Below are 84,508 nucleotides of genomic sequence, written 5' to 3'. Positions count from 1 at the left end.
ATTAATTCTTTGCGCAAGCTCATCTAAGCATCGGATGACTGACCACTTAATTTCACACACTATAAAATTTATATTACCAAATTGAAGTGGTACACAATTATATGACTTTCCTAAACCTCTACAAGCTGATTTATTACATTATAAACCTTATCTATATTCTTAGCCGCAGTATATTGACTTAAATACTCAACTGCACTTTTTAATATCTCTATAAATTCATTTTTCCCCTGCCAATTTTCTAGAATCACCTCTAGAGGCACATCCTCAACCACTCTATTTAAAGCAAAGAAAACAGCCCCAAGATCATCTATGGCCCCAATAAAAGGCAACTTGTCAGGAAGGAAATCAAAAGGTAAAGTAACATAAGCCATAGAAGCTACAAGACTGACCTTAGTCTTCTTAGGAACTCTTTTATCTTTTAATAACCTATATATCAATGCAACTATATCTGGCAGTATAAACATGTACTCAGAGTATTTCTCTAACTTTTTAGGAATTTTTTCAGATACTTTATCTCTTTTTTCTGTATATCCATCTTTGACTTTCTCAATCTCTGATAAAACTATTGTCTGTGAAGAAGCTTCTTCCTCATCTATTACTTCTTTTATCTCCTCTGGCTCTTCTCCTATCCTCTTCATATCAATATTAGCAGAATCAATATCTGCCATAACAAAGCCATCTTTTAGGTTAAGCTTATTAATATTTAACTTAAGAAAAGGAACCAATCTCAAGATACTGTTTACATTTATCTTAATTATATTGTCCTCTAAAGAGATCCCCATATCCCTTAAACTCTTAAACGCAACCTTTAAAGCTAAGTTCTTTACAAAATTAAGTATACCTAGCTTCATAACCTTAACGTTTGATATGTTTAAGGAAATAATATTATCACTGACTCCATATATTTCTACTTTCCCCTTAAACTTAATATTTACTATTTTCTTAAAGCTTCCCTCTATCTCTATAGTATCTCTTATTTCTATATTTTCAAAACTTAGTCCTTCAACTTTTACAAAATCACTTATTATAGACATTATATCTTGTCCACTTATTCTAGCTGTAACTTGAGAAATCTGCATTCCCGCTCCCCCTCTTAACATATGTTTATCTAACTTTCATTCATTTATCCAGTATACATTATTTGCTATATTTTTTAAAGCCATTTTACCCATAACTTACATTGGCAAAAGTTATGATTTTTATTAGACATAAGATTTTAAAAAAGTATAATTTAAATTATGATAAATGACTATGGGGTAGGGGGATACCAATGAATAAATTAAAGAACAAGATTATTATTGTTCCTATTGTTACAGCAATAATGTCTTTATTTGCGTTAATCTTTTACACTTATTATTTGCCTAGTACAAAAATGGAGAAGAATTATTCGGAATTTGTAAAGGATTTGGATTCAAGTACTGTGAGTAAGGTAAATATAAATGATTCAACCAAGCTTACGGTATATCTAAAAACTGGAGAAGTTTATATGGTTGAGAATCCAAACAGTCCAACTTTAAAGGAGACTTTGCTTACTAAAGGCATAGATGTGAAGAGTTCCCTTACAGCTCCACTAGAGAAAACCATTCCTTCAACGGTATTAACTATATCTATTTTTTCTATAATATTGATATCAGTTTATAGTGGCAGAGTATCAACCTCTTCTATGACGGTGGTTGAAGGGGCTGATGTTAAGGAAAATAATAAGAAAAGCTTTGGTTTTCACTCAATGGCAGGAAACGAAGAAGCTAAGGAAAGTGTTCAGGATATCGTAGATTTCTTAAAAAATCCAGAAAAATATCAGAAGTATGGCGCAAGAATGCCAAAAGGAATAATACTATACGGGGAGCCTGGTACAGGAAAAACCCTTCTTGCAAAAGCAGTTGCAGGCGAAGCCAATGTACCTTTTTACGCTGTGAGCGGTTCTGACTTTGTTCAGATGTATGTAGGTGTAGGTGCTGCTAGGATAAGAAGCTTATTTAAAAAGGCTAAAACTAACGGAAAAGCAGTTATATTTATTGATGAAATAGATGCTATAGGGAAAAAAAGAGATGGTGGTAAAGCCTCTGGCGGATCAGATGAAAGAGACCAAACTCTAAATGCACTTCTTACTGAAATGTCTGGTTTCGGAGAACAAGAAGGTATAGTAATAATGGCTGCTACTAACAGATTAGATATGTTAGATCCAGCACTATTAAGACCTGGAAGATTTGACAGGCATGTAGAAGTTATACTACCTGATGTAAATGCAAGAGAAAAGATTCTTAAGTTATATTTTAAGAATAAGCCAGTTAGTGATAATATTGATTTTAGAAACTGGGCAAACAAAACAACTTACTTTTCAGGAGCAAAGCTTGAAAGTCTAGTTAATGAAGCAGCTATATTGGCCGCTAAGGACAACGCTTCTAATATAAGTGAAATCCATATGGATAAGGCTTTCTCAATAGTTATCGCAGGTCATGAAAAAACTGACAGAAGTTCCATCAGAGATATAGATAGAAAGATTACTGCTTACCACGAATCAGGACATGCCATAATTTCTCTTATAAAACTTCCTGAGGAGAAAATATCTAAGGTAACTATTATTCCAACTACAAAGGGGGCAGGAGGATACACTCTAACTATCCCTGAAGACTCTGCCTACAAAACTTATAGCTACCTAAGAAAGAGAATCATGGTTCTCCTTGGTGGTAGAGCTGCTGAGGAGATAATATTTGGCAGTGACAATATAACTACTGGAGCGTATAGCGATATAACTCATTCTACTAGTATGGCTAAGGATATGATATCTGAATATGGAATGGGTAAAAACTTAGGTTTACTTAAGATATCCAGTCTTGGAGAACTTGCAAATTCCTGTGGTACTTCAGTTGTGGAAGAGTGTAAGGCAATGATAGACGAATTATATGAAGAAACTAAGCAAATATTGATTGATAATATCGATAGGCTGCACAGTATGTCTCAATACCTTCTTGAAAATGAAACCTTGTTTGAAGAAGACCTAGCTCGTGAAATGAGTAGTGATAAAGTTCTTCAGTCCTAACATTATCTTTAAACCTCCTCTTTTTTACTAGAGGAGGTTTTTTTCTGTTAAGGAAAGTATACTCTCTTTATTAGATAAGCCTAGTAACTTCAAAGGTTTATAACATTTATTTAATTTAAGCAGCAAAAATCAAATTTTATTTATCTTACAAATCATATACATTGTGATAGTCAGGTGCACATAAAAGTCACTGAAGATAGATTCAGTGACTTTTATACAATATCAATCATATGAGGCTAGATATTTAATTTTGCAACTTCATTTAACAGCAAACATAATGCGAAAATTATGCCTGTTTTAATCTTCTTCTATCATATATCAACAATGAGATGATTATTCCTCCTAACAAACCTCCAAAGTGTCCAAAGTTATCTATGTTAGGAGTAGATATTCCAATCAAGATATTTAAACCTATAACAGTTACCATCTCTCTTAAGAATCCCTTTCCAATCTTATCTTTCTCTGTCAATCCGAATACAACTGCTGCTCCTAAAAGTCCAAATATTGCACCAGAAGCCCCTACAGATACTCCAGAAGAAAATATATAACTTGTGAAAGTTGATAATATTCCAGCAACAAAATATATAACTAAATATCTCCACTTTCCATATATCATTTCGATCATATTACCTAAACCATAAAGTGCATACATATTAAAAGCTATATGCATTAATCCTCCATGTAAAAACATAGCTGTTACTAATCTATAGTACTGTCCCGCCTGTATGAGATCATTTTGCTTAGCTCCAAAATAGACCAGTACATACCCATTTATATCAAAAAAATCACCTGATGCTAGAGCTGTTATTACGAACATAACTATATTTATAGCAATAAGCCCAAAGGTTATCTTTGACTTTCCAGAAAAGTTTAGTTTATTTCCAGTGCTGTTATTCATTTCTTGTATGCAGTTAACAACAAACTCACCATTTCTTTCGAATCTTAGTACTTGCTCACTATTTTTATCATATACAACTCTAGAATAAAACTTTTCCTCGTTATTGTTATAATAGCCTTCTGTTACAACTACGTTTACTAAAGTAAAAGTTTCTCCTCTTTGCCTTAAGTAGTAGCCTGCATACTCTGCACTAGCTTCCTCATAGCTCTCATCTGAAACAATTACTGCATATACTCCGTTATCTATATCTCTAATTGCAATCCATCTTTTTGTATTAAGTGGTATGCACTCATATTCTTCTATAAAAAACCCTTGTTTCTGTACTAAATATTGCAGTACTGAGTTTTCATCAATTTTCATATCTTTCTCCTCAAATTTTTCTTCTTAAAAATTCAACCCATAATTCTTGGAATCTAAATTAATACTCAATAATATAACATTAATATATAAACTGTACTTCTCTATCTAATCATTGGATTACTAACCACTTAGTTCAACCATGGTACCTTAACAGGACTTTTTTATTATATACATAAAAAGGATTGCCTTAGCAACCCTCTTTAACTTATAAAAAAATATAGTTATCTTTCAACATAATACTTTTAAAGCCTTAATTCTAGCTAAACTATATTAACTCTTCTAGCATATCTAAAAGTTCATTAAATCTATTCACTGTAGCTTCTAGTGGTGCTGCAGTTGTCATATCTACTCCTGCTTTTTTAAGTACGTTTATTGGATAGTCTGAGCCTCCTGCTTTCAAGAAGCCTTTGTATTTTTCAACAGCTGTTTCACCATTTTCTAATATATTTTTAGCAAAAGCAGATGCTGCTGCATAACCAGTAGCATATTGGTAAACATAAAAATCTCTATAGAAGTGAGGTATTCTTGCCCACTCAATATCAATTTCATCGTCAACAACCATATCTGGTCCAAAATATCTTGTATTTAAATCATGCCATAAACTATTGAACTCTTTAGCCGTTAATGCCTCTCCTTGTTCAACTAATTCATGAGTTTTAAGTTCGAACTCAGCAAACATTAATTGTCTAAATACTGTAGTTCTTATCTGTTCTAGCTCTTGATTAACAAGGTAAAGCTTCTTATTCTTATCTTGCTCTTTATCAATTAAATGATGTATAAGAATTATTTCATTAGTTGTAGAAGCAACTTCTGCACAGAATAAAGTGTAGTTTGAGTAGATATATGGTTGATTCTTTGAAGAATAATAAGTATGGATCGAATGGCCCATCTCATGTGCTAGTGTTGAAACATCATTTAGTGAATAGTTGTAGTTTAAAAGCACATAAGGCATTGTATCATAGGTTCCACTTGAATAAGCTCCCCCTCTTTTACCTTTATTCTCGAATACGTCAATCCATCCGCTGGCTATTCCCTCTTGGAATATCCCTAAGTACTCTACACCTAAAGGATTTAACCCTTCTGTTACCATCTCTACCGCTTTATCATATTCTATACGTTCCTTCTCTATGTCAACTACCGGAACATATAAATCATACATATGAATCTCATCTAACTTTAAAAGCTTTTTCTTTAAAGTAACATATCTATGCAATGCCTTTAGGTTATTATTTATAGTATCAACAGAATTCTTATATACTTCTAGTGGTATATCATTAGGGCTTAAGGATGCATCTAATGCACTTGAATACTTTCTAACTCTTGCATTAAATATAAAGTTCTTTATTGAAGAAGATAATGAAGCTGATAAAGTATTTTCCAAGCCCTTATATTCATTAAATAAAGCTTTGAAAGCAGCTTCTCTTACACTTCTATCTTTGCTTTTTATGAAACTAGAATAATTACCTTCTGTAAGCTCCACATCATCTCCATCCTCGTCTTTGATCACAGGGAAAGTCATATCTGCGTTAGTAAGCATATTAAATATATTTGAAGGTGCATCTAAGCAGTCAGAAACTGAAGCTAGAACCTCTTCCATTTCCTTAGTAAGTATATGTGGCTTTTCTTTTAAAATATTTTTTAATAGGAAATCATATACCTTAAGTTCAGAATTCTCATCTAAAAACTTTTCTATTGTTCCATCAGGTAAGGATAACAACTCAGGTTCAAAGAAAGCTAGGTAGCTAGCAAGTTCAGCAAAATATGAATCTATTTTACTTTTTAAGGTTTGGAACTCAGGATTAGAAGTATCCTCATCAGCTCTCAAATGAGCATATATCATAAGTTTCTCTGCTTTCCTTACTATCTTCTCGTTAAGCTTTAAAAAGTTCTCAAGCTCTTTGCTACTATTTAACTTTCCTTCATAGGTTCTAGTTTCTAAGGCCTCCTCTTTCAAGCTCTTAAAATCATTTTCCCACTGCTCTGTGCTATTATATATTTTTTCAACCTTCCATTTATGCTTTAAATCAATCTCATCTCTTTTTTTAAGACTTTTTACTTCTCCCATATATAACAACTCCTCTCAAAATTTATACCTTTTATCTATAATTAATTATTTATATTCTTCTTCTTTCCCTTTAATATCTTCGAAAACTTTCTCTATCTTCTCTTTTATTATAGTACATAGCTCATTAATTACTGCTCTAGTTTCTTCGTGATCCTTATCGTAAGGGAAATTTACAAGCCAAGTTGGATTGTATTCATCATCTTTTTCCTTTATATCATAACCAAGCTCTTCAAAAGCTTCAATTTCAAAAAGATCGTATATCGCTGAATATTCCCATTCTTCTACATCTCTATTCGTATCAAAATATAAACTTACCTCATTGTCTATGCAATATAATTTTGTAACATAAACAGCACCGTCATTTACCGCATAGCTTCCTAATTCACTTATTATGTTTCCTGTCTCTTTATCTTTTTCTATTAATACTAATGATGAAAAATCCATAATGTTCTTCCTTTCAGAATGCAAAAAATTATAAATATATTATATTGTTATAATAACCACTTTTTCAAGTAATCTCATACATTTTCTTTAAATAAATGCTTTTATATGTTCTAAAAAGATCTTTTCCTCATGTTATTGGATTTAAACATTAGTGTATCCTGTTTAAATTATCCTTAAGTTATTTTATCCATTAGTTTTTTCAACTATGAATCATATTTAAATAAATCTATAGCTTTATTTATTTTACATAATTTGGTAATATATTTTTATTGCTTTATCTTTTCAAGTTATTAAGAACAAAATAGCTATTCCTATGAACCAATATACTATTTCAATAAAAAAACCTATTTTATAATCTTTCTGAATTCAGATAATAGAATTTGAGAATGCAAATTTAATTACCAAGCGGTACATCTATATAATTTATTAATAAAAATCAAAAGAACTTTAATGTCGCAGCAGCAGCGACAAAACGGAGGTTAAAATGAATAATGCATCTTTATCAAAAAAACGTCAAAAAGCAAAGATAAGAAAAATATCAATTATCTCTTTAATAATAGTGGTTCTACTAATTCTAGTAAGAATAAATTATGTAAACTCTAGGTGTAAGGACATAAATTACGCTGTAGACTACTACATGACAAATGGTATTTTCAATAATAATAAGGTACTTGCGGTTAACGGAATGAAGCTTACATTTTCTGATGATAATAAAACTATAGCTGAGGTAAGCGGTCTTTATTATGAAGCCCCTCACTTTAGAAAAAAATATCAGATTTCACTATCTAAAAATAAGGGCAAAATGTGGACTTTAGATTATATTAAGGATATTACGGATGATATTAACAAAAACAATTAAATTTTTTTATACATTTGAAGTTTTTATCTTGTCCTTTTATTGCAAACCATTTGCAATTAGTTGTATAATAAAGTTTAGATTATAAAACGGAGCTGATAAATTTGATAAATATAAAGGATTTGTGTTTTTCATATACAGGAAAAGAACCGTATATTTTAAACAATATAGACTTGAATATCCCAAAGGGTACCTTTGTTTCAGTAATAGGTCCAAACGGTAGTTCAAAGACTACCTTGGTTAAATTGATGTTGAATCAACTTTCCCCTACAAAGGGTAGCATAAAACTTTCAACAAACAAAATAGGATATGTGCCTCAAAAAGTAGACAGTTTTAATTCACAGTTTGCAATAACTGTAAAGGAAGTACTGTCCTGCCATGCTAATGCGTTAAAAATAAGTGATAAAGCTTCAATAAATAGAGCTTTAGAAAAAGTTAATATGCTTAAGTACTCCAATAAACTTATTGGTGCCCTTTCTGGCGGCCAGCAACAAAAGATCTTTATATCTAGAGCACTTATGGGAGAACCAGAGCTTCTATTTTTAGATGAATTGAGCACTGGAGTAGATCATCTATCTCAAAAAGAGATATATGAGTTAATTAGGAAATTAAACCAGGAGCATAATATAACAGTAATTTCTGTAGAACATAATCTTAGAATGGCTGTAGAGTATTCTACTCATATTCTTGAATTATACGAAGGTTCTGCAACCCTATACGATGTAAATGAATATAAAAAAATAATAAATGATAGTAAAATTTACTTGGATAGGAAGGTAGAATAGTATGTTTGAATTCGAATTTATGAGGAATGCCTTTCTAGCAGGGATTGTGATTTCTATTTTATGCCCTTGCATAGGTTTATTCTTAGTATTAAAGAGATATTCCATGATTGGAGATACGCTTTCTCATTCTTCCTTTGCAGGTGTTGCAATAGGTTTAGTCTTCGGCTTTAATCCAATTATTACTGCATTTATATTTACCTCAGTATGTGCTATTGTCATAGAACTTTTAAGAGATTACTTTAAAAAATACGCTGAACTTGTAATGTCTATAATCTTAACACTTAGTCTAGGCATAGCAATTGTGCTTATTAGCACCGGTAAAGCAAGTGCTAAAGTAAATAGTTATTTATTTGGAAGTATCTTGACCGTTTCAAAAAGCGACCTCACTCTTATTATTGTTATAGGTATAATTTGCTTTGCAACTATTGCGTTATTATATAAAAAGTTAATTTATACTACCTTTGATGAAGAAGGTGCCAAGGTTTCTGGAATTAATGTTAAGCTTATAAATTATATTTTCACTTTGATAGTAGGTGCTACAATATCTGTTTCAATTAGAGTTATGGGCATCCTGGTTATATCATCTATAATTGTAGTTCCAGTGGCTACAGCTATGCAATTGAAGAAAGGCTTTTCATTAACATTAGTATTTTCAATGCTTTTCGGTTTTATAGATATATTAGTTGGACTTTTTGCTTCATACATATATAACTCTGCTCCAGGAGGAACCATAGCATTAACATCAGTAGCTTTATTGATAATTGTCCTTATATTATTTAAGAGAGAATAATTTTTAGAATTTAGGTGTTATATGAAAGATAAGATTTTAGGAATACTAAAAGAAAATGATGATTTTGTTTCAGGCGAATTAATTTGTAAGGAATTCGGAATAACTAGATCTGCCATATGGAAATATATAAAAGCTCTAAAAGAGGAAGGCTATGATATTCAATCCTTCACTAAAAAGGGCTATAAACTTATAAATTGTCCAGATTACCTAAGCAAGCCTGAATTAAAACCTTATTTAAAAAACAGTAATTTAATTAAAGATATAATTTATTTTGAGTCCATTGACTCCACAAATACTTATGCAAAAAAAGTAGCTAATGATGCCTTAGATGGTACTTTAGTAATAGCTGAAGAACAAACCTTAGGCAAAGGACGATTTGATAGAGTTTGGGTATCTCCAAAGTATAAAGGGATCTGGAGTTCCATTATATTAAAACCAGATATAGATCCAATCTTAGTCACTAGAATAACTCAAATTGCTGCTGCTTCAGTATATCTAGCAATATCAAAGCAAGGTTTATCACCTAAGATAAAATGGCCAAATGATATTGTACTAAATGATAAAAAAATCGGTGGTATATTAATTGAGATGAGCTGTGAGATGTCTCAGATAAACTATATAGTTGTTGGAATTGGTCTTAACATCAACTTAGATCAAGAAGATTTCCCAGAAGAAGTAATGGACAAGGCAACTTCTTTGAAGCTAGAAGCTTCTAAAAATATAGAAAGAAAAGTTATCTTAGCTGACATAATTAAAAACTTTGAAACTCTTTATAGGGACTTTTTAATTTCTGGTTCTATAGGTTCAGCCTTAGAAATATGTAAAACAAACTCTTCTATCCTAGGTAAGGATATAAAGATATTACATAGAGGTACTGAGACTTATGCAAAAGCTACGGACCTTAATGAAGATGGGAACTTGATAGTAACCTACGAAGATGGTAGCATAAAACCTCTTTTCTCCGGTGAAGTATCTGTTAGAGGAATAAATTCATATACATAGTTTATTATAAGTCAAAAGCTAAAAGACATTAATGAAATTTACATTAATGTCTTTTTATAATATTATATATAATCAAATTCACCATATTTTCTAAACCTTCTATATCTAAACTCAAGAAGTTCTTCTTTAGATTTTTTCCTTAATACCTTAAGCTCTTTTATAAGATTATCCTTCATTGACTTACTTACACTCTCAACATCTTTTTGAGCTCCACCCTTAGGTTCTTTTATTATTTTATCAATAACTCCCATCTCATATAAATCTAAAGAGGTTATCTTCATAACTTCAGCTGCCTCTTTAGCTCTTTTAGAATCCTTCCATAAGATAGAAGCAAAACCTTCAGGTGATAAAATCGAGTAGATAGAGTTTTCAAGCATCCAAACTCTATCAGCTAGACCTAAGGCTAAAGCACCACCGCTTCCACCTTCTCCTATAACTATAGATATTATAGGAACATTAATTCCTGCCATCTCAATTAAGTTTTTTGCTATTGCTTCACCTTGACCTCTTTCTTCTGCTCCTACTCCACAAAAAGCTCCTTTTGTATCTATAAGACATATTATGGGCCTGTTAAACTTTTCAGCTAGCTTCATATGCCTTAAAGCCTTTCTATAGCCTTCTGGATTTGGACTTCCAAAGTTTCTTTCTATATTTTCCTTAATATCTCTTCCTCTTTGTATACCTATTATAGTAACAGCCTCTCCATCCAGTCTTCCTATACCACTGACAATTGACTTATCATCTCCAAAGGATCTATCACCATGTAATTCAATAAAAGAAGTAAATATTCTATTAATATAATCTAAAGCAGTAGGTCTATCAGCCATACGTGCTATCATCAAACGTTCCCATGCACTTAATACTTCACTCATAAAGTCACATCCTTAATTAACATCCATGAAGTGAAAGAAGCAGTGATAAAGTTTCTTTCATTTCTTCTCTCTTCACGATTTTATCTATAAAACCATGCTCTAATAAAAATTCAGAAGTTTGAAATTCATCAGGTAATTTTTGCTTTATTGTTTGCTCTATTACTCTTCTTCCTGCAAAACCTATAAGAGCTTTAGGCTCAGCGAGTATTATATCACCAAGGCTAGCAAAAGATGCAGTAACTCCCCCTGTAGTTGGGTCCGTAATAACTGATATATATAATAAACCTGCCTCATCATGTCGTTTCAAAGCAGCACTAGTTTTCGCCATTTGCATTAATGAAATAATACCTTCTTGCATTCTTGCTCCACCAGAGCAAGTAAAGATAATTATCGGCTCTTTTCTAGCTGTAGCAATCTCTATGGCCTGTGTAATCTTTTCACCTACTACAGACCCCATGCTTCCCATCATAAAGTTGCTATCCATAACAGCTAAAACAACGCTTGATCCATTAATCTTTCCAAGACCTGTAGTTATTCCATCCGTAATACCTGATTTTTCTTGACTTTCAATAAGTTTTTCTTTGTACCCAGGAAAGTTCAATGGATTTTTAGCAATCATTCCATTGTTAAATTCCTTAAAGGTACCTTCATCCACTATAGATCTTATTCTCTCTTCTGCAGACATTCTAAAATAACCACCACAGTTAGTGCAAATCTTGTGGTTTTCATCTATTTCTTTTTTATATATGATTTTACCACAAGAATTGCATTTAACCCACATTCCATCAGGAATTGCTGGTTGTATTTCATCTTCTTCTTTGTTATTTTCCACGTTCATAGGAACAGTAAAATATCTTTTCTTTTTAAACAATCCCATAAGCTTTCACCTATTATTTAATTATTTCCTTATTTATAAATCCTGTATCAAAGTTTCCTTCTATAAATTTCGGATGATTTAAGATTTCTAATTGAAAGTCTATATTATTTTCTATACCATCTATTGTAAACTCCCATAAGGCTCTTTTCATCTTTTCTATAGCTTCTTCTCTAGTTTTTCCGTAAACTATTAATTTAGCTATCATTGAGTCATAATATGGAGGTATGACATATCCATTAAATACAGCACTGTCTATTCTTACCCCATTTCCTCCTGGCATGAAAAGGAAATCTATCTTACCTGGTGAAGGTGCAAAGTTTCTATGAGGATTTTCAGCATTTATTCTACATTCTATTGCATGACCTTTTATCTCTAACTGCTCTTGAGATATTAAAAGCTTTTCTCCTGATGCAATCCTTATTTGCTCTTTTACTAGGTCAATTCCTGTAACCATTTCTGTTACTGGATGTTCTACCTGTATTCTAGTATTCATTTCCATAAAGTAAAATCTGCCATGTTTGTCTAGGAGAAATTCTATAGTTCCTGCATTCTTATAGTTTACTGCTTTAGCCGCTTTTACTGCAGCTTCTCCCATTCTCTCGCGTAATTCTTTATCTAAAATTACTGATGGAGCTTCTTCTAGTACTTTTTGATTTCTTCTTTGAAGTGAGCAGTCTCTTTCACCTAAATGAATCACACTGCCATACTCATCACCTAAGATTTGAAATTCAATATGTCTTGGATTTTCTATGAACTTCTCCATATAAATCCTGTCATCTCCAAAATTAGCTTTAGCTTCACTCTTAGCAGTTTCATAGGCTTTCTCTAGCTCTTCTTCTTTATGAACTATTCTTATACCTTTTCCACCTCCGCCAGCAGAAGCTTTAACCATAACTGGATAACCTATGTTTTCAGCACTTTTAAAGGCTTCTTCTATGCTTTCAATAATACCATCTGTACCTGGTACTACAGGAACCCCTGCTTCAACCATAACTTCTCTAGCTCTTGATTTGTCACCCATCATCTCTATGGTTTCAGGAGATGGTCCTATAAACTTTATGTTGCATTCTTCACACATTCTTGCAAACACAGAGTTTTCAGATAGGAATCCAAAGCCAGGATGTATAGCTTGAGCACCTGTAAGTACCGCAGCACTTATTATATTTCCCATATTTAGATAGCTGTCCTTTGACTTAGCAGGACCTATGCAAACTGCTTCATCTGCAATTTCTGCATGCAAAGCATTTCTGTCAGCCTCAGAATACACAGCTACAGTTTCAATTCCCATCTCTCTACATGCTCTTATTATTCTTACTGCTATCTCGCCTCTATTTGCTATAAGTATCTTTCTTATCATTTAATCACCTCAATTAAGGAATTACTCTCCTATAGCGAACATAAACTCGCCTTCTACAGCTACTTCATCGCCTACATAGCCTATTCCTTTTCCTATACCAACTTTACCCTTTGATTTAATTATTTCCACTTCTAATCTTAAGGTATCTCCTGGGACAACATTTCTTCTAAATTTAACCTTATCAATTTTTCCAAAATATGCAGTTTTCCCTTTGTTTTCTTCAACTGAAAGCAATGCAACAGCACCTGCTTGTGCAATTGCTTCCACCATCAAAACTCCTGGCATTACTGGGTGACCTGGAAAATGCCCTTGAAAGAACCATTCGTTCATTGTAACATTTTTTATTGCCACTGCTCTCTTTCCTATTTCAAGCTCCACCACTTGGTCAATGAATAGGAATGGATATCTATGTGGTATTATTTCCTGTATTTGCTTTATATCTAGCATAAAATCTGCCCCCATTATTTAATTCTGAACAACTTTTGTCCGTATTCTACCATTTGTTCGTTAGAAACTAAAACTTCAACTACTTCACCATCGATTTCACTTTGTATTTCATTCATTATTTTCATAGCTTCTATGATACAAAGCACATCGCCTTTTTTAACCTTATCTCCAACCTTTACATAAGCTGGCTTATCTGCGCCTGCTGATGCATAGAAAGTTCCTACTATTGGGGAATTAACATAAGTTCCCCCCTTAACTTCTGGTTCTTCTATAATTTGCTCAGTCTTGCTTTCTGATATATATTCTAGTTTACTAGCTTCAACAGCCTTTATTTCTTTTGTTGTTGATGTCTTTGGAGTTCCATTACCTTCTTTACTCATCTTCAAAGAAACTCCATCAAACTCCATTTCAAAATTAGTCAAATCAGAAGAATTGATTATTTTTATCAATTCCTTAATTGAAGCATAATCCATAAAATATTACCTCTCAGTCCATTTTTTAAATAGAAGTACTCCATTATGGCCACCAAATCCTAAGGAATTTGAAAGTACATAATTGACTTCTGCATGTCTTCCTTTATTAACTACATAGTCTAAATCACAATCTTCATCTGCAGATTCATAGCCTATTGTAGCTGGTATGAAATCTTCTTCGGCAGCCTTCACCGCAACTATAGCTTCTATAGCCCCTGCTGCTCCTAAAAGGTGACCAGTCATTGATTTTGTTGAGCTAATAGCTACCTTATAAGCTTGCTCTTCAAATAATCTTTTTATAGCTATTGTTTCAAATTTATCGTTATATGGTGTACTTGTTCCATGAGCATTTATGTAGCTAACCTCTTCTTTAGTTATACCACCTTCTGCTATAGCTAGTGCCATAGCTCTTGCAGCACCTTCTCCATCTGGTGATGGTGAAGTCATATGATATGCGTCACAGGTAGTTCCATAACCAACTACTTCGCCATATATTTTAGCGCCTCTTTCTATAGCATGCTCTAACTCTTCAAGAATTAGTATACCTGCTCCTTCACCCATTACGAAGCCTTCTCTGTCCTTGTCAAAAGGTATAGATGCTCTCTTAGGGTTTTCGTTCTTAGATAAAGCATTCATTGATGCAAAACCTGCAATACCAAGAGGAGTAATTGAAGCTTCAGCGCCTCCTGTTATCATTATATCACTATATCCAAATTTTATATTCCTAAAAGCTTCACCAATAGAATTTGTTCCACTTGCACAAGCAGTAACTACTGATGTACATATCCCTTTAGCTCCAAATCTTATAGCTATATTTCCTGCAGCTATATTTGAGATGGACATAGGTATGAAAAATGGAGAAACCCTTGACGGTCCTTTTTCATGAAGCTTTATAGTCTGTTCTTCTATAGTTGAAAGACCTCCTATACCTGCTCCCACTATTACGCCTAGTCTTTCTCTGTTTACCTTATCAAGATCAAGCTTTGAATTTTCCACAGCTTGTTGAGCCGCAGCTAATGCAAACTGACAGAATCTATCCATTCTTCTAGCTTCTTTTTTATCTATATACTCTTCTGGTATAAAGTTCTTAACTTCTGCTGCTAGTTTAACTTTTTGTTCAGTAGTATCGAAGGCTTTTATTTCGTCAATTCCACATACGCCTTCCTTTATACCATTCCAAAAAGAGTCAACACTGTTGCCTAAAGGAGTTATTGCTCCCATTCCCGTTACTACAACTCTTCTTTCCATAATTACACCATCCTTACATAACCATTCCGCCATCTACATTTATAACCTGGCCAGTAATATAATTTGATAAATCACTTGCTAAAAATCCTACTAGATTAGCTACATCCTCCGTTGTCCCTAACTTCTTTAGAGGAATTGTACTTAACGTAGCTTCTTTTACTTTATCTGATAATGCTTCTGTCATATCTGTCTCTATAAATCCTGGAGCTACAGCATTGCAGGTAACTCCTCTAGATGCAAGCTCTCTTGCAACTGATTTTGTAAGTCCTATAACACCGGCCTTTGAAGAAGCATAATTTGCTTGACCTGCATTACCAGTTATACCAACAACAGAAGTTAAATTTATTATCTTTCCGCTTCTTTGTTTCATCATTATTGAAGATGCTGATCTTATAGTGTTGAAAGTACCTTTAAGATTTGTGTTTATAACACTATCAAAATCTGCGTCTTTCATTCTCATTAACAGTCCATCTTTAGTTATACCTGCATTATTAACAAGTATATCTAATGATCCAAATTCACTATGAGCTGCTTTTATAAGCTTATCGGCATCTTCACTATTGGATATATCACCTTGAACTCCTATAGCATTTACGCCTAAAGCTCTTATTTCATTTAAAACCTCTTCTATAGAACTGCTTCTATAATTAACAACTATGTTAGCACCCATCTCAGCAAGTTTTAAGGCAATTGCCTTTCCTATGCCTCTGCTTCCCCCAGTAATCACTGCAGTTTTTCCCTTTAACATGAATTCACACCCTCCTAGCCATTTAACTTGCTTAATCCATCTATTGTTTTATCCAATGACTTTATATCTTCTACGTTAAATACATTTACACTTCTATCTATTTTCTTTAAAAATCCACTTAAAGCACGACCTGGCCCTACTTCTATAAATGTATCTACGCCATCCTTAATCATAAGTCTTATAGATTCTTCCCATTTTACAGAGCTCATAACCTGATTAACTAATAAAGCCTTTACTTCATCAGAAGAATTCACATACTCTGCATTAACATTGCTAATAATAGGAGTATTAAATTGGCTTAGCTTTACATTGTCCAGCTCAACTGACAACTTTTCACTGGCAGGTTTCATCATTGATGTATGAAACGGTCCGCTTACAGTTAGTGGTATAACTTTTTTTGCACCTTTTTCAGCAAGTAATACACCGCATTTTTCTACTGCATCTTTTTCTCCAGCTATAACTATCTGTCCAGGGCAATTATAGTTTGCAACTTCAACTATACCGAACTCCTTACTTTCTTCAACGCATGCATTTAGTGCTTCAGCATCCATACCAAGCACAGCAGACATAGCACCTACACCTAGTGGTACAGCTTCTTGCATATAAGAGCCTCTCTTTTTCACTAAAGTAACTGCATCATCAAAGTTTATAGTTCCTGCTGCTACATGAGCAGAGTACTCACCTAAGCTTAAACCTGCAACCACATCATATTTTATGCCTTTTTCCTCTATAACTTTAAGTGCAGCAATAGATGTAGTTAATATGGCTGGTTGAGTATTCTCTGTTTTATTTAACTCTGTTTCTGGTCCTTCAAAGCAAATTTCTCTTAATGAAATACCTAAAACTTCATCAGCTTTTTCAAAAACTCTCTTAGCAGAGTCATAGTTATCATATAATTCTTTTCCCATACCAACATACTGAGCACCTTGACCGGAAAATAATAATGCTATCTTCATTTTGTCCTCCTAGCTAAATTGCGCCATAAGAGAATCATATTTATCGAACATCTCTTTTATGATCTCTTCACAACTTTGTTCTTTTGATATCATGCCAGCTATTTGGCCCGCCATAAATGATCCTTCATCAGGATTGCCTTCAACTACTGCCTTTGCTAAAGCACCACGGCCTAGTTCTTCATAGGCTTCAGCAGGCGCATTTTCCTTCTCAAGGCTTTCGAATCTTTTTGCAAGTCTATTCTTTATTACTTGAACAGGATGCCCAGTGGCTCTGCCAGTTACTACTGTATCTATATCCTTAGCTTTTATAACTATATCTTTATAGTTTTGATGTATGGTACATTCTTTAGCTACTAAGAATCTAGTACCAACTTGAACACCCTTTGCTCCTAGCACAAAAGCAGCTGCAATACCTCTTCCATCTCCAATTCCCCCAGCGGCTATAACTGGAATATTAACTGCATCCACTACCTGAGGTACTAATGCCATTGTAGTAAGCTTACCTACATGGCCTCCTGATTCACAGCCTTCTGCGATAACTGCATCAGCTCCGCTTCTTTCCATTCTCTTTGCTAAGGCTACAGAAGGTACAACAGGAATTACCTTTATACCATGACTCTTCCACATCTCAACGTACTTTCCTGGATTGCCAGCACCAGTGGTTACTACCTTTACGCCTTCTTCACAAACTACTCTTGCAAGTTCATCAGCATTTGAACTAAGTAGCATTATATTTACACCAAAAGGCTTATCTGTTAGTTGCTTAGCCTTTCTTATCTGTTCTCTAACATGATCAACCGGTGCATTTGCTCCAGCTATTATACCTAGACCTCCAGCATTAGACACAGCAGATGCCAACGAAGCATCTGCTACCCATGCCATACCCCCTTGAATAATAGGGTACTCTATATTTAGAAGTTCACATATATCTGCTTTAATCATATTTCCCTCCTAAGTTTTAAACTCTTTCTTCTATAAAACTAACTGCATCTCCAACTGTTTTTATAACTTCTACATCTTCTATCTTCACGTTGAATTGTTCTTCTAAATCCATTATTATTTGAAATAAATCTAAGGAATCTGCTCCTAAATCCTCTTGAAATGTTGTTTCTAAGGTTATAGTTTCTGCGTCAACTCCTAATTGTTCTACTATTACCTCTTTTATTTTTTCAAATACCATTACTTTTTCCTCCTAATATCTTTGATGTTTTATTATTATCTGACTGGATAAACTTCGATTTCTACATATAAATGTATCACTTCATAATAAAATTTATATTTTCGGATTGAAGTGGTACATCTTAAATTTAAAATAACTGATATAATTGCATAAAATCATATATTTATAAGATTATATAAATATATAGTAATAATCAGGTTTCTAAAGCTATTCCTCTAGAAACTTATAGATCTATATTGAATTAATTTAGTAAATATTAATACTAAGTATAAGTTTTATCAAGTCAGTAATTTTATATTATGATTATTAACTAAAACTATTTGTATACTTGAAACCTAATCAGAACTTATTACCATTGTAAGTATATAGCTCCCCAAGTTAGACCACCACCAAAACCAACAAGCACAAGCTTATCGCCTTCCTTTAGCAATCCTTCTCTATTAGCTTCATCTAACGCTAATGGAATAGATGCAGCCGATGTGTTTCCATATTTATTTAGATTTATAAAGAATTTTTCTTTCGGCATATCTAATTTTTTAGCTGCCGCATCTACTATTCTAAGATTTGCTTGATGAGGGAATATATATTTCAGCTCATCTAATCCTGTCCCAGACTTTTCAAGAACCTCTTTTACTGCTTGGGGAATAGTATTTACTGCAAACCTAAATATCTCTTTCCCATCCATATGTATGTTAATGGCTTGTTCTTCTTTAGCTTCTTTAACATATGGATTTTTAGTAATGAACTCTCCACAAGTAAGTGAGCTTCTTCCTAATGTCCCGTCTGAACCTAAAATTGAACTTATAATTCCTTTAGTTTCACCTTTTTTAAGAACCACAGCTCCTGCTCCATCTCCAAAAAGTACACAGGTGCTTCTATCTTCCCAGTTAACAATCCTTGATAGAACTTCAGCTCCTATCACTAAGGCTGTTTGTTCCTCCCCAGCTCTCATAATTTTATCTGCCACAGATAAAGCGTATATGAAGCCTGAACATGCTGCACTTACATCAAAGGCATAAGCTTTCTTTGCTCCAATTATATCCTGCACTATACATGCAGTTGAAGGTGTAAAGCTATCTGGAGTAGTAGTGGCTACTACTATCATGTCTATATCCATTGCAGTTAATCCCGCATTTTTTATAGCCTCCATTCCTGCTTTTGCAGCTAAAGAAGAAGTATTTTCCCCTTCTGATACCCTTCTTTCTCTAATTCCAGTCCTAGAGCTTATCCACTGGTCATCAGTTTCAACTATCTTTGATAAATCATCATTAGTAACTACGTTGCTTGGTGCATAACTTCCTGTTGATATTATCTTTGTATAAATCATAACTACTCCTTGCTTTCCTTATTGAATAAATCATATGTATTTCTGCAAAACACACTTAGCTTTTCCAGTGCATGAATAAGTACCGCTTCTTCTTGTTCTGATAAGTCAGTTACTGTTGCCTTTACCATCTCCAAGTGAAACTTTTCATGAATTCTATAAAGTAACTTACCCTTTTTGGTAAGACTAATCTTCACAACTCTTCTATCTTCTTCAGATCTTATTCTCTCTACATAACCCTTTTTAACAAGATTATTTATAGCAATAGTCAGAGTACCAACTGTAATGCTCAATTGTTTTGCTACCTCACTCATACTTTTTGAATCATAATAACCTATGGCTTCAATGGTATGAACTTCAGTAATGGAAACATCATTAAATTTACCTGACTTTAGAGCATACTCCTCTATGTTTAAAATCTCATTAAAAATATCTACCAGTAAAGAGTTGATAATACTGTGAGTATTATTCATATGGCCTCCTAATATATTTTGATAATCAAACTTTTTTATATTCAAAGTATATGGGAATTATTTATATCAGTCAATAGAGAGTTTTTAATGATATGTGCTCAAAATTACATATTTAATCCATTTAATTAAAAATAGCTATGATTATTTCACTTTTATATAGCGAAAATAATCATAGCTTTATATTATTCCTAATATATTTAAAATTTATTCACAATTTTATTACTATGCCTTAATAGTTAATTTACTACCTATACCTAATATTAACAGAATTTATCTGCGGTTTAATTAGTTTTTTTAATTATTACAGTCACACTAAAAGTATTGTGCTAATTAATAATTAATTAACACTTATTTTACTTTTTATCCTTACACTCTTCACAAATACCCTTAAGCATCAATTTATGTTCTGTAAGTACAAAACCAGTTTGATTCTTTAAAAGCTCTTCTACTTGCTGCATAGGACAAGGTACTTCTATTTGTTTATGGCACTTAGAACACTCAAGCTTGTGCATATGCTTATTTTTTCTTATAGTAAAGGAATACTTACCATTACCTAAATCAAACTTTTCTATTATCTCTTTCTCTTCAAATATCTCTAAGGTCCTATACACTGTTGAAAGATTTATATCCATACCGATATTTCTACATTTATCATAAATGAAATCTGCAGATATACTAGAATCATTGTCAGAGAGAATTTCATATATGGCTATCCTACTCTTTGTTACCTTTATTCCTTTTTCATTTAAGTATTCGCCAATTCTCATATTCTACCCCTAACATTTTTCTTTAATTATATCATATAATATGGTGTTTTCAACATATGGTGCCATATATAATTCTAAACTTATCAAGTACATCTCTTTCCTTTAGATGGTTGTCCATCTTTAAATTATGAAAATATCATCTTTAGTCCAAATAATAAGAGGATTATTCCCCCTATGTAATCAGCATATCTTGATATTAACTCTATCCTTCTCATATACCTCGAAAGAAAAAAAGCACATATACTAAGGAATAAAGTAACTAGCCCTATGGTAACTGAACTAACAACTATCATATAAAACTTCTCCATATGATGAAAAACTGTAAACCCTACAACCAAAGCATCTATACTCACAGAAATACCTAATACAAGATACATCTTTGGCTTTAATAGTAGGCACTGATCTTTCTGTTCCATACCATCCTTTATCATAAATACTCCCGTAAAGGCAATTACCATTCCACCAATTATATTTGGTATAGACGTTATGTAATGCTCAAATAGCACACCAAAATAAATGCCTAAAAAAGACAGTAGAAACTGAAAGAATCCAAAGGATATAGCGAATAATACTTTGTTGTATCTTTTCACGCTGGAATTTATCCCTATACTCAATGCGATAGCCGATGCATCCATAGCTAATGCAATGGAAACAATGATTAAACAATTAATATCCATAGTTTGTCCCTCTTTTCTTCATAAATCAAAATACCTTATCATAAATAAGATTTATTTTTCTGCACAAAATGATATTTAAGGATAAGTGAGAAATAAGCAAAATCTTCATAATATTATATTTAGAAAGCATTTCAATTATTACTAAATATAATTATGAGATAATTCTAAATATATAAACTATATCTTTTTTGATTTATAGGGTTTATATTAGTTATATTTTATAGTATAGTATTCATTGTACGTATTATTTGTCGAAATAGTATAGCACATTTAAACTAAGTAGTACAAAGGAGAGATATAATGAATTGTATTGTTGCCCAATCAGGTGGTCCAACTTCAGTTATAAATTCTAGTGTTTTTGGTTTAGTTGAGGCTAATAAAGAGTTGAAAATCTATGATAATGTTTATGCTGGATTAAACGGCATAGAAGGAATCTTAAATAGAAAGTTAATAAATTTATCTGAAATGGATAGTAATGAGCTTGATACTTTTAGAAGAACTCCCTCTTCAGGCTTAGGTTCTTGTAGATACAAGCTTAAGGATTCTTCCTTGTGTGAAGATGAATATATTTCACTAATGTCAATACTTAATGAACTTAATATAAAGGCCTTCTTCTATATAGGAGGAAATGACTCTATGGATACTACTGCTAAGCTTAGCAAATATGCAAAAGACCATGGTATTGATATAAAGTTTATAGGTATTCCAAAAACTATTGATAATGATTTGATGTTTACAGATCATACCCCTGGCTTTGGTAGTGCAGCAAAATTCATAGCTACTTCTGTGCTAGAAACTTATCTTGACTCAACAGTATATATAGATAATGGTATATTTATATTAGAAACCATGGGAAGAGACACTGGCTGGTTAGCTGCTGCTGGAGCTCTAGCTACTATAGATGGTAGAAGAGCAGCGGACTATGTATATCTTCCAGAGATAGCTTTTGATAAAGTAAAGTTTATAAATGATGTAAGAGAAACTTTTAAAAAAAATAATCATGTTTACATAGTAGCCTCTGAAGGCTTAAGAGACGAAGAAGGTAACTTCTTAACAGCCTCTTCACTTGGAGCTAGTCATGATAAATTTGGACATACTCAACTTGGTGGAGTTGCTCATTATCTCAGAACTTTAATAATAGATTCAGGAATTACTAGTAGAGTAAAGACTTTAGAATTAGGAGTACTTCAAAGATGTGCGATGCACTCTGCTTCTAAGGTTGATTTTGATGAGGCTCACATGGTAGGAAGAGATGCTCTTAAATACTCTGCAGAGGGCTACACTGGTTACATGGTTGCTATAAAAAGAAGTGAAGGTAAGGATTATAGTTCTTCCTCTTTCTTAATAGAAGCAGATAAAGTGGCCAATAAGGTCAAGTATTTCCCATCAGATTGGGTAAACAGTGAAGGTAACAATATAACTGAAGAGGCACTTGCTTATCTTAAGCCTCTAGTTTTTGATACACCTGAACTTAAATTCTCAGATTCACTTCCCCAATATAAAGTATTTAGAAGTTAGTTAAAATACTTCTTTAAAGCCTCCCAACACTTTGGGAGGCTTTAATAATATCTGCCTTCTAATCATCTTCTATTTATAAAGATTCTTTCTTATTATAAACTCTAAAACATTCAAAAATTCATTAACCTCATTTATAGAATTGTACATACCAAAGCTTATCCTAACCATTCCTGGCTTTCCTTCATCAGTTCCATGAATAAACTTTATTACTTCCTTATCACTAACACCTAACAACCTCTTTGCATAGGGTTGTGCGCAAAAGCAACCACTTCTAACTGCTATTCCCCTTAAGTCTGATAGCTTTGAAGCTAATTCCTCATGATACATATCTCTTAAATTCATGGATATCAATCCAAGTTTATTTTTATCTTCTATATCTCCATAGGTTGTCACGTCTGGCATAGTTCTAAGGCCTTCAATCATATAATCCCTGAGAAGCTCTTCATGTTCCTCTATCTTAGAAAAACCAATCCTATTGAATTCGTAAATAGCTGCTACAAGTGCTATAACTCCAAGTACATTAGGAGTCCCCCCCTCATCTCTCTCAGGGGTATCTAACCAATAAATCTCGTCATCTGTAACAATATCAACTGTTCCTCCACCTTTTAAAAATGGTACCTTATTATTAAATTCATCTTTCTTACCAACTATTGCTCCACTTCCAAAGGGTGCATACATCTTATGTGCAGAAAATACCAAGTAGTCTATATCATCGTCATCATTCACATAATTCATATTTACTTTTCTATGTGGTACCAATTGTGCACCATCAACTATTATTTGGGCACCATATTTATGAGCAATACTTGCTATTCCATGAATGTCATTTACATAACCAGTAACATTGGAGGCTCCTGTTACACTAACTAATTTTATACTTCCATTAGCTTTAACAAGTTTTTCTTCAAAATCTGCTGCTTTAAGCTTACCACTATGATCTACTTCAACATATTCTACTGAACATCGCTCTCTCCAAGGCAAATCATTTGAATGATGTTCCATTCTTGTGGTTAAAACAATATCTTTCTTATCCGTTACTAAAGTATCAGCTAAAACATTTATGCCTTCTGTAGTGTTTTTTACAAATATAACAGTGTAATCATCTCTATTGCTAAGATTGAAAAACTTCAGTATTTCATCCCTTGCTTCATTATAGAGCTCAGTACTTATTTTCGACTTATACCCCTTTCCTCTTCCTATAGATCCATAAAGAGGTAAAAACTTATTTACACAGTACAAAACTCTCTTTAATGGTGGTGTAGTAGCAGCATTATCAAAATTAATAGGAGTTATATTTCTTCCATTGGCTAATGGAACAGCTTGTTCTATACCTACAAACAATTCTCTAAAGTTCATTTCTCTTTTTCTCATCATAACAAACTCCCTCCAATATATACTATTCACACTTTAGACTAATGTCCATAAATCTCCCTATATTCTTTCTGCTTATAAACTAATTATTTCAAAGAAATAAATTTATCAATTAAATACTATTTTTTATATTACTGTTTTAACTTAGGCTATGTTTAATAATATTGTTGAAATTAAATGGTCATGAAGGAGATGCTATATGAGCGAGCAGTTAGAATTAAATAATTTTTTTCAGATGGAATGGCTTTAAGAATCACTAATACGTTCTTCATTAGTGATTCTTTGCGCAAGCTCATCTAAGCATCGGATGACTGACCACTGAATTTCAACACAGTACTTTAACATAGCCTTAACTTAAAGGGTAGATATAATAAGCAACTTTAGTTTTATTTTAACGAATGTAAATTTATATGAAATTCATGAAATATTCGTATGTATATCACATATACTTAATAAGAGTTTTATTTGGAGGTATTATAAAGTGAATAAACCAGTTTATGATGATTTAAACTTTGAACCTTTTAAAAGTGAGTATGAATCTTCCTTTCCTGATGCTCCAATACCACTTTACGAAAGTTCGAACATATTTACAGACAAATTCATTCCATTTTCAGATATACCAGCTCAATTTTCTGAAAATCTTTACTTAGGCAATTTGAATAACAGATCAGCCCTAGGAGATACTTTTAATAAAGTGAAGCTTTCTTCTACTTATTGGTTCAACTCACTGTTCAATAACTCAACAGAAATAAACAGAGGTTATGTTCCTGTTCCCCTTCATCTATTTGAAGACTTAGATAAGGATTTTGATGATAAACTAGTGGGTGAAAAAATAAACGCAATACTTAATCAGATTGAGCTTAATAATGATTCAATAATTAAAAGTTTGGCCACTTATAAAATCCCTGCACCAGTATGTAAACTGATTATAAAGAAGATAATCTATCTGTCCTTACAATACAGTTCAAATGAATAGAATTAATAACTCTCATAAAGAATAAAAGATGGTTTAAAACCATCTTTTATTCATATCTTAATGCATCTATAGGATCTAGCTTTGCTGCTTTTCTAGCTGGGTATATGCCAAAAAAAACGCCTACACTTGTAGAGAATAGTATTACTAATAAAATATGCTTTAGAGATAATATCGGTGTAACATTGGCTAAACTCCCTATGGCATAAGCACCAGCAATACCTATAATCATACCAATTACTCCACCTATAAGAGATATTATGACTGATTCAGTTAAAAACTGAATTAATATAGTATTAGTTGTGGCTCCAATAGCTTTTCTTATACCGATTTCCCTAGTTCTCTCTGTAACTGAAACAAGCATTATATTCATTACCCCAATACCACCAACTAGTAGAGATATAGCTGCAACAGCACCTATAAATGAAGTAAATATATCAATAACTCTATTGATTTGTTCAACCTGCTTCATCAACTTTTCTCCGGTATAAACATTTTTCCCTTTATTATTGTGCCGTGATTCTAAAATATTTATAGCCTCACTGGTTGCACTATCCACCTCATCCTTTGACTCCGCTAATATATATATGCCGTCAAAGTCTCCACCAACATCATAAATCCACTGCGATGTAGTTATAGGTACTGATAAAAATACTGGTATTTGATCTTTAGCAAATCCAGCCATTAGTTCTGAAGACTTTGTTACTCCAATTATAGTAACCTTCTTTGGAGAACCGCTCCTTCCTATCAACAAAGATTCCCCTACTACATCTTTATACCCCCAAAAATATTCAGCTGAAATTTCATCAATAACAGCTACATTCTTGCCATCTTCTAGCTCCTTCTCATTATAAAAACGGCCATATAAAAATTCGTAGTTTTGTATATAACTAAAATCTGTATTGCCACCATATACTACAGCTCTTTTACTTTTGTTATTTACTCTAGCTGTTCCAGACTTTTGTATTAAAGGTGATATATATTTGACATTATCACTTTTCTCTCTTATGGCCTTTATATCATTTAAGTTAAAGTAGTCAGATTGAGCTATCTCTTGTCCGCTAACCTTAATTTCTACTGTTGAAGATCCTATTTTCTCCAGCTCACCAGTTATGCTAGCTTTCCCTCCGCTCCCCAATGATAGTATTGCAATTACCGAACTTATTCCTATTATTATACCTAGCATCGTTAAAAATGATCTTAGTTTATTAGATTTTATACTATCTAGGGACATTTTGAAGTTTTCTATAAAGTGCATATTAATCCCCCATACTGTTTTTAGTTGTCTTTAATAACTATTCTATTTTTAACCTTTTCGTCTGCAATTATTAGACCATCTTTAACTTTTACCAATCTTTTTGTATAGGAAGCTATATCAGGCTCATGGGTTACCATTATTATGGTAGAACCTTCTTCATTCAAATCTTGAAAGATCTTCATAACTTCTAAGCTAACTTGAGAATCCAAGTTGCCAGTTGGTTCATCTGCCATTATAACCGATGGAGCATTTACAATAGCTCTAGCAATAGCTACCCTTTGTTTTTGACCACCTGATATCTCATTTGGACGATGTTTTATCCATTTAGTCAAAGAGACCTTTTCTAGAGCAGAAAGCGCCCTTTCTCTTCTATCCTTAGATGAAACTCCTGCATATATCATAGGCAACTCAACATTTTCAAGAATTGTCATCCTAGGTAGAAGATTAAAGTTTTGAAATACAAATCCTATTTCTTTGTTTCTTACCCTAGCTAGCTCGTTATCCCCCATATTGGAAACGTCTTTATTGTTTAATTTATATTTGCCTCTATCTAGCCTATCTAGGCATCCAAGGATATTCATAAGCGTACTTTTTCCAGAACCTGATGGTCCCATTATAGATGTAAATTCTCCTTGCTGTATTTTGAGATTCACTCCTTTTAATGCTGTAAAGGATAAATCTCCTGTTTTATACGTCTTGTAAACATCTACTATCTCAATCATTAACTACTTCCTCCAGCATTAGTTTTGACGGTAACACCTTGTTTTACCATTGCACTTGGGTTTAATATAACTCTGTCTCCTGTTTTTATTCCGCTAACTATCTCAGCATTTATATCAGATTGTATGCCAACTTCCACCTGATGCTCTGAGACCTTTTTATCATTACTTACTGTATATATTACATATTTGCCGCCTTTTTCAGCTTTAATCGCCTCAGTAGGAACTACTATTACTCCAGTTTTCTCTGCCGTTAGTATATCAACATCTACATCAAACTCCACCTTCAAATTCTCATCAGAATTTAGAAGTTCAATTTCTGCATCCATTGTCACATCGCTACTTGGAGCTGCTGAAATAGCCCCTAGACCACTCACACCTTTTTTACCTGAAGGACTAATAAAAGATACTTTCCCCTTATACTCTTTGCCATTACTTCTTATAGTAGCAACTTGCTCCAGCTTTACTTTACTTGCATCGGACTTTCCCAAAGAAACCACTACCTTCAAGTTGCTAAGATCCTCAATAGTAATAGCAGCCGAGGTAGGATTAGAAACAGCCCCAATATTGGCATTGATTGAAGTGACAGTACCATCAAAATCAGCAGTTATATTTCCAGCTAAAGTATTAAGCTTAGAATTAGCAGAATCTAATGCTAACTTTGCTAAAGATACCGCATTATCCATTTGCTTTATCTTCTCTTCTGAAATTGGCTGTATACTATTTCTTTGACTTTCTAAAGATATTAAGGCAGTTGATAGCTGCTTTATCAGCTCAGTATTTGAGCTATTTTCTGTTTGTGCAAGCTTTAGATTTTTTTCTGATGCATCTAATATATTTGCTTCTGAGATTTCTTCCTTAGAAAACTTCCCCTTCCATCCACTAATTGTACTTTTTATCCCTTCTATGGTTGAAATGGAAGAACTTGTACTATTCTTCAACTGCTGTATCTTATTTTTAATATCCTTTATTTCGTTGTCTAAGTTTTTTATGGTTCCTTTTACCTTCTTACTTTGACTTAGTAAATCCTCCCTTTGTAAAACAGTATTATTATATTGAATTTGTGCTTGTTTTACAGCATTTTGAAGATCTGAGTTGTCATAAGATATAAGAACATCTCCCTTTTTAACTTTATCTCCTACTTTAAAATTAATCCCTGTTACCTTCAATTGTGAACCATAATAATCCCTGATACTTTTTGCCTTAATCACTCCAGTGGTATTTAAATAAGACTTTATATTTCCCTTTCCTATTATTTCTGTTTTTACTGAAACAGCATCATCTTTACTTCTGGTATAATATACGATTGCCCAGGTTATACCTATTAGAATTACTAAAATTATTGCTACTATAATATTTCTTTTCTTATTCATATCACCCTTAGTAGGTTCACTTCCTTTCCCTAGCTTTTAAATCTATATAATATTATTATCTATAATAGTAAAAATAATATTATTAATTTATCCATTTGTATAAAACTCTTATGAATAGTATAATTAATCGTGTTTGTATATTAGGATTCAACACTTCAATCAGAAATTCATTTTCAAAAATTCTCTGGTTTCTAAGATGAGATTTTGAAAATATAGATTTTAGTATGAAGTAGTACATCTAAAGCTGTATCACTTAACTTATTCAAAGGAGTTTAATTAATGATAGTATTAAGTTGTAAAAACATAAAAAAAAGTTTTGGAATAGATGAAATTTTAAAAGATGTAACATTTAATATAAATGAAGGAGAAAAAGTTGGACTTATAGGAGCAAATGGAGAGGGAAAGTCCACTTTATTCCGCATACTTACAAGGGAAGTATCCTATGATAGCGGGGAAGTTTTTATAGATAAAGGAAGTACTTTAGGTTATCTTTCTCAGCACCTTGATTTGGATTTTGAAAACACGATAATGAGAGAGATGCTTACTGTGTTTTCAGACTTAATCAACCTAGAAAAAAAACTTCAGACTCTAGAAGAAAAGATGAATGAACCTTATGATCCATCGAAACAAGATTATCATGACAAACTGATTAAAGATTATACTCAAGGTCAAGAACTATACGAAAACAGAGGCGGCTATGTATTTAGAGGAGAAATATCCAAAGTATTAAAGGGGCTTGGTTTTAACGAAAAAGACTTTGATAAACAAATAAACGTTCTTAGTGGAGGTCAAAAGACAAGAGTGGCCCTATGTAAGCTTCTTTTGATAAAACCTGAGATATTACTTTTAGATGAGCCTACAAACCATTTAGATTTAGATGCTATTGAATGGTTGGAAGAGTACTTAAAAAGCTACAAGGGGACAGTTCTAGTTATATCTCATGATAGATTCTTCCTAGATAGCATAACAACACATACATATGAGCTTATCAATGGTCATGTAAATTGCTATAATGCTCCATATACAAAGTATTTAGAGTTGAGAAAGAAAGATTACGAGGCAAAGCTAAAAGCTTTTAATCTACAACAATCCGAAATCAAAAGGCAAGAAGAAATCATAGAAAGGTTCCGTTCTTTTAATAGAGAAAAAAGTATTAAGGCTGCTGAAAGCAGACAAAAAGCTTTAGATAAGATGGAAAAAGTTGATGCTCCTGACAGGGAAAAAATAGGTACAAGAATTTCTTTTCAATCCCAGATAAAAAGTGGTAATGATGTTCTTCATGTAGAAAATCTATCTAAAAGATATGGAGATAAACTTTTATTTGAGGACGTAAATTTCGATTTAAGAAGAGGAGATAAGGTTGCTCTTATAGGGGAAAATGGTAGAGGCAAAACGACTATTTTCAAAATAATAATGAAAAACTTAGAAGCTGACAGTGGAATAACTTATTTAGGTAAAAATGTGTTTTTAGGCTATTATGATCAAGAACAATCCAACTTAGATCTAGAAAAAACAGTCATAGATGAGGTTTGGGACGAATTTCCTAAGATGACTACTACTGAGATAAGAACTGCTTTGGCATCCTTCTTATTTTATAATGAAGATGTGTTTAAAAAGATTTCTAATTTAAGCGGTGGAGAACGTTGTAGGATAAACCTTCTTAAATTAATGCTTTCTAAATCTAATTTTCTTTTGTTAGATGAACCTACTAACCATTTAGATATAATGTCTAGGGAAGCTTTAGAAGACGCTATTATGGATTATGATGGTACACTTATTGTAATTTCTCATGATAGATACTTCTTAAATAAAGTTATAAACAAGATTTATGAATTAGAGCAAAGCGGTATAAAAGAATACCTAGGAAATTACAACTACTATACAGAAAAGAAAAAAAATCCAAACAGATACGAGGATAATGAAGAAGAACAATCTGGAAAAACTAAAACTCAAATAAAGGAAGAACGTAAAAAGAAAAGGGAAGCTGAAAAATTAGAAAAAGAGAATAGCTTAAAGTTAAAGAACCTTGAAAAAAATATAGCTCTTCTGGAAGAGAAATTAGTTAAACTTCAAGAGGATTTGTGCTTGGAAGAAGTATACTCCAATCCTACTGAAAGTGAAAAGGTAAATAAGGAAATACTTAATACTCAAAACCAAATAGATACTTTATATGAAGAATGGGAAGAACTAGAATCAAATTCTTAATAATAAAAAAGTAGATTAATACTAAACTCTAAAGCTCGTATTAATCTACTTTTCTTTTTTACCTCTATTAACGCAAAATGCTTAAATTAAACATAGATCTTATTCAACTTTAATAATAGGATTTAACAGACCTGCAAGTATATCAAAAATATAATTAAAAAGGATTATTACTAAAGAAGTTACTACTGTACATCCTATCATTAAAGGATAGTCCCTAACTTTAAAGGCAAAGGTAGAAAGTGTACCAAGCCCTGGGTAATTGAATATAGCTTCTATAAGAAAACCATAAAATAAAATCTTATTTATATTCACGCCCATTATAGTAAATAATTCAGCATAAATATTTTTCATGCCATGTCTAAATACTATAATAACTTCTCTAAGACCTTTTGCTCTAGCTGTTGTTATAAAATCTTTGCTTAATACATCAATCATTATAGACCTTGTATATTTAGTCATAAGAGGCAGCATGTACAACAGCATGACTACTATATTTATCCTTATTAAAAAATATTGATCATATGTATCATAAGAGATTCTTTTTACCCAGAATAAATAATATTCAATAATAGGATCTGTAATAACAAATGGTACACTTATACCTAAAACACATCCTATTCTTACAATTATATCAAGCTTACTTCTGCCTTTCCACGCAGTTAGTGCCCCCAAAAAAATACTCATAATACTACTCAAAAAGAAAGATATTCCATATAAGAATAAACTTCTAGTAACCACTGGCAGTAATACCTTCCCTATTGGCACATCATAAGCATAAGACTTTATGGCAAATAACTTTCCAGTCAAAATAGTTCTAACCCAATTCATAATCTGCACTGATTTAGGCAGGCTAAGACCTAGTTCCTGTCTCATATGAATCTTAAGCTCTCTCCCAATGAATCCTGAAGCATAATCACCAGGCATATGGACAAATATTGTTGTAAGTAGTATTACAATTAAAACTGCAGTTATTAGAACCTGTATTGTTCTCTTAGCTATATATTTCTTCACGTTATCACCCCAATAGTAAATATTATACCATTTTTATCCTATTAAGGGTATATTTATTTCTTTCTATCTTAAGCCTGTAGACCCAAATCCTCCCTCTCCTCTATCTGAATCTGTAAGCTCTATTACTTCTTCTACTTCTACCTTCCATACAGGCTTTACCACCAATTGGGCAATTTTCATGCCTTTTTCAACTTTAAAATCTTCCTTACCGTGATTGATCATTATAACTCCAACCTCTCCCCTATAACCTTCATCTATTGTTCCTGGGGTATTTAGGAGAGTTATTGTGTGTTTCAGTGCCAATCCACTTCTTGGTCTTACCTGTGCTTCAGTATTTTTAGGTAATTCAATCTTTATTCCAGTCTTTACGAGTTTGCATTCTCCACTATGAAGAATCAAGTCTTCTACAGAATACAAATCTAAACCCGCATCTCCTTCATGAGCATAGTTTGGCAATATAGCGTCATCATTTATTTTCTTAACTTTTAATGTATAGTTTTCCATAGTAATCTACCTCCATTTAAGTACATTATATTTAGTATATATTTAAAGCATTTGATATTTGAAACTCTATTTATTATAGCTAAAAAAAGCATAATTTTCTATATAATAAAATAGATAAGACACAAAAATGCACCTTATCTATTTTATACTTTTAATATATATTAAAATTCTAATCGCTAATTAGTTCTAAATTGTCAACCATTATTAGAAATAATATATATTTATATTAAGTTTTTTAATACCATAGACGTACCACTTAATAGTAAAATTTATATTTTCAAATTCTCCTCTCAAAATCCAGAGGAGCTTTGAAAATTGATTTAAGATTGAAGTATTACATCTTTACCTAAAACCAGAATCCACAACCACAGAATCCAAATAATAATAGTAGTATCCAGAAGCCCTCGCAGCCCCAACCATTATTCCAGCCACCGCCACAACAGTTCCAATTATTATTACAACAGTTACGACGGTCATTAAATTCCCTTAAAACACTTGGTCTTATTCTATTGATAACAGTTATATTATAGTCTCTATGAACTCTATCTATTGGCACTTGGTCACTTGGAAGATAAACTGGATCTCTGAAGATGCATTTATCCATAGGTTGAACTACTTTATATATTCCATCTCTTAGTCCATCAAAAACAACTTTACCATGCTTGTTAGTAATCTTAAAGCAAGCAAATCTTAGATTATAGTCTTCTATTCTAAATAGGTATACCTTTACTCCACTTATTGGTTCCCCACAATCACTTCCAAGCTTAGAAGTTACCTCTATTCTGCCACCTCTTACTGTAGGATGATCATGATGATGGTCACAATCATCATGGTGATCATGATGATTGTCGCAGTCATCATGGTGATCATGATGATGATCGCAATCATCATGGTGGTGATCATTGTTATTGTTGCTGCATCCGTCGTGATGTTTTTCTTCCCTTATAGTTTGCTCACTAAATTCTAGATCAAAATCGCCTTGAATGTCAACTTCTTCACTAGTACTATATTTGCTTCCCATTTCGTGATTTCCATTTAGCCAATCTAAAGTATCATTATTATATAAGTCATCAGAGAACTTCATACCCATAGTGGTATCCCTCCTTTTCATCCTTCTTCTACATATTATGTAAGAGATACCAGTTATGTGATTGCCTTCGACAATAAAGCTAGTGTAAAATTATAATTACTTTTAATTACAAAGCCACTATTATAGCAATAAATATTATATTCTTCTATAGTAACTGTGGTGAATCAAAGAAATACTTTTTTCTCATCTGCCTTTCAGAATACATATGCGAAAAATCTGCTAGGCAAATATTATTTGTTTTTACTTTTCAACCTAAATAGCTACTATAAAACCTTTATATTATTAGGTTGAGCTAATAAAAAATTTTATGCTTTCCTAGATAGAAAAAAAGGTAAGCATTGTCTGTTAATTAATGCTTACCTTTTTGATCACTGCGTAGTTAACTATTTAATTTTTAGTATTTTAAAAGACATAGGCTCTAATACTATCTTTTTATCTATAGCCTCTTCTTTTCCTTCATAAAGATTATTAAAGCTTCCTTGATATCCTAGTGAGTACTCATAAGCTTCAGTTCCGTTATTAATCAAAACTAAAACTTCTTCATCCTCATACTTTCTAGTAAAGCCTAAAGCCATTCCATCTTTACATACATTTGTATAGTCTCCGTAAACAAGGGCCTTAGATTTCTTTCTAACCTCAGCTAAACTTTTGTAATGGTCAAGCATATCTAAATCTTGTTCCTTCTCATCCCATATCATACATCTTCTACAATCAGGATCAGTTTTCCCCTCCATACCCACTTCATCACCATAGTAGATATAAGGTATTCCTACATATGTATATTGAAGAGCTATGGCAAGCTTCATTTTATCCTTGTCTCCATCACAGTCAGTTAAAAATCTAGCAGTATCATGACTGTCTATAAGGTTTAGAAGTTGTCTATTAACTGCATTCATATATAAGGCTCTGCTTTCAGCTAAAATATGATCAAGTTCATCAGCATCGATTGCTTTTCTAGCAAAGAAGTCTAAGCAGCATTCTCTAAAAGGATAATTCATAATCGAATCCAATTGATCTCCTTTTAAGAAAGAATTTGATTCATGCATTATCTCCCCTATTATAAATGCATCATCTTTTGATTCTTTAACAGCCTTCTTAAAGTCTCTCCAGAAAGCATGATCTACTTCATCACATACATCAAGTCTCCAACCATCAATACCAATCTCTTCAATCCAATACTTAGATACCTTTAGAAGATAGTTCTTAACTTCTGAATTGCTAGTATTTAACTTTGGCATTCTAGAAACCTTATTTGCAAAGGTTACATAATTGACTTCCTTAGTATTAACAGGGTAAGAATCAACAAAATACCAATCCTTATATCTTGACTTTTCACCTTTTTCAATTAAGTCTTCAAAGGCAAAGAAATCACTTCCTGAATGATTATACACTGCATCTAAAACAACTTTTATATCATTATCATGACATTTTTTAACTAGTTCTCTTAACTTCTCGTTATCTCCAAATTGAGGATCAACTTCATAGTAGTTTGTAGTATCATATTTATGATTCGATCTAGACATAAATATAGGAGTCATATAAAGTATGCTTACCCCTAGTTTGCTAATATAATCAACTTTATCTATTATACCTTGCAGATCTCCTCCAAACATAGTTTCAGTAGTTACCTTATCTCCCCAAGGCTTAATGCCTTTTGGATCATTATTTTTATCTCCATTATTAAATCTATCAGGAAATATTTGATAAACTACACCTTCCTGTGCCCATTTTACTTCGTCATACAAATCAGCTTTACAAAGAAATGGAAATTGGAATGTATTAGCAATATCTGGTTTCTTATTTAATATTCCTCTTTCATTCATATAGGAAACATTACCTTCAAAGTCTGTTATTTCAAAGAAATATCTAAATCTCTTTTCATCTACTTCTACAACAGTTTCATAGTAATCAAATAGATCTGAAGTGTTGACCTTATTCAAAGAAGAAGTTTCAAATTCTCCTTCCCAATTATATCTATCCTTATAATAAACTACTACTGAACTTAAATCATCCTTTGCGGATCTAAGTTTTAAACATAGACTCTTTTCACCTACTCCATAGGCATAGGGTGCCTCTGTAATATGATGTATTGCCTGTTTATTCATCTGTATCACCTCTTAATCAAAATATATGTGGATGCTCTTCACTTCAGTATAAAATACTAGTAGCAATGAAGTATTCATCCTTAGTATTTTTATTACTATGTATGTTACTACTTAATTAGAAAACAAATTATATTTTTCTTTACAGAAAATATCTACTTCAATTTAAGTAGAATTGGTAAACCTTATTTCCTAATAGATATGTACATTTTACTGTATAGATATTGAAGCTCCAAAATTCTCATTAAATTTCAAAACTTTCTTACTTTTACATAAGAAAGTTTTGAAATCTTAACTATTAGATTATTATATAAATACTTATCAAGGGGTTGCTTGCTAAGTTATTATTAACCTTTTACTGATCCTGCAACAAGTCCTTTAGCTATAAATTTTTGTGAAGCAGTAAATACTATAACTATCGGAAGTGATGCCATTACAGATGCTGCAGAGAATTGAGTCCAGTTAGCAGAGAACTGGTTCCTTATGAATGATCTAAGTCCTGTTGCTATAGTCTGGTTACCAGCATCCTTCATAAGTGCTGAAGTAAACATAAATTCTGAATATGTTCCTATAAAGGAAAATAAGAATATAACTACAAGCATAGATTTAGTTAGAGGCAATATTATCTTTACAAACATTTGCCAAGTTGTAGCTCCATCCACAAAAGCAGCCTCATCCAAATCCTTTGGAATACCATCTATAAATCCTTTAAGCAACCAAATGTTATAAGCAGATCCTCCTGCAAGAAGAAGCACTAATGTCCAAAGTCTGTCCATAAATCCTAAATTCATTGCTATTCCTAGTATAGCAGGTAAAGCCATTGTTGCTGGGAAGAATTGAAGTATAAGCAATGTCATCAATCCATTTTTTCTACCTTTGAATCTTAATCTAGCAAAAGCAAAGGCTGCTGGTACTGTCATAGCTAATTGAATTATAGCAACAGCAAAACATAATAATAAAGAGTTTTTCATCCATATTAAGAAATCTGTTTCATTAATTACTTTAGCATAGTTCTTAAGTGTCCACACTTTAGGGAAGAAGGTAGTTTGTACAAATGCATCACCTGTAGCCATTGATGATGAAATAATTGCCACTATAGGTATCATAGTAACTATTACTACTATCCACATAAACACTCTAGAAATCCATAAGTTTCTAAGTTCAGAAGGTCTTAATTTTTTCTTGTATTTCATATTAGTCTTAATATTACTTTGGTTAACTGATAGCATACTAATCAACCTCCTTAAATTGTCCAGACATTTTCATTTGTGTTCCTGAAATTATTGCGATTATTATAAATATTATTATTGATAAAGCTGATCCTATATCATATCTTCCAAATTGAGTTGCTAATTTATATGTTGTTGAACTAAGTATGTCTGTATATCCTGCAAACTGAGTATCAAGTCTTGCAGGTAAACCTTCAGTAAGTAAGAATGCTGATCCAAAGTTGTTAAAGTTAAATGCGAAGCTTGAAATTAATAATGGGTATGCTGTTCTTGCAAGTTCTGGTAAAGTTATCTTTACAAATTGAGTGAACTTGCTAGCTCCATCAACTTCAGCAGCCTCATATTGATCTTCTGATATTGCTGATATAGTTCCTATACAGATATTCATCATATAAGGGAAACCTAACCATATGTTAACTATTATTACTGCAACCCTTGCCCACCAAGGATTAGTAAGCCATTGTACTGGTGCACTTAATATATGAAGATTAATAAGTACTCTGTTTATTGCACCGTAATCTGTATTTAATAAACCTTGCCATGATAGTATGGCAACAGTTACTGGCAATGCCCATGGTATAACCAAAAAGCTTTTATATACAAACGCTTCTTTCATATGCTTATTAGAAAGCACAAGCGCTATTATCAAACCAACGAAAAAACAACCTGCTGTTGATATTAATGCAAAAGAGAATGTCCACCCGAAAACCGGTAAGAAAACTTGCTTAAAAGGCCCTGTTAAAACATCAATAAAATTTTGAATACCTACGAAATGATAATTGCTTTGTGTATACATGGTGAAATCAGTTAAAGAGATGTATATTGTATATACTATTGGTAAAAATGTTAATGCAAATATGGAAATAAGTGCTGGTAATAAATATGGAATAGCTTTAGCTCCGTCTTTTTTGGTTTTAATAACTCTTTCCACAACTAACCCCCCTAAATATTTTTTAAAAAAGGGGGATTTCTCCCCCTACTATATTTTATTACAAACTATTTTTGTTGAGCAATACCTTGTTTTATTTGTTCAACTGTAGTATCAGCTGCTTTCTTAGCATCTACTTTACCAGCAGTTAAAAGTTGTAAGTTGTTAGCTCCTGGTGTCCACATAGCTTGAACTTCAGGTATGTTAGGCATTGGTTCTGCAACCTTTGCTTGTTCAGCAAACTGTACAGCTTCTTTACTAGCCTTGAATGTATCACTATTTAACGCATCATTTAAAACTGGTATTCTGTTTCCTTTTTCAAATAATGGCATTGCAGTCTTGTCTGCTAAGTATTTCATTAAATCCCACGCTGTATCTTGGTTCTTAGATTTTGAACTTACGAAAGCTGTTTGAACACCCATGAATGATGGTGTTGCTTTACCATTCATTTGTGGTAGCGGAGCTACTGCAAATGGAACCTTAGCTGCCTTAAATCCATCAACATCCCATGGTCCTGATATATAGAAACCGATTTTGCCTGATTGGAAATCTCCCTTAGCTGCATCTCCCTTTATGTCTGCATTCATGAATTTATTCTTAACTACTAAATCTTGAATGAATTGATATCCTTTTACAGCGCCTTCATTGTTTAAGCCTATATCTTTTGCATCTAGTGATCCAGCATTGTTCTTAAATACATAACCACCGTTTCCAGCTAGGAATGCATATGCATAGTAGAAGTTGTTAACATCATACTTGAATCCTACTGTCTTAGCTTGTTCTACTAGTTCATCCATTGTTTTTGGAACTGTTTTTACCTTATCAGTATTATAGAATAAAGCGTAAGTTTCCATTGATAGAGGAACTGCATACTTCTTACCTTTTATAGTAACTGCATCAATTACTGACTTAGAAGCATATTTGCTTTCATCTATTACTCCATCTTTAACTTCTGCAAGCAAGCCTGCTTTTTGGAATGTTCCAAGGTTATCTTGTGCTAAACCATACATTATGTCTGGTCCCTTAGAGCTTTGTGCTGCCTGGATATAACCTTGCATATCACCTTTATCTTCTACAACCTTAACTTTATTATTAGTTTGCTTTGCCCATTCTTGAGCTATCTTGTCCACTTCTTTAACTTCTACAGAAGTTAAGTGTGACCAAACAACTATTTCTTTTCCACTCTTAGATCCTCCATTTGATGCTGAAGAATCATCCTTCTTGCTGCATCCTATAAATGCACTTGAAATTACTAGAGCTGACATAACTGTTGCCAAAACCTTTACACGTTTACTCATATTGTACCCCCCATAATCAATTAATTTATTTTGTTTAATTATTCATAATTTTTGCAAACACCGTGCAATCGCTTGCATTAATGTTTGTGATCTACTGTAATTTCATTATAAGATGTGATGAATACGTTGTCAACATTTTTTAGACTTATTTTTTCTTTTTTTTAATCGTATTCATGGAAATTTTTAATTTATCATGGTTTATTTAACTTTTTCTCTGTAATACTATTGTTTGTATTTTTTGATGATTTATTCTTCTTTTTATTTTTTTTTTGAATTAATGTCTAAACTCCTTAGATAGCATTATCCTAAGCTTTTTATAAGATGTAATATACCTGATATAACTTTAAAACCATTAAATATATCTACTTCTGATACATTCTTAATTCTTTCTCTGACAATATAAATACTATGAATGCACGTAAAAAATTATAACAAATTGAAATACTTTATTATTAATATATAAAATATAAGCCTACCAAAGAAGCAACAATCACTAGATTTAAATTATGTTCTAAATAAAAAGATCTAGCATTATAAACCTGCTAGATCTTAATATAGCGTAGGATTAAATTTCTTCATAATCCACATCTACCACTTTTTTATCATTATTTGAACTCTGCCTATTTACATTTTTCTTAATTGTTTCAATATTTTCCTTACTACTAGAGCCAGCTTTTGAGAACATTATATTTCGTTTAATACTTCTATATATCCATACACATATTCCTACTACTAATATTACTGGCAATAATAATTTAATAAACAAAAATGCTGCTATTACTATTGCTAAGACTATAAAAACCTTTGAAATACTACTCATATTTAATTGATACCTCTCTCCCTTAAAGTAAATACTATAAAATTTATTAATAATGATAGGTTACTTGCATTCATTTCAAATTAGTTTATGTATTAATGTGCCCCTAATGATAATGACTATAATTTAAACTATCTTTCCGAAACCATAATAATCTTAACAATAATTTTCAATATTAAACTTGGCCATCTTTCATTGGATTAACTTAATTATATCATCATAATAGAAAATTTATATTAACAAATTGTTAATTTTATTTCCATTACTACTTTAAGAGGTAAATACTACCTCTTAATAAAGTATTTTTCCACTGTGGCTTATATTACCTTTTATTAAGGTCTATATTTTTTTATTTAATTGAAATAATAAAAAAGTGATAACTAAACAAAATATTTAGAAGGTGATTATATGAAACGTATTAGTAAGTTTTTTATATTTATACTTACTTCTATTCTCTTAACTAATTTAAGTGGCTTTGAAGTACTTGCAACAGAAGAGAACAATCCAGAGCAAAAAGTAGTATACCTTACATTTGATGATGGTCCTAGCGGAAAATTAAACTCTAAGGTACTAGATATACTAAAAGAAAAGAATGTTCATGCTACTTTTTTTCTAATAGGAAATATGATAAAAGGTCAAGAAGCCTTGGTTAAAAGAATGGTGGATGAAGGTAATTCAGTTGGACTTCATACTTATAGTCATGAAAAAGATAAAATCTATAGAAATAATACTAGTTTTGTTGATGAAATGCTTCTTACTCAACAAATAATTTATGATGCTACTGGGGTGAAGACTAATATTTTAAGATTTCCTTTTGGATGTAATAACAATATCTACAAGCTTACAACCTCTATGGTAACTGCACTACATGATAATAACTTTAAAATATATGACTGGAACGTAGATACCACTGATGGTATGAATCCTAAGCTAGCTCCATATAAGATATTAACAAAAGCCAAAAGTGATAAAAATCCAGCAGTGGTACTCATGCATTGCGGGTACTTAAATAAAAATACTGCCATAGCCCTCCCAGAGATAATAGACTACTATAAAAGTAAAGGCTATGAGTTTAAGGTAATAACTGAAGACACTCCAGAGGTATATAAACTAAGAAAGAACAGATAATCATCCTACAGTTATAAAGATTCGTGGATTTATATAAGTCTATGAATCTTTATTTTTTAGAACTTTTAAAGTCTCGATAAGATTAATTGTTTAGCAAGTAACTGCCTTAAATGATCTTATACAAAGAATTACTTATTACTTAGCAACCTTTCTAAGACTTTGAATATTATATAAGTATAATAATTATAGATGGTAGTATTATGTATTATAACAATATAGCAGCTATTTCATATGCTTGTACTCACGCTTTAGCTCCAAATAATAAATATGTATACATGAAACCTTTCGGTAAAATAGGAGGAGACTGTGCCAGTTTTTTATCTCAGTGTCTTATAGCTGGTGGTGCAAAAATGAAATATGATAACCTTCCATGGTTCTATGAACCAATATCATATTCTCCATACTACAAGTGTTCGTTAAATTGGTCAGTAGCAAGTTCTTTGTACTCATTTTTGATAAATAATTCCTCTAAGAAAAATCTCGGTCCAAAAGGACGTCTTTTAAACGGAATTGAAGACCTTACTTTAGGAGATTTGATATTTTTTGAGAATTCTAATAAGAAAGTTTTTCATGGATCAATAGTTACCTCTTTCGATACAGATGGAACACCTTTAATATCTCAACATACCTATGATGAATTAAACTCCCATATAAAAAGTCAATATTTTAAAGATACTATATACTATGTAAGAATATTTATCTAATATTTAGTTCTATGTTCAACAGTAATGCTGAAATTAAAAACATAAGTTTATAATATTGAAGAACTCACTAATGAATTAGCATTAGTGAGTTCTTCCTTTTCAACTACTCTAGTAATCGAAAAAATATAGCTTATCCACTTTTCATTGCTTTAATGTATCTTGTTGACCAGTTATAGCCATAACAATTGCCGATGCTATTTTGTCAGGATCATAGTTATCCATATCCTCTTTTGAATCTATAAAACAGCATTCAATCAAAACAGAAGGCATTTTTGTGTACTCTGTTACATATATATTACTATGCTTTACTCCTCGATTAACAAAACCGAGCTTTGAGATCTCTGTACAAATCTGGTAGGCAAACTTTTCCGATCTTCCTCCTAGTTTGCTTACCCAACATTCTACCCCTCTTCCACCTCCTTCGTTAAAATGAATAGAAAGATGCAGTGATGAATTACTCCCATTTGCAAGTTTAACCCTATACCCCTTTGAGGCTCCAGCAGAATTAAAGGTTTTATCCCAGGGCGTACAGTCCACGGTTTCATATCCAATAGATTCAAGCTTATTAATTACTAGCTTCCATACAGCCTTGGTACAACTATCTTCACTTCTTATTCCTTTGGCTCCTATATCAGGATAACAGTTATGTCCAGCATCTCCACTTATAGTAGATCCTTTTGCAATCCGCATTCTATCACCACCTAAAATAATAGTCCTATATATTCATACTATGCTTGTTTGTTATAAAGGTAACTATTATTCATTAAAAATCATTGTGCCTATGCAAAAGAAAAAGCTACTAGTCCTTCATTTAGAACTAATAGCTTTATATCTATATATATAACTTTTCTAATCTTTCCAGCATATTTATATACTTATCTTGAATACCTTGACTTTTAGCCTCAACTTCAAACTGTTCACATTTTTCATCTATATCAACTTTAGAATCACTAGATAAATTATTTTTTGCAAACTTATATACAATTTTATCTTCTTTATCAATATGTCTATCTAATAAGTTTGTATAAGCTATAGCATTAGCTATAACATCAAGCTTGGATTCTTCATTACCATCTTGTACTTTCTTTATGGCTTCTACTAAGCTGTTAATGAAAAACCTTCCCTCATCATGCTCAACAAGCATTCCATATTGAATTGTTTTCTTAATCGCTTCATTTAACTCTTCTTGCATTCTATTAAAAAGCAATTGTTCTTCCTTACCATGATGATGCTTATCTGCATAATTCCTTATGAAATCTATCATTGAATACAAGTCATCATAAGAAACATCTTTTCCTTTTAAAAGTTCAAAGCAAAATTTTCTAACAACCTTTAGCATTCTTCTTATATTCTTATGTTCTTCCATCATTAATTCAATCGAATTCATAATCTCACATCCTAGCCTAGTAGTTTAATTATTCTTGTTCCATTATCATTTATTCTATACTCATAACTGCTATTTAATTCAGAAACAAATTCTTTTATCCAGTTATCCCTTAGCCTATAGAATAAACCAACATCTCCATTTTCTCTGTCCCAATATTCATGGTGGATGCATTGAGTTGCTATCCATTCAATTCTCTCTTCTGTATTAACTGTTATTTCATTCACTCTATCACATGGCATACCTTCTAGTATATAATCGTTCATAGCTGTGTAAATCTCTGAAGGTAACTTAGGGTTTCCCTTCTCATTCTTATATTCCTTGGCAGCAATTTTACCTTGTTCCTTGAAAACTTCTAGCATATCGTTTATAAACATGCTATCCTCTTCAAGTAACCTAGTAACCCAAGCCGCTTGTCTTGCCTCTGCAGCACTTATCTTGCCTTGAAGCCATCCGTGTATGTTGTTTGTATCAATCATATCTTCTAAAGGTCTGTCTTCTGTTGGCGCTCCATATTTTGAATAAATCTCGTCTCTTAGAGTACTAACATCTATTCCTTTATTCTCAGCAGACTTAACGATACTCTCTTCCAAACCTTCAAACCACTCTATTTTATTAAATAACCAATAATGAATTTTTCCTAAAAACATACTCATTTTAAAATCACCTCGTATAATTTTGTATAAAATATTATATTTAGAATTTAAATACTACTGTATATTGTAACAATCAGAAATATAATAATTATTTTTTACATTTTTATCGTATTTATTTAACAATCTTATTTTATAATAAAAATAATAAAATTTCGGTAACTAAAGTTACATATTATTTTTGTTTTAATTTTGTAATTTATTTTTATTTATTTGTAAATAAAATCGAATGCTCTGCGATTATAATTATTATTGGAAAAAATGTCATACATTGTTCGTATGTCTCATCAATGGAGGTCAAATAATTGAATTTATTTAAAAAGTTTTCTAAAAAAAAGAATATGAGGCTTTTGCCTCTAATCATTATCATTATACTTTCTACATCACTAATTTACCTATGTTACAAAAGAACTAACTATAAGAATAAGGTTGAGCCCCTAACTATAGAAACCTCTGAAAATACAAATACCAAAGTTTCTGATAGAGTATCGGATCAACATGATAATAATAAATCTCATGATAAAGAAAATGGACAGGATCAAAAAGCCCCTTTAACTAACGTTGCTATTCCGCCTGCTTCTGACCCTCCCGCTCATCCTGATACATCAAGCAATAAATTTGATGCATCTATGATACATGATTATTTAGTGAAAAATAAGAAAAAGTCCGACGGTAAGAAAGTTGCTTTCTTAACCTTTGATGATGGTCCTTCCACTACTGTAACACCTAGAATACTAAAGATACTCAACGATAATGGCATAAAAGCTACATTTTTTATCGTAGGAAAGCAACTTGATCTGTATCCTGACTCAAAGAAAATTCTTATGGATACTTATGCTCAAGGAAATTCTATAGGCAATCACACCTATGATCACGATCCTATTAAATTGTATCCTAAAACTAATGTTGATGCGAAATACTTTATGGAAGACATTAAGAAGAATGAAGAAGTCCTAAAGTCAGTGTTAGGGGATCATTTTCACACAAAAGTAATAAGATTCCCAGGTGGCCATAAAACCTGGCATAAAACAGCAGAAGTAGATAAAATGTTGAATAAGGAAGGTTTCTTTTTTATAGATTGGAATGATATGACAAGTGATGCAGAGGGAAGTCCAAAATCAAGAAAAGAACTCTTTAATAGATATAAACAAACCTTTGGTGGTCAAGACAAAGTAGTTATACTTATGCATGATTCCTTCGGAAAGGACACAACTGCAGATGCATTGCCTGATATAATAGATGATTTAAAAAATAAAGGGTATGAGTTTGGCACATTAGTTTAGCCACTCATATTTTTTTACTGTATATGAAAGTATATATTTCCCTAGCTAAGCCTAGTAATATAAAGGCTTTAGAGTAGCCATTTAGAGTAAACAGTAAAAAAACAAAATTATGTCGCCTTCCAGAATTTCTTAACTTACATTCAAAAAAAGAAGATTTGCAAAAAAGTCACTTTAGTTAGCTTCAGCGATCTTTTTACAGCAACTTAAGAAAATCACCTCAGCATTTTTTTGTGAGTATTAATAATATTATAATTAAATTCAAATTATAATTTGTCATAATATACAATTTTACTTTTTAAATACACTTTCCTAAAAAAAAGCATTTAAATTTGTTCATTCTATGATATATTTTACTTAAGGGTAATTCTATTGAAAAGGAGGATTTTTATATGTTAGTGAAATGTTCAAATAATACACTATGCAGTACCTTAACTCTTGGCAAAGAATATTTAGTTATTGATGAAGGTGACAGATATTACGTTATTTTAGACGATACTCAAAACGAAATTACTACAAAAAAAGATAGATTCACTGTGGTTGAAGATAGCGATCTTGCTAAAAAAGCTAAAGCAACTATTACGGAATTGAACTATCAACTAAGTAATGATTTTGCTGATATTAGAGACTTCAAAATTAGAAAAAACAGCAAGGGCGAAATTAAAGAAATTATAGTAAAATTTAAATATGAATAATTTTTATTCATATTTAAATTTTTTATTTAGACTTAAGTTAAACCTTTACATAACTTTTCAGCTTATGTATTAGAAGAATAAAAAATCGCTAAAGAAGATTACTTTAGCGATTTTTTCTTGCATATCTGCATTTTCTTAAAGTATTAAAATATTTTCTACATTGTATCAGCTTTATTATACATTTTATAGGTACTAGCAACTACTTTATATACTATCAAACCTACTATCAAGTTTAATACCATTGCAGGAACTACCGCTGCCATAAATAAGCTAGCAAATGCTCCAGGTAATCCTACAATAATTGCTGCAGACTCTAAAAATACCAATCCACTTATAAGTGTTCCTATAGGAAGAACTATTGCCATAGTAATATTATCTTTCAACTTACCTTTTAGGACTTTCAAAATCACAAATACTATATTTGCAGTAACTATCTTATCTATCATGTTAGGTACTTGTCCGCCTGGAAACTTTGTTGTCATTGCTGTAAATATCCCTATAATTATCCCTGCTATAAAAGCAGTTTTATAATCATCATTTATCATAAGAACTATAAATAACATTGTAAGTGCAAAATCTGGCTGTATAGGTAGTCCTAAAGCCGGTGTAATCTGATGTAGCAAAGCTCCAATTGCTAGTAGTATTGCATTTATTATCATTTTTCTTGTTTTCATCACGAAAACCTCCTTGATTAATTAATATTTTTTTATTATTTTGAATATTCAGTACATTGGATTTATAACTTCACTTCATCAGAATCACCTCCTTAATATATTAAAATTATTCTTGTACATTTTTGTATTATAGAGTTCTTAACTCAACTATCAATATATACATGCCCTCACAGAACCCTGAATTTTCTAACAAGTATAAAATAAGTTTCTGTACAGAGACTCTCTGTACCCTTTAGCAAATTTAAAGATCACCTTTTCTAAATGCTATTTAATGGTTTCACTTTAAATTTAAAAATAAAAAAACTCCATCCTAAAAATAGGACGGAGTATATATCCGCGGTGCCACCTAAGTTACCAATAAAGGTCTCTCTTTCAATCAGGTACAATCATACCTTCTCTGCTATAACGTGCAGAACACGACATCAACTACTTTCAAAAGATTTCGTATAGTTCCTCAAAGGCCCATTCACTGGATATCCATGTACTGCTTCTCATCAACGCAGCTTTCTGTAACACTTTTATTCCTGTTACTATCCCTTATCAAAGGATTCATTATTTAAATTCATGATATCACTAATTAAATCTACTGTCAATATTTAGATTCAAATATATTTAATAAATAGCTTGTACTGATTTAAGCTGTTTCTTTATAGGACGTAAGATAATTATGAGGAAAATGGTTGTTAATATAATTCCTTTAAATATACTACTTATGCTTATACTCCACCAAACTCCATCAAGCCCTAGTAGATTAGGTCTTGATAGAAGTATAGCCATAGGTATTCTCGCCCCTGTCAATATTATACTAGTTATCGAAGGATAAATAGTTTTTCCTAGGCCATTAAAAGCCCCACTAGTTGTTATCTCTAGACATTGAAATAACTGTGAATAGCCAAGTATTTTCAAATACATACTACCAAGTTCTATGGCCTGTGTTTCAGGTATAAATACACCAAATATAGCTTTACCTCCGAATACCAGTAGAACAGTAGCAAATACTCCTACAGCTGAAGCAAGAAACATTGTTGCAAAGTAACCCTTTATTATCCTATCATATTTCTTAGCTCCAAAGTTTTGTCCAACAAAAGCACTTAGAGCTGTGGATAAACCTCCAGCAGTCATCCAAGATATAGCTTCAATTTGTGCACCTACCTTTTGCACTGCAATAGCAGTAGATCCATATACAGCTATAATTCTAGCTATGAACATAGCAAATATTGAAAACAATCCGTTTTGCATAGCTACTGGCAACCCCAATTTTACTATCTTCTTTATAGATACCATATCAAGCTTTTCAAATACCTTTATCTTAAAGAAAGCTTCTCTTTTATTTTTTAGCGCATATAAGAAAAGCAAGGTTACAACCATTTGCGCCGTTGCAGTTGAAATAGCAGCACCTGTTACTCCCATTTCAGGTATAGGACCTATACCAAATATAAGTATAGGGTCTAGAACCATATTATATATCAAACCTATAGTATTTATTAAAAACGGTATTTTACTTTCTCCAGAGGCATTAAATATACCTGTAAGTATTGGATTAATAAATGTAAAAACCATAGCCAATGCTGATATTACCAAAAATATATTTGCCTCTTTTATTACCTCAGCATCTCCAAGCTTAAAGAACTCTATTAATGGCTTTCTAAGCAAGATAAGAGCTAAACCGTATATAATTGCTATGATTAGATTTAACCTTATACTGTTGTTTATGAATTTTTTTGCTTCATTTCCTTCCTGCTTCCCTAAAGCCTGAGCTACTCCTACTTCTGCTCCTGTCTTTGATATAAGCACCAAGGAATTCCCAAACCAACTAAAAAAGCCTGCAGTTCCAACGGCTGCCACAGCCTTACTTCCATAGTTACCAAGCCAAAGCATATCAGTCATATTGTAAGCCATCTGTATAAAAGAAGTTCCCATTATAGGTATAGAAAGCTTAATAAGTGTTTTTAGTATACTACCTTCTGTAAGTGTAATTCTTTCTTTCATTGATTATCCCCCTGGTTTATTAATCCCATTCTAGTTAATAGGACTTTTCCTTTACCGTTTATCCTAAACAGTAAAAAAGTTTAGGATAATTTCCTAAACTTTATGCTACAATATATCTTTCTTCCATAAGCTTAACTATCTTTTCATAACTTTCAGGTTTACTATAGTAATACCCTTGAACAAAATCACAGAATATGCTCTTTAGATAGTCCACTTGATCTTTATATTCCACACCTTCAGCTACTACCTTAATTCCAAGCTTGTGCGACAATTGTATTATGTTCTCAACTATGTATTGACTCTTTTGATTATCTCCAAGTTCTGAAACGAAAGACCTGTCGATCTTTAACACATCAATTGGCAGCTTAGTTAGATAATTAAGCGATGAATATCCTGTTCCAAAATCATCTAGCGCTATGCTAAAGCCTAGGCCTCTTAAGAAAGCTAGTATCTTTATATTTCTATCAAAAGATTTCATAAGTAAACTTTCAGTAATCTCTATTTCTATGTATTTAGGATCTATATTATATTTTTCTGTAAGCTTTCTAAAGGACTCAATAATGTTATCATCTCTAAGTTGAATTTCCGATAAATTTAGAGCTAACTTAAAGTCATCATGTCCCTTTTCCAATAAATCCTTACACTTTTTGCATACTTCTTCTATTACGAAGGAACCTATTGGTATTATAAGCCTTGTGTTTTCTGCTACAGGTATAAACTCTGCAGGACTTACCATACCAAGATCTTTGTTATTCCATCTAATAAGTGCCTCAAAGCCCATAATCTTTGCATCATCAAGAACCACCTTTGGCTGGAACTGAACATATAATTCTCTATTTTCTAAAGCATTTCTTAATCCTTTTTCCAAAGTATAGAATCTATTTTGCTCACGAGATATCTGATCATCAAAGAATTGGTAACTATTCTTACCGTTTCCTTTGGCTTTATACATAGCTACATCGGCATTTCTCAATAAAGATTTATAATCAGACGCATCATCAGGAAAAACAGTTATTCCTATGCTTGCTGTAGTAAATATCATTTGATCCATCAATTTTTTAGTATTATTAAAAACAGTAATTATTTGCTGAGCTGTTCTTTCAACTTCTTTTATATTGTCTATATCCTGCATAAAAATTACAAACTCATCTCCACCGAATCTACATACTAAGTCACCTCTGGCACTAACTACATCTCTTAGGGCATCTGCTATAATCATTAGCATATCATCGCCATAGTCATGACCAAACACATCATTTATGTACTTAAAATTATCTAAATCTATTAAAATAAGTGCAGCTTTACTTGATGTTACTTTATTTTCCTTAACAGACTTATTAATAAGTGCCTTCAAATAGTTTCTATTGTGCAGTCCTGTTACAGAATCATAATAACTCATATAGCTTATCTTTAACTCTTTTTCCTTTGCATCTGTTGAGTCTGATATCGAACCATAAATCCAAGTGGCTTTTCCAGTTTCATCTCTTATAATCTTTGATTTAATATTTAACCATTTTATAACATTTTCATGGTTTACTATCCTATATTCAGTCTCATAATAATCAACATTTTCGTCTTGGATTTTATCACTCAAAAGCTTTTTAGCTCTTACTTTATCTTCTTCATGAATAATAGAAAGCCAATCCTTACTATAGCTAAGAACACTCTTATTGTTCAGTTTAATTATCTCGTTAATTCTTTCACTAAAATCAACTTCATCCTTAATAATATTCCACTGGAATATTATATCTCTAGTCCCTTCTACAGCTACATTATATTTTTCTTCTTCTTCCTGTAGTTGCTTATTTAGTTTCACTAGCGCAGTTTTTTCACGATCTAGCCTTAACAACACCATAAATAAGAAGGATATAATTGCCCAGTTAAATAGGATTTCAATAATTTCTAAATCAGCTATATTTATAGCTATCATTGCTGATATAGAAATAATATATCCTAATATATATATTTTCTTTTTCAAATAATTACCTCCAAATTTATGTAAAGTTTGAGTGAATTATTGCTTATCTTCAGTTAAATCAAGATTCGTTTCTACTTCAAAACTACTGTTTTCAACTTCATTATTTTTTTTGTCTTTTATTAAAGTTGCTATAAGTGTTGCTGAAGCAGCTACTAACAGTAACAATTTTCCTTTTTTCATAAGAATAATCTCCTTTACATTGTTTAGCATATAAATTATTATATTAGAAATTATTGCTGTTGAAAACATATTTATTCATATATATTATTTTTTTTACATTATACTTTGTATTTAGTCCTAAATTTCACAAACTTACCTTTATTCATTAATATATTTAACACAATAATTATTCAAATATTTAAAGATGTACTACTTCAATCCGAAATCTATTTTCAAAACTCCTTTGGATTCTGAGATGCGAATTTGAAAATATAAATTCTAATATGAAGTGGTACATCTATAACATTTCCATCTAAAAATACAGATTCTAAAACCAAGTTATACATACTTATGAATTGGTTAATTCTCTTAACTAGCCACTAATTTTATTAAGGCATGTGAGCAAATTATATAATTAAAATTAATTTAACCTATAAATTGATTATTTGCTTTCACATATTTGTAGCCTGCGGAAATCATTTTGTTTTCTAAAACCTCTCTAGAAATATCCATATCATCGCATAAACCTTCTAAGCTGTCATAAAAATCTCTCAACTTCATATTTATTATACTTACTAATATATTCGGATCCATTGCCTTAATTTGTTCGTTATCCATCTTTTCTCCTTCCGATCTACACACCATATTTCGCGAGAAATATTGATAATATTTTGTATTATAATCACTCAACTTGTAATTATTTGTGAAAATATACATCTAAGTCATATATTGCCTCGCTATCCAGCTCAACTTTTTTCAAAAGCACGATCTATTTTCTATTATTAAAATTTAGTGTTTATTCAAGATATGCTATATGAGGGAGCAAATAGATTTAAAATTTATTTAGTAACATTTTTTGCTTATAGATAATACTATATATTATCTAAAGAGCATTAACTTATGATAAGGGGAGAAATATTATAAGTTGTAGATGTATATTAGATAGGTCAAATATGATTTTGGATTAGGATTCTCATAATAATTTATTTAAAATTCATTATCTTGAAAAATTAAATTTATCGCAGCCATCCTATCCAAAATCCACCAGCATTATATTCTTAACCTCTTCTAACTATATGCCTGATTAAATATTCGTCCTTTGTATTGTTAGATTGATACACTCAATCTAACAAAATACCTCCAACAAATGTTGGAGGTATTTTGTTATTAAATATGGGCTTCTATTATAGCCACAGCTTCTCTTAGATACTTTTCTTCAAGCTCTCCGAATCTTCCTACGTTTGGAGAATCTAGATCTAATACTCCAAAAACTTTTCCATCTTTAATTATTGGAAGCACTATTTCAGAATTAGATGCACTATCGCAAGCTATATGACCTGGGAACTCATGTACATCTTGAACTCTAAGAACCTTCTTATCTTGTGCTGCTGTTCCACACACTCCGCTTCCAAGCTTTATTCTATAACAAGCTGGCAATCCCTGGAAGGGACCAAGCACCAATTCGTCTTCTCTCATAATATAAAATCCAGCCCAGTTACAATCATCCATATAGAATTTTATAAGAGCAGAAATATTGGAAAGATTAGCTATTAAATCTGTTTCAGTTTCAAGCTGATCTCTTACTCCCCATACCATAAACTTATAATTTTCTTCTCTGTTAGCATCTAACGAAACTTTTATCTCTTCCATGTCTACGCCCCCATTACTTTATCTTCTATTAATTGCAGATATAATACTTTTACTTAGAAGTACAAAAAATTACATCCTTAAATATATTAACATATTATTTTTGAAATTATAACATAGCATCTTTTTTAGCACAAGTTACTTTTTATCAGTTACTTCCACTAATCTTCTTAATCTCTCTTTGATATGCTCTTCACAAAAAGCATAGTTTATAGAATTTAGTATTGTATTTATAATCTCTGAATCGGTAAGCTTAAAATTATCTATTATCTTAGAGTATTCATTTGTCAGTGTAGTATTTGAAACTGTGTTATTATCTGTATTAATGGTAACGACTATATTTTTCTTTATAAAACTGTATACTGGATGGTCTATTAATCTGCTAATTATTCCAGTATTATAGTTGCTTGTGACGCAGACTTCTAAAGGCACCCTTCTATTATATAAAAGCTCCATAGTCTCTTCGCTAGTCATTGCAGCTGTTCCATGTCCAATTCTTTCAGCGTGCAATAAAGTTATAGATTTATTAATATTATCAAAGTTACCTGTCTCTCCAGCATGAATAGTTATATGGAAGCCTAATCTTTTTGCTTCATCAAATAGTTCTACAAAGCTGTCTGCAGGATATAGTTCTTCGTCTCCTGCAAGATCTACCGCTACTACACCGTGTCCTAAAAACTTCTGTGCAACATAAAGTTGTTCAAGATTTTTCTCATAGCTTTCATGTCTTAGAAAACATACGATAAGATTAAACTCTACTCCGTACTTACACTTACCTTCATTTGCTCCATCTAGTACTGCTTGAATCACTTCTTCCATTGATAAGCCTTCTTTGCAATGAAAATATGGTGCAAATCTTATTTCAATATACTTTATATTTTCTATATTACAATCTTCTATTAATTCATAAGCTATTCTTCTTATATTTTCCTTCGTCTGCATAACCATTATAGGAATATCAAACTTTTTAAGATAGGCTTCCAATGAAGAGGTTTTATCAAGAACAGCCACCTGTTGTAGAAGCTCTTCAACACTTCTTATATTAGAATCAGCTTTTACTTTTAATAAACCTAACATAGTAGAAGGTCTTACAGATCCATCTAAATGGCAATGTAGATGAACCTTAGGCAAAGATAGTAGTTTTTCAAGTTTCAAACAATCACCCTCTTTTAATCAATATTACGTATACCTTTGATATAAAAAGCTACTCCTACATCCTCGTTTTTAGCTTCAATCTCTGCTCCGTGATACCCTACTATTTCTTTTACTATTGATAGCCCTAAACCGTACTTACCATTTTTCCCTTTGTTAAAGGGTTTAAATAACCCTTCAAATTCTTCTTCTTTTATCTTATCTCCGTCATTGAAGATTCTTATAGTATATTTTCCATGTTCCTCATATATACTTACTTCAACCTTTTCCTTTGCATATCTAGATGCATTATCTAAAAGATTTTCTATTACAACAGTAAATTGCTCTTTATCCCCTAAGGTGTAAGCATTTTTTAAGGTTTCAATATCCCATTGAAGATTCATATTATTGGCTTTTATTTTATAAAATTCTTCTGATATCATATCACATAGGGAATAAGGTTGTTTTTTTAATGTTCTTGAGTTTATATACTCAAGTTTTGAAAGCTGTAATAGGTCCTTTATTCTCTTCTGAAGCCTTATAGCTTCTTCATCTATGACTCTCATAGTACCATCCATATCTCCATTAGGATATATTCCATCTTCAGCCGCTTGTACGTAATTTCTAATAACCATAACTGGTGTTTTTAATTCATGGGAAACTTGCTGCAACATGTTTTGCTTCCATTCATCTCTCTCTATTAGTTGAATCCTCATATCTTCAATACTTGCCGCTAAACTCCCCAGTTCATCTTCTCTATCTAGACTAAGAGAGTCAAACCAATCTTGCTTCGCAATTCTCTTTACCCTATTTTCTAAAAACTTTATAGGAGCTGTGATATAATTTGAGAAAACCATAGAAACCATAAGACTGATAATTATAGCTATTACTCCACCAACTATAAGTTTTTCAGTAACATCTTTTACAAGTTTATTTCTGTAAGTATCCATCATAAAAGAAACTAGATAAGCTTCCTTTCCTTCAAAGGTAATCTTCTTTATTACATAATACAACCTGCCACTACTAAGCTTGTACTCGTATCTTTTACTATCTTCAGTCTGTATTCTCGTTTCATTTTCTATTATCTTCATAAGATTATTGGTTAGTGAAGACTTAGAAAACCTCTTTATTATGGTTAAGTTTTGATAGGGATAAACCACTTGAGTTACTGATCTTATATCTTGAATCACGCCTAAATTTTCCGCAGTTATTTGCTCTAACTGAAGATTTTTTTCTTTATTTTTAGATTGCAAAAAAGTATCCTGAGCAAGTTCTATGGTTTTATAAGTTTCATCAGTGAAAAAAGAGCTTATTGAAACATTAAAATACAATACCAAACATATAAAAACTCCTGCTAATATACCTGCGCTTACAGCCCAAACCTGGAAAGCTAATGATTTATCTTTCATATATAACACCTCAAGCCTTAATTAAGTCTATATCCAAAACCATAAACAGTTTCAATTCTTAGTTCAGGCATTCTTTTTCTAAGTCTTCTAACTAGATCATCAACTACTCTATCGCTGCCATAATAGCTTTCTCCCCATATAATCTCTAATATATCTTCTCTTGAGAAAGCTTTTTGCTTGTTATCTAAAAATAGCATCAATAAATCAAATTCTTTAGAGCTAAGCCCTACATCCTGTCCATCTTTTATTACTATTCTTTTATCTGTTTCTATCAGATATCCATATAAATACTGTCCCTCAGAAAGATCCAATTCTTTATAAGTCCTGTCCAGCAACTTCTTTGTCCTTATAACTAACTCTCTTGGCATAAATGGTTTGGAAAGATAATCATCGCTTCCCATCTCAAGTCCAACTATTCTATCTATATCAGCATCTCTAGCAGATATAAATATTACAGGTGTATTTCTATTATTTGTTTTAATCTCTTTTAATACTGTAAAACCATCTACATCAGGAAGCATTATGTCTAATATCCATAGATGTGGGCTTTTATCTATAGATTCAATAGCTTCTTCTCCATTATGGAAACTGACTACCTCAAACCCTTCTCTTACTAAATAAGAGCATAAAACTGAATTTAAATTTTTGTCATCTTCAACTAAGAATATCTTATAGCTCATATTTTATCTCCTCTTAAGCATGCTTGTAATTTTATTATCATAATTATACTCTAATTACATATACATGTTTATTATTTTTTATATAAATAAGTTAATTTTAGAAGTTTTTTTATCATAGGCAGAGAGATCAAACTCATCTTCCTGTAAGTATAAGAATTTTATTATTAGGAGTAATTATACCATTATAAAATCTTTCAATGAAGAAAATTTTTAAAAATAAAAAATCAGGTATAATAGGCAAATCCATGCCATACTACACCTGACTTTTTATTATTCTAATTCTTCATATTCAAGTTTAGCCATTGGAAATGGTTCCAAGGCTCTTTCTAATATTCCTTGAACATATGCTATAAGCATCCCATAGTTTACTATAGGAACATTGTAGGCTTTTGCATCATCTATTCTTGAACACATTGCAGTTCTATTTAGCATACAGCCTCCGCAGTGCACGATTAATGCATATTGCTTAACATCATCTGTAAATACTACACCTGAGGAGTATTCAAAAGTGAGTTCTTTTCCTGTAAGCTGTCTAAGCCATCTAGGTATCTTTACTCTAGCTATATCATCCGCTTGCTTATGATGAGTACATCCTTCCGATACTAATATCTTGTCTCCATCTTTAAGCTTTTTAATAGCTTTAATTCCTCTAACCATTTCTGCAAGGTCACCTTTATATCTAGCAAATAAAATTGAGAATGATGTAAGCATTATATCCTTTGGTGTATCTGCAGAAACCTTTAAGAAAACCTGTGAATCTGTTATAACAAGTTTAGGCTTTCTTCCTAGACTTTCAAGAGTTTGTCTTAGTTCATGCTCCTTTGTAACTATTGCTATAGCATCACTTTCTAAAATATCTCTTATTGTTTGCTGCTGAGGTAATATTAATCTGCCTTTTGGAGCAGCTTTATCTATAGGAGTAACTAACACTACTAAGTCTCCTGGATTTATAAGATCACCAACTATTTTAAACTTATCTTCCTCCTGAGGAAGCAGGCTTATTATCTTATTTTTAATTTCTTTTATTCCCTTATTTAAATCTGCTGAAGCTGGTACAACTTGAATTGAAAGCTTTTTAGCCATGTCTTGAGCAACTTCATCGTAAGATGACAACTGATCAATTTTATTTAAAACACCTAAAACAGGTATATTCTTCTCTTTTACCTCTTTTACTATCTTTATATCTTCTTCTGTCACTCCAACAGTACCATCAACAACTATCAGTGCTACATCAGTTTTATCTAATACTTCTATAGTCTTCTTTTTTCTAAGTTCTCCAAGATCACCTTCATCATCAAGACCAGCAGTATCAATTATTACACATGGTCCTATAGGAAGTATTTCAATGGATTTATAAACTGGATCTGTTGTTGTTCCTTTAACTTCTGAAACAATTGAAATTTCCTGCTCTGTTATTGCGTTTATCACACTTGATTTTCCCGCATTTCTTCTTCCAAAAAGAGCTATATGTACTCTTTCTGAACGAGGTGTAGAATTTAAACTCATAATATTTACTCTCCTTACTTACCAGGTATACCTGGTTTTGTTAGTTCTAGAGGATTAAGTATTTTATCTACTTCTTCCTTAGTTAGTATATTTTCAAGATATATGGCTTCTCTTAGAGTTATTCCAAGTGATAATGCTTTCTTTGCAATGTCGCTAGCCTTATCATAGCCAATATGATGTATCAATGCCGCTGTCATTGCTGTAGATTTCTCTAGATTTTCTTTGCAAACTTCCTTGTTTACTTCAATTCCTTCAATGCATTTCTCTCTAAATATTATAACAGCTTTCTCAAGTAACTCTAAGGATTCTAATAGATTTTCTGTTATTAGTGGAATAAATGCATTAAGTTCAAGCTGACCACTAGCAGCAGCAAAGGTTATTCCTGCATCATTTGAAACCACTCTCATCGCTACCTGTGCAACCATTTCTGGAATTACAGGATTTACTTTTCCTGGCATTATTGATGAACCTGGCTGTCTCATAGGAAGAACTAACTCTCCCAAACCTCCCTTAGGCCCAGAGCCTAAAAGTCTTAAGTCATTGGATATCTTCATCATATTAACTGCACAAGCTTTTAAAAGCCCAGAAACTTCTACGAAAACATCTGCATTTTGAGTAACATCCATAGGAAAATCAGAACGAGCAAGCCCAAGTCCTGTGAGCTGCTGGAGCATATCTGTCATCATGTATATATACTTATTAGTAGCATTTAAACCAGTCCCTATGGCTGTTCCACCTATGTTTACAACTCTAAGTCTTTCTTCTACCTTGTATATCCTCCATCTATCTCTCTCAATGGCTTTTGCGTAAGCTCCAAAACCTTGTCCCATCATCATAGGAAGAGCATCCATAAGTTCTGTTCTTCCTAACTTTAATATGTTTGCAAATTCATTTTCCTTAACTTGAAAAGCTTCCTGCAGCTCTGCTAAAGCGTCTGCGAGCTTTCTAATCTTTCTTATAGCTGATATCCTTAAAGCTGTAGGACATACGTCATTGGTGGATTGAGACATATTTACATGATTCAATGGGTGAATTAAATCATAACTCCCCTTTTCTGCTCCTAAAAGCTCCAAAGCACGGTTTGCAATTACTTCATTAACATTCATATTAGTAGAAGTTCCCGCCCCACCTTGAAAAGCATTTATCTTAAAATTATCGTCAAAAACACCCTCTATAACCTCTTCAGCTGCTCTAATTATTGCCCTTCCTTTTTCTTCTTCCAAACCCTTTAATCTTACATTGACCATTGCTGCAGCTTTCTTTATCAAAGCTATTTCCTTTACGAAATCAAGGTTTACATGCCTATCACCAAGGTCAAAGTTTTCCATCGCTCTTAGCGTATTTATACCATAATACTTGGAAGTGTCTATATTTCTATCCCCAAGCATATCCTTTTCTTTTCTAAAATCCATAATGCTACTCCTTTCTATTCATTCACTTCCTTCAACATGTTGTCTTGTCCCCACTTCGACATCATTTCAAGAATTGGAATAAGACTCTTGCCTCTCTCAGTGAGAGAATATTCAACTTTAGGTGGCACTTCATTATATTGCTTTCTATTTATTATTTTATCAGCTTCAAGCTCTTTAAGCTGTTGACTCAAGGTCTTATGAGCAATATTATGTAGCCCTTCCTTTAATCTGCTATACCTTACTATTCCATGATTATATATCTGCCATAGTATTATCCACTTCCATTTCCCCTCTAAAATAGAAATTGTGTAATACATAGGACATTCTCCATATCTATCATTAAAGTTGTCCATAGTTTCCCCCTTATATATGTGTTTCACTTTAATAAAACACATATGTTTTCAAATTAATTATATCTCCTTACTTACCTTTTGTTAAGTATATAACAAATAAGTGCATACTTAATATTTCTACTACAAGAATTTATAATCTTTATTAAGAAGCACTGCTACATATATTTATAACAACTACAAACTTATTTTCTTATATGAAGCTGTACTCTAAAATACAGACTTAAATTTTATTATTTTAGGGGGAGTTTAAGATGAAAGTTATTGCCCTAAACGGAAGTCCAAGACGTAATAGAAACACTGCAAAAGTATTAAATGAAGCTCTAGAAGGAGCTAAGTCAAAAGGTGCTGAAGTTGAATTAATCAATCTTTATGATTTAAACTACAAAGGATGCATTAGTTGTTTTGCTTGTAAAAGAATCGGTGGACAAAGCTACGGAAAATGTGCTGTTAAGGATGATTTACAATCTGTTCTTAGAAAAATTGAACAGTGTGATGCTTTACTTATAGGCTCTCCAATATACTTTGGTGAAGTAACTGGTGAAGTTAGATCCTTCTTAGAACGTTTCTTATTTCAATATTTAGTATATGATAAAGATCACACTAACCTATTTAATAAAAAATTACCTATAGGCTTGATTTATACTATGAATGTTGGAAAGGAACATATGAGCTTAGCAGGCTATGATAAAAAGTTTTTAAGTACTGAAGAAATGATGAAAAGATTCTTTGGAGAAGCTAAGTCACTAATTGTAAATGATACCTATCAATTCGATGACTACACCAAATATGTTTCCACAATGTTTGATGAAACCCACAAGGCAAAAGTAAGAGATGACGATTTCCCTAAGGACTTAAAAAACGCCTTTAATTTAGGTATCAGTTTAATAGAAAAAAGCCTTTAAATCCCCATTTTCACTATAAATTCTTAAGAAGTTATATTTTTAACTTCTTATATTTTTATATTTTTAAATTGTTATAATCTTATATTTTCAAATTCGCCCTGCAGAAACTAGTAGAAATTTAAAGATAACTTTTAGCTCTAAGTGTCACCTCTCTAATAAATGTTGATAAGCTCATAACTCATCTACTTGCTCTATTAATGTTAATAAAGGTTTAAGAAATATATAGAAGTTGGAGCTTAGGTTAAGCTTCCTTTTTTATATATTTTTAAGCTATTCTAATCCTCACAAATACTGAGTCTTCAATATTTATATCCGTCTTTACATTTAACATAATCAACTCTTATGTTATTCTCTATTGCTTAAATAACACAATCCTCTGTCTTTACAAATTATAACATAAAAATACATCTATATCTTATAGATTGTTAACGTTTTATTTCATCTTTACTAACTTTATCGTTTCTACAGATTGTTTTTGTAACACATAGTGCTATCATACTTATTATCAAGGCGGTAATTATTAACTTATTAACAATAATGCGGTTTACGTCCAAACCTTTACTACACTATTTTTTAAATTATATGGAGGAATTATTATGAATAAAGAAACAGTAATATCTTCAATCAAAAATTTAAAATTAAACCAAACCCTTGAAAGCATTAATTATAAAAATTGCCTAGATGACATTTCATATTTAGGAGTTTTCCAAGATGTTGAAGTCGCTATTAATGAAGCTATAAATGCTCAAGAAAAATTATCTCTTTATTACACAAAAGAGCAAAGAGAAGAAATCATAACTGAAATAAGAAAAGCCGCTTTAGAAAATAAAGAGCTTTTAGCTAAAATGATTTTAGAAGAGACTAATATGGGTAGATATGAGGATAAGGTATTAAAACATGAACTTGCTGCTAGATATACTCCTGGCACAGAAGATTTAACCACAACCGCTTGGACCGGTGATCATGGAATTACCGTAGTTGAAATGTCTCCTTATGGAGTTATAGGAGCAATAACACCATCAACAAATCCCACTGAAACTGTAATATGTAATAGCATCGGTATGATTGCCGCAGGAAATGCTGTAGTCTTCAACGGACATCCAGGTGCTAAAAAATGTGTAGCCTTCGCTGTAGATATGATAAATAAAGCTATTATTTCCTGTGGAGGCCCTAAAAATCTAGTAACTGCTGTAAAGAATCCAACTATGGAATCTTTAGATACAATTATAAAACATCCTTCAATAAAACTTTTGTGCGGAACTGGAGGCCCAGGAATGGTAAAGACTCTTTTACATTCTGGCAAAAAGGCCATAGTTGCTGGTGCAGGCAATCCTCCTGTTATTGTAGATGATACTGCTGATATAAAAAAAGCTAGCAAAAATATAATCGAAGGTTGCTCTTTTGATAATAATCTCCCTTGCATTGCTGAAAAGGAGGTATTTGTCTTTAACGATGTGGCAGACAGTTTAATAACTAATATGTTGAAAAATAATGCTGTTCTCATAAATGAAGACCAAATCCAAAGGCTAGTGGATTTAGTACTATTAAAAAACAATCAAACTCATGAATATACAATCAATAAAAATTGGGTAGGCAAAGATGCAAAATTATTCTTAGACGAAATAGATGTAGAAGCTTCTCCTAGTGTTAAATGTATAATTTGTGAAGTTGCTGCAAACCACCCATTTGTAATGACAGAGCTAATGATGCCAATTCTTCCAATTGTACGAGTTAAAAACATTGACCAAGCCATTAAATATGCAAAGTTAGCAGAACAAAATAGGAAACACAGTGCGTATATTCATTCAAAAAATATAGACAACTTAAATAGGTTTGAAAAAGAAATAGACACTACCATATTCGTAAAAAATGGTAGCTCATTTTCAGGAATTGGTTATAATGCTGAGGGATTCACAACCTTCACAATTGCAGGCTCTAGTGGCGAAGGTATAACTTCTGCAAAAAACTTTACACGACAGAGACGATGTGTACTGACTTGCTAAATTATTATTTTCATCTATATATTTTACTAAAAGTATTAAACAAATACTCAGAAAGGAGCTTCTAATATGTCAAAAGTAACTGATTTAGAATCATTAAAAAATATATTTAAAGATAATATGACAATCATGATAGGTGGATTTTTAGGCTGTGGCACACCAGATAAACTCATCGACTTTTTAGTTGATTTAGATATAAAAAATATGACTGTCATATGTAATGATACTGCTTTCCCAGATAAAGGCATAGGAAAACTCATTGTAAATGGCCAAGTTTCAAAAGTAATAGCCTCACACATCGGAACAAACCCTGAGACCGGAAAAAAGATGAATTCTGGTGAGCTTGAAGTTGAACTTTATCCACAAGGGACATTGATTGAGCGAATTCGTGCAGCTGGTTCTGGTTTAGGAGGAGTATTAACACCAACTGGAATAGGAACTGATGTAGAAAATGGTAAGCATAAGCTTACCATAGATGGCAAGGAATATTTATTAGAGCTACCTTTATACGCAGATATATCACTTATAAAAGGTAGCATAGTAGATGAATTTGGAAATACCTTTTATAAGGCAACTACTAAGAACTTTAATCCATACATGGCAATGGCAGCTAAAATAGTTATAGTAGAAGCTGAAAATTTAGTAAAAGCTGATGAATTAAATAAAGAAAATATAATGACTCCAGGAGTACTAGTAGATTATATAGTAAAGGAGGCAGTTTAAGTGTTTTCGGACAAATTCCTAATTAAAGAAATAATAGCTAAGAGAGTTGCACAAGAATTAAAACCAGGACAACTTGTAAATCTAGGTATAGGGCTTCCAACCTTAGTTGCAAATTATATACCACAGAATATGAACATTAGCTTTCAATCTGAAAATGGTATGGTTGGTATGGGTAAGCTAGCAGCCTCTGGTGAAAATGATCCAGATATAATAAATGCTGGAGGTCAGTGCGTAAATCTTCTACCACAAGGTGCATTTTTCGATAGTTCAATGTCCTTTGCAATGATCAGAGGTGGTCATGTAGATGTAGCTGTTTTAGGTGCATTAGAAGTAGATGAAAAAGGAAATTTAGCTAACTGGATTATTCCAAATAAATTAGTTCCAGGCATGGGTGGCGCCATGGATTTAGCTGTTGGCGCAAAAAAAGTAATAGTAGCAATGCAGCATACCGGAAAAGGAAAACCAAAAATATTAAAAAGATGCACCTTACCACTCACTGCCAAAGCTCAAGTTAACCTAATAATAACCGAGCTCTGCGTAATTGAGGTAACAAGCGACGGACTAGTCTTAAGAGAAATTCATAAATATACTAACGTTAACGAAATAAAAGCTTTGACAGATGCAAATTTAATTATTCCAGACAATATAAAAATTATGAATGTATAAATCCTGCATTCATAATCTATTACTTTAAAATTAGCATGTTGAAATTGTAATGCTAAAGAACTATAAATATTTTAATAAGAAAAGAGTGTGATGATTTAATGTTAAAAAGTGAAATATTAAAACAAATTACAACTCCTATATCTGCTCCAGCATTTCCTAGAGGACCGTATAAATTTCACAATAGAGAGTACCTAAACATCATATACCGAACAGATTTGGAAGCTCTTCGAAAGATAGTTCCAGAACCTCTTGAACTTGACGTTCCATATGTTAGATTTGAGATGATGGCTATGCCTGATACAACTGGATTAGGTTCATATACCGAGTGCAGTCAAGCTATTCCTGTAAAGTTTAATGGAGTTGAAGGTGATTACTTGCATATGATGTACCTAGATAATGAACCTGCTATAGCTGTTGGACGAGAAAGCAGCGCCTACCCTAAGAAACTTGGAAGTCCAAAACTATTTGTAGATTCAGATACTTTAGTGGGAACACTTAAATACGGCACATTGCCTGTAGCAACTGCTACTATGGGATATAAGCATGCTCCTTTAGATCTTAAGGAAGCTTACAAACAAATTGCTAGACCTAATTTCATGTTAAAAATCATACAAGGTTATGATGGCAAGCCAAGAATTTGTGAACTTATATGTGCAGAAAATACCAATATAACAATTCATGAGGCTTGGACCAGCAGTGCTCGTTTACAACTCTTTAGCCACGCACTAGCTCCTCTTGCTGATTTACCTGTTTTAGAAATTGTGTCAGCATCTCATATTCTTACAGATTTAACACTAGGAACACCTAATATTGTTTATGATTATCTTTCAGATAATTAAAATGTAGGTTTATTTTTGTAAAGAATATCTAAGGAGGCAAAACTTTATGGTAAATCGTATAATTCTTAATGAAACATCTTATTTCGGACAAGGCTCTATTAATGTAATTGGAGAAGAAGCAAAAAACAGACAATTCAATAAGGCTTTTGTTGTAACTGATAAAGATTTATTAAAATTCAATGTTGTTCAAAAAGTTACCAAAGTTCTTGAAGCTTCCAAAATCTCATATGTTATATACGACAACGTAAATCCTAACCCAACAATAGAGAATGTACTAACTGGGGTTAAAAAGTATAAAGATTCTGAAGCAGATTTTATATTAGCCATAGGTGGAGGTTCTTCAATTGATACCGCAAAAGGAATTGGAATTATAGCTAATAATCCAGATTTTTCAGATGTTAAGTTACTGGAAGGCTCGGCAGTAACTAAGAACAATTCAGTTCCAATAATTGCTGTTCCTACTACTGCTGGTACTGCTTCAGAAGTAACAATAGATTATGTTATAACAGACGAGACTGCAGTAAAGAAGATGGTTTGTGTTGATTCTAAAGTAATACCTATTTTAGCTGTAATAGATCCAGATATGATGTCTTCCATGCCTAAAGGACTAACAGCTGCTACAGGCATGGATGCTTTAACTCATGCAATAGAAGGCTATATAACAAAAGAGGCTTGGTGTATGAGTGATATGTTTGCATTAAAAGCAATAGAATTAATCGCTAAGAACCTGCCTAAGGCAGTAGCCAATGGCAATGATGCAGAAGCTAGAGACGGCATGGCTACCGCTCAATATATAGCTGGCATGTGTTTCTCAAATGTTGGTCTAGGAATAGTCCACTCAATGGCTCACCAATTAGGAGCTGTATATAATACTCCACATGGAGTTGCCAATGCATTATTACTGCCATATGTTATGGAATACAATGCTCCTTCTACTGGAGAAAAATATAGAGAAATAGCTCGTCAAATGGGTGTAGTTAGTGTAGACTCGATGACTAAAGAAGAATACAGAAAAGCTGCTGTAAATGCTGTAGTTAATCTTTCAAGGAGCATAGGTATACCTCAAAAATTAGTTAAAATCGGAGCTAAGGAAGAAGATTTACAAAAGCTAGCTAAGATGGCTTTTACCGATGTATGCACTTCTGGCAATCCAAGAAACACAAGTGTAGAAGATATATTAGAAATATATAAAAAGGCTTTCGAATAAAATTTATTACGGGGCAATAGGATCATTTAGTCTTATTGTTCCTTTTTCTGTACAGAAACTTCTAATAAAATACTCCAAAAACCTCTTTACAGCTAATAATATATTCTATATCTGCTTAGAAAAAATGAGCTTAGTTCTTAAAAATGTATTATATTACTTGATTAACATATATCCGAAGCAATTCTATAAAAATAAGTAAGTTACATTGTCATTGTTAATATCCTATGTATATTAAAACAAAAATGAGAAGAGGTGGAATTCCATGAACAGAATGATAGATAAACTATTATATAAATCAAAAGAAGCCTTTATGACAGCTATTGAAATATATAATAGGCCTACACTTCATTACAGAGCTGAAGGATTTAGCTTTTTTATTTGTAATTCTTGGGAACTTATGCTTAAGGCTTATATTATTCATAAACTTGGTGAAGATAGTATCTATTATGAAAATAACCCCAATAGAACTATCACATTAAAAAGATGCATTAGTATTGTTTTTACTAATGAAACCTCACCACTTAGACTTAATCTTGAAAAAATAATTGAGTTGAGAAATATGAGTACAGTTTTTGTTACTGAGGAGTATGAGTTTATTTATTTACCATTGTTTCAATCCTGTATTTTTAATTTCATAGAAAAAATGCAAGACTTTCATAATATTGATATGACAAAAATTATACCACCAAACCTTTTCACATGGAATTTAAGCATAAATGCTATAAACGCTAATGAAATAAAGGCGAAATATCCACAAGAAATAGCTAATAAAATAATTAACGCTAATAATCACATCTCAAGCTTAATCTCTCAAAACAACCATACTTTTGCTAGAAAAATAGAGAATTATAACTACGTTGCTAATACTAAAAATAAAAGTATACTTTCCGTCAATAATGAAGATGGAGTCAAGATAATAAAGGAACTGAAGGATCCTAATAACACTCATAATTATAATATGAGATCCTGTAATAACGAAATAAACAAAAGACTTAAGAGTTTAGGTATAAATTTAAAATTCAATAGGTATCATTTTGAACTTTTTTGTGAGTATTATAGTATAAAGGAAAACCCTAAATTATGTTTTATATACAAAATAAATTCTCGTCCTAATTATAGTTATTCTATTAAAACCATAGATTTTATTGTAGATGAAATAAAAAAAGACCCGAAGACCATAATTCAAAGTTTAAGAGAGAGATTAAAAAAATAATTAGAAACGAATCTTTGATTCGTTTCTAATTATTTTCACTTAAGCCTTAAAGCTATTTTCAAAATGCTTCTAGGTTGTGAGAAGAGATTTTGAAAATATAGCTTTTAATATTAATATTTAAATCTATATAACTATATTAAGACAATATATCTAATAGTTCTTAAAGTTTCATAACTGCGTCAATAAGTTTTCTAGCAAGGGTAAACTTCTCAGGTATATTAGGGAAATTCTCTATATCAAACCAATCTGCATGAAGTATTTCCTTACCATCAACCTTTATGTCCCCAGATTCATAATCAGCTACAAAACCTAACATTAATGAATTAGGGAAAGACCAAGGAGAGCTATGATGATATCTTATATTTTTAACATTTATACCTACTTCCTCAAATACTTCTCTCTTTACTGTACTCTCTAAATCTTCACCAGCTTCAACAAATCCAGCAATTAAACTATACATATTGTTTTTAAAATTAGAATTGTGAGCAAGAAGTATCTTATCTTCTTTCTTAACAGCAACTATTATTGCAGGACAGATAACAGGATACATCACATTACTACAGCTAGGACAAACCTTTGCTAGTTCATCAACTTTGTTTTCTGTTTTAGTACCACATGTACCACAGAACCTATGAGTATTATTCCAATGTAATATCTGATTTGCTCTTCCTGCAGCTAAGAATAAGTACTCTTCTGAATTTATAGCGAAATCCCTTAGAGAAACAAGTTCAAATTTTTCTGCTATCCTAGGCTCAGAGTCACAGTCTATAGCAAAGCAAGCCCTATCTCCAATCTTTCCTACAAAGAATTTATCATTTTCACCTAAGTTCAATTCAATTATTTCTCTCATAGTTGGAATGCTACAAGTGTTATCTGTGTTTTTTACTAATATATTTCCCTTAAAGATTACAAAACCTAAGTCATCTCCATCATACTCTCTTGTTACATCTGATAATATTTCAAATATGTTGTTCATTTTCTACTATCCTTTCGGTTTCTATCTATTTATTATTCAATTATATACTAATACTCTTTAAAAACTCAAACAAAGCTTCTTCTCTTTCTTTATCCTCTTGTTGCTTCCTTTTCCCAAACCCAAACATAATTATTTTCCTTTCATATGTATATTCAGATTTATATTTATACCTTTTTATTCTTCTATTATACTATATAATTTGGGTATTTATATAATACCTTCAATATACTTACTTTCCACTACATCCCAAAAAACTACTCTAAGTTCCTTACATCACTGGCTCTGTATACAAGGTTTTATTACATAGGTCTTTACAGCAAAAAAGAACAATAAGACCAGCTAGTCCTATTGTTCTATAATTACTTCTATTTAAAGGCTTTCTTATATATTTCTAATATCTCTTCTACATTTGTATCTCTTGGATTTCCAGGAGTACAAACATCAGCATAAGCCATCTTAGCTAGCTTTTCTAAATCCTCTTCCTTAGCTCCAATTTCAACTAATTTTTGAGGTATACCTATGCTTTTTGAAAGGTTAACTACAGCATCTACAGCTGCTTTTCTATATTCTTCTTGAGACATTGTGTCTACATTAGCTACACCCATTTGACGAGCTATTTCTCTAAATCTATCGCCTGTAGCTGGAGCATTATATTCCATAACATATGGAAGCAATAAAGCATTTGCAACACCATGTGGAGTATCATATACAGCACCTAATTGATGAGCCATTGAGTGAACTATGCCAAGTCCAACATTTGAGAAGCCCATACCTGCTATATACTGAGCTGTTGCCATTCCGTCTCTAGCTTCAACATCGCTGCCGTTAGCAACTGCTTTTGGAAGGTGCTTTGCTATTAATTCTATAGCCTTTAACTCGAACATATCACTCATAGTCCAAGCTCCTTTAGTAGTATATCCTTCTATTGCATGAGTTAATGCATCCATTCCTGTTGCAGCTGTTAATCCTTTAGGCATTGAAGTCATCATTTCTGGATCTATTACAGCTAAAACTGGTATGTCTTTAGGATCAACACAAACCATCTTCTTTACTGCAGTTTCATCAGTTATAACGTAGTTTATAGTAACTTCAGCAGCAGTACCTGCTGTAGTTGGAACAGCTATTATAGGAACTGATTTATTCTTAGTTGGCGCAACACCTTCAAGTGACTTAACATCTGAAAAGTCCGGGTTATTAGTTACAATGCCAATTCCCTTAGCTGTATCTATTGAAGATCCTCCACCTATAGCTAGTATAAAATCTGCCCCTGACTCTGCATAAGCTTTAACCCCTGTTAGAACATTTTCTATTGTTGGATTTGGTTTTACATTATCGTATATAACATAAGGAAGCTTTGCTTCTTCAAGTACATTTGTAACCTTTTGAGCCACATTAAACTTTAATAAATCCTTGTCAGTTACTACAAAAGCCTTTTTAAACTGTCTATTTATAGCCTCTTCTCCAATTACACTTATAGCTCCTGGTCCAAAATATGAGGTCTCATTTAATACTATTCTGTTTACCATAATAAATTCCCTCCCAAAATATTTGATGTAGACATATAATATATATTTAATTTTTTAATAATAATTAATTTGAAGGTTTGTCCACTTTTATATGTGTTGTTCTAGGTTAGTACACAATTTGCTATATCAAAAACACGTCTGAAATATAACCCCAAAAGTGTATCAACCTACTTTATGATATATACTTACGCGATATTATTTAATTGGTAGTTTTATAGATACTTCTCGTCAATCTCTATGTTAAAGCCCTTAGCTAAGTCTCTGAAGTTATCTGAAGTTATGGTTTGTTTCTTTCCACCCATTGATAATACCTTAACTAATATCTCAGCAGACTTTTCAACAGTATCCATAAGTCCGAAAGTTAGATCTAAATCTTCTCCTGAGCAGAAGGTTCCATGATGAGCCCATATAACTACGTCATGATGGTTCATAAGCTCACCAGTAGCTCTTGCTATTTCAGCTCCACCTGGTACCATCCAAGGAACTACGCCAATACCACTTGGGAAAACAACAGGACATTCTGTAGCCATTTCCCATAACTCTCTTGTAAATACCTTTCCATCTAGAGGAAGAACGAAAGTTAATGCTATTAGGTTAGTAGTATGTGAATGCATTATAACTCTATGCTTTCCATTAGTTGCAGTTTTCTTTATTGAGTGGCTGTTAAGGTGCGAAGGAAGCTCACTTGTTGGCTTGGCATCGTTTTCAAGCCCCCAAACTATTTTGTAGTTTTCTCCCTTTTCATCTATCTTTATAAGCCCAACATTTTCTTCTAAGCAAACAGAAATATTTCTTATGAACTTTCCGCTTCCAGTAACTAAGAAGTACTCATTTGCTAAGTTCTCAACCTTTATCCCTATTGGAGTATATTCAGCTGACTCATCTATATATTCCTTAATTGTATTAGTTTCTTCTTGTGTCAATCTATAGGTTATGTTTCCGCCGTTTCTTTCATGCCATCCCTTAAGCCACGCATCCTGAGTTATTTTAACAAAAGTTTTTATAAAGTTCATATCTTGTAAAGCCATATTTTCTCCCTACTTTCTATTCTCTAATATTGTTTTCTCATATTCTTTAACTTCTTTTATCCAATCTTCTTTTACTGGGACATTATTTATTTCACAATAGTAATTCCATACATCTCCTAATGGATACGTTTTTAATTCTTCCATTAAAGCTAGTCTTTCAGTAAAGTTACCTTCTTCTTGAAGTTTTATTAACTGATCATGAGGTATTAACATTGCAGATAGTAATGCCTTAAGCATGTTACGAGTTCCTATAACCCATGCAGCTATACGGTTAATACTTGCGTCAAAGAAGTCTAATCCTATTATTACTTTATCTAATGCGTCATTTCTTACTATTTCCTTTGCTATTTCTTTAAGTTCATCATCAAATATAACAACGTGATCACTATCCCAACGTACTGGACGACTTACATGAAGAGCTACCTTTTCTGAGAACAATAGCATAGAAGATATTTTATCTGAAACCACTTCTGTTGGATGATAATGTCCTGTATCCAATAATGATAATATTCCATTTTTAGCAGCATAGTTTATATAGAATTCGCTAGAACCTACTGTATAAGATTCAGCCCCTATTCCAAATACCTTTGATTCAACTGCATCTAAGTTGTATTTTGTATCTATCTTTTCAGCAAATATTTTATCTAAAGAGTCCTTAAGTCTCTTTCTTGGCCCTAAACGATCACTTGGTATATCCTTGTATCCATCTGGTATCCAAAGATTTGTTAAACAAGTTTGTCCAAGTTCTTTACCAAAGTATTCTCCTATCTTTCTCGAAGCTACTGCATGTCTTATCCAAAAATCTCTTATTTCTTTGTTTGGATGAGACAAAGTTAATCCATCACTAGCCTTTGGATGTGAGAATATAGTTGGATTAAAATCTAACCCTAGTCCTCTTTCCTTAGCCCAGTTCACCCAATTTTCAAAGTGTTCTGGTTTAATCTCATCTCTTTCAACAGCTTTACCATTAGTTTCTGCATATATAGCATGTAAGTTAATCTTATGCTTTCCTGGTATTAAGCTTAAAGCCTTATCCAAGTCATCTCTTAGTTCTTCAGGATTTGTTGCTCTCCCTGGGTAGTTACCTGTAGCTTGTATTCCTCCAGATAATTGATTCTGACTTACCTCAAAACCAGTTACGTCATCCCCTTGCCAGCAGTGAACTGAAACCTTAACCTTTTGAAGTTCTTCTAATACCTTATCTACATCAATACCAAACTTTCCATACTCTTGTTTTGCTTCCTCATATTTTTCTTTTATATTCATCATAGTTCTCCTTTATATAATTAATTAACTTTTATTTCCATGGTCTTAACTTATCCCTAATACTTTAAGTGAATTTCTACAAATAATTTATATATGGACTGTAGCTTAACGTTCAACTCATTCCCTATATGAGTTACCCTAAATACAATCTCAGCCATAATTAAATTTAGATTTATGTTTAAAAATATTATTAGATTTAAGGCATATAGGTCTTTATTTCAAAAGATTTTTCTATAAGAGTTCTTGCCTCTTCCAAATGTGCTACCTTCTTATAGCTTAAAAGCTGTGCTACTATATTTCCTATAGCTGTAGCTTCTACTGGACCTGCTAGTACTTCTTTCTTAGTTACCTTTGCAAGAAGTTCATTTAGAAGCTCATTCTGACAGCCTCCTCCAAAAACATTTATCTTCTTATATTCTTTTTCAAAAATCTCCTCTAGTTCTCCAATTGACTCTTTATAGCTAGCACTTAAGCTATTAAACACACAGAAAGCAACTTCTCCAACTGTTTCTGGAACCTTTTGATTTGTTTCTCTGCAGTAAGCCTTTATCTCTTCAATCATATTTTCTGGATTTAAAAATCTGTCATGGTTTACATCTATTATTGAAGTGAAGTAATCAGCTTCTCTAGCTTTTACAACTAGTTCTGCAAAAGAGTATTTATTATCATACTTTCTTCTAACTTCTTGAATGATCCAAAGTCCCATTATGTTCTTTAAGAATCTGAATGTATAATCTATTCCACCTTCATTGGTAAAGTTATAATCCATTGATTGGGGTACACATATAGGAAAATGGTTTTCTACTCCCATAAGCGACCATGTTCCCGAACTTAGATAAACACTGTCATTATCGTTACATACTGAAGCTATAAACGCTGATCCAGTATCATGAGTAGCTGGAAGTATGACCTCCATATCAAAGCCAAACTCATTAACTAATTCTTCTCTAAGAGTTCCAATAATAGTTTTAGGCAGCTTTATTTCCTGGAATATGGATTTATCAATGCCTAGCTCAGCTAATATCTTTTCATCCCAGTTTCTATCAAAGGAATTAACTAACTGAGTACTTGTAGCGTTGGTATATTCATTTACCTTTGCTCCAGTTAAAAGATAGTTTAAATAATCTGGAATCATTAGAAAGGTCTTTGCCTTGTCCAATATTTCTGACTTTTTATCTTTAATTGCCATCAACTGGTATATTGTATTGAATCTTTGGAACTGTATGCCAGTATATAGATAAAGCATATCTTGAGGTATTACTTCAAATACTTTTTCCATCATACCTTCTGTTCTATCATCTCTATAGGCTACAGTATTGCCAAGAACATTGTCTTCTTCATCTAGCAGTACAAAATCAACTGCCCAAGTATCTATACCTATACTTTTAGGAAGCTTGCCAAGTTCTTTACACTTATGTATACCTTTTTTTATATCCTCAAATAAACTCTTTAAGTCCCAGCAATACTCATCCTCAACTTTTCTTATTCCATTTTCAAATCTATAAACTTCTTCTATCTTCATTTGTCCATCTTGTATATAACCTAAGATATGTCTTCCGCTAGAAGCGCCAATATCAATGGCTAGATGATATTCCATAACTTATCCTCCTTAGCTTCGAAATCATTTACACAAGTAAATTATAGTTCTTGGCTAAAGATAATATAATGTCTAGATTTGTATAATTTATTATCCTTATTTGCAATTCCAAATCAAAAAATCACTGAAGGGATCTAGATTAAGCTCATCCTGGCACACGAAATCGAGTAGGAGCTTAATAATTATTTTATTCAGCCTCCTCTCACACCACCGTGCGTACCGTTCTGGTACACGGCGGTTCTTTTAGTTGAATGAATTTTAATATATTGACGCATTAGGCTTTTTAAGCCTATTTCCTATAAGAATTTATTTGTAAGAGTTTTGTTTAAAATTGCACTCTTTGCTTATCTTCGAGTTGCGTCCTATCTTGGGCATTAGAGTCTAAATATTTAGTTTTCTGCAATTTTTGAGTATTCTGCGAAACTTTCAAACTTGAAAACCTCCCTAAAGTTCAGTCCTTCATCCGCTATCGCGATTAGCGGAGTTACTATGACTTTTGCTGACTTCTGATAGTTCAGTTACATATAGCTATGTAAGTTATCGCCCTAGAAATTCATCTTTGTAAGCGATGTATCCCTCAGACCGAGACTTTGCCTTAGGCTTCCTTCAGATTCCACCTCACGATAGACACCCTTGCCCTTAGCTAGTGGTTCCCACTACCAAGTGCACAGCGGACTTCCACCGCCAAGTTGTTGCCCATGCTGGGCACACAAAAAAATCTCATGCAAACATATTACATGAGATTTCTCTGATTAGTATATTTTTAGTTATTATATCCAAATATATGTGCAGTTCTTTGCTTATCATAATTATAAGCACCACCTGCATACGCTTGATCAAGTGAATAATCTTTTCTATCAGTTGTGTGCGCACAGTAATACAATCCGCCATAGTCATCCATATCCGTGATAATTATGGTATGGTGATAGCATCCCTCATCGTTATTCCATAATTGGACAACATCACCTAAATCTATATCTAAATTATGAGTATTATCCATAGCAATTGGACCTGAACCAGTATTATTAACTAAAAAACTCCAAAAATTATCTACTAACACCCAAGCCTTTCCAGCAATTAAACTAGTAGTAGCCCAGTTACTTATAATATTCATTTTTGGTGCTCCAGCATATACTGCTTGAGAAACAAAATTAGTACAATCTGCAGGGCAATTGGTGTAATCTGGATTTCTAGAATAAGCCCACTTCCTAGCATAATTAATAGCAGCACTACGATTATAATCTACTTGCCATGTATGACCTTCAAATGATGATAAATTTGTTATTAGCTTCTTAGATAAACTTTTCTCAATGTTGTTTTGTTTAAGTCTCATATATTGGTTAACTTCCTCATCTATATTAGCTAAACTATTCTTTAAAGATTGAATTTTTTCATTAATATTATTTGAATCAATTAAATTACTTGCTTCAAAATTATCTTGACTTACATCCATTTCTTCACTATTATCTTTATCTTGCACTATCTGCCATGAATCTTTCACTTTTTTTAATGATATCTTATGCTTATTATTAAACTCTTTAGACACCTTATCCTTCGTTTTTTCAAAAGAAAATTCAGTGTCTTTAGATAAATTTACAGTTGCCATGTCTCCATCAATATTAAGAGAAGTATACCTTATATCGATATTATAATAATATAATTTATTGTTAAGCTTTCTATGCCATAAAACCTCTCTAGAATTTCTTAAGTTTGTAAATTCCTTAAGTTCATTATTATATATTATTTTAGATTCATCTATAGCTTGACCACTTTTTATCGATTCAAATTCACTTCCGAAATATTGTTTTATATTTTGTTTTATTTTACTTACATCATTGTTTTCAAGAGCAAATGATTTTTTAGATGGATAGATTAGTATAGTTAGCGATAATAAAGTTAATAAGACTTTTATGCATCTTGTTTTTTTCATAAATTATCCTCCAATTCTATATAATGTAAACCGGTTTACAAATAATATTCTACTCCTAGTAAAAAAAATTGCAACTTATTTTTAAAAGTGACATAATTATATTTATACAGTCACTAATAACTTAAAAATCTTTATTATAAAATATCCTAGGAGGAATGTTATGCTTAAAGCTTCAACCAAATTTAAAGTTATTTCACTGCTTACCTTAGCAATTATGCTATCTACTCTAGCATTTATAGTTGTTCAATATTTAAATAAAAATAAAATCAACAAATATGTAGATATAAAAAACCTAGTTTCAGAAACTTATATAACTCCTGATGGTTATAGTGAAAATCTAAAAAAGCATGTATCTGAAAATGTATTTAAAAGTTCTAATGCCTATTTATATTACAATGATCTAAAATCAGACAAAGTTGAAACTCCTCATATGTCAATTAATGAAATTAATCAACACAAAATCAACGATTCAATATTTGTTTATATGAATTACTCCTTTACTATTGATGATTCTAAAGGTAGGATTTTGCATTGTGCAATGAATGTACCTGTAGTATTTGAGGTCATTAAAAATAAAGACGGGATATATATTAAAAATAAACATGAATATGAGTCTCCTCAGGATGTTCCTTCTCAATATAAATAGAGTTTAGACTTGAAGAATTACAATAAATGAACATGTAGTAAGCTTAATTCACGTATTAAAAGGAGGGGCTATCCCCTCCTAAAAACTATCTCTTTGATTTTGAGAATACATCAAAAGCTACTGCCATCAGTAGTACGAAACCTTTTATGGTCATCTGCATATCACTGCCAACTCCCATTATTGACATACCATTGTTCAATACACCCATAACAAGTGCTCCTATTATAGCTCCTATTACTGTACCAACACCACCGTAAGCTGACGCCCCTCCTATGAAGCAAGCTGCAATTGCATCAAGCTCAAAGTTTGTACCTGATTGAGGTGCTGCTGCATTTAATCTTGAAGTAAAGGCTATACTAGCTACTGCTCCTAGCACTGCCATGTTTACATAAGAGAAGAACAATACCCTATTAGTATTTATTCCTGAAAGTTTTGCTGCCTTTTCATTACCTCCCATAGCATATAGATATCTTCCTTGAACAGTGTTGTTTGCAAAGAAAGAGTATATGAATACCAATATACAAACTATTATAAAGATTACAGGTATTCCCTTGTATTTTGCGAACCAATAAAATACTAGGTTTGTAGCCAAAACTACAACTGCCAGCTTCCCTATTAAAAGATATACGGAGTTACTTTCGTACTCACTCTTTTTACTTAGACTCCATTTTCTTACCTCTAAGATAGCATAAATTATAGAAATTATGATACCTGCTATAATTGCTGTTAGGTTTAATCCACCAGTTCCTTTAAAAATATCTGGTATATAACCTCCACTTATCTTTTGAAAGCTTTCTGGAAATGGTGACAAAGTTAGTCCCTTAAGCATTGTAATCGTAAGTCCTCTAAATATAAGCATACCTGCAAGCGTTACTATAAATGCCGGAATTCTTACATAGGCTATCCAAAAACCTTGCCATATACCTATGATTAGTCCTGCTACTAGACAAAGAACTATAGCTACACCAGTACTCATTTTCATGCTTATTATAAAAGTACCAAGCAGCGCACCTATGAAGGCACATACAGAACCTACAGAAAGATCAATATTTCCTCCTGTCAAAATACATAAAGTCATTCCTATAGCTAAAATGAATACATAACTATTCTGAAGTATTAGATTGGCTACATTCATTGGCACTAGCAGTATTCCATCGGTTAAAACCTGAAATATAATTATAATAACTACCAATGCAATAAGCATTGCATACTGTCTTACATTGCTCTTAAAAGTATTTTTTATTAAATCCGCAACATTGTGCTTAGTATTCTCTCCAGATTTTTGAACTGTTTGCATCCTAAATAACCTCCCTATTACTATTCATTATGCATTTCATTATTGATTCCTGAGATGCATCTTTTTTATCCAACTCACCTACTATTTTTCCTTCATTAATAACATAGATCCTATCACAAACTCCTAGTATCTCAGGCAATTCTGAGGATATAAAAATTACTGACTTACCGCTGTCAGCTAAGTCGTTTATTATCTTATATATCTCATATTTTGCACCTATATCTATTCCTCTTGTTGGTTCATCTAATATAAGAATATCTGGTTCAGTAAATATCCATTTGCTTAAGACTACCTTCTGCTGATTTCCACCGGATAGATTACCTACGTTTTGAAGTATTGATGGAGTTTTTATATTTAGCTTTCTTCTAAACTCTTCAGCAACTTTAGTTTGTCTTCCCTTGTCTATAACATAATTTCTGCTTATCCCAAATAAGTTAGCTATAGTTATGTTATTCTTTATGTTGTCTATTAGATTTAAGCCTGCAGTTTTTCTATCTTCTGTAGTATAGGCTATTCCCTTTTCTATAGCTTGCCTTATATTATTAATTGTGATTTCCTTTCCGTCTTTTAGTAGTTTCCCACTAATATGAGTACCATAAGCCTTTCCAAATATACTCATGGCAAACTCTGTTCTTCCTGCTCCCATAAGGCCTGAAAGTCCAACTATTTCTCCCTTTCTTACTTTTATATTCATATCCTTAATTACTCTTCTTTGAGGTATCAACGGATCATATACATTCCAATCTCTTACCTCGAAAACCACCTCTCCAATCTTCGGAGTATGTTCTGGGAACCTATGGGTTAAGTCTCTTCCAACCATTCCCTTGATGATTCTATCTTCACTTATATCACCATCATTTTCTAAGGTTTCTATAGTTGCTCCATCTCTAATTACTGTAACTCTGTCAGCTACTTTTACCACTTCATTAAGCTTATGAGAAATTAGTATTGAGGAAATTCCTTGCTGCTTAAGTTCTAACATAAGATTAAGCAAATGATCCGAATCTTCTTCATTTAAAGCTGCCGTAGGCTCATCTAGTATTAGAAGCTTAACATTTTTAGCCAAAGCCTTCGCTATTTCTACTAGCTGCTGTTTTCCAACCCCTATATCAATAATCTGTTTATTGGGATTTTCACTTAAACCTATTCTCTTCAACATTTCTGCTGCTTTATCTTTAGTTTCACGCCAGCTTATAAAACTATTTTTTGCTCTTTCATTACCTAAGAATATGTTCTCAGCTATTGATAGATATGGAATTAAAGCTAATTCCTGATGAATTATTACTATTCCTTGCTTCTCGCTATCCTTTATATTAGTAAACCTACATTCTTTTCCTTCATAGATAATGTCTCCAGTATATGTTCCATAAGGATATATGCCGCTTAAAACATTCATTAGAGTGGATTTCCCTGCTCCATTTTCTCCAATAAGAGCATGAACTTCACCTCTTTTTACATTTATATTTACATTATTTAAAGCCTTTACTCCAGGAAAGGTCTTTGTTATGTCTTTCATTTGAAGAATATAATCCTCCATCTTGTCCCCTCCAATCTTGATACATTTATTTCTGTTTTCATGCTATGCTTATAAAGCCGAGCACTGTAACTCGGCTAAATTTACTACTGTTTTTTATTATTTCAAATCTGCTTCCTTGTAATAACCGCTATCTATAAGTATTTGCTTATAGTTAGAAGAATCAGCGTAAACAGGATCACATAAGAAGGATGGTACAACCTTACTTCCGTTATTATAGGTCTTTGTATCGTTTACGGAAGCTTCCTTACCTTGTAACAAACTATCAACCATCTCAACCACTTTAGTTGCTAGAGTTCTTGTATCTTTGAATATTGACATTGATTGCTGCTTATTAATCATAGCTATAACATTTGGCTTGTCACAGTCTTGTCCAGTTAATATTGGGTATGCCTTATCAGAACTGCCATAACCAGCATTTTTCAAAGAAGCTACTATACCTATTGCTAAGCTATCATTTGGAGATAATACTGCATCAAGTTTTTTGCCTTTTGCATAGTTTGCAGTAATTAAGTTATCCATTCTTGCTTGAGCTTTAGCAGAATCCCAGCCTTGGATTGCTATAGTAGTAAAATCCTTTTGTCCACTAGAAACAACTAACTTTCCATTGTCTATATAAGGTTGTAATATACTCATTGCTCCGTTGTAGAAGAATGTAGCATTATTGTCATCAGGTGAACCGCCAAATAACTCTATATTAAATGGACCTTTTCCATCCTTTAATCCAAGTTGCTTTTCTATATATTGCCCTTGTATAACTCCAACCTTAAAGTTATCAAAAGTTGCATAATAATCTACATTAGGACTCTTCATTATCAATCTGTCATAAGCTACTACTTTTACTCCATTGTCAGCAGCCTTTTTAAGTACATCTGAAAGAGCAGATCCATCAATAGAAGCTATTACTAGAACCTTACACCCCTTTGTTATCATGTTTTCTAACTGTTGAGTTTGGGTATTAACATCATTATTGGCATATTGAAGTTCAACCTTATAGCCTTTAGACTCCAATTCAGATTTCATGTTTGCTCCATCCTGATTCCACCTTTGAAGTGATTGAGTAGGCATAGCTACACCTATAAGCTGCTTGTTTGAAGCTGCTGAATCTGATTTCTTTCCACCAGTACCTCCACAGCCAGCTAAAGTTACCGCTAAGCCTAAGGTTAAGATAGATGCAAGTAATTTTTTCATTTCTATTCCCCCTTATTTTATAAGTTAGTGTAAATTTTTTTCACACTGTTTTTGGATTTTGACCACAGCCTTATTATAGTTTGTGAATACGTTTAACTAAAGGTATTTACTTGCTTTGTACTAGTAATCTATTGTTGAAATTTTAAAGACAAAAAAATACCTATATAGTAATTTATAAAACTACTACATAGGTACTGTTATATATTATTTGCCCTCTAGCTTTAATCAAGTTACCTCATAGATAAACAGTCCTATAGTATAGGTATTCTTTACGAAAACTTAATATATGTTCGATAATCCCGGCTTCTGGGCATTATGGGACATATATTAATTAATAGTTGAAGTTGGATACCTATATATAAAGTTGTACTTTGGAGTTCCTCTCTCCCTGATCTATCTTCTAAACTCTGTAGGACTTTGTCCCTCGTACTTTTTAAAAACCTTACTAAAATAATTAGGATCGTTATAACCTACAGAAAAACAAACTTCTTTTATACTTTTCGAATTATCTTTAAGCATTTCTTTAGCCTTTTTTATCCTAACTATATTTATATAATCTGAAAAGTTACAGCCTACCACCTCTTTAAAGGTTCTGCTGAAATAATAACAACTCAAGTTAAACTTTGCAGCTACAGTATCTAAATCAAGCTCCTCTACCATATTATCAATTATATACTTTTCTATATCTTTAAATAGCATTAATTTATTACTATCTACATTATGGCCACTATCATTTTGATTTTCCTTAACATTATCAATATGACAAATATTGTTATCGCCTCTTTTATCTAAGGATGCACAGGCTTCCTTGTAGGAAGTATAAATTTCAGAAAGTCCAGTATAGCACCTACCTATTCCTACGTTTATAGGAATCTCAAATAATCTTTTTACTTCTTTTCTTATATCAACTGCAAGCTTTACCACTGTAATCTTTTTATCTTCATCACTACGATCCATAGGGGCTTCTATAAAATAGACCAATTCCTTAGTAAACCTATAGGTACCTATAGCTCTATACTTCAAATTAATATATCCTTTAATATACTCTCCAATCTTTTTCTTAGTTTGGTTATTACAAAGTCCAGTATTATCATCTACTTCAATTACCATAGAGCAGGTGTTCTCAAAAGTTAAGTTTAGATAATCCTTATACATCTGTTCATCTATGGCTTCAAAGGTATTGCTTAATATATAATAACTCAGTTCATTTTCCATGGCTGAAATTAAATTATTAAGTTTTTCTGCATTCTCAATTTCGCTTTTTCTCTTGGCTTTCTCTTTATCCACATATGTTATAGCTTTTCTTATTTTGTCCACAAGCTCTAATCTTCCAAAAGGCTTTAGTATATACTCCTTAACATTATTCTTAACAGCCTCAACTGCAAAGTCAAAGTAGTCATAAGCAGTCAGTATTATGAAATAAGTATTAGGAAGAGACCTTTTTATCTCTTCGATAGCAATGATTCCATTTATTCCAGGCATTTTTATATCAGTTATTACTATATCTGGCCTATATTGCTCAGATACTTCAATAGCTTCTCTACCGTTACGAGCCTCAAATACCTCAAGCTTATTACCAAATTCCCCATTTAGAATACTTATAATAGCCTCTCTATCATACTTTTCATCGTCAGCTATAAGAAGTTTTACCATGTCTATATCAACTCCTTTTTAGGAATTTTTAAATAGATTTTTGTACCAAGCCCCTCTTTACTTTCTATGGAGAATAAGTTTTTCTCATCGTAAAGCAACTCTAGCCTATTAATTACACTTTTTATCCCCATTCCAGTAGTATGTCCAATATGTCCACCAGAATTTTCTTCTGAATTTATCCTAGTTAGCGTTTCTTCATCAATTCCACAACCGCTATCTTCTATGCGAACCATTGTATATTCATCCTCTTCATATATAAATATCCCTATATTCCCTCCCTCTTCCTTAGGTTCTATACCATGTATAAAAGCATTTTCTACAAAAGGCTGCAGGGTCATACCTGGAACTTTTACCTTTGTCAAATCAATTTTAAAATCCAGTATAAATGTAACTCTCTCATCATATCTAACCTTTTGTATGAATATATATTGCTTTACCACATCTATTTCTTCCTTTAGAGTTGCATTTCTTTCCATCATAGTTAGGCTGTATCGTAATATTCCAGCTACAGATTTTATAAGTTCCTCGGTAGTTGCTGCATTTTCTTTTATGGCTGTTTGATTTATACAATTTAGAGTGTTAAATAAGAAGTGAGGATTTATCTGCGATTGAAGAACTTTTAGTTGGCTTAATTTTAGTGCATTTTCATATTTTAATATGGTTATTTCATCATCTATCACTTTACGTTCAAGCTCAGCATTTCTCTTTATAGAACTTATATATATATTTATATCCTTTGTCATACTGTTAAAGGCTTCTGATAATAAGTCCAGTTCATATATACCTGTGTTTTCTCCTTCAACAAGCTCAAAGTCACCATTAGCAACCTTCTTAGAAGCCTTTACTAACTGCTTAAGCTTTAAACTTATATTTTTTATAAAAAACAATGTAGATAAGGAACTTATCAGTAAAGCAAGAACAATATATAGAATTATTATCTTGTTTATATTACGTTCCTTAACTTCATAACTTTTATATATATTATCGTTATAGCTTATATAACTGTCAGTTAGATTAGTTATATAAATATTGCAGTAAGACTGCACCTCCTTGGCAGAAACATAGTGATCATAATAGGTGTCAATAGGTCCTCTATTTCCGTAAAGTTCTATGGTTTTATCTCCCTCAGCCTTATAGCTGTAGAGTGTATTTATCAAATCTCTTAAGATATATTGACTTTCAACATCAGAAATTTCCTTAAGAGAATTAACCTTGCTTAATGCCTCGTCCAAATATCTTTCATAATCATTTTTGCATTGTCCATTATTAGTCTGAATATATTTATTAAAGTTATCCGCTGAATCATTAAGAAGATTTTTTATTTCATTTATTGTATTTAACTTGCTTAACATTATGGAATAATTCTCATTTATTTTTCTATTAGTAAATACTGCGGTTATATTACTTGTAGCTAAAGGAACAATAATAATGAGAGCAAAAATAATGAATTTTCTTCTTAAACTATTCTTCATCCTTTTACTCTCCTTGCTTTTTGTTATACGAGTCTATATTATTTTTATCAACTACTTGTACATCAGTTAAATTTATTTTATTTACTTTCTTTCCTTCTAATATGTCCATTATCATGTTTACTGAATTGTATCCCATAAGATACGGTTTCTGTACAATACTTGAAGAGATAACACCGGATTGAATAAGCTGAAGAGTTTCAGGCAAATCATCAAAAGCTACTATCTTTACTTTTCCTACAAGTCCAAGAGTTGATACTGCCTTAGCCGCACCTACTCCATCAAGTGCTGAGGTACAAAATAACGCTTTTATATTATAATTACTAGTCAAAATCTTCTTAGCAGCCAGTTCAGCTTCAAGAAGATAGGAGTCAGAGGATTCTATACTTACTATATTAATCTTTGAGTTATCGTTTATATACTTTTTAAACCCTTCTACTCTTTCTTTTTGATTAGTTACCTCTTTTCCGCCTATGACTATTCCAATATTTCCTTCTGTACCTATTTGTCTTATCATTTCTTTTGCCCCTTCAGTTCCAGCACCTATATTATCGGTACCAACGTATGCTAAACGTTTACTTTGCTGAGCATCTGAATCAATGGTCAAAATAGGTATTCCACTATCAACAACCTTATTGATCACTGAGTTATACTTACTTTCTTCCTGTACATAGGTTATTATTCCGCTAACCTTTGCTGCATAAGCCATATTTATAAGCTTAAGTCCTTCATCCACATTGGCATAGTCAGGTCCTTCAACCTTTACAACTGCATTTCTTTCCTTCGCTGCCTTCTCCGCTCCATTCTTTATATATTGCCAGTAAGGATTAGACTTTACATGGCAAATAAGTACTATCTCTGGTTTTATTTGCTCTCTCTCAGTAGCAGGCTCTTGAAAGATTCCAAAAAGCATAAAATTGAATATTCCGAAAATTATTATTATAATCAAATACTTCAACTTATACATATACTTCAAAGCGTTTCCTCCTTATTGATATTTTGAGGCTACTCTGCTACAACTAAAATATACATGCTTATTATATAATATATTACAAAATATGTATATCAAAATTATAACTTTATATCAAAATAACACCAGTAATAATTTGCTATAGTAAAAATATGTATTTCTACAACCTTGTTTATTCGAAATTTTCTGAATATATGTTTTTTTCTATGTTTTTTTGTAGTAAAATGAAAGTATATAATCACTTAAACAGGAGATGATATCATGAAAATAAAAAGTATATTAAAATGCAATACTAAAACACTTAAGGTAAACGATGATATAGACAAAGCATTGAAAATAATGGATGAACTTAACCTAAATGGTATGCCTGTAGTGGATGAAAGTAATGCCTTAGTTGGAATGGTCGTAAAAGCTGATATTTATAGATTTATGATAACCCCTGGCCACTATGAAAACTGTCCTGTAGACTGGGTTATGTCAAAGTCTATTATTCTAGCTCAAGCTAATGAAGATGTTGAAGTGGTAGCCAAGCGTTTAAGGAAAAATGATATTATCTCTATGCCTGTAGTTGAAGATGATAAAGTTGTAGGTATAGTAACCATTGAAGACTTATTAGATTATTACATGAACCTGGAATAGTTATTATAGTATTACTTGAAAGTACATAGAAAATCACACCGAAGCCAGTTTCTTCGGTGTGATTTTTCGTAGCTGTCTTTTCTGAATATATGTTAAGAAATTCTGGCAGGCTTCATAGTTTTATTTTTTCTATTTAACCCAAAGATCTGTTTCTGATACACCGAAATTGCTAGGTTTAGCTAGCAAAAAATTTTATATCCTTCTACAAAGTAAAAAACGACTTCTAAGTAACTTAGAAGTCGTTTTTCAATCTGATGCAGTGTCTTCAATAATTTATAGAAGGGTAATACAATCATATTATATATATATTGTTGCAATATTATTCTTTATGCTAGTCTTATTAGTTTTTGGCTATGTTTAAGAATATTGTTGAAATTAAGTGGTTAAGAAGGAGATGCTATATGAGCGAGCAATTAGAA

At 32.0% G+C, this 84,508-nt stretch carries 78 protein-coding genes and 1 other annotated feature; of the genes, 21 read left to right on the top strand and 57 right to left on the bottom strand.

What is annotated here, in order from left to right:
- Nucleotides 1-110: 110 nt before the first annotated feature.
- Complete coding sequence (locus GXK57_RS19950; RefSeq protein WP_160679708.1) at nt 111-1,079, bottom strand: DUF1232 domain-containing protein; 969 nt, start codon at nt 1,077-1,079, stop codon at nt 111-113.
- 191 nt (nt 1,080-1,270) lie between these two features.
- Between GXK57_RS19950 and GXK57_RS19945 the strand changes: the two genes are divergently transcribed.
- Nucleotides 1,271-3,040, top strand: a complete 1,770-nt coding sequence (locus GXK57_RS19945) for an FtsH/Yme1/Tma family ATP-dependent metallopeptidase (protein ID WP_160679706.1) — start codon at nt 1,271-1,273, stop codon at nt 3,038-3,040.
- A gap of 286 nt (nt 3,041-3,326) precedes the next feature.
- Here GXK57_RS19945 and GXK57_RS19940 read toward each other — a convergent pair whose 3' ends face one another.
- From GXK57_RS19940 to GXK57_RS19930, 3 genes are all read right to left on the bottom strand, one after another.
- Nucleotides 3,327-4,298 carry a rhomboid family intramembrane serine protease gene (locus tag GXK57_RS19940; protein ID WP_160679704.1) on the bottom strand — a complete coding sequence of 324 codons (972 nt, stop codon included), beginning with the start codon at nt 4,296-4,298 and terminating at the stop codon, nt 3,327-3,329.
- A 265-nt stretch (nt 4,299-4,563) separates the two neighbouring features.
- Nucleotides 4,564-6,363 (bottom strand): oligoendopeptidase F, encoded by a 1,800-nt coding sequence (pepF, locus tag GXK57_RS19935; protein WP_160679702.1) that lies wholly within the window; start codon nt 6,361-6,363, stop codon nt 4,564-4,566.
- Between the two features lie 45 nt (nt 6,364-6,408).
- On the bottom strand, nt 6,409-6,807 hold the full coding sequence (locus GXK57_RS19930; RefSeq protein WP_160679700.1) for a DUF6762 family protein: 399 nt from the start codon (nt 6,805-6,807) through the stop codon (nt 6,409-6,411).
- A gap of 484 nt (nt 6,808-7,291) precedes the next feature.
- Here GXK57_RS19930 and GXK57_RS19925 point away from each other — a divergent pair, with 484 nt between their 5' ends.
- The 4 genes from GXK57_RS19925 to GXK57_RS19910 all read left to right on the top strand — a co-directional run bounded on the left by GXK57_RS19925 (nt 7,292) and on the right by GXK57_RS19910 (nt 10,240).
- Nucleotides 7,292-7,666: a hypothetical protein gene (locus GXK57_RS19925; RefSeq protein ID WP_160679698.1), complete on the top strand. Its 375-nt coding sequence runs from the start codon at nt 7,292-7,294 to the stop codon at nt 7,664-7,666.
- 101 nt (nt 7,667-7,767) lie between these two features.
- Complete coding sequence (locus GXK57_RS19920) at nt 7,768-8,448, top strand: metal ABC transporter ATP-binding protein (protein ID WP_160679696.1); 681 nt, start codon at nt 7,768-7,770, stop codon at nt 8,446-8,448.
- A 1-nt stretch (nt 8,449) separates the two neighbouring features.
- Entirely contained in the window at nt 8,450-9,238 is a 789-nt protein-coding gene (locus tag GXK57_RS19915; protein ID WP_160679694.1) for a metal ABC transporter permease, read from the top strand.
- 21 nt (nt 9,239-9,259) lie between these two features.
- Nucleotides 9,260-10,240 (top strand): biotin--[acetyl-CoA-carboxylase] ligase, encoded by a 981-nt coding sequence (locus GXK57_RS19910; protein ID WP_160679692.1) that lies wholly within the window; start codon nt 9,260-9,262, stop codon nt 10,238-10,240.
- A gap of 62 nt (nt 10,241-10,302) precedes the next feature.
- Here GXK57_RS19910 and GXK57_RS19905 read toward each other — a convergent pair whose 3' ends face one another.
- From GXK57_RS19905 to GXK57_RS19840, 14 genes are all read right to left on the bottom strand, one after another.
- Entirely contained in the window at nt 10,303-11,112 is an 810-nt protein-coding gene (locus GXK57_RS19905; protein ID WP_160679690.1) for an acetyl-CoA carboxylase carboxyltransferase subunit alpha, read from the bottom strand.
- 16 nt (nt 11,113-11,128) lie between these two features.
- Nucleotides 11,129-11,989 (bottom strand): acetyl-CoA carboxylase, carboxyltransferase subunit beta, encoded by an 861-nt coding sequence (gene accD / locus GXK57_RS19900; RefSeq protein ID WP_160679688.1) that lies wholly within the window; start codon nt 11,987-11,989, stop codon nt 11,129-11,131.
- Between the two features lie 13 nt (nt 11,990-12,002).
- A complete protein-coding gene (locus GXK57_RS19895) occupies nt 12,003-13,346 on the bottom strand; it encodes an acetyl-CoA carboxylase biotin carboxylase subunit (RefSeq protein WP_160679686.1) in 1,344 nt (447 codons plus the stop codon).
- A gap of 21 nt (nt 13,347-13,367) precedes the next feature.
- Complete coding sequence (gene fabZ / locus GXK57_RS19890; protein WP_128214905.1) at nt 13,368-13,793, bottom strand: 3-hydroxyacyl-ACP dehydratase FabZ; 426 nt, start codon at nt 13,791-13,793, stop codon at nt 13,368-13,370.
- Between the two features lie 14 nt (nt 13,794-13,807).
- Complete coding sequence (gene accB, locus GXK57_RS19885; RefSeq protein ID WP_160679684.1) at nt 13,808-14,266, bottom strand: acetyl-CoA carboxylase biotin carboxyl carrier protein; 459 nt, start codon at nt 14,264-14,266, stop codon at nt 13,808-13,810.
- 6 nt (nt 14,267-14,272) lie between these two features.
- On the bottom strand, nt 14,273-15,514 hold the full coding sequence (gene fabF / locus GXK57_RS19880) for a beta-ketoacyl-ACP synthase II (RefSeq protein ID WP_160679682.1): 1,242 nt from the start codon (nt 15,512-15,514) through the stop codon (nt 14,273-14,275).
- Nucleotides 15,515-15,527: 13 nt separating this feature from the next.
- Nucleotides 15,528-16,262, bottom strand: a complete 735-nt coding sequence (gene fabG, locus GXK57_RS19875; RefSeq protein ID WP_160679680.1) for a 3-oxoacyl-[acyl-carrier-protein] reductase — start codon at nt 16,260-16,262, stop codon at nt 15,528-15,530.
- 14 nt (nt 16,263-16,276) lie between these two features.
- Nucleotides 16,277-17,218 (bottom strand): ACP S-malonyltransferase, encoded by a 942-nt coding sequence (gene fabD / locus GXK57_RS19870; protein ID WP_160679678.1) that lies wholly within the window; start codon nt 17,216-17,218, stop codon nt 16,277-16,279.
- 9 nt (nt 17,219-17,227) lie between these two features.
- A complete protein-coding gene (gene fabK / locus GXK57_RS19865) occupies nt 17,228-18,160 on the bottom strand; it encodes an enoyl-[acyl-carrier-protein] reductase FabK (protein WP_160679676.1) in 933 nt (310 codons plus the stop codon).
- Between the two features lie 16 nt (nt 18,161-18,176).
- Nucleotides 18,177-18,398, bottom strand: a complete 222-nt coding sequence (gene acpP / locus GXK57_RS19860; RefSeq protein WP_160679674.1) for an acyl carrier protein — start codon at nt 18,396-18,398, stop codon at nt 18,177-18,179.
- Between the two features lie 349 nt (nt 18,399-18,747).
- Nucleotides 18,748-19,725 (bottom strand): beta-ketoacyl-ACP synthase III, encoded by a 978-nt coding sequence (locus GXK57_RS19855; RefSeq protein ID WP_160679672.1) that lies wholly within the window; start codon nt 19,723-19,725, stop codon nt 18,748-18,750.
- Between the two features lie 2 nt (nt 19,726-19,727).
- Entirely contained in the window at nt 19,728-20,195 is a 468-nt protein-coding gene (locus tag GXK57_RS19850; RefSeq protein ID WP_128214913.1) for a MarR family transcriptional regulator, read from the bottom strand.
- 353 nt (nt 20,196-20,548) lie between these two features.
- Nucleotides 20,549-20,962: a Fur family transcriptional regulator gene (locus GXK57_RS19845; protein WP_128214914.1), complete on the bottom strand. Its 414-nt coding sequence runs from the start codon at nt 20,960-20,962 to the stop codon at nt 20,549-20,551.
- 125 nt (nt 20,963-21,087) lie between these two features.
- Complete coding sequence (locus GXK57_RS19840) at nt 21,088-21,639, bottom strand: manganese efflux pump (RefSeq protein ID WP_160679670.1); 552 nt, start codon at nt 21,637-21,639, stop codon at nt 21,088-21,090.
- A 300-nt stretch (nt 21,640-21,939) separates the two neighbouring features.
- On the opposite strand from GXK57_RS19840, the gene GXK57_RS19835 reads away from it, so the two are divergent.
- Nucleotides 21,940-23,157, top strand: coding sequence for a 6-phosphofructokinase (locus GXK57_RS19835; protein ID WP_202127756.1), 1,218 nt, complete (start codon nt 21,940-21,942; stop codon nt 23,155-23,157).
- Nucleotides 23,158-23,226: 69 nt separating this feature from the next.
- Here GXK57_RS19835 and GXK57_RS19830 read toward each other — a convergent pair whose 3' ends face one another.
- The gene (locus GXK57_RS19830) at nt 23,227-24,531 is read right to left on the bottom strand and encodes an aminotransferase class V-fold PLP-dependent enzyme (protein ID WP_160679668.1); all 1,305 of its coding nucleotides are present in this window, start codon (nt 24,529-24,531) and stop codon (nt 23,227-23,229) included.
- Nucleotides 24,532-25,009: 478 nt separating this feature from the next.
- Here GXK57_RS19830 and GXK57_RS19825 point away from each other — a divergent pair, with 478 nt between their 5' ends.
- Nucleotides 25,010-25,504 (top strand): hypothetical protein, encoded by a 495-nt coding sequence (locus GXK57_RS19825; RefSeq protein WP_160679666.1) that lies wholly within the window; start codon nt 25,010-25,012, stop codon nt 25,502-25,504.
- A 46-nt stretch (nt 25,505-25,550) separates the two neighbouring features.
- On the opposite strand, the gene GXK57_RS19820 is transcribed toward GXK57_RS19825, so the two are convergent.
- Genes GXK57_RS19820 through GXK57_RS19810 form a run of 3 tightly spaced genes read right to left on the bottom strand, consistent with a single transcriptional unit; the run spans nt 25,551 to nt 28,851 of the window.
- Nucleotides 25,551-26,759: an ABC transporter permease gene (locus tag GXK57_RS19820; RefSeq protein WP_160679664.1), complete on the bottom strand. Its 1,209-nt coding sequence runs from the start codon at nt 26,757-26,759 to the stop codon at nt 25,551-25,553.
- 20 nt (nt 26,760-26,779) lie between these two features.
- Entirely contained in the window at nt 26,780-27,481 is a 702-nt protein-coding gene (locus GXK57_RS19815) for an ABC transporter ATP-binding protein (protein ID WP_160679662.1), read from the bottom strand.
- Nucleotides 27,481-28,851, bottom strand: a complete 1,371-nt coding sequence (locus tag GXK57_RS19810; RefSeq protein ID WP_160679660.1) for an efflux RND transporter periplasmic adaptor subunit — start codon at nt 28,849-28,851, stop codon at nt 27,481-27,483. Before GXK57_RS19810 ends, GXK57_RS19815 begins: the two co-directional genes overlap by 1 nt.
- Before the next feature lie 279 nt (nt 28,852-29,130).
- Between GXK57_RS19810 and abc-f the strand changes: the two genes are divergently transcribed.
- Entirely contained in the window at nt 29,131-31,056 is a 1,926-nt protein-coding gene (gene abc-f, locus GXK57_RS19805) for a ribosomal protection-like ABC-F family protein (protein ID WP_160679658.1), read from the top strand.
- 99 nt (nt 31,057-31,155) lie between these two features.
- On the opposite strand, the gene GXK57_RS19800 is transcribed toward abc-f, so the two are convergent.
- From GXK57_RS19800 to GXK57_RS19765, 8 genes are all read right to left on the bottom strand, one after another.
- Nucleotides 31,156-32,067: an ABC transporter permease gene (locus tag GXK57_RS19800; protein ID WP_160679656.1), complete on the bottom strand. Its 912-nt coding sequence runs from the start codon at nt 32,065-32,067 to the stop codon at nt 31,156-31,158.
- 63 nt (nt 32,068-32,130) lie between these two features.
- Nucleotides 32,131-32,571, bottom strand: a complete 441-nt coding sequence (gene dut, locus GXK57_RS19795) for a dUTP diphosphatase (protein WP_160679654.1) — start codon at nt 32,569-32,571, stop codon at nt 32,131-32,133.
- Nucleotides 32,572-32,917: 346 nt separating this feature from the next.
- Nucleotides 32,918-33,661: a prealbumin-like fold domain-containing protein gene (locus tag GXK57_RS19790; RefSeq protein WP_160679652.1), complete on the bottom strand. Its 744-nt coding sequence runs from the start codon at nt 33,659-33,661 to the stop codon at nt 32,918-32,920.
- Nucleotides 33,662-34,044: 383 nt separating this feature from the next.
- Complete coding sequence (locus tag GXK57_RS19785) at nt 34,045-35,766, bottom strand: glycoside hydrolase family 13 protein (RefSeq protein ID WP_160679650.1); 1,722 nt, start codon at nt 35,764-35,766, stop codon at nt 34,045-34,047.
- A 344-nt stretch (nt 35,767-36,110) separates the two neighbouring features.
- Entirely contained in the window at nt 36,111-36,992 is an 882-nt protein-coding gene (locus GXK57_RS19780; RefSeq protein WP_160679648.1) for a sugar ABC transporter permease, read from the bottom strand.
- A gap of 1 nt (nt 36,993) precedes the next feature.
- Nucleotides 36,994-37,923: a sugar ABC transporter permease gene (locus GXK57_RS19775; RefSeq protein WP_243156475.1), complete on the bottom strand. Its 930-nt coding sequence runs from the start codon at nt 37,921-37,923 to the stop codon at nt 36,994-36,996.
- Nucleotides 37,924-37,988: 65 nt separating this feature from the next.
- Nucleotides 37,989-39,218 carry a maltose ABC transporter substrate-binding protein gene (locus GXK57_RS19770; protein WP_160679646.1) on the bottom strand — a complete coding sequence of 410 codons (1,230 nt, stop codon included), beginning with the start codon at nt 39,216-39,218 and terminating at the stop codon, nt 37,989-37,991.
- A gap of 565 nt (nt 39,219-39,783) precedes the next feature.
- Nucleotides 39,784-40,038 carry a hypothetical protein gene (locus tag GXK57_RS19765; protein WP_160679644.1) on the bottom strand — a complete coding sequence of 85 codons (255 nt, stop codon included), beginning with the start codon at nt 40,036-40,038 and terminating at the stop codon, nt 39,784-39,786.
- A gap of 405 nt (nt 40,039-40,443) precedes the next feature.
- Between GXK57_RS19765 and GXK57_RS19760 the strand changes: the two genes are divergently transcribed.
- A complete protein-coding gene (locus tag GXK57_RS19760) occupies nt 40,444-41,163 on the top strand; it encodes a polysaccharide deacetylase family protein (RefSeq protein WP_160679642.1) in 720 nt (239 codons plus the stop codon).
- A 200-nt stretch (nt 41,164-41,363) separates the two neighbouring features.
- On the top strand, nt 41,364-41,867 hold the full coding sequence (locus tag GXK57_RS19755) for an amidase domain-containing protein (RefSeq protein ID WP_160679640.1): 504 nt from the start codon (nt 41,364-41,366) through the stop codon (nt 41,865-41,867).
- A gap of 141 nt (nt 41,868-42,008) precedes the next feature.
- On the opposite strand, the gene GXK57_RS19750 is transcribed toward GXK57_RS19755, so the two are convergent.
- From GXK57_RS19750 to GXK57_RS19740, 3 genes are all read right to left on the bottom strand, one after another.
- A complete protein-coding gene (locus tag GXK57_RS19750; protein ID WP_160679638.1) occupies nt 42,009-42,557 on the bottom strand; it encodes an N-acetylmuramoyl-L-alanine amidase in 549 nt (182 codons plus the stop codon).
- A gap of 142 nt (nt 42,558-42,699) precedes the next feature.
- Nucleotides 42,700-43,254, bottom strand: a complete 555-nt coding sequence (locus GXK57_RS19745; RefSeq protein WP_160679636.1) for a hemerythrin domain-containing protein — start codon at nt 43,252-43,254, stop codon at nt 42,700-42,702.
- A gap of 11 nt (nt 43,255-43,265) precedes the next feature.
- Nucleotides 43,266-43,907 (bottom strand): hypothetical protein, encoded by a 642-nt coding sequence (locus tag GXK57_RS19740; protein WP_160679634.1) that lies wholly within the window; start codon nt 43,905-43,907, stop codon nt 43,266-43,268.
- A 302-nt stretch (nt 43,908-44,209) separates the two neighbouring features.
- Here GXK57_RS19740 and GXK57_RS19735 point away from each other — a divergent pair, with 302 nt between their 5' ends.
- Complete coding sequence (locus GXK57_RS19735; RefSeq protein ID WP_160679632.1) at nt 44,210-45,187, top strand: polysaccharide deacetylase family protein; 978 nt, start codon at nt 44,210-44,212, stop codon at nt 45,185-45,187.
- A gap of 389 nt (nt 45,188-45,576) precedes the next feature.
- Complete coding sequence (locus tag GXK57_RS19730) at nt 45,577-45,879, top strand: hypothetical protein (RefSeq protein ID WP_128214936.1); 303 nt, start codon at nt 45,577-45,579, stop codon at nt 45,877-45,879.
- A gap of 155 nt (nt 45,880-46,034) precedes the next feature.
- Here GXK57_RS19730 and GXK57_RS19725 read toward each other — a convergent pair whose 3' ends face one another.
- The 12 genes from GXK57_RS19725 to GXK57_RS19670 all read right to left on the bottom strand — a co-directional run bounded on the left by GXK57_RS19725 (nt 46,035) and on the right by GXK57_RS19670 (nt 58,817).
- A complete protein-coding gene (locus GXK57_RS19725) occupies nt 46,035-46,553 on the bottom strand; it encodes a tryptophan transporter (protein ID WP_160679630.1) in 519 nt (172 codons plus the stop codon).
- Between the two features lie 314 nt (nt 46,554-46,867).
- Nucleotides 46,868-47,106: a binding site (T-box leader), on the bottom strand.
- Nucleotides 47,107-47,165: 59 nt separating this feature from the next.
- On the bottom strand, nt 47,166-48,542 hold the full coding sequence (locus tag GXK57_RS19720) for an MATE family efflux transporter (RefSeq protein ID WP_160679628.1): 1,377 nt from the start codon (nt 48,540-48,542) through the stop codon (nt 47,166-47,168).
- Nucleotides 48,543-48,642: 100 nt separating this feature from the next.
- Entirely contained in the window at nt 48,643-50,520 is a 1,878-nt protein-coding gene (locus GXK57_RS19715; protein WP_160679626.1) for a GGDEF and EAL domain-containing protein, read from the bottom strand.
- A 36-nt stretch (nt 50,521-50,556) separates the two neighbouring features.
- Nucleotides 50,557-50,700, bottom strand: a complete 144-nt coding sequence (locus tag GXK57_RS19710; protein ID WP_160679624.1) for a hypothetical protein — start codon at nt 50,698-50,700, stop codon at nt 50,557-50,559.
- A 405-nt stretch (nt 50,701-51,105) separates the two neighbouring features.
- A complete protein-coding gene (locus tag GXK57_RS19705) occupies nt 51,106-51,297 on the bottom strand; it encodes a DUF4250 domain-containing protein (protein WP_160679622.1) in 192 nt (63 codons plus the stop codon).
- 549 nt (nt 51,298-51,846) lie between these two features.
- A complete protein-coding gene (locus GXK57_RS19700; RefSeq protein ID WP_160679620.1) occupies nt 51,847-52,329 on the bottom strand; it encodes a GAF domain-containing protein in 483 nt (160 codons plus the stop codon).
- A gap of 135 nt (nt 52,330-52,464) precedes the next feature.
- Nucleotides 52,465-53,481: an adenosine deaminase gene (gene add / locus GXK57_RS19695; RefSeq protein ID WP_160679618.1), complete on the bottom strand. Its 1,017-nt coding sequence runs from the start codon at nt 53,479-53,481 to the stop codon at nt 52,465-52,467.
- Nucleotides 53,482-53,495: 14 nt separating this feature from the next.
- On the bottom strand, nt 53,496-54,866 hold the full coding sequence (locus tag GXK57_RS19690) for a HAMP domain-containing sensor histidine kinase (protein ID WP_160679616.1): 1,371 nt from the start codon (nt 54,864-54,866) through the stop codon (nt 53,496-53,498).
- Nucleotides 54,867-54,883: 17 nt separating this feature from the next.
- Nucleotides 54,884-55,546, bottom strand: a complete 663-nt coding sequence (locus GXK57_RS19685; RefSeq protein ID WP_128214944.1) for a response regulator transcription factor — start codon at nt 55,544-55,546, stop codon at nt 54,884-54,886.
- A gap of 270 nt (nt 55,547-55,816) precedes the next feature.
- On the bottom strand, nt 55,817-57,052 hold the full coding sequence (gene hydF, locus GXK57_RS19680; RefSeq protein ID WP_160679614.1) for a [FeFe] hydrogenase H-cluster maturation GTPase HydF: 1,236 nt from the start codon (nt 57,050-57,052) through the stop codon (nt 55,817-55,819).
- 14 nt (nt 57,053-57,066) lie between these two features.
- Nucleotides 57,067-58,464, bottom strand: a complete 1,398-nt coding sequence (locus tag GXK57_RS19675) for an aspartate ammonia-lyase (RefSeq protein ID WP_160679612.1) — start codon at nt 58,462-58,464, stop codon at nt 57,067-57,069.
- A 14-nt stretch (nt 58,465-58,478) separates the two neighbouring features.
- On the bottom strand, nt 58,479-58,817 hold the full coding sequence (locus tag GXK57_RS19670) for a helix-turn-helix domain-containing protein (RefSeq protein WP_160679610.1): 339 nt from the start codon (nt 58,815-58,817) through the stop codon (nt 58,479-58,481).
- A 251-nt stretch (nt 58,818-59,068) separates the two neighbouring features.
- Here GXK57_RS19670 and GXK57_RS19665 point away from each other — a divergent pair, with 251 nt between their 5' ends.
- From GXK57_RS19665 to GXK57_RS19635, 7 genes are all read left to right on the top strand, one after another.
- Entirely contained in the window at nt 59,069-59,719 is a 651-nt protein-coding gene (locus GXK57_RS19665) for a flavodoxin family protein (protein ID WP_160679608.1), read from the top strand.
- A gap of 596 nt (nt 59,720-60,315) precedes the next feature.
- Nucleotides 60,316-61,722: an aldehyde dehydrogenase family protein gene (locus GXK57_RS19660; RefSeq protein WP_160679606.1), complete on the top strand. Its 1,407-nt coding sequence runs from the start codon at nt 60,316-60,318 to the stop codon at nt 61,720-61,722.
- A 66-nt stretch (nt 61,723-61,788) separates the two neighbouring features.
- Complete coding sequence (locus GXK57_RS19655; RefSeq protein WP_160679604.1) at nt 61,789-62,442, top strand: 3-oxoacid CoA-transferase subunit A; 654 nt, start codon at nt 61,789-61,791, stop codon at nt 62,440-62,442.
- Nucleotides 62,443-63,108 carry a 3-oxoacid CoA-transferase subunit B gene (locus GXK57_RS19650; protein ID WP_160679602.1) on the top strand — a complete coding sequence of 222 codons (666 nt, stop codon included), beginning with the start codon at nt 62,443-62,445 and terminating at the stop codon, nt 63,106-63,108.
- Nucleotides 63,109-63,206: 98 nt separating this feature from the next.
- Nucleotides 63,207-63,947, top strand: a complete 741-nt coding sequence (locus GXK57_RS19645; protein ID WP_160679600.1) for an acetoacetate decarboxylase — start codon at nt 63,207-63,209, stop codon at nt 63,945-63,947.
- A gap of 46 nt (nt 63,948-63,993) precedes the next feature.
- Nucleotides 63,994-65,154, top strand: coding sequence for a lactaldehyde reductase (gene fucO, locus GXK57_RS19640; RefSeq protein ID WP_160679598.1), 1,161 nt, complete (start codon nt 63,994-63,996; stop codon nt 65,152-65,154).
- A 262-nt stretch (nt 65,155-65,416) separates the two neighbouring features.
- Nucleotides 65,417-66,367, top strand: a complete 951-nt coding sequence (locus GXK57_RS19635; protein WP_160679596.1) for a DUF3644 domain-containing protein — start codon at nt 65,417-65,419, stop codon at nt 66,365-66,367.
- A gap of 160 nt (nt 66,368-66,527) precedes the next feature.
- On the opposite strand, the gene nudC is transcribed toward GXK57_RS19635, so the two are convergent.
- The 6 genes from nudC to GXK57_RS26390 form a co-directional block, all read right to left on the bottom strand.
- Complete coding sequence (gene nudC / locus GXK57_RS19630) at nt 66,528-67,343, bottom strand: NAD(+) diphosphatase (protein WP_160679594.1); 816 nt, start codon at nt 67,341-67,343, stop codon at nt 66,528-66,530.
- A gap of 365 nt (nt 67,344-67,708) precedes the next feature.
- Nucleotides 67,709-68,869: a lactaldehyde reductase gene (fucO, locus tag GXK57_RS19625; protein ID WP_160679592.1), complete on the bottom strand. Its 1,161-nt coding sequence runs from the start codon at nt 68,867-68,869 to the stop codon at nt 67,709-67,711.
- A 212-nt stretch (nt 68,870-69,081) separates the two neighbouring features.
- The gene (gene rhaD / locus GXK57_RS19620; RefSeq protein WP_160679590.1) at nt 69,082-69,897 is read right to left on the bottom strand and encodes a rhamnulose-1-phosphate aldolase; all 816 of its coding nucleotides are present in this window, start codon (nt 69,895-69,897) and stop codon (nt 69,082-69,084) included.
- 9 nt (nt 69,898-69,906) lie between these two features.
- Entirely contained in the window at nt 69,907-71,163 is a 1,257-nt protein-coding gene (gene rhaA, locus GXK57_RS19615) for an L-rhamnose isomerase (RefSeq protein ID WP_160679588.1), read from the bottom strand.
- A 196-nt stretch (nt 71,164-71,359) separates the two neighbouring features.
- The gene (gene rhaB, locus GXK57_RS19610; RefSeq protein ID WP_160679586.1) at nt 71,360-72,760 is read right to left on the bottom strand and encodes a rhamnulokinase; all 1,401 of its coding nucleotides are present in this window, start codon (nt 72,758-72,760) and stop codon (nt 71,360-71,362) included.
- Nucleotides 72,761-73,523: 763 nt separating this feature from the next.
- Nucleotides 73,524-74,690 carry an amidase domain-containing protein gene (locus tag GXK57_RS26390; protein ID WP_202127755.1) on the bottom strand — a complete coding sequence of 389 codons (1,167 nt, stop codon included), beginning with the start codon at nt 74,688-74,690 and terminating at the stop codon, nt 73,524-73,526.
- A gap of 160 nt (nt 74,691-74,850) precedes the next feature.
- On the opposite strand from GXK57_RS26390, the gene GXK57_RS19600 reads away from it, so the two are divergent.
- The gene (locus GXK57_RS19600) at nt 74,851-75,336 is read left to right on the top strand and encodes a hypothetical protein (RefSeq protein WP_160679584.1); all 486 of its coding nucleotides are present in this window, start codon (nt 74,851-74,853) and stop codon (nt 75,334-75,336) included.
- A gap of 85 nt (nt 75,337-75,421) precedes the next feature.
- Here GXK57_RS19600 and mmsB read toward each other — a convergent pair whose 3' ends face one another.
- From mmsB to GXK57_RS19570, 6 genes are all read right to left on the bottom strand, one after another.
- Nucleotides 75,422-76,633 (bottom strand): multiple monosaccharide ABC transporter permease, encoded by a 1,212-nt coding sequence (mmsB, locus tag GXK57_RS19595; RefSeq protein WP_160679582.1) that lies wholly within the window; start codon nt 76,631-76,633, stop codon nt 75,422-75,424.
- Nucleotide 76,634: 1 nt separating this feature from the next.
- Nucleotides 76,635-78,170 (bottom strand): multiple monosaccharide ABC transporter ATP-binding protein, encoded by a 1,536-nt coding sequence (mmsA, locus tag GXK57_RS19590; protein WP_160679580.1) that lies wholly within the window; start codon nt 78,168-78,170, stop codon nt 76,635-76,637.
- A 96-nt stretch (nt 78,171-78,266) separates the two neighbouring features.
- Complete coding sequence (gene chvE, locus GXK57_RS19585) at nt 78,267-79,358, bottom strand: multiple monosaccharide ABC transporter substrate-binding protein (RefSeq protein ID WP_160679578.1); 1,092 nt, start codon at nt 79,356-79,358, stop codon at nt 78,267-78,269.
- A gap of 393 nt (nt 79,359-79,751) precedes the next feature.
- Nucleotides 79,752-81,011 carry a helix-turn-helix domain-containing protein gene (locus GXK57_RS19580; protein ID WP_160679576.1) on the bottom strand — a complete coding sequence of 420 codons (1,260 nt, stop codon included), beginning with the start codon at nt 81,009-81,011 and terminating at the stop codon, nt 79,752-79,754.
- A gap of 2 nt (nt 81,012-81,013) precedes the next feature.
- Complete coding sequence (locus GXK57_RS19575) at nt 81,014-82,483, bottom strand: histidine kinase (protein ID WP_160679574.1); 1,470 nt, start codon at nt 82,481-82,483, stop codon at nt 81,014-81,016.
- Nucleotides 82,484-82,487: 4 nt separating this feature from the next.
- On the bottom strand, nt 82,488-83,447 hold the full coding sequence (locus tag GXK57_RS19570; RefSeq protein WP_160679710.1) for a substrate-binding domain-containing protein: 960 nt from the start codon (nt 83,445-83,447) through the stop codon (nt 82,488-82,490).
- Nucleotides 83,448-83,711: 264 nt separating this feature from the next.
- Between GXK57_RS19570 and GXK57_RS19565 the strand changes: the two genes are divergently transcribed.
- Nucleotides 83,712-84,089 carry a CBS domain-containing protein gene (locus tag GXK57_RS19565; protein WP_160679572.1) on the top strand — a complete coding sequence of 126 codons (378 nt, stop codon included), beginning with the start codon at nt 83,712-83,714 and terminating at the stop codon, nt 84,087-84,089.
- The last annotated feature ends 419 nt before the right edge of the window (nt 84,090-84,508 follow it).

It is taken from the genome of Clostridium sp. C8-1-8, from assembly GCF_009928445.1.
Classification (GTDB): domain Bacteria; phylum Bacillota; class Clostridia; order Clostridiales; family Clostridiaceae; genus Clostridium_AR.
Note: the sequence above shows the minus strand (reverse complement) of the source record. Positions and strands in the feature narration are given on the sequence as shown.

What these genes read in the sequence shown, in the direction of transcription:
- GXK57_RS19570 (WP_160679710.1), bottom strand. Translation starts at nt 83,447, where the DNA reads ATGTATAAGTTGAAGTATTTGATTATAATAATAATTTTCGGAATATTC.
- GXK57_RS19690 (WP_160679616.1), bottom strand. Translation starts at nt 54,866, where the DNA reads ATGAAAGATAAATCATTAGCTTTCCAGGTTTGGGCTGTAAGCGCAGGT.
- GXK57_RS19670 (WP_160679610.1), bottom strand. Translation starts at nt 58,817, where the DNA reads ATGGACAACTTTAATGATAGATATGGAGAATGTCCTATGTATTACACA.
- fabD (WP_160679678.1), bottom strand. Translation starts at nt 17,218, where the DNA reads ATGAAGATAGCATTATTATTTTCCGGTCAAGGTGCTCAGTATGTTGGT.
- GXK57_RS19905 (WP_160679690.1), bottom strand. Translation starts at nt 11,112, where the DNA reads ATGAGTGAAGTATTAAGTGCATGGGAACGTTTGATGATAGCACGTATG.
- GXK57_RS19685 (WP_128214944.1), bottom strand. Translation starts at nt 55,546, where the DNA reads ATGAGCTATAAGATATTCTTAGTTGAAGATGACAAAAATTTAAATTCA.
- fabG (WP_160679680.1), bottom strand. Translation starts at nt 16,262, where the DNA reads ATGTTAAAGGGAAAAACTGCAGTGATTACTGGGGGAAGCAGAGGCATA.
- fabF (WP_160679682.1), bottom strand. Translation starts at nt 15,514, where the DNA reads ATGGAAAGAAGAGTTGTAGTAACGGGAATGGGAGCAATAACTCCTTTA.
- GXK57_RS19745 (WP_160679636.1), bottom strand. Translation starts at nt 43,254, where the DNA reads ATGAATTCGATTGAATTAATGATGGAAGAACATAAGAATATAAGAAGA.
- GXK57_RS19765 (WP_160679644.1), bottom strand. Translation starts at nt 40,038, where the DNA reads ATGAGTAGTATTTCAAAGGTTTTTATAGTCTTAGCAATAGTAATAGCA.
- fucO (WP_160679592.1), bottom strand. Translation starts at nt 68,869, where the DNA reads ATGGTAAACAGAATAGTATTAAATGAGACCTCATATTTTGGACCAGGA.
- GXK57_RS19580 (WP_160679576.1), bottom strand. Translation starts at nt 81,011, where the DNA reads ATGGTAAAACTTCTTATAGCTGACGATGAAAAGTATGATAGAGAGGCT.
- GXK57_RS19700 (WP_160679620.1), bottom strand. Translation starts at nt 52,329, where the DNA reads ATGGAAGAGATAAAAGTTTCGTTAGATGCTAACAGAGAAGAAAATTAT.
- GXK57_RS19710 (WP_160679624.1), bottom strand. Translation starts at nt 50,700, where the DNA reads ATGAAAAAAGGAAAATTGTTACTGTTAGTAGCTGCTTCAGCAACACTT.
- fabZ (WP_128214905.1), bottom strand. Translation starts at nt 13,793, where the DNA reads ATGCTAGATATAAAGCAAATACAGGAAATAATACCACATAGATATCCA.
- GXK57_RS19755 (WP_160679640.1), top strand. Translation starts at nt 41,364, where the DNA reads ATGTATTATAACAATATAGCAGCTATTTCATATGCTTGTACTCACGCT.
- GXK57_RS19660 (WP_160679606.1), top strand. Translation starts at nt 60,316, where the DNA reads ATGAATAAAGAAACAGTAATATCTTCAATCAAAAATTTAAAATTAAAC.
- pepF (WP_160679702.1), bottom strand. Translation starts at nt 6,363, where the DNA reads ATGGGAGAAGTAAAAAGTCTTAAAAAAAGAGATGAGATTGATTTAAAG.
- mmsA (WP_160679580.1), bottom strand. Translation starts at nt 78,170, where the DNA reads ATGGAGGATTATATTCTTCAAATGAAAGACATAACAAAGACCTTTCCT.
- GXK57_RS19940 (WP_160679704.1), bottom strand. Translation starts at nt 4,298, where the DNA reads ATGAAAATTGATGAAAACTCAGTACTGCAATATTTAGTACAGAAACAA.
- nudC (WP_160679594.1), bottom strand. Translation starts at nt 67,343, where the DNA reads ATGAACAACATATTTGAAATATTATCAGATGTAACAAGAGAGTATGAT.
- GXK57_RS19850 (WP_128214913.1), bottom strand. Translation starts at nt 20,195, where the DNA reads ATGAATAATACTCACAGTATTATCAACTCTTTACTGGTAGATATTTTT.
- GXK57_RS19820 (WP_160679664.1), bottom strand. Translation starts at nt 26,759, where the DNA reads ATGCACTTTATAGAAAACTTCAAAATGTCCCTAGATAGTATAAAATCT.
- GXK57_RS19720 (WP_160679628.1), bottom strand. Translation starts at nt 48,542, where the DNA reads ATGAAAGAAAGAATTACACTTACAGAAGGTAGTATACTAAAAACACTT.
- GXK57_RS19790 (WP_160679652.1), bottom strand. Translation starts at nt 33,661, where the DNA reads ATGGGTATGAAGTTCTCTGATGACTTATATAATAATGATACTTTAGAT.
- fucO (WP_160679598.1), top strand. Translation starts at nt 63,994, where the DNA reads ATGGTAAATCGTATAATTCTTAATGAAACATCTTATTTCGGACAAGGC.
- GXK57_RS19785 (WP_160679650.1), bottom strand. Translation starts at nt 35,766, where the DNA reads ATGAATAAACAGGCAATACATCATATTACAGAGGCACCCTATGCCTAT.
- GXK57_RS19845 (WP_128214914.1), bottom strand. Translation starts at nt 20,962, where the DNA reads ATGAGAATTGGCGAATACTTAAATGAAAAAGGAATAAAGGTAACAAAG.
- GXK57_RS19895 (WP_160679686.1), bottom strand. Translation starts at nt 13,346, where the DNA reads ATGATAAGAAAGATACTTATAGCAAATAGAGGCGAGATAGCAGTAAGA.
- GXK57_RS19930 (WP_160679700.1), bottom strand. Translation starts at nt 6,807, where the DNA reads ATGGATTTTTCATCATTAGTATTAATAGAAAAAGATAAAGAGACAGGA.
- GXK57_RS19830 (WP_160679668.1), bottom strand. Translation starts at nt 24,531, where the DNA reads ATGATGAGAAAAAGAGAAATGAACTTTAGAGAATTGTTTGTAGGTATA.
- GXK57_RS19945 (WP_160679706.1), top strand. Translation starts at nt 1,271, where the DNA reads ATGAATAAATTAAAGAACAAGATTATTATTGTTCCTATTGTTACAGCA.
- GXK57_RS19705 (WP_160679622.1), bottom strand. Translation starts at nt 51,297, where the DNA reads ATGGATAACGAACAAATTAAGGCAATGGATCCGAATATATTAGTAAGT.
- GXK57_RS19915 (WP_160679694.1), top strand. Translation starts at nt 8,450, where the DNA reads ATGTTTGAATTCGAATTTATGAGGAATGCCTTTCTAGCAGGGATTGTG.
- GXK57_RS19740 (WP_160679634.1), bottom strand. Translation starts at nt 43,907, where the DNA reads ATGAGTATGTTTTTAGGAAAAATTCATTATTGGTTATTTAATAAAATA.
- rhaD (WP_160679590.1), bottom strand. Translation starts at nt 69,897, where the DNA reads ATGGCTTTACAAGATATGAACTTTATAAAAACTTTTGTTAAAATAACT.
- GXK57_RS19725 (WP_160679630.1), bottom strand. Translation starts at nt 46,553, where the DNA reads ATGAAAACAAGAAAAATGATAATAAATGCAATACTACTAGCAATTGGA.
- hydF (WP_160679614.1), bottom strand. Translation starts at nt 57,052, where the DNA reads ATGAGTTTAAATTCTACACCTCGTTCAGAAAGAGTACATATAGCTCTT.
- chvE (WP_160679578.1), bottom strand. Translation starts at nt 79,358, where the DNA reads ATGAAAAAATTACTTGCATCTATCTTAACCTTAGGCTTAGCGGTAACT.
- GXK57_RS19675 (WP_160679612.1), bottom strand. Translation starts at nt 58,464, where the DNA reads ATGGATTTTAGAAAAGAAAAGGATATGCTTGGGGATAGAAATATAGAC.
- GXK57_RS19645 (WP_160679600.1), top strand. Translation starts at nt 63,207, where the DNA reads ATGTTAAAAAGTGAAATATTAAAACAAATTACAACTCCTATATCTGCT.
- rhaA (WP_160679588.1), bottom strand. Translation starts at nt 71,163, where the DNA reads ATGAATATAAAAGAAAAATATGAGGAAGCAAAACAAGAGTATGGAAAG.
- GXK57_RS19810 (WP_160679660.1), bottom strand. Translation starts at nt 28,851, where the DNA reads ATGAATAAGAAAAGAAATATTATAGTAGCAATAATTTTAGTAATTCTA.
- GXK57_RS19815 (WP_160679662.1), bottom strand. Translation starts at nt 27,481, where the DNA reads ATGATTGAGATAGTAGATGTTTACAAGACGTATAAAACAGGAGATTTA.
- fabK (WP_160679676.1), bottom strand. Translation starts at nt 18,160, where the DNA reads ATGATTAAAGCAGATATATGTGAACTTCTAAATATAGAGTACCCTATT.
- GXK57_RS19665 (WP_160679608.1), top strand. Translation starts at nt 59,069, where the DNA reads ATGAAAGTTATTGCCCTAAACGGAAGTCCAAGACGTAATAGAAACACT.
- acpP (WP_160679674.1), bottom strand. Translation starts at nt 18,398, where the DNA reads ATGGTATTTGAAAAAATAAAAGAGGTAATAGTAGAACAATTAGGAGTT.
- dut (WP_160679654.1), bottom strand. Translation starts at nt 32,571, where the DNA reads ATGGAAAACTATACATTAAAAGTTAAGAAAATAAATGATGACGCTATA.
- GXK57_RS19565 (WP_160679572.1), top strand. Translation starts at nt 83,712, where the DNA reads ATGAAAATAAAAAGTATATTAAAATGCAATACTAAAACACTTAAGGTA.
- GXK57_RS19575 (WP_160679574.1), bottom strand. Translation starts at nt 82,483, where the DNA reads ATGAAGAATAGTTTAAGAAGAAAATTCATTATTTTTGCTCTCATTATT.
- GXK57_RS19730 (WP_128214936.1), top strand. Translation starts at nt 45,577, where the DNA reads ATGTTAGTGAAATGTTCAAATAATACACTATGCAGTACCTTAACTCTT.
- GXK57_RS19925 (WP_160679698.1), top strand. Translation starts at nt 7,292, where the DNA reads ATGAATAATGCATCTTTATCAAAAAAACGTCAAAAAGCAAAGATAAGA.
- GXK57_RS19655 (WP_160679604.1), top strand. Translation starts at nt 61,789, where the DNA reads ATGTCAAAAGTAACTGATTTAGAATCATTAAAAAATATATTTAAAGAT.
- rhaB (WP_160679586.1), bottom strand. Translation starts at nt 72,760, where the DNA reads ATGGAATATCATCTAGCCATTGATATTGGCGCTTCTAGCGGAAGACAT.
- GXK57_RS19760 (WP_160679642.1), top strand. Translation starts at nt 40,444, where the DNA reads ATGAAACGTATTAGTAAGTTTTTTATATTTATACTTACTTCTATTCTC.
- GXK57_RS19910 (WP_160679692.1), top strand. Translation starts at nt 9,260, where the DNA reads ATGAAAGATAAGATTTTAGGAATACTAAAAGAAAATGATGATTTTGTT.
- accB (WP_160679684.1), bottom strand. Translation starts at nt 14,266, where the DNA reads ATGGATTATGCTTCAATTAAGGAATTGATAAAAATAATCAATTCTTCT.
- mmsB (WP_160679582.1), bottom strand. Translation starts at nt 76,633, where the DNA reads ATGCAAACAGTTCAAAAATCTGGAGAGAATACTAAGCACAATGTTGCG.
- GXK57_RS19840 (WP_160679670.1), bottom strand. Translation starts at nt 21,639, where the DNA reads ATGGATATTAATTGTTTAATCATTGTTTCCATTGCATTAGCTATGGAT.
- accD (WP_160679688.1), bottom strand. Translation starts at nt 11,989, where the DNA reads ATGGGATTGTTTAAAAAGAAAAGATATTTTACTGTTCCTATGAACGTG.
- GXK57_RS19950 (WP_160679708.1), bottom strand. Translation starts at nt 1,079, where the DNA reads ATGCAGATTTCTCAAGTTACAGCTAGAATAAGTGGACAAGATATAATG.
- GXK57_RS19780 (WP_160679648.1), bottom strand. Translation starts at nt 36,992, where the DNA reads ATGCTATCAGTTAACCAAAGTAATATTAAGACTAATATGAAATACAAG.
- GXK57_RS19770 (WP_160679646.1), bottom strand. Translation starts at nt 39,218, where the DNA reads ATGAGTAAACGTGTAAAGGTTTTGGCAACAGTTATGTCAGCTCTAGTA.
- GXK57_RS19750 (WP_160679638.1), bottom strand. Translation starts at nt 42,557, where the DNA reads ATGCGGATTGCAAAAGGATCTACTATAAGTGGAGATGCTGGACATAAC.
- GXK57_RS19600 (WP_160679584.1), top strand. Translation starts at nt 74,851, where the DNA reads ATGCTTAAAGCTTCAACCAAATTTAAAGTTATTTCACTGCTTACCTTA.
- GXK57_RS19855 (WP_160679672.1), bottom strand. Translation starts at nt 19,725, where the DNA reads ATGATTTATACAAAGATAATATCAACAGGAAGTTATGCACCAAGCAAC.
- GXK57_RS19635 (WP_160679596.1), top strand. Translation starts at nt 65,417, where the DNA reads ATGAACAGAATGATAGATAAACTATTATATAAATCAAAAGAAGCCTTT.
- abc-f (WP_160679658.1), top strand. Translation starts at nt 29,131, where the DNA reads ATGATAGTATTAAGTTGTAAAAACATAAAAAAAAGTTTTGGAATAGAT.
- GXK57_RS19835 (WP_202127756.1), top strand. Translation starts at nt 21,940, where the DNA reads ATGAATTGTATTGTTGCCCAATCAGGTGGTCCAACTTCAGTTATAAAT.
- GXK57_RS26390 (WP_202127755.1), bottom strand. Translation starts at nt 74,690, where the DNA reads ATGAAAAAAACAAGATGCATAAAAGTCTTATTAACTTTATTATCGCTA.